Here is a 112,544-nt window from a genome sequence, read left to right on the forward strand (position 1 = left end):
CGCCTCCACGGCGTTCTTGCGGAAACTGGCGATCTGTTGGGCCTGGGAACTGCCCGGGCCGATCATGTTGGTCTTCATCTTGCTGGCATCGTCCAGCTTCTGCAGCTGAACCGCACACAGATCCTTGGCGAACACAGGTGCAGCGGCGAACATCATCAGGGCGATCAGGGCGGTACGCTTCATGGGGACATCCTCATTGGGAGGGCCAGGTAGGCCGGATAAACCTCGCTCACCCCATGAAAGCAGCCTGGGGTAACCCATTGACCGCCGGGCACCGCTGGTCGTTCAGCGCCCTGTCATCAGGCTCTGCTAGGGAGGTTCGCGGATCGGGCGCTAGTGCTTGAGCGTCGATACCATTTCCGCCTCGCCGCGCAACCAGGCGGGCAACGCCTGCTGCCAGCGTTGCTGTTCGAGCAGTTGCAGGTCGGCCAGCAACCGGCTGTATTCGGCGAATTCGAGCTGTACGCGACGGCGCTGGGTTTCCACGGCCGCCTCGGTTATCCACAGATGCCACTGCTGGTACATCGCCACTTCGTCGGTCATCGGCTCCTCTCCCGGGAGGCCAGGATGGCAACGCCGGCGGCCCTTGCCAATCGCATTGGCGTGGGCTCGGCACCACGGGCCGAGCCCGGCATGGCTAGGACGGGTATTTCAGTTGCTGAGCGATCTTGTCCTTGAGCAGGACCCGTTCGCGACGCAGGCGACCCAGTTCCTCGTCGCCGCTGGACTCTTCCACCTCCTCCAGATCGAGGATCTGCTGGTCGAGCTTCGCATAGTCCTCCAGCAGCTTGGCGAAGGCCGCATCGGTCTGGGGACGGCTGTCCAGCTGCTCGGCATATTCGGGAAAGTCTTTGTGCAGGTCGTGTTTGGCAACCATCGGGGGCTCCTTGGGGCGAGAGTTGGAGGTCGCGAGGGTTGCAGCCCTCGGCGTACAGGGTGGACCCGGCCCTTTCGACAAAGTGCGACAGCCACGACCAGCTGCCGATTTCGCGGCGATTTGCCGCCGCCAGGGAACCTCCGGACCGTCCGCGGGGTTCCAAACCCGAGCGAAGCGAGCACAATCGTCTATCGTCTCTTCGAAATCATCCAAAGGAGTGCAGCATGAGCATCATTGCCGAGTTCAAGAAATTCGCCATGAGAGGCAACGTGGTCGACCTGGCGGTCGGCATCATCCTGGGCGCGGCTTTCGGCAAGATCGTGTCGTCCTTCGTGGCCGACATCATCACGCCGCCGCTGGGCCTGTTGCTGGGGGGCGTGGACTTCTCGCAACTGGCGATCACCCTGAGGGCCGCCGTGGGTGACCAGCCGGCCGTGGTCATGTCCTACGGCAAGTTCCTGCAGACCATCTTCGACTTCGTGATCATCGCCTTCGCCATCTTCATGGCGATCAAGGTGCTCAACCGCCTGCGCCTGCATCAGGAGTCCGCACCGTCCGGCCCGACCAAGGATCAGGTGCTGCTGACCGAGATCCGTGATCTGCTGAAAGAACAGAACAGCCAGGCGCCCGCGGCCCCCGTAGTGAAGCAGGAGCCGCCGATCAACCCGCTGTAATGTCCGCGTCGAACCCGCTTCGCTAGGAGGCGGGTCGCTCCAGGCGGATCCAGCCGATCCGCCGACCCTTGACCGACTCCACCGTCAATTGCCAGCCCTGGTATTCCAGGCGATCGCCGACCACCGGCAGGCGTCCCAGCAGGTCCACCACCAGGCCGCCAAGGGTCTGATAATCCTCGTTTTCCGCGATCTGGAAGCCGGTGCGCTGGGCCAGGGGATGCAGCGTCAGGCCACCGCTGGCGCGATAGCCGTTCTCCACCTTCTCCAGCTCCGGCAGGCTGTCTTCGCTGGCGTCCGGTAGCTCACCGGCGATGGCCTCGAGGATGTCGGTCAAGGTCAGCAGGCCTTCGAAACCACCGAATTCGTTGACCACGAAGGCCACGTGGGTCGAGGCGGCGCGCAGTTGCTCCAGGGCGCCGAGCACCGTGGCCTGGGCCGGCAGGTGGATGGGCGTACGCACGCGATTGCGCAGGTCGGGGGTCTGGCCCTGCAGGATGTCGGTGAACAGCTCCTTCTTGTGCACGTAGCCGAGGGGTTCGTCGATGTTGCCGTTCACCACCAGCGGCAAGCGCGAGTGGGCCGAGGCCAGCAACTGTTCACGCAAGCGCTCCGGGTCGGCGTCGGCATCGAGGATGTCGACGTCGGCGCGGGCGGTCATCACCGTGCGCACCGGGCGCTCGCCCAGCTGCAGCACGCCACTGATCATCAGGCGCTCGCGGCGATCGAAGACCGGGCCTTCGCCCTTCTCGCCTTCCATCAGCTCGGCGATGTCCTCGTCCATCTCGTCTTCGCGCAGGCGACCGCCCAGCAGGCGCAACACGGCCTGGGAGGTCCGCTCGCGCATGCCGAGACGCTCGTTCAACTGACGCTTGCGCTTCCAGCGCACCACCTGGTTGGCCAGCTCGATGAGGATCGAGAAGCCGATGGCGGCATAGAGATAGCCCTTGGGAATGTGGAAGCCCAGGCCTTCGGCGGTCAGGCTCAGACCGATCATCATCAGGAAACCCAGGCACAGCATGATCACCGTGGGGTGGGCGTTGACGAAGGCGGTCAGCGGCTTGCTCGCCACCAGCATCAGACCGATGGAGATGATCACGGCGATCATCATCACGCTCAGGTGCTCGACCATGCCCACGGCGGTGATGACGGCGTCCAGCGAGAACACGGCGTCGAGCACCACGATCTGCGCGACCACCGGCCAGAAGGCCGCGTAGGCACGATTGCCACCGGTCTTGTGGGTGTGGCCCTCGATGCGTTCGTGCAACTCGGTGGTGGCCTTGAACAGCAGGAAGATACCGCCGAACAGCATGATGAGGTCCCGGCCGGAGAAGGCCTTGCCGAACACCTCGAACAGCGGTTCGGTGAGGGTCACCATCCAGGAGATGCTGGCCAGCAGGCCCAGGCGCATGATCAGCGCCAGCGACAGGCCGATCACCCGCGCCTTGTCCCGCTGCGCGGGCGGCAGCTTGTCGGCGAGGATGGCGATGAAGACCAGGTTGTCGATGCCCAGGACGATTTCCAGGACGATCAGGGTGAGCAGTCCCAACCAGGCGGTGGGATCGGCGATCCATTCCATCAGCAGCGGACCTCCGTCTGAAGGGGCCGAACGGCCACGGAGGGGATAAGGCGGGAGGGGGTGTCAGCCGCACCCGGCACAAGGGCCGGGGGCGGCTCGGATCTGTCACTGCTCATCGGGACTCGAAAGGTTGCCTTGGAAACTCCGATCCTAGAGCAACGCGGGCCCAAAGCTAAAGGCCCAACCTTTTCCAATTGTGAAGAAAACGTAAAGACGCCGGTGCGACGAGGTCTTTACCAGTAGTTCTCCACCGCCACCTGGCCGGGTCGGCGACTCAACGCCAGCTGCAAATCACGGGTCTTGAGCAACTGGCGGGTGTCGTCGACCATCTCCGGATTGCCGCAGATGAGGATGCGCGAGTGCTCGGGCGAGAGGTCGACGCCGGCGGCGCGTTCCAGCTCGCCGTTCTCGATCAGGGTGGTGATGCGGCCACGTAGCGCGCCAGGGTGATCCTCGCGGGTGACCACGGGGACATAGACCAGGCGATCGGTGAGGCCTTCGAGGTGCTCCACCTGGCCGTAACCGCGGATGACCTCTTGGTAGGCCAGGTCACGGGCTTCGCGCACGCTGTAGACCAGCACGATGCGCTCGAAGCGCTCCCAGGTGTCGGGTTCCTGCAGCATCGACAGGAAGGGCGCGAGGCCGGTACCGGTGGCCAGCAGCCAGAGATCACGACCACCGCCGAAGCGCTCCAGGGTGAGATAGCCATAGGGCTGCTTTTCCACCAGCAGCTCGTCGCCCTCGCGCAGACGGCTCAGCTCGCTGGTGAAGGCGCCACCGGGCACCACGATGGAGAAGAATTCGAGGAACTCATCGTGGGGCGCCGAGACCATGGAGTAGGCCCGCCAGACGATGTCGCCATCGGCCTTGCGCACGCCCAGCCGGGCGAATTGGCCGGCGCGAAAGCGATAGCGCGGGTCGCGGGTGGTCCTCAGGCTGAAGAGGTTGTCGCTCCAGGGCCAGACGGCGGTGATCGTCTCGCGGGTGAACTTGTCTTCGGTGGCGGTCATACTGGCCTCTTTTTCCCGATTGCTTAGAGCCTGTTTACGATCTCGCGAGCTAGAGCCAAACAAGGCCTAGGCGGCCCCGCGAAAATGGCTGAGGAAGCGGACCGGTCTCGTGCTCGCGTTTACGAGTGGTAAATGAGCATTCCGACCGGGCTGGCGACCCAGGCCATTTTCAACGCCGTTTGGCCGACGCGCAGCAGATCGTAAACAGGTTCTTTGCACCATTGTCCCGCACTGGGCCGCCGATAAACACCGACAGAAACCATGCCTTCTCTCGTCTCGCCCTTCGCCACCCTCGAACTCGACCGTCAGCCACCGCGCCGCGATGATCCCCTGCAGGCCTTCGACGCCGCCGACGAATACCTGCTGCAGCAGGTCGCCGAGGACGGCCTGGCCCCGTCCGCCCGGGTGCTGGTGCTCAACGACGGCTTCGGCGCCCTGGCCGCCAGTCTCGCCGCTCATGCCCGGGTCACCTCCAGTGGCGATTCGCACCTGGCGGCCCAGGCGCTGGCGGCCAACCTGGCGCGCAACGGCCTCGCCGCCGAGGCGGTGACCTTCGTCCCCGCCAGCGAGGCGACCAGCGGTCCCTTCGACCTGGTGCTGGTGCGGGTGCCCAAGACCCTGGCGTTGCTGGAAGAGCAGCTGATCCGCCTGCACGGCCAGTTGGCGCCGGGCGCCCGGGTGATCGCCGCCGGCATGCTCAAGCACCTGCCCCGCGCCGCCGGCGACCTGCTGGAGCGGCATATCGGCCCGGTACAGGCGTCGCTGGCGGTGAAGAAGGCGCGGCTGCTGTCCGCCACCCCCGAGGCACGGCCGGCGGTGGCCTCGCCCTATCCGAGTCGCTATCGCCTGGATGCTCCGCCGCTGACCCTGGTCAACCATGCCAATGTCTTCTGCCGCGAGGGCCTGGACATCGGCACCCGCGCCTTCCTGCCGCACTTGCCCCAGCAGCTGGGCCAGGCCCGGGTGGCCGATCTCGGCTGCGGCAACGGTGTGCTGGCGCTGGCCTGTGCCCTGGCCAACCCCGAGGCGCTCTTCACCCTGGTGGACGAGTCCTACATGGCGGTGCAGTCGGCGCGGGAGAACTGGACCGCGGCCTTCGGCGAGCGCCCGGTGGCGATCCACGCGGCCGACGGCCTGGCCGACCAGCCGCCGCGGTCGCTGGAGCTGATCCTCTGCAATCCGCCGTTCCACCAGCAGCAGGTGGTGGGCGATTTCCTCGCCTGGCGCATGTTCCAGCAGGCGCGAGCCGCGCTGACCGAGCAGGGCGAACTCTGGTTGGTGGGCAATCGCCACCTGGGTTACCACGTCAAGCTCAAGCGGCTGTTCAAGCGCGTCGAACAGATCGCGGCCACGCCGAAATTCGTGGTGCTCAGGGCGGTCCAACCCATCTGACATCCATCCCGGAGCGAGAGCTGCCCGCGTGCCTTCCCTGCCCCTCGATCTCCACTACATCGCCCTGGTCCTCGAACTGATCGGCATCAGCGCGGCGATCCACGCCATCATCACGGTGCGTACCGCCCAGGGCGCCATGGCCTGGGCCATGGCCCTGGTGTTCATGCCCTTCCTCAGCCTGATTCCCTATCTGGTCTTTGGCCGGCGTCGCTTCGACAGCTATGTGAAGGCGCGGCGTCAGGCCGACGAGGAGATGGCGCACCAGGCCGCCGAGCTGGACTGGCGGCCCTGGATCGCCGAGGCCATGGCCGCCCAGCAGTGCAGCGCGGCGAATCGCAAGCTCAAGGCCATGACCGCCCTCACCGGCACGCCCTGCGTCGCCAACAACCAGGTGCGCCTGCTGATCAACGGCGAGGAAACCTTCGCCGCCATCCTCGCGGCCATCCGTGGGGCACAGAAGGTGGTGCTGGTGCAGTTCTTCATCATCCACGACGACGCCCTCGGCCTGGCCCTGCAGAACACCCTGCTCGACCGGGCCCGGGCCGGGGTCAAGGTCTTTCTGCTGTACGACGCCATCGGCAGTCATGCCCTGCCACGTGCCTATGTGGAGAAGCTGCGCGAGGCCGGTTGCGAGGTGAAGGGCTTCAGCAACCGCCGCGGGCTGATCAACCGTTTCCAGGTCAATTTCCGCAACCACCGCAAGATCGTGATCGTGGATGGCGAGGTGGGCTTTACCGGCGGGCTCAACGTCGGCGACGAATACATGGGCCTCAAGCCGCCCCTGGCGCCCTGGCGCGACACCCACCTGGAACTGCGCGGCCCCGCCCTGGCCACCCTGCAGGAGACCTTCGCCCAGGACTGGTACTGGGTGACCCGGCGGTTGCCCACCCTGCTGCTGCCGGAACGCTACGAAGAAGGCGGCGTGCTCTGCCAGGTGGTGCCCAGCGGGCCGGCGGACGATCAGGAGACCTGCTCGCTGTTCTTCGTCGAGGCCATCCACTCGGCGCGCCACCGCGTCTGGATCACCACGCCCTACTTCATTCCCGACGAAGCCGTTTCGGCAGCCTTGCGCCTGGCCGCCCTGCGCGGGGTCGACGTGCGCATCCTGTTGCCCTCGCGACCGGACCACAAGGTGGTCTATGCCGCCTCCTATCTCTATGCCTTCGAAGCGGTGCACGCCGGGGTGCGGGTGTTCCGCTACGGACCGGGCTTCCTGCACCAGAAGGTGGTGCTGATCGACGAGGACGTGGCCGCGGTGGGCAGCGCCAATCTGGACAACCGCTCCTTCCGCCTCAACTTCGAGGTCATGGTCATGGTCATGGACGTCGCCTTCGCCTGGGAGGTACGCAAGATGCTGGAGCAGGACTTCAGTCGCTCCCGCGAACTGACCCCCGAGGACAACGCCGCCCTGCGCCGCTGGCGGCGGGTGGCCATGCGGGTGGCGCGGGTGTTTTCGCCGGTGCTCTAGGGCCTCGGAACCCGCGTTGCGACGGCCCGGTCCGATGCCCCATGGCGCCTAGCCCGGAGCGCCCCGCGCCCCCGGAGTCGCCATGTCATTTCCCTCCCCCCTGCGTTGCGCCTGTGTGCTGGCGGGCTGCCTGACCGTGGCGGCCAACGCCGCGCCGCGCAGCGTGCCGTCCATCGAGAGCGAGGACGCCGCCCTGGGCAGCGTAGAGGTCGGCGAAACTTCCGGGCGCTTCCATCCGCAACTGGGCGTGGACGTACGCAACGGCGACTTTTCCCGTGGCAACTACGATGACGACGCGGCCAGCCTCGACCGTGTTCCGTTACACCTTCAGGCGGGCTTCGCCCTGGATCTGCATCAGGGGGCCGACGGCAGCACAGATGCCTGGCTGGTGTTCAGCAGCAGCAATGGCTTTCACAGCCCCTCCAGCGATGAGCAGGTCAGTCCCAGGCGCTGGTACGAGAGCAACAACCTGCTCGGCCTGGTGGTGTCGCCCGCGCAAGGCCTGAGGGTCGGCTTCGTCTACACGGTGAAGAGCAGTCCCAACGACGTCGCCGCCACCACCCAGGAGGCCAGCCTGACCCTGGCCTATCAGGCGGACACGGGCCTGGGTGCCTGGCGCCCGGGACTGGCGGTGACCACCCGCACCCAGGGCGACAGCGGTCTCTACACCCAGGGCAGCCTGGAACCCGGACTGGACCTCTCGGCCAGCGGCCTGCGCCTGAGCTTCCCCAGTGCCCTGGGGGTGGGCTGGAATGGCTTCTACGGACCGGATTCCGGCGACCGCCTCTATGCCCGCACCGGCCTGGCGCTGGAGCAGCCGTTCCGCTGGGGCGAGACGCGCTGGAGCGCTCGGGCGGAAGCCCTGGCGCTCTATCGCGACGGCGCCCAGCGCGAGTTGAGCGGTCCGGAGGGTGAGACCGACGGCGTGGTGCCCCAGGTGACCCTCAGCCTGTCCATGGCCTACTAGCCCAGCGGCGCGACCCCAAGGCCCTCCACCAGACTTTCCAGCGCGCGCAGGCCGGCCACCGAGTTGCCATAGCTGTCCAGGCGCGGGGACCAGACGCAGAGGCTCATCTGCCCCGGCACGATGGCGACGATGCCGCCCCCTACCCCGCTCTTGCCCGGCAGGCCGACGCGCCAGGCGAAGTCGCCCGCCGCATCGTAGAGGCCGCAGGTCAGCAACAGCGCATTGAGCTGGCGGGTCTGCTGCGGCGTCACCACCGCCTGGCCATCCTGGGGATTGACCCCACCGTTGGCCAGGAAGGCGAAGGCACGCGCCACATCGACGCAGCTCATGGCCAGGGCGCAGCCGTGGAAATAGACGTCGAGGACGTCGTTCACCTCGCTGTTGAGGTTGCCGTAGGCCTTCATCAGATAGGCCAGGGCGGCGTTGCGCGCCTTGTGGTCCATCTCCGAGCGGGCCACGCGGTCGTCGAAATTGATCGCCGGATTGCCCGCCAGGCGCCGCGCCTGTTCGCGCATCATCCAGTGGATGGACATGATGCGTGACACCAGCAGTTCGCAGACCAGCAAGGCGCCGGCGTTGATGAAGGGATTGCGCGGCACGCCCTTCTCTTCTTCCAGCTGAGCCATGGAATTGAAGGCATGACCGGACGGCTCGCGGCCGACGCGGGTCCAGATGTCCGGCTCGTCCAGGCGCTGCATGGCGATCACCAGGTTGAGCACCTTGGAGATGGACTGGATGGAAAAGGCCGTGTCGGCCGCCCCGGCGCGCCAGACCTGACCCTTGACGTCGCAGACGGCGATGCCGAACTGATCCGGCGCCACCTCGGCCAGGGCCGGGATGTAGTCGGCCACCTCACCTTCGCCGAAGTGGCGCGGCGCGGCGGCGGCGATACGGTCGAGCAGCGGCTGCAGCTGATCGCGATCGAAAAGCTCTGGCATAACGAATCCAAGGCGGGCGGGGGGCGCCAAGTGTAGGGGCCCTGGCGGCCTCAGGCGAGCCCCGCGGGCGACTGCAGGGGCAGGCGGATCTCGAACCGCGCACCGCCTCGCGCACCAGTACTCAGGTCCAGGCGGCCACCCTGGTTTTCCACCGCGCGACGGCTGATGGCCAGGCCCAGGCCGAAGCCGCCAGTGGCGCGGTCGCGACTGCGATCCAGGCGGTAGAAGGGCTCGAAGACCCGTTCGCGCTCAACCTCGGCAATGCCTTCGCCGTCGTCTTCGATGGCGATCAGCAACTCCTCGCCATCGTGGCGGACCGTTACCCAGACCTCGCGCTGGCAATAGCGCAGCGCATTGCCGACGAGATTCTGCAGGGCACGGGCGGTGAGGCGTGGCGCCAGCTCCACTCGCCTGGGTGCCTGCGTCACGTCCAGATGCACCGCGACGCCGCGGCGTTCCTGCCCCTCGGCGAAGTCGGCCAGCACGCTGTCGAGAAAGGCTTCGAGTTCCAGGCTCAGGCGTTCGGGCGGCTGCTGGCTGCTCTGCAGGCGGGCGAAGGACAGCAGTTCGTCGACCAGGGCATCCAGTTCGCGGACGTGACGCACCAGTTGCTCAAGCTGCCGCTGGGTCTCGGCCGGCAGCGGATCGGCCTGCAGCAGCGCCAGGCCGAACTCCAGGCGTGACAGCGGCGTGCGCAATTCATGGGAAACGGCATTGAGCAGGTCGCGCTGCTGGACGATCAGCGCCTCCAGCTCCTGGGCCATGTCATCGAAGGCCCGCGCCACCTCGCCGATGTCCGAGCGCGGCGAGATGGCGGTGCGTTCGCCCAGATGGCCCTTGCCCAGGCGCGCCGCGGTACGTCGCAGCCGTTCCAGGTCACGCCAGTGCGGTCTCAGCCAGACATAGAGACAGACCAGCAGGGCCGCGCCGATCAGGGCGTTCATGGCCCAGTAGGTCAGGGCGATGTCGGTGGGCGCCTCGGGGATGCCGACCCAGAGCACCTGCTCCGCCGGCAGCGGCACCAGGGCCGCGCTGGGCTCGCCATAGTCGCCCAGGCGCACCTGCCGCTCGCCGGCTTCGAGCGCCGCGCGCTCTGCCGCGGTGAAGACCGGGTCGTCGAGCGCGACCAGTCGCAGGGTGATGGGCGCCAGATCCGTGGCTAGTTCCTGCTGCACCGCCGGCCAGCGCTCCGGCGGCGTGGTGACGAAGGCGCGCTGCGCCAGGCTGAGCGGGCCGTGCAACTGCTCCAGGGCGTAGCGGCTGTAACGCTCGTCGAACACCCTGATCAGCGCCTCGGGCACCAGGTAGCTGGCGGCGCCGTAGGTCACCAGCAGGATGAGGTAGAGGCGGACGAGGATCTTGAACATCTATTCCCACTCGGCCCGGGAGAGGAGATAACCCTTGCCCCAGACGGTCTTGATCCGCCGGGCTTCGCCGGGGTGCTCCTCGAAGCGCCGGCGCAGCTTGGAGATGGCCACGTCCACCGAGCGGTCGACGCCGTTGAATTCGATGCCGCGCAGCTGCTGGATGAGCTGGTCGCGGCTGAGCACCTCGCCGGCATGGCGCATGAGGATCGCCAGCAGGTTGAATTCGGTGGACGACAGCTCCACCAGCTGGTCGCGCCACCAGACCTGGCGTTCGCCCGGCAGCAGCTGCAGCTGGCCGATCGTCAGGCGATCATCGGCAGGCGCCTCGACCAGCTGGCAGCGGCGCAGCAGGGTGCGGATGCGTGCCAGCAGCACCCGCGGTTCGCAGGGCTTGCTGACGTAGTCGTCGGCGCCGATCTCCAGCCCCAGCACCTGGTCGTGGCTGTCGTCCAGGGCGGTGAGCATCAGGATCGGCAGGCTCGGTTGGGCGGCGCGCAGCTGGCGGCAGACCTGCAGGCCGTCCAGCCCGGGCAGCATGACGTCGAGCACCACCAGCTGCGGCCGCAGGCGCTGCACCGCGGCCAGGGCTTCGTCGCCACGGCCGATCACCGTCACGGCATAGCCCTGGCGGCCCAGGTAGGTGGCGATGAGCTCGGCCAGGGCGATGTCGTCTTCGACGATGAGCAAGGGGATCACGGCAGGTCTTCGTGGCGGGAAAGTGCCGAGCATAGCCGAGCCCCACGTGGGCGGGCGCGGGGCTTAACACTCTTTCACAAGAGGCCTACAGACGTTTACAGGGTGGCTGGAGCGGGACGCCTACCATGGCGCTCTCCTGGAGGAAGCCCCGATGTCCCTGCCCCGCCCTGCCCCTGGCAGCCTCGTGCTGCTCTGCCTGCTGCTCGCCGCCTGCGACCGCCCGGCCCCGGAGGCCGCCGCCCCGCCCGCATCCAGGGTGCAGGTGGAGACGCTGCATCCCATGCCGCTGGCCATCGCCAGTGAACTCAGTGGCCGCCTGGTGGCGCCGCGGACCGCCGAGGTACGGGCGCGGATCGCCGGTATCGTGCTCCAGCGGGTGTTCCGCGAAGGCAGCGAGGTCAAGGCCGGCGAGGTGCTGTTCCGCATCGATCCGGCGCCCTTGCAGGCCGAAGTGGACAGTGCCGCCGCTGCCCTGCGCAAGGCCGAGGCCAGTGCCTTCCAGGCGCGGCGCCTGGCCGAGCGCTATGCGGCGCTGGTGGAGAGCGAGGCGATCAGTCGCCAGGCGCAGGACGATGCCCGCGGTGCCAGCCTGCAGGCGGAGGCCGAGGTGGCTGCGGCCCGGGCGGCGCTCAAGCGGGCACGGCTGAACCTGGGCTATGCCACGGTCACCGCGCCCATCGCCGGGCGCATCGGCAAGGCCCTGGTCACCGAGGGCGCGCTGGTCGGCCAGGGCGATGCCACGCCCCTGGCGATCATCCAGCAACTGGACCCCATCCATGCCGATGTCACCCAGTCGACCCGCCAGCTCAAGGCGCTGCGCGATGCCCTGAGAGACGGCCGGCTGCAGCAGGTGGCGCCGGATCAGGCACGGGTGACACTGCTGCAGGAAGACGGCAGCCCCTACCCCGAGGAAGGCCGCCTGCTGTTCGCCGATCTCGCGGTGGACGCCAGCACCGGGCAGATCACCCTGCGCAGCCAGTTTCCCAATCCACGGCGCGATCTCCTGCCGGGCAGCTTCGTGCGGGTGCGCCTGGAGCAGGCGCGTCTCGACCAGGGCCTGAGCGTGGCGCAGCGGGCGGTGCAGCGCAGCGCCGGCGGCCAGGCCCAGGTCTGGGTGGTGGACGCCGAAAACAAGGTTGCCCTGCGCGAGGTGCGCCTGGGCCCGGTGGTTGAAGGGCGCTGGGTGGTGGAGTCCGGCCTCGCTGCCGGTGAACGGGTACTGCTCTCCGGTCTGCAACAGGCGCAGCCGGGCCTGATGGTGGAGCCCCAGGAAGCCCAGGCCACCGCGGCGGAGGTGCGCTGATGGCCAGCTTCTTCATCGACCGCCCGGTATTCGCCTGGGTGGTGGCGCTGTTCATCCTGCTCGCCGGCCTGCTGGCCCTTCCGCAGTTGCCGGTGGCCCAGTATCCCAACGTGGCGCCGCCACAGATCGAGTTGACCCTGAGCTACCCGGGCGCCTCGCCACAGACCCTGGACGAGAGCGTGGTCAGCCTGGTCGAGCAGGAACTCAATGGCGTCAATCACCTGCTCTATTTCTCGTCCAGCAGCAGCCAGGGCAGCGCCACCCTGACCGTGACCTTCCAGCCCGGCACCGATCCCGAGCTGGCCAAGGTGGACATCCAGAATCGCCTCAAGGTGGTGGAGCCGCGCCTGCCGCGCGCGGTCACCCAGCAGGGCATCCAGATCGAGGAGACCTCGGCGGGCTACCTGCTGTTCGTCACCCTCACCGCCACCGACGAGCGCCTCGACACCACCGCCCTGAGCGACTACCTGGCGCGCAACGTGGTCAACGAACTGCGCCGGCTGGACGGGGTGGGCAAGGCCCAGCTGTTCGGCGCCGAGCACGCCCTACGCGTCTGGCTCGATCCCAGTCGCCTGGTGGCGGTCGGCCTGACTCCGGCCGACGTGACCCGGGCCATCGCCGAGCAGAACGTCCAGGTGGCGGCCGGCAGTCTCGGCGAATTGCCCGCCCCCGCTGGCCAGGAGCTGACCGCGCCGGTGCTGATCAAGGGCCAGCTGAGCGACCCGGCGGAATTCGCCGGCATCCTGCTGCGCGCCGGGGCCGATGGCTCCAGCGTGACCCTGGGCGACGTCGCCCGGGTCGAGGTGGGCAGACAGAGCTACACCTTCGGCACCCGCCTGGACGGCAAGCCCTCGGTGGCGGTGGGGGTGCAGCTGGCGCCCACCGCCAATGCCCTGGCCACCGCCAAGGCGGTACGCGCCAGGCTGGCCGAGCTGTCCCGGTACTTTCCGCCGGGGATGAAGTACGACATTCCCTACGACACGGCGCCCTTCGTCGAGATCTCCATCACCCAGGTCATCCATACCCTGCTGGAGGCCATGGCGCTGGTCTTCGCGGTGATGTACCTGTTCCTGCAGAATCTGCGCTACACCCTGATCCCGACCCTGGTGGTGCCGGTGGCCCTGCTGGGCACCTGCGCCGTGCTCCTGGCACTGGGCTATTCGCTCAATGTGCTGACCCTGTTCGGCATGGTGCTGGCCATCGGCATCCTGGTGGACGACGCCATCGTGGTGGTGGAGAACGTCGAGCGACTGATGGCCAGCGAGGGCCTCGACCCACGCGCCGCCACCCGCAAGGCCATGGGCGAGATCTCCGGCGCCATCGTCGGCATCACTCTGGTGCTCACCGCGGTCTTCGTGCCCATGGCCTTCATGAGCGGTTCGGTGGGCGTCATCTATCGCCAGTTCTCGGCGTCCATGGCGGTGGCCATCCTCTTTTCCGCCTTTCTCGCCCTGAGTCTGACCCCGGCGCTGTGCGCCACCCTGCTCAAGCCGATTCCCCAGGGCGCCCATGCCCGCGGCGGCTTCTTTGGCGCCTTCAACCGCGGCTTCGAGCGCCTGACCGCCGGCTTCGAAGGCTGGGTGGCCCGCGCCATCCGCCGGCTGCTGCCCAACCTCCTGCTGTTCGCCGTCCTGCTGGTGGCCCTGGTGGGGCTCTATGGCCGCCTGCCCGGCGCCTTCCTGCCCACCGAGGACCAGGGCTATCTGATCACCGACATCCAGCTGCCGCCGGGAGCCACCCAGGAGCGTACCCTCAAGGTGCTCGAGCGCCTGGAGCGTCACTACGCCGCCGAACCCGAGGTGGCCAACGACCTCGTCCTGCTCGGTTTCAGCTTTTCCGGCAGCGGCCAGAACGCCGCCCTGGCCTTCACCACCCTCAAGGACTGGTCCGCCCGCGGCCCGGCCGACTCCGCCGCGGCCATCGCCGAGCGCGCCAATGCCGCCCTGGCCGGCGAGAGCGAGGCCCAGGGCTTCGCCGTGTTGCCGCCACCGGTGGAAGGCCTGGGCACCTCCAGCGGCTTCGAGGTGCGCCTGCAGGACAGATCCAACCGCGGCCAGGCGGCGCTCAAGGCCGCGCGGGACGAATTGCAGGCCCGGCTGGCGGGCAATCCGATCATCGCCTACGTGCGGGAGACCGCCCTGGCCGACAGCGCCCAGGTGCAGTTGGTGGTGGATCGCCGCCAGGCCGCCGCCCTGGGGGTAGGCTTCGCCGCCCTCGGCGAGACCCTCGGCACGGCCCTGGGCTCCAGCTACGTCAACGACTTTCCCAACCGAGGCCGGATGCAACAGGTGATCGTCCAGGCCGAATTGGGCAGCCGCAGCCAGGTGGACGACCTGTTGCGCCTGGAAGTACGCAACGAGCGCGGGCGCATGGTGCCCCTGTCCGCCTTCGTCAGCGCCGACTGGACCCAGGGCCCGGCGCAGCTGTCGCGCTACAACGGCTACCCGGCCATCAGCCTGTCCGGCGAGCCGCTGCCCGGTCACACCACCGGCGAGGCCATGGCCGAACTGGAACGCCTGGCCGCCGAGTTGCCGCGTGGCTTCGCCCTGGAGTGGACGGCGCTGTCGCTGCAGGAACGCCTCTCCGCCGGCCAGGCGCCGCTGCTGCTGGGGCTGTCGCTGCTGGTGGTGTTCCTCTGTCTCGCCGCCCTCTACGAGAGCTGGTCGATTCCCACCGCGGTGCTGCTGGTGGTGCCCCTGGGCGTGCTCGGCGCGGTGCTGGCGGCGACCCTGAGGGGGATGCCCAACGACGTCTTCTTCAAGGTCGGCCTGATCACGGTGATCGGCCTCACGGCGAAGAACGCCATCCTGCTCATCGAATTCGCCAAGCGCGTGCATGACGGCGGCATGGACCTGTACGACGCCACCTGCCGCGCCGCACGGCTACGGCTGCGGCCCATCGTCATGACCTCGCTGGCCTTCATCCTCGGCGTGGTACCCCTGGCCCTGGCCACCGGCGCCAGCTCGGCCAGCCAGCAGGCGGTGGGCACCGGGGTGATCGGCGGCATGCTCGGCGCCACCCTGGCGCTGGTCTTCGTGCCGGTGTTCTTCGTGCTGGTGCTGAGGGTGGTCCGGCGCTGGCGCGCGCCGGAGCGCTAGCCTCAGGCCTTGAGGGGACGCTTGTCGCCCGGCAGCGCGGCGTCCTCGACCGGAGCGGGTTCTGGCGTGCGGGCGCCCACCCGGTCCGAAGTCCGCAGACTCTGCGGCAGTGCCCAGCACAGCAGGCCGGCGGCCAGCAGGCTGCTGCAGCCGATGAGATAGAGCGCCGGGGTGGTGCTGCCGGTCACGTCCTTGATGTAGCCCACCATCACCGGGCTGACGATGCCGCCGAACTGCCCCAGGGTATTGATCAGGGCGATACCGCCCGCGGCACCGGCCCCCGCCCCGGCGAGCAGTTTCGGCGGCAGCGCCCAGAAGGCCGGAATGGAGGCGATGATGCCGGCGCCCATCAGCGCCAGGGAGAGGATCAGCAGGGTGGTGTGGTCGGCGAAGAGACCCGCGCTGAAGAACCCCAGCGCTCCGGCGATCACCAGGCCGCAGACGAACTTGCGCCGCTCGCCGCTGGCGTCCGACAACCGCCCTACCACCACCATGCTGATGGCACCGAAGACATAGGGCACGGCGGTCAGCAGGCCGATGAGGGTGGGACTCTCGGTGCCCGCGCTGCGGATCAGCTGCGGCGCCCAGAAGTTGAGGCCATAGGAGGCGACCTGGATCAGGAAGTAGATCAGTCCGAGCAGCAGGAAACCCGGCAGCCGGATCGCCGCCAGCAGCGAGCCGTGGGCGTTGCTTTCATGGCGAGCGATGCGGCTGGCCAGAAAGGTCTTTTCCTCGCCGCTGAGCCAGGGCGCATCACCGATGCGGTCGTGCAGCATGCGCAGCACCAGCACGCCCAGCAGCACGCAGGGCAGGCCGCCGAGCAGGAACAGCCAGTGCCAGCCACGCATGCCGAGCAGGCCGTCCAGCTGGCCGAGGATCAGTCCCGAGACCGGGGCGCCGATCAGCCCGGCGAAGGCCGAGGCCAGGAACAGCGTCGAGGTGATGCGACCGCGGTAGCTCTGCGGAAACCAGAGCGTCAGGTAGTAGAGGATGCCCGGGGCGAAGCCGGCTTCCATGGCGCCGATCAGGAAACGCAACACGTAGAACTGCCATTCGGCGGTGACGAACATCATCAGCGCCGTGGCGATGCCCCAGGAAATCATGATGCGGGCGATCCAGCGCCGTGCGCCGACCTTGTACAGCATCATGTTGCTGGGCACCTCGAACAGCACATAGCCCACCACGAAGAGCCCCGCACCCAGGCCGTAGGCGGTGTTGCTCAGCGACAGGTCGGCCTGCAGCTGGAACTTGGCGAAGCTGATGTTGATGCGATCGAAGAAGGCGAACAGGTAGCAGACCATGATCAGCGGCATGAGCCGCCAGGCGACCTTGCGGACGATGGCCTGTTCGGCGGCCGCCACGGCGGCGGAGGTTACGGATGAAGGCATAGCGGTCTCCCGGGAGCGGCCAGGCTGGCGCTCCTTTGTTGTTGTAGTCAGGGCGAACGAAGGGTGGGCGGGCGTTAGCCACTCGCCGCGGGCGGCGCATGCAGGTCGCAGTTGCGCCCGGCCTTGGCCACCTGCCCGGGGGTGTCGTGGCCGAGCAGCGCCGGCAGGGTGCGCGACAGCGCGATCAGTTGCTCCAGATCGATGCCGGTCTCCACCCCGATTTCCATGCAGAGATTCACCAGGTCCTCGGTGCAGATGTTGCCGGACGCGCCGGGCGCGAAGGGACAGCCGCCAAGCCCGCCGAGGGCGGCGTCGAAACGACGGGCGCCGGCTTCGTAGGCGGCCAGCACGTTGCTCAGGCCCACGCCGCGGGTATTGTGGAAATGCAGGGTCAGGGCGGACGCCGGAACCCGTTCCAGCACCTGGCGCACGATCCGCGCGACCTGCCGTGGATTGGCCATGCCGGTGGTGTCGGCGAGGGTGATACCGGTCATGCCCAGCGCCAGGTAGCGCTGCACCAGTTCGAACACCCAGCCTTCGTCGATGCGCCCCTCGAACGGGCAACCGAAGGTGGTCGCCACGGTGCCGTTGAGCGAGACCGATTGCCCGGCGGCCAGCTGCACGACCTCGGTGAAGCTGGCCAGCGACTGTTCGCAACTCATGCGCATGTTGGCCTGGTTGTGGGTCTGGCTGGCGGAGAGCACCAGATTCAATTCATCGGCACCCGCTGCCAGGGCGCGCTGGGCACCCTTGAGATTGGGTACCAGGGCGACATAGGTCACCCCGGGCCGGCGAGCGATGCCCTGGAACACCGCCTCGCCGTCGCGCAGCATGGGTACGGCCTTGGGCGAGACGAAGGAGCCGGCTTCGATCCGCGAGAAGCCCAGGCCCGACAGCTGGTCGATCAAAGCGATCTTGTCGGCGGTCTCCACCCAGTTCGGCTCGATCTGCAGGCCGTCGCGCGGCGCCACCTCCTGGACGATCAGACGCTCGGTACTCATTGCACCACGCCCTCCTGCCTGAGCCGCCGGATGTCCGCCTCGCTCAGCCCCAGTTCGGTCAGCAAGGTATCGGTGTGCTGGCCGAGGGTCGGCCCCTGCCAATTGACCTGGCCCGGCGTCGCCGACAGCTTGGGCACGATGCCGGGCATCTTCAGGGTGGCCCCATCGGGCAAGGTGGTGTCCAGCAGCATGTCCCGCGCCTGGTAATGGGGATCGGCGACGATGTCGGCGGCGGAATAGATGCGCCCGGCCGGCACCTCGGCGCCTTCCAGCACCGCCAGCACCTCGTCGATCCCCAGGCTGCCGGTCCAGGCGGCGATGGCGTCGTCGATCAGCTCGCTGTGGCGGGCACGCCCGTCGTTCTGCGCCAGGTCCGCACGCTCGGCGAGATCCGGCCGGCCGATGGCCTGCATCAGCCGCACGAAGATCGGATCGCTGTTGCCGGCGACCACCACATAGGCGCCATCGCGGGTGGGATAGGTATTGGACGGCGCGATGCCCGGCAGCGCCCCGCCGGTGCGCTCGCGCACATGGCCGAGCAGGGAGTACTCCGGCACCAGGCTTTCCATCACGTTGAACACGCTCTCGACCAGGGACACATCGACCACCTGGCCGTCGCCCTGGCCGGTCTTGACCCGCAGCACCGACATCAGCGCGCCGATCACCGCATGCATGGAGGCCAGGGAATCGCCCAGGCTGACTCCGACCCGTGCCGGCGGCGTACCTGGAGTACCGGTGGTGTAGCGGATGCCGCCCATGGCCTCGCCGATGGCGCCGAAGCCGGGTCTATCGCGATAGGGCCCGGTCTGGCCGTAGCCGGAGATGCGCACCAGGGTGAGCTTGGGGTTGAGGGCGTGCAGCACGTCCCAGCCGAGACCCAGCTTTTCCAGGGCACCCGGGCGCAGGTTCTCGATGAGCACGTCGGCGCCCTCGACCAGCTGCTTGACCAGGGCCACGCCCTCGGCGGAGCGGAGATTCAGTGCCAGGGACTTCTTGTTGCGCGACTGCAGGTACCACCACAGCGAGGTGCCCTCGTGCAGCTTGCGCCACTTGCGCAGGGGATCGCCCTTGTCCAGGGCTTCGATCTTGATCACCTCGGCGCCGAATTCGGCCAGCAGGCGCGCGGCGAAGGGGGCGGCGATCAGCGTGCCGATCTCGATGACCCGCAGTCCGGTAAGAGCCGTCATGGCGACTAGCCTCATTGTTATTGGAATGAGGCCGATGCTAGGACAATCGGGCCGTCGGCGGTTAACGTCTTTCGGCAAGAGGTCTTCGCGAAACGCGAAGGCGCGCCTTCAGACGTCCAGCAGGTGGTCGTAGAGCAGCCGACTGACTGGCGAAAGCGACGCGACGTCCCGCACCACCAGCGCCAGGCTGCGCTGGGACCAGTCGTCCTCCAGCGCGGCGGCCACCAGTCCGAGCGGCCGACCGATGAGTTCGAAGGCCTGCAGCGGCAGCACGCCCAGGCCAAACCCGGCCTGCACCATGCGGCACACGGCATCGAAGCCGGGCACATGGATGCGCAGCCGCAAGGCCTTGCCGTGGCTGCGCGCGGCCGCCTTGGTGCGCAGGTTGATGAAGCTGTCAGCGTGCAGGCCGACGTGGTCGTCGTCCAGGGTCTCGGCGAAGGCCAGCCGCGATTGCGCGGCCAGGCGATGATCCGGACGCATCACCACCACCAGGGTGTCCTGCCGGTAGGGCACGGCCAGCAGGCCACGGGTATCGGTATCCGAGGAGCAGATGCCCAGGTCGGCGGCGCCTTCCAGCACCCCCTTCACCACCCCAGCGCTGGGTCGTTCGTCCAGGCTGACCTTGACCTGGGGATGACCGGCCGCGAAGGCCTGCAGGTCCTCGGGCAGGAATTCGATGATGGCGGAGATGTTGGCCATCATCCGCACGTAGCCGCGCACACCCTGCAGGTGCTCGCCGACGTCGATGCTGATCCGCTCGACGTCGGCGAGGATGCGCTTGGCGTAATGCAGCAGCGTCTCGCCGACCGGGGTGAGGGTCATGCCCTTGGCGTTGCGCTCGAAGAGCTCGATGTCGAGCGAGCGCTCCAGGTCGTGCAGGCGCTTGCTGGCGGCGGACAGGGCGATCATCTCGCGCTCGGCGGCGCGGGTCAGGGTGCCCTCCTCGTGCACCGCCAGCAGCAGCTGCAGCGAGACCAGGTCGAGGCGGCGGAGCAGGTTGCGGTAGTGCATCGTCAGCGGGTCCTGGCGGCCAGAGGTCCTTGTACAGGACCCAGCCCCGTCCGGGATAGCCACCCGCCGCCGGTCAGAGCCCCAGGTCGCTCAAGCCGGGATGGTCATCTGGCCGCCGGCCCTGGGGCCAGTGGAACAGCCGCTCGGCCGCGGTGATCGGCAGGTCGTTGATGCTGGCGTGACGCTCGGCCATCAGGCCCTGGTCGTCGAAGTGCCAGTTCTCGTTGCCGTAGGCGCGGTACCACTGGCCGTCTTCGTCCCGCCATTCGTAGGCGAAGCGTACGGCGATGCGCGCGCCGTCATGCGCCCAGAGTTCCTTGATCAGCCGGTACTCGTGCTCGCGCTGCCACTTGCGGGTGAGAAAGGCCTCGATGGCGACGCGACCCTGAAGGAAGTCGGCGCGATTGCGCCAGTGGCTGTCGGCGGTGTAGGCCAGGGCCACCTTGGCCGGATCGCGGCTGTTCCAGCCGTCTTCGGCGGCGCGGACCTTCTGCTGGGCGGACTCGAGGGTGAACGGCGGTACGGGCGGACGGGCAGTGCTCATGGGACACTCCTGGGCAGATGAGGCCCCAGTGTCAGGGCGCAGCGGGGGTGTCGCAAGGTCGATCAGCCCACGGATCTGGCCAAGTCGCTCAGACTTCGACCAAGCGATAGTGCAATCCCCGCACCACCGCCTCGACCCGATTGCGCGCCCCCAGTTTGCGCGCCGCCGAGTTGAGGTGCAGGTTGACCGTGGCGGTGGAGCGGTTGAGGGTCGCGGCGATGCGCTTGGCGGTCAGCCCCTTGGCCGAGTACTGCAGGCATTCGCGCTCGCGCGGCGTCAACCGGACCTGGCCGCAGCGGCGTTCGGCCGGGGCGAGCAATTCGTCGGCCCGGGCCTGGAAGGCATGGGCCAGCACCAGGAAGGCGCCCAGGCAGGCTTCGCCGGCGGCCTCGGCGTCCGCGGCCTCGGCATCGAGGATGCCGGTCAGGGTGGCGAAGGCCCCTCCCGGCAGGTGCAGCGGCACGGTCACCCCGGTGGCCAGGCCGCTGTCCCGCACATAGCAGGTGACCGGGCGATGACTGTCACCCAGGTACTCGCGCAGGGCGCTGCGGGTTTCGCTGCGAAACGACCAGACGAAGGGTGCCGCACGCCGACTGGCGCATTGCTGCACCGGGTCGATCTGGTAGTAGCCGCGCTCGCACCAGAAGGCCTGCATGTCCGCCGGGGCGTTGCGCACCTTGAACACCGAGGGGGTGATGAGCACGCCGTCGTGACTGAGGGGCACCGGGGCGTAGTCGTAGATCAGCGCCTTGCACCCCAGGTGGTCGGCACTGGCCTGGACGGCATCCAGACAGGCGTCGAGCGTGGGCAGCCCGGCGAGGCGGCTGCTGACGGTGAGCAGATCGGCATGCATCTTGGAGCTCCTCCCCTGATGGCGATGAGGAAAGCGAAGCAAAGGCTCTGCCAGTCGTCACCGGCCTGCTGCAAACCTAGCACTTTTGTGGATGGGGCCAGGACCTACCCTGGCCTAGAGTCGAGCCCACCCCGCCCCTTCGAGGAAGCCCCCATGACTCAGCACGCTCCGTCCGGCGACGCCGCCGACCTCGCCCGCTTCGGCTACACCCAGGAACTCAAGCGCCAGCTCGGGCTGAAGGACCTGCTCATCTACGGCCTGGTCTTCATGGTGCCCATCGCCCCCTTCTCCATCTTTGGCGGGGTGTTCGACGCCAGCCACGGCATGGTGCCCCTCACCTACCTGATCGGCTTCGTCGCCATGCTCTTCACCGCGGTCAGCTACCAGCAGATGTCGCGCGCCTTCCCGGTGGCCGGCTCGGTCTACGCCTACGTCGGTCGCGGCCTGCACCCCGCGCTGGGCTTTCTCGCCGGCTGGGCCATCCTGCTCGACTACCTGCTGGTGCCCACCCTGCTCTATGTGATCGGCGCCAACGCCATGGCCAACGTCATCCCGGCCATTCCCCAGCCGCTGTGGATCGTTTTCTTCGTCGGCCTCAACACCCTGGTCAACCTGCGTGGCATCGAGACCACCGCCCGCGCCAACCGGCTGTTCCTCTACGGCCAGCTGGCGGTGCTGCTGGTGTTCGTGGTGCTGGCATCCCTGGCCATCAGCCGCGGCGTGAATGGTGCCGAGTGGACGTTGAAGCCGCTGTACAACCCCCAGGAATTCTCCCTGCCGCTGATCTTCAGCGCCCTGTCGGTGGCGGTGCTGTCCTTTCTCGGCTTCGACGCCATCTCCACCCTCTCCGAAGAGACCCGTGGCGGCAGCCGGGTGGTGGGTCGCGCCACCCTGCTGGCCCTGACCTTGGTCGCCGCGCTGTTCATGGTGCAGACCTGGCTGGCCGCCCTGCTGCAACCCAACCTCATCCAGTACCCCGACGCCGATGCCTCGAACAACGCCTTCTACGAGATCGGTCGACTGATCGCCGGACCCTGGCTGCAGGTGGTGATCGCCCTGGCGGTGGCCATCGGCGCCGCCATCGCCAACGCCCTGGTGGCCCAGGCCGCCACCTCGCGCCTGCTGTTCGCCATGGCCCGTGATCGCCAGCTGCCGCAGTTCCTGCGTCAGATCCATCCCACGACCCGGGTGCCGCAGCGCGCCATCCTGCTGGTGGCGGCCCTGAGCCTGGTGCTGGGGCTGTTCTTCGTCGGCCAGATCAATCTGCTCGCCTCCATGTGCAACTTCGGTGCGCTGACGGCCTTCCTGCTCCTGCATGTGGCAGTGGCCTGGCATCACCGAGGCGCCGGGCGCCCGTTGCTGTATGCGCTGGTCCCGCTGGTCGGCTTCATCATCCTCGCCTATGTGCTGTTCAACGCCGACGTCTACGCCAAGGTCGGTGGCAGCTGCTGGATGGTGCTGGGCCTGGCCGTGCTGGCCTTCCTCAGGCTCAGCGGCCGGACCACGGAATTCAAGGCGAACGACGCCGTCCACTAGGCACGGACAATCCGCGGAGGCTTCAGATGATCAAGACCCTGCACAGCCAGCACTGCCATTGCGGCTGGGATCACAGCCTCCCCCCGGCGCTGGAGGTCGCGCCGGGCGAGACGGTCAGCTTTGCCTGCCGCGACGCGGCGGACGGCCACTTTCACGGCCAGTCCAGCGCCGCCGACATCGCCACCCTGCCCTTCGAGCGGGTCAATCCGGTCTGCGGTCCGCTGTGGATCGAGGGTGCCGAACCGGGCGACGTGCTCAAGGTGACGCTGGACAGCTTCACCCCCAGCGGCTTTGGCTGGACCGCCAACATTCCCGGCTTCGGCCTGCTCGCCGACCAGTTTCCGGACCCGGTGCTGCAGCTCTGGCATTACGACCGCACCGGTCAGACGCCGGCCGCCTTCGGCGAGCTGGCACGGGTCCCGCTCAAGCCCTTCGCCGGCACCCTGGGGGTGGCTCCCGCGGCGCCAGGTCTGCACTCGGTAGTGCCGCCGCGGCGGGTGGGTGGCAACCTGGATATCCGCGACCTGGCCGCCGGCACCAGCCTCTACCTGCCGGTGGAGGTAGCCGGGGCGCTGTTTTCCATCGGCGACACCCATGCCGCCCAAGGCGATGGTGAGGTCTGCGGCACCGCCATCGAGACCGCCATGATGGTCACCGCCACCTTCGAGCTGATCAAGCAGCAGCCGCTGAGCATGCCGCGTTTCAGCACCCCAAGGCCGGTCACCCGGCACCTGGACGGCGCCGGCTACGAGGTCTTCACCGGTGTCGGGCCGGACCTGCTGGCCGCGGCGCGCATGGCCGTCAGCGGTGCCATCAATTGGCTCGGGCAGACCCGTAACCTGCCGGCGGAACGGGCCTATCTGCTCTGCTCGGTCTGCGGCGACCTGCGCATCAGCGAGATCGTCGACATGCCCAACTGGGTGGTCAGCTTCTATTTTCCGCGGATCGTGTTCGAATGACCGGGTCCGAATGGTCTGGCGCCCGCCGCGGCAACGTCCCCCACAGCGAGGCGATGACGATCAGCAGGCCGCCCAGCCAGCCCCAGAGGCCCAGGCGTTCGTCCAGCCAGAAGCTGGCGAACAGTGCGCCGAACAGCGGCTCGGCGCCCATCAGCAGGGCGACGCGGGTGGCGCTGGTGCGGCCCAGGGCATAGTTCTGGGCGAGAAAGGCGCCCAGGGTGCAGAACAGCACCAGGTAGCCGGTGGCGAGCCAGAAGCCCGCTTGCACGGGCAGCGGCGCCAGGCCCGGGCCCAGGGCGAACAGCAGCAGGCAGGCCAGGCCCACCACCCCGGTCTGCACCGCGGTCAGCGCCAGGGCCGGTACCGGGGCACTGGCCTGTTGCAGACGCCGGCGCACCACGCAGACATTGACCGCGCGCAATACGGCCGCCAGCAGGATCAGGCCATCACCCAGGTTGAAGCTCAGGGTCACCCCGCGGGTCAGCAGCCCGGCGCCCGCCACCGCCAGCCCCGCGGCACCCAGGGCACGGGCCTCGGGGCGCTGGCCGAGCAGCCACCATTCGGCGAAGGGCGTCAGGGCCACGCAGAGGCTGATGAGAAAGGCGGCGTTGCTGGCGCTGGTCAGGGCGACGCCATAGGTCTCGGCGAGAAAGATCGCCAATAGCAGCAGCCCGGTGGGTATTCCCGGCCGCCAGGCCCGCCGGCCCTCGCCCCTCAGGGTGGGCAGCAGCAGCGCCGCGGTGAGACAGAAGCGCAGCGCCAGGTAGCCGACTACCGGATAGAGCATCACGGCGTCCTTGACCACGGCGTAGCTGGTCCCCCAGACCAGGGCGGTGGCGAGCAGCAGGCCTTCGGCGAGGCCGAAGGTGGGGCGTTGCGACATGACAGCTTCTCCCTGGATCAGGCCGCCAGTGTGCCCGCCCCAGGAAAGCGCGATAAGCCCGCCAGCGCGCATAGCTCTTGTTCCCCCGGGGAAGCAATGGCAGCCTTTCCAGCCCTATTGCTTCTGGCGGACTTCGGCATGGATCTTCTGCGCGCCCTTCCCCTGCTGCCCTGCATGGTCGCCTTCGCCAAGGTGGTGGAGACCGGCAGCTTCACCGCCGCCGCCCGCCTGCTGGACGCCACACCCTCGGCGGTCAGTCGTCAGGTCGCGCGGCTGGAACGGGAGCTGGGGGTGCGCCTGCTGCAGCGCACCACCCGCCAGCTGCGCCTGAGCGAAGCCGGCCGCGAGGTGCTCGGCCACTGCCGCCAGTTGCTGGCTGCCGCCGGTGCGGCGCTGGACAGTGGCCTGCAACACAGTGAAGAACCGCGCGGGCAGGTGCGGCTGGCGATGCCCAAGGCGGTCGGCTACCGGCTGATCGCCCCGCTGCTGCCGGAGTTCTTCCAGCGCTATCCAGAAGTGGATCTGCAATTGCGCCTGGACGATCGCCCGCTGGACCCCATCGCCGACGACCAGGATCTGCTGGTGCGCATCACCGAGCAGCCGCCTGCCGGCTTCGTCGCCCGACCGCTGCGCGAGATGGACTTCGTGCTCTGCGCCAGCCCGGCCTATCTAAGGGGGCGCGGCACACCGCAGCAGCCCCAGGCGCTGGCCGAACACGATTGCCTCTACCTCGGCGAAACCCCGGGCGACCAGCGCTGGCAACTGCGCCGCGGCGACCGGGTGGAAAGCGTGGCGGTGCGCGGCCGCCTGGCCTGCAACCACAGCGGCGTGCGCCTGGAAGCCACCCTCGCCGACCTGGGCATCGCCTGCCTGCCGGCCTTCGCCGCCGATGCCGGTCTGGCCGACGGCAGCCTGCTGCGGGTGCTGCCCGACTGGCAATACCTCGGCCCCTACCAGGGCACCGCCTGGCTGCTCTATCCGCCGGATCGCCAGTTGCCGGCGGCGGTCAGGGCGCTGGTGGACTTTCTGCTGGAGCGGCTCGGACCGGCCCCAGGGTCAGGCTAGCACCGCCACCGACTTGAGCTGCGCCCAGACCTGGCTCCCCGGCTGCAACGCCAGCCGCTCCAGCGAATAGCGGGTGATCCGCGCCAGCAGCGCCGCGCCGCCCAGGTCCAGGCGCAAGAGCACCTGCGCCGGCGAGCGGGTCGGGGCGATTTCGGCGACGGTGGCCGGCAGCACATTGAGGATGCTGCTGTGCTGGCGTTCCAGGCTGAGGCTGACATCCCGCGCCAGCACCTTGATGCGCAGCGCCTGGCCGGGCGGCAGCGGGGCATGGGCCAGCAGCACGCGCTGCTCGCCGGCCAGGCCCAGGCTGAGCAGGCCATAGTCCGGATCATGGCCGAGCACCCGCCCTTCCAGCACCACCCCGGCGTCATCGGCCAGGGCGATGGGCAGGTCGAGGCGCGCCAGTACCTCGGTGGTCGGCCCACTGGCCAGTACCTCGCCCCGCTCCAGCAGCACCAGGTGATCGGCCAGGCGCGCCACCTCGTCGGGAGCATGGCTGACATAGAGGATCGGCAGCGCCAGCTCGAGGGTCAGGCGTTCCAGGTAGGGAAGGATCTCGGCCTTGCGCTCGGCGTCCAGCGCCGCCAGGGGTTCGTCCATCAGCAGCAGCCGCGGACTGGTCAGCAGCGCCCGGGCGATGCCGACCCGCTGGCGCTCGCCACCGGAAAGGCGCGCCGGCATCCGGGTGAGCAGCCCTTCGATGCCCAGCAACTCGACGATCTGCTCCAGCTCCAGTCGACGCTCGACGGGCGCCACCCGCCGCCAACCGAACAGCAGGTTGCGGCGCACGTCCAGGTGCTCGAACAGATTGGCGTCCTGGAAGACATAGCCCAGGGCGCGTTTATGTGGCGGCAGGAACAGGCCGCGGTCGCTGTCCTGCCAGGTCTCCCCCGCCACCACCAGTCGACCACGGGCAGTGGGCTCGAGACCGGCCACGCACCTCAGGCAGCTGGTCTTGCCCGAGCCCGAGGGACCGAACAAGGCGGTGACGCCCCTGCCGGGCAGGGCGAGGTCCACATCCAGCACGAAGTCGGCATGCCGCAGTTCGAAGCGCGCGGCCAGACTCATGTCCAGACCGACCGCCCACGGCGCCCATAGAGCAGCAGGAGGATCACGAAGGAGAATGCCAGCATGCCCCCGGCCAGCAGGTGCGCCTGGGGATACTCCATGGCTTCCACGTGATTGAAGATCTGGGTGGAGACCACCTGGGTCCGCCCGGGGATGTTGCCGCCGATCATCAGCACCACGCCGAACTCGCCCACGGTATGGGCGAAGCCGAGGATGGCGGCGGTGACGAAGCCCGGCCGCGCCAGGGGCAGCACCACATGGAAGAAGGTATCCAGGGGACTGGCCCTCAGGGTGGCTGCGGCCTCCAGGGGACGCGGACCGATGGCCTCGAAGGCGTTCTGCAGCGGCTGCACCACGAAGGGCAGCGAATAGCACAGCGAGCCCACCACCAGCCCGGCGAAGGTGAAGGGCAACCGCCCCAGCCCCAGGGCCGAGGTCGCCTGTCCCACCCAGCCCTCCGGCCCCATGGCCAGCAGCAGATAGAAGCCGATCACCGTGGGCGGTAGCACCAGCGGCAGGGCCACCAGGGCGCCGACGGGGCCCTTGAGCCGGGAGCGGGTGCGCGCCAGCCACCAGGCGAGGGGCGTACCCAGCACCAGCAGCAGCAGCGTGGTCACGCTGGCCAGTTCCAGGGTCAGGCGAATCGCCGCCCAGTCCGCCGCGCTCAGGCTCATGGCGTCACTGCCGGTAGCCGTAGGCCTTGAGCACCGCGGCCGCCTGGGGGCCCTTGAGATAGGCCAGCAGCGCCTTGGCCGCCGGCTGGTCCTGGCCCTTTTCCAGCAGCACCGCGTCCTGGCGGATCGGCTCGTAGAGTTCGGCCGGCACGATCCAGGCCGAGCCTTCCTTGACCTTGCCATCCTGGTAGATCTGCGACAGGGCGACGAAGCCCAGCTCGGCATTGCCGGTGGCGACGAACTGGTAAGTCTGGGTGATGTTCTGGCCTTCCACCCGCTTGGTCGCGACGGCTTCGGTCAGGCCCAGCTTGGCCAGCACCTGGGTGGCGGCCAGGCCATAGGGCGCGGTCTTGGGATTGGCCAAGGCCAAGTGGGTGAAGTCGTTACGTTTGAGTACCGCGCCCTCCCCGTCCACATAGCCGGTCCTGGATGACCACAGCGCCAGGGTCCCGATGGCATAGGTGAAGGGCGACCCCTTGACCGCCGCGCCTTCGCGTTCCAGCTTGGCCGGGGTGCTGTCGTCGGCAGAAAGGAAGACCGCGAAGGGTGCGCCGTTCTTGATCTGGGTATAGAGCTGGCCGGTGGCGCCGCTGGAAATCACTAGCTGATGGCCGGTGTCTCGGGTGAATTGCTCGCCAATGGCCTTGAGCGGCGCGCTGAAGTTGGCGGCCACGGCCACCTGGACCTCGTCGGCCAGGGCCGGGGTGGCCAGCGTCGCGGTGAGCAGGGAAAGCAACAGGCGGGAATGGCTGGAGATCATCGGATCTGGCTCCATCGAGGGCTAGCAGCCCCTTTGCAGCCGCAGGTCGCTAGCGGCTACAGAGGGCACCAAAGAAAACGCCGGCAGGTTGCCCCGCCGGCGTTGGTTCTGGTGCTTACGCCAGCTTCTTGTACTTGACCCGCTTGGGCTGGGCCGCGGCCTCGCCCAGGCGCTTCTTGCGATCGGCTTCGTACTCGGTGTAGTTGCCTTCGAAGAACACCACGTTGGAATCGTCCTCGTAGGAGAGGATGTGGGTGGCGATGCGGTCGAGGAACCAGCGATCGTGGGAGATCACGATGGCCGCGCCGGGGAAGTCCAGCAGGGCGTCTTCCAGGGCGCGCAGGGTTTCCACGTCCAGGTCGTTGGAGGGTTCGTCCAGCAGCAGCACGTTGCCGCCCTGCTTGAGGGTCAGCGCCAGGTGCAGACGACCGCGCTCACCACCGGAGAGGTCCTTGACGAACTTCTGCTGGTCGGCGCCCTTGAAGTTGAAGCGGCCCACGTAGCTGCGCGAAGGCACCTCGTAGTTGCCGATCTTGATCACGTCGGAGCCATCGGACACCTGCTCCCAGACGGTCTTGGTGTCGGACAGGTTCTCGCGGCTCTGGTCGACGCTGGCCAGTTGCACGGTGTCGCCGATCTCGATGCTGCCCGCGTCCGGCTGCTCCTTGCCCATGATCATGCGGAACAGGGTCGACTTGCCGGCGCCGTTGCCGCCGATGACGCCGACGATGGCGCCCTTGGGCACCACGAAGCTCAGGTCGTCGATCAGCAGGCGATCGCCATAGCCCTTGCTGACGTTCTTGAACTCGATGACCTTGTCGCCCAGGCGCTGGCCGGCGGGGATGTAGATCTCGTTGGTCTCGCTGCGCTTCTGGAATTCCTGGGACTGCATTTCCTCGAAGCGCTGCAGACGGGCCTTGGACTTGGACTGGCGGGCCTTGGCACCGGAGCGCACCCATTCCAGCTCGGCCTTCATGGCCTTGGCGTGGGCCGCCTCCTGCTTGGCTTCCTGGGTCAGGCGCGCGGCCTTGGATTCCAGCCAGCCGGAGTAGTTGCCCTCGAAGGGGATGCCCTGGCCGCGGTCCAGCTCCAGGATCCAGCCGGCGACGTTGTCGAGGAAGTAGCGGTCGTGGGTGATGGCCACCACGGTGCCGGGGAAGTCGTGCAGGAAGTGCTCCAGCCAGGCCACCGAGTCGGCGTCCAGGTGGTTGGTGGGTTCGTCCAGCAGCAGCATGTCGGGGGCCGACAGCAGCAGGCGGCACAGCGCCACGCGGCGCTTCTCGCCACCGGAGAGTACCCCGACCTTGGCGTCCCAGGCCGGCAGGCGCAGGGCGTCGGCGGCGACTTCCAGCTGGCGGTCCAGATTGTGGCCGTCGGCGGCCTGGAGGATGGCTTCCAGCTTGGCCTGCTCGGCGGCCAGGGCGTCGAAGTCGGCATCCGGCTCGGCATAGGCGGCATAGACCTCGTCCAGCCGGGCCTGGGCCTGCTTGATCTGACCGACCGCTTCCTCGACCACGTCACGAACCGTCTGCTCGGGGTCAAGTTTCGGTTCCTGCGGCAGATAACCCACATTGATACCGGGCATCGGCCGCGCTTCACCTTCGATCTCGGTATCGACACCGGCCATGATGCGCAGCAGCGTCGATTTACCCGCACCGTTCAGACCGAGCACGCCGATCTTGGCGCCGGGAAAGAACGACAGGGAGATGTTCTTGAGGATTTCACGCTTGGGCGGCACGACCTTGCCGACCCGGTGCATGGTGTAGACGTATTGAGCCATGGTGGGACCTTGGGACCGGAATGAAAAACAGGGGACACAGTATGGCGTCAGCAGCGAACGCTGTCGAAACCTCGCGCGACGAAAGCGCTGGCGCTGATCACGCGGAAAAAACCGGCGGAGACACCGTCCGGTCCCTTATCATAGGCCATCCCTGCCCCGCGGAATCGGGCGCAGCCGAACGGCCATCGCCTCTGCAGGAACGCAGTCCGTCGTGAACAGCCCGCCCTCCTCGCTGCCGGAAGAGCCGCTCGCCCCCGCCTCGCGACGCCTGACCCGCGGCCTGCTGATCCTCTCCCTGGTGGCCATGCTGGCCCTGATGTTCTGGCAGGCCTTCGCCAGCGTGGCCGAGCGCGAGGCGCTGCGGCGCGAACAGCTGGATGGCCTGACCCGACAACTGGCCAACACCGTCGAATTCGGGCTGGCACTCAAGGCCCAGGCGGCGCGCAGCACCCTGCGCTGGTCGCCGGACCCCACCCTGCCGCTGGCACCCAATCTGCTGCTCAGCCTCAAGGACTTCTTTCCCGGACTGCAACAGGTACGCTGGCTGCCGGCCAACGCCAGTCTGCGTGCCGCACGCCTGGACGATGCACCGGACGCCGCCTTCATCCAGCAACTGATCGCGCGCGCCGGCCAGGCCGACTTTCGCTACGGGTACAACGCTCAGGCCACCGCTGCGCCCCTCTATGTACTGCTGGCCGGCGATCTCGAGGCGCAGCAGGGCTGGTGGGTGCTGACCAGCGCGCCCCTGCTCGAACCCCTGTGGCGGCCGACCCGGGTACCGTCCGGCCTCGACTGGCGCCTGGAGGATCGCTCCCAGGGCACCTTGCTGTTCCGCGGCGGAGCGACCCCGGCGACGAACAGCCTCCACGAGGTACACCAGGAGCTGGCCTACAGCAACTGGCAGGTAGTGGGCAGCCATCCCGCGGAGGACGTCAGCACCACGCTGCTGGGGGCCTCATTCGGCCGCCTGGCGCTGTTCAGCCTGTCCGGCCTGGTGGCCGCCATCCTGCTCTACCTGCTGCTGCGCGAAGAACAGGGCTTGCGTGCCCTCACCCTCGCCTCGCGGCGAGGCCTGCGCCTCGCCGGTACCGCGCTCAACGGCATCGAGGAGGCCGTCTGCATGACCCAGGCCGACGGTCGCCTGGTCCATGTCAACGCCACCGCCGCCCGGCTGCTGGGCATCGCCGCCGATGACGCCCAGCAATTCTTCCTCGCCAGCCTGCTGCCCGAGTTGGTCGCCCTGACGCCCGCCGAGCGTGACAGCGGTGCCCTGATCAGCCTCGCGGTAGAGGGCCAGCCGCGTCGCTTCGCGGTCAGCTGCCACGCCCTGGCGGCCAGCCAGCCCAGTGCCCGCGTCCTGCGCGACCGTACCCAGACCCAGGACGGCTTCGTCTGGGTCCTGCGCGACGTCACCGAGCAGCAGCGCAACCTGGAGACCATCCAGACCACCCGGCAGCGCTACGAGAGCATCTTCAACGGCGTGCATACCGGCATCTGCGTGGTGGATCTGAGCGCTGTCCCTCCCCACATGCAGGCCCTGGGCCTGGAGCGCCCCGAGCAGTTGGCGGAGCTGTTCGCCCGCCAGCCCGATGTGCTGGACACCCTGGGTCGCCAGGTGCGCATCACCGAGATCAATCAGCGCGCCCTGGAAATGCTCGGCATCGATCACCTCGACCAGGCCTGGGCGCGGCTGGTGGGTGACTCCCGCGTCCAGCTCGGCGGCAAGCGATACCGGCTGTTGGCCGGCCTGCTCTCCGGCCAGCAGGTGCTGGAACTCGAAACCTGCATCAGCACCGCCGAGGGCGAGCGGCACCTCTGGCTGACCATGCACCTGCCGGCCGACCCCCAACACCTCGACGCCACCCTGCTCAGCCTCAACGACATCACCCAGCGCAAACTCGGCGAGTTGCGCCTGCTAGAGCGCGACAGCTTCTGGTCGAATCTGATCAGCGCCATCCCCGATACCCTCTACACCTATGACGTGGCCAGCGGCGAGCTGACCTACGAGAGTCATCCGCTGGCCCTCAAGCTCGGCTATCCGCCGGAAACCTTCGCCAGCCTCGGTCGCGCGCGCCTGCACCCGGATGACATCGAACTGCACGAGCGGGTGGTGAGCATGCGGCCGACGCTCTCCGACCAGCCCAGCAGCAGCCTCCTGCGCTGGCAGCACCGCAACGGCGGCTGGCGCTGGTTCGACGTGCGCGAGCAGCGCCTCGCCAGCGCGGCGGACGGCACCGCGGCGAGCGTGGTGGGCCTGGCCCTGGATGTCACCGACATGGTGCGGGCCAGCGAACGGCTGCGCGACAGCGAGAATCGCTATCGGCAACTGGCGGAAAGCATCAGCGACGTCATCTTCACCACCGATGCCCAGCTGGTGCTCAACTACCTCAGCCCCTCGGTCGAGGAATTGCTCGGCTATCCCGTGGCCGAGTTGCAGCAGCGCACCCTGGCCGAGCTGGTGGTGCATTCGCGCCAGCTGCAGGAGGTCCGGCGCACCCTGCAGCGGTTGCTGCGCAGCCTGGACAATCCGCGCGCCCTGGCCGAGTTGCGCCGCGAGCACTTCGCGCCCCTGGTGCTCGATTGCCTGCACGCCCAGGGGCATGCCCTGCAGATCGAGCTGCGCCTCAAGCCGTTGTGGGACGACCACGAGCGCTTCGCCGGCGTGCTCGGCATCTGCCGCGACATCTCCGCCCAGCGCCGCACGGACAAGGACATGCGCATGGCGGCCACGGTGTTCGACCACTCGGCCGGGGCCATCCTGGTCACCGACCCGGCCGGCTACATCGTGCGGGTCAACCGCACCTTCACCCGCATCACCGGCTTCAGTCCCGCAGAGGTGTTCGACCAGCAGCCGATGATGCTCTGCGCCGACAAGCAGGAAGCCAACCAGCTGCAGCACGTGATGCAACAGCTGCGCACCGAGGAGAGCTGGGAAGGCGAACTCTGGCAGCGCCGTCAGGACAACGAGCCCTATCCCTCCTGGGTCGGCATCACCGCCATCCGCGACGACGACGGCGACCTGATGAGCTATGTCTGCTTCTTCGTCGACATCAGCGAACGCAAGGCCAGCGAAAGACGCATCCATCGCCTGGCCTACTACGACGCCCTGACCCTGCTGCCCAATCGCACCCTGTTCCAGGACCGCCTGCACAATGCCCTGCAGCAGAGTCGCCACAACGGCAGCTGGGTGGTGCTGATGTTCCTCGACCTCGACCGCTTCAAGCCGATCAACGACAGCCTCGGCCACGCCGCCGGCGACCGCCTGCTCAAGGAGGTGGCCATGCGCCTGACCGCCTGCGTCGGCACCGAAGACAGCGTGGCGCGCATGGGGGGCGACGAATTCACCCTGCTGCTGTCCGGTCTGGAAACCCGCGAGGCCGCCCTCGCCCAGGCGATCCGCGTCGGCGAGCAGATCCTGACCCAACTGGCCGAGGCCTTCATCCTCGAGGGCCGCGAATTCTTCGTCTCCGCCAGCATCGGCATCGCCCTGTCGCCCCAGGACGGTAGCGAACTCAGCCAGCTGATGAAGAACGCCGACACGGCCATGTACCACGCCAAGGAGATGGGCAAGAACAACTTCCAGTTCTACCAGGCCGAGATGAACGCCCGCGCCCTGGAACGCCTGGAACTGGAAGCCGATCTGCGGCACGCCCTCCTGCAGGGCGAATTCCGCCTGCACTACCAGCCGCAGTACCGTTGCGACAACCGGCGCCTGACCGGGGTCGAGGCCCTGCTGCGCTGGGAGCATCCGGTGCGCGGCCACGTCTCGCCAGCGGAATTCATCCCGGTGCTGGAAGAGATCGGCCTGGTGGTCCAGGTGGGCGACTGGGTGATTCGCGAGGCCTGCCGGCAGATGCGCGAATGGCACGCGGCCAGGGTGCGCATTCCCAAGGTCTCGGTGAATCTCTCCGCCCGCCAGTTCAGCGATGGCCAGCTCGGCCAGCGCATCGCCGAGATCCTCGCCGAGACCGGCCTGGCGCCTGCCTGCCTGGAGCTGGAACTGACCGAGAGCATCCTGATGCGCGACGTCGGCGAGGCCCTGCAGCTGCTCGGCGAACTCAAGAACCTGGGCCTGTGCATCGCGGTGGACGACTTCGGCACCGGCTATTCCTCGCTCAACTACCTCAAGCAATTCCCCATCGACATCCTCAAGATCGACCGCAGCTTCGTCGACGGCCTGCCCCACGGCGAGCAGGATGCGCAGATCGCCCGGGCCATCATCGCCATGGCCCACAGCCTCAATCTCTCGGTGATCGCCGAGGGCGTCGAGGAGCCGGCGCAACTGGAATTCCTGCGCCTCCATGGCTGCGACGAGGTGCAGGGCTTCCTCTTCGATCGCCCGCTGCCGCCGGATCTGCTGCGCCAGCGACTGGAGCACCAGGGGCTGTTTCCGGTCCTGACATGAGACCAATGGCGGCGGCGCATGACCGGCGCTCATACCTCAGGGTTCCCGCGATGGGGTAGAATGTTGCCCCTCACGAGCCCGATCGGGCTCGCTCTTCGCCATGCCTCAGGGGACCCTGCCGCCATGTTCAGCCGTGAAACCACCCTCGCCCGCTTCGACGCCGACCTGTATGCCGCCATGCAGCAGGAAGCCCAGCGTCAGGAAGATCACATCGAGCTGATCGCTTCGGAAAACTACACCAGCCCGGCGGTCATGGAAGCCCAAGGCAGCGTACTGACCAACAAGTACGCCGAAGGCTATCCCCACAAGCGCTACTACGGTGGTTGCGAATACGTCGACGTGGTCGAGCAACTGGCCATCGACCGCGCCAAGCAGCTGTTCGGCGCCGACTACGCCAACGTCCAGCCGCACTCCGGTTCCCAGGCCAACTCGGCCGTGTACCTGGCGCTGATCGAAGCCGGTGACACCATCCTCGGCATGAGCCTGGCTCACGGCGGTCACCTGACCCACGGCGCCACCGTGTCCTCCTCCGGCAAGCTGTACAACGCGGTCCAGTACGGCATCGACGAGCAGGGCCTGATCGACTACGCCGAAGTCGAGCGCCTGGCCCGCGAGCACCAGCCCAAGGTCATCGTCGCCGGCTACTCCGCCTACTCCCAGGTGCTGGACTTCGCCCGCTTCCGCGCCATCGCCGACGCCGTGGGTGCCTACCTGTTCGTCGACATGGCCCACTTCGCCGGTCTGGTCGCCGCCGGTGTCTATCCAAACCCGGTACCCTTCGCCGACGTGGTCACCAGCACCACCCACAAGACCCTGCGCGGCCCGCGCGGCGGCCTGATCCTGGCCAAGGCCAACGAAGCCATCGAGAAGAAGCTCAACTCGGCGGTCTTCCCCGGCGCCCAGGGCGGTCCGCTGATGCACGTCATCGCCGGCAAGGCGGTGTGCTTCAAGGAAGCCCTGCAGCCCGAGTTCAAGACCTACCAGCAGCAGGTCATCAAGAACGCCCAGGCCATGGCCGGCGTGTTCATCGAGCGTGGCTTCGACGTCGTCTCCGGCGGCACCGACAACCACCTGTTCCTGCTCAGCCTGATCAAGCAGGAAATCACCGGCAAGGACGCGGACGCCGCCCTGGGTCGCGCCTTCATCACCGTGAACAAGAACTCGGTGCCGAACGATCCGCGCTCGCCCTTCGTCACCTCCGGCCTGCGCATCGGCACCCCGGCCGTCACCACCCGTGGCTTCCAGGAAGCCGAGTGCCGCGAGCTGGCCGGCTGGATCTGCGACATCCTCGGCAACATGGGCGACGAGTCGGTGATCGACGCCGTCCGCGAGAAGGTCAAGGCCGTCTGCGCCCGCCTGCCGGTGTACGGCAAGTAAGAGCCCTCCTCCAGGTCTTTTCTCTTGAGGGAAGACCCCGGAAACGAAAAACCCCGGCCAGTGCCGGGGTTTTTCTTGGTCAGGCGACAACCAGGCCTTAAAGCACCTGCAGATCGCCCAGCCCGTCCAGGTAGCGCTCGGCGTCCAGCGCCGCCATGCAGCCCGCACCGGCCGAGGTGATGGCCTGGCGATAGGTGTGGTCGGCCACGTCGCCGGCGGCGAACACGCCCGGTACGTTGGTGGCGGTGGCATTGGCCTCGCGACCGCCCTTCACCACCAGGTAGCCGTCATGGGTCTCCAGCTGGCCTTCGAACAATCCCGTGTTGGGGGTATGGCCGATGGCGACGAACAGACCGGCCACCTGCAGCTCTTCGGTGCTGCCATCGTTGTTCTTGATCCGCACCCCGGTGACACCCATGTTGTCACCCAGCACCTCGTCGACGCTGGCGTTGAGCTTTAGCGCCATCTTGCCTTCGGCGACCCGGGCGCGCAGCTTGTCCTGCAGGATCTTCTCGGCGCGGAAGGTCTCGCGGCGGTGGATCAGGGTCACCTTGCTGGCGATGTTGGCCAGGTACAGGGCCTCCTCGACCGCGGTGTTGCCGCCGCCGACCACCGCCACCTCGCGGTTGCGATAGAAGAAGCCGTCGCAGGTGGCGCAGGCGGACACGCCCTTGCCCATGAAGGCCTCTTCGCTGGCCAGGCCCAGGTAGCGGGCGCTGGCACCGGTGGCGATGATCAGGGCGTCGCAGGTGTAGGTGGCGCTGTCACCCTTGAGGGTGTAGGGCTTGCCACCGAAGTCCACGGCGTTGATGTGGTCGAAGACGATCTCGGTCTCGAAGCGCTCGGCGTGCTCGCGCATCCGCTCCATCAGCGCCGGACCGGTCAGGTCGTGGGGATCGCCCGGCCAGTTGTCGACCTCGGTGGTGGTGGTCAGCTGGCCACCCATCTGCATGCCGGTGATCAGCAGCGGCTTGAGGTTGGCCCGGGCGGCATAGACCGCGGCCGTGTAACCGGCCGGACCGGAACCGAGGATGATGAGGCGCGAATGGCGCGAGTTGCTGGCTTCAGACATGACATTCTCCCTGCCGGGATCTCCGGCAGACCTAAGAGTAGAGTGGCCGGCGCGCCCGGTGGGCATGCCGGCCGGTGTGCGTGCGGAGCCGTTCCGCAGCGCCTGTCGCTCCTGGCGACGGCGCGACCGGCGCCGATAGGCGGACACCGGGTCCAGGGATGGGGCTCAGCCTAACGGGTGCCGCCCCTCCACAGAAGCGACCATTCTAAATCCAGACCATAGGGCGCGCCTATGTCGACCGCTTCGCCAATGGAGCCCTGAGGTAAGCTGTGCCTTCCCGCCAACCGTCAGGAATCTTCATGGCTGTCGCTCCGCTGTCCGGCTCCGCCTATTTCGCCGAAGGGCTGCGCCTGGTGACTCGCCCCGGCATGCGCCGCTTCGTGGTCATCCCCCTCACCATCAACCTGCTGCTCTACGCGGCCATCCTCACCTTCGCCGTGCGCGGCTTCGAGGGTTGGCTGGAGCGACTGATGCCGAGCCTGCCGGCCTGGGCGAGCTTCGTCGAATGGCTGCTCTGGCCGCTGTTCGTGCTCCTGCTGCTGGCCATCATCTTCTTCACCTTCACGATGCTGGCCAACCTGGTGGCGGCGCCCTTCAACGGCTTTCTCGCGGAAAAGGTCGAGGTCATGGTGCGTGGCCAGGACGATTTCCCGCCGTTCAATCTCGCCGAACTGGTCACCATGGTGCCACGCACCCTGCAGCGCGAACTGCGCAAGCTGGGCTACTACCTGCCCCGCGCCCTGGGCCTGCTGGTGCTGACCTTCATCCCCGGTCTCAACCTGATCGCCGCGCCGCTGTGGATCCTGTTCGGCGTCTGGATGATGGCGGTGCAGTACATCGACTTCCCCGCCGACAACCACAGGCTGGATTTCCGCAGCATGCTCACCTGGCTGCGTACCCGCCGCCTGCGCTGCCTGGGCTTTGGCGGGGTGACCTACCTGGCGCTGCTGGTACCCGGCCTGAACGCCCTGTTCATGCCCGCCGCCGTGGCCGGGGCCACACTGTTCTGGGTGCGTGAAGGGGGCGACAGGGCGCTGGTGGTGCGCTCCTGAGTCCTGCCCGCTGAGATTCCCGCCGTAGGTTGGGTTGAGCGCAACGAAGCCCAACGACTCCAGGCCATTACACCGGGCACCCGGTTTCCGGCTGCTGGGCTCGGCAATAGAGCCGACTCAACCCAACCTACGACGCGTTCCGTCCACACTGCCAACCCTCTCCCCCGAAGGAGAGGATTGCGGTGAGGGCCGCCGGCACTGTCCCCAGAAACGACAACGCCCGCGCCGGCAAGGCCGGACGCGGGCGTCGTGGAAACCTGTTGCCAGGCTTAGTGCTGGTGACCGCCTTCGCCATGGATGTGGCCGTGGGCGATTTCTTCGTCGCTGGCCGCACGCACGTTGACCACCTTGACGTCGAAATTCAGACGCTGGCCGGCCAGGGGATGGTTGCCGTCGACGGTGACCTGGTCGCCGTCGATGTCACGCACGGTGACGATCTGCATGGCGCCGTCCGGGCCGGAGGCGTGGAACTGCATGCCCACTTCCAGCTCGTCCACGCCTTCGAACATTTCCTTGCCCAGGGTGGCAACCAGTTCGGGGGTGTATTCGCCGTAGGCGTCTTCCGGCTCGATGGCCACCTTCAGCTCGTCACCAGCCTGCTTGCCGGACAGGGCGCGCTCGAGGCCGGGGATGATGTTGCCCGCGCCTTGCAGGTATACCAGCGGAGCACCACCAGCGGAGCTGTCGATGACTTCGCCGGCGTCGTTGGTCAGGGTGTAGTCGATGGATACTGCCGTGTTCGCCGCGATCTGCATGGCCAGAACCTTCATGCTGGGAAAAATTTAGGATGACGCATCAGTCTACGCGTCCAACCTAGCAATTGCGAATGCGTTCGGTCAGTCCCCTGGCGCCCGGAGGCATCTGGAGGGCGCCCCGGCAACGGTGCCCGACCGCTCGTCACGCAATCGCCATGGCCGCTTCACGGCGCTGTCATCCCGGCTACCTAGGGTTTGCTGCATACCCACTGCCGGAGCCCTGCCATGCCGATTCCAGTGTCCGCCCCTCCTGCGCTGCGCGCCGAACGCCTGTCGACCGCCGCGGACATCCGCGCTGCCCAGCGCCTGCGGGCCTCGGTCTTCGGCAGTACCTACGGCGTGCATTTCACCGACGACCTCGACCAGGACGCCTACGACGCCCACTGCCTGCACCTGGGGGTACGCGACCTGCGCAGCGGCGAGCTGATCGCCACCACCCGGTTGCTCGACGGCCGTCGGCGCGAGCGGCTGGGCCGTCTCTACAGCGAAAGCGAATTCCAGCTGGAAGGCCTGGACGGCCTGCAGGGTCCGCTGCTGGAAATCGGCCGCACCTGCGTGGCACCCGGGCATCGCACCGGCGCGGCCATCGCCCTGCTGTGGGCGGAACTGGCCGAGATCATGGCCTGTGGCGACTATCGCTACCTCATGGGCTGCGCCAGCGTGCCCATGGCCGACGGCGGTCTGCAGGCCGCCGCCCTGCTGCGCCAGGCCGCGCGGGACGAACGTATCCCGGCGATCCGCGCCACGCCGCGGCGCCCGCTGCCCTTCGTCGCCGTACCGGACAACCTGGTGGTACAGCTGCCGCCCCTGCTCAAGGCCTATCTGCGCCTGGGCGCCCAGGTCTGCGGCGCGCCCTGCTGGGATCCGGAATTCGGCGTGGCCGACGTCTTCATCCTGCTCAAGCGCGAAGACCTCTGCCCGCGCTATGCCCGCCACTTCAAGGCCGCGGTATGAGGCGACTGCGCCTCGCCGTGCGGCTGCTGCCGGTCCTGGCCGCGCTGCTGCTCGGGGCGCTGTTCGCCCTGACGGTGGCGCTGGCGGTAGCGCTCAGTCGTCGGCCCTGCCTGGGGCTGCGGCAACGGCTGACGCGACGTTTCTTCCAGGCGCTGGCCCGGGCGCTGCGGCTGCGGCTGGAAGTCAGGGGCGAGGTGCCGCGCGGCACCCATCTCTGGCTGGCCAATCATGTGTCCTGGCTGGATATCGTCGCCCTCGGCAGCCTGCGGCCGCTAGGCTTCCTGTCCAAGGCGGAGGTGGCCCACTGGCCCTTCGCCGGCTGGCTGACGCGCCAGGCCGGCACCCTGTTCATCCGCCGTGGCGCCGAGCGCGGCGACGCCCTGGGCGAGGCGCTGACCACCCGCCTGACCCAGGGCCTGTCGCTGGCGCTCTTTCCCGAGGGCACCACCACCGACGGCAGCGTGCTGCGCACCTTTCATGGCCGGCTGCTGAGTCCGGCCATCGCCACCGGCACCCTGCTGCAACCCGTGGCGCTCAGCTACTGGCGACTTGGTGAGCAGGACCGGGACGCGGCCTTCATCGGTGACGACGACCTGGTGAGCCATCTGCTGCGCCTGCTGGACAACGGCGGCACCACCCTGAGGATCGCGCTGCTGCCGCCCATCCTGCCCCAGGGACGACCGCGCCAGGTGTTGGCAGGTGAATGCCAGGCGGTCATCGCCGCCTGCCTCGGGATTCAGCTCCAAACACGCGCCGCGCGCTCGGCGACGGCGAAGGCCTGCAGCTGCGGATAGAAGTCGCGAAAGTCTTCCAGCAGGCCGTCGTAGGCGGTGTCCAGCTCGGCGAAGGCGCCGTCCAGCAGTTCCGGGCGCGACAGCCGCCGCGCCAGGCCCTCCACCACCCGTTCCAGCACGGCGAAGTCCGTATAGCTGCCCAGCCAGTCCTGGCGCGCCATCAGCGGTGCGATCCGGGCCAGCCGCGGCGGCAGTTCCGGTTCGTCCAGCAGGGTCTGGTAGCAATCCGCGACGAAGCCCGGCAGTGGTTGCACGGCGTAGTCGTGCCAGAGGCGCGCCAGGCAGTGATCGAAGAAGACATCCACCAGCAGTCCGGCCACCCGCCGCCGCGCCGCGGGCAGCCGCGTCTTGGCCCTGATCACCAGGGGGTGGTCGTCGGTATAGACATCGATACGCCGGTGCAGACGGATACCGGCGGCAATGCCGGCCGGCCAGGCGTCCGCCGAACCCTTGACGAAATCGCCATAGAGGCTGCCGAGGCGGTCTTCGCGGCTGGGGCCGCCCAGGTGCAGGTGCGCGAGATAATTCATCCCCTCAGCATACTCCAGCCGCAACCGGGCGGTTTTCCTGGACGACCCGCGGCTGCTAGGCTCGGACCTCCCGTCCCTTTCCGCTGGAGTCGTCATGCCCGTTCGCGCCGTGTTCCTCGACTATGCCTCTCTCGACCTCGGCGATCTGGACCCGGCGCCCTTGCGCGCGGTGTTCGACGAGCTGGAACTCCATCCGGCGAGCACCCCGGACGAAGTCACGGCGCGGCTGGCCGGCGCCCAGGTCGCCATCGTCAACAAGGTGGTGCTGGACGCCGCCATCCTGGCCGCCTGCCCGGAGTTGAGGCTGGTCCTGGTCAGCGCCACCGGCACCAATAACATCGACCTGGAAGCCGCGCGCGCCCAGGGCGTGCGCGTCTGCAACTGCCAGGGCTACGGCACCGCCTCGGTCGCCCAGCACACCCTGGCGCTGCTGCTGGCCCTGGCGACCCGGTTGCCGGACTACCAGACCGATGTCCGTGCCGGGCGCTGGCAGACCGCCAGCCAGTTCTGCCTGCTCGATCACCCCATCGTCGAGCTGGAAGGCAAGACCCTCGGCCTGCTCGGCCTCGGTGAGCTGGGCAGCGCGGTCAAGCGGCTGGCCGAAGCCTTCGGCATGCAGACCCTGGTGGGCCAGCTGCCCGGTCGCCCGGCCCGCCCGGGCAGCCTGCCACTGGCCGAGCTCTTGCCCCAGGTGGATGCCCTGACGATGCACTGCCCGCTGACCGAGCAGACCCGCGGCCTGATCGGTGCGGCGGAACTGGCGGCGATGAAACCCACGGCCTTCCTGGTCAACACCGCACGCGGCGGCATCGTCGACGAGCAGGCCCTGGCCGATTGCCTGAAGCACGGCCATCTGGCCGGCGCCGCCACCGACGTGCTCAGCGTGGAGCCCCCGCGCGACGGCAATCCGTTGCTGGCCGGCGACATTCCGCGACTGATCGTCACCCCGCACAACGCCTGGGGCAGTCGCGAGGCGCGCCAGCGGATCATTGGCCAGCTCGCCGCCAATGCCGAGGGCCATTTCGCCGGCACGCCGCAACGGGTGGTCTGCTAAAGTTCGCGCTTTTTTCGCCAGGTAACCCCATGGATCCGCGCAGCGAAGTCCTCCTCCGTCACCCCGAGCGCTTTGGCGGCTCGTTGCTGCTCGCCGGCTTGCCGGCCGATGACCTGCTCGGCACCCTACCCCGGGCCAGCGGCTGGAGCTGGCATGCGGGCGAGGCCGAACAACTGATGCGGCGCTATCCAGGTCGCGTCAGCCTGGGTATCGAACCCCCGGCGGGCGACTTCGCCAAGGCCGTGCTGTTCCTGCCCAAGTCCCGCGAGGCCACCGACTTCCTGCTCACCGCCCTGAGCCAGCGCCTCCCGGCCGAGGGCAGCCTCTATCTGGTCGGTGAAAAGAAGGCCGGTATCGAACGCGCCGCGCGCCAGTTGGGTGCCTTCGGTAAGGCCAGCAAGCTCGACAGCGCCCGCCATTGCCAACTGTGGGTGGTGCACGGCACTCGTACCTCGGCCGATCCGCAGCCGGACGCCTGGCTGCAACGTCACCCGTTGGACCGGACGGGGGTGAACCTGGACATTCTCAGCTTGCCGGGCGTGTTCAGCCATGGCCGGCTGGACGTGGGCACGGCGCTGCTGCTGGAACACCTCGACGGTCTGCCCGAGGGGGCGGTACTGGACTTCGGTTGTGGCGCCGGCGTGGTCGGCGCCGCCCTGGCCCGCCGCTATCCCGCCAGCACCCTGCATCTACTCGACGTGGACGCCTTCGCCGTGGCCAGCAGTCGCCGGACCCTGGAGGCCAATGGCCTGGCCGGAACGGTGATCGCGGGTGATGGCATCGCCGCGGCGCCCACCGGGCTCGCCGCCATCGTCAGCAATCCGCCCTTCCACAGTGGCGTGAAGACCGACTACCGCACCACCGAGACCCTGCTGGCCGAAGCGGTGCGTCATCTAAGGCCCGGCGGCGAACTGCGCCTGGTGGCCAACGGCTTCCTGCGCTATCCGCCACTGATCGAGGCGGCCTTCGGCAACTGCCGCACCCTGGCCGAGCGGGACGGCTTCAAGGTCTACAGCGCCCGACGGCGATAGCGTTGTCGGGCTTCGCTGCGCTCAGCACCAACCTACGCGACATCCGTAGGTTGGGTTGAGACGGCACCATCGTTGCAGCCCAACCAGTCGCAGTCGAACCGGGCAACGTTGCGCCCCGTTGCATCGAACCAGCCCCCTCCCCGGGGAGCGGGTTGGGGTGAGGGAAGCCCAGTGCCCTACCTCAGGATCTCAGCCTTTCTTCGCCGCCTCGTAGAGCGGCATCACCTTGGGGATCGCCGCCTGCAGGGCCTTGGTGCGGTTGGCGTCGGACGGGTGGGTGCTGAGGAATTCCGCCGGCTGCTTGCCCTGGCTGGCCTGGGCCATCTTCTGCCAGAGGGTGATGGCGGCATTGGGGTTGTAGCCGGCGCGCGCCGAGAGCTCCAGGCCGATCAGGTCGGCTTCGTTCTCGTTGCCGCGGCTGAATGGCAGGGTCAAGGCCACCTGGGACACCTGGTCGGCCAGCTGCATGCCGCCCTGGCCAACGCCCAGCAGGGCACCACCGAGGTTCTCGCCCATCTGGATGGCATAGGCCCGCGACATCTGTTCGCGGCTGTGCTCGCGTAGGGCGTGGGCGATCTCGTGGCCCATCACCGCGGCCAGTTCGTCATCGGTCAGCTTGAGCTGATCGATCAGCCCGCTGTAGACGAAGATCTTGCCGCCCGGGCCGCAGTTGGCGTTGAGTTCGTCGCTCTGCACCAGGTTGACCTGCCAGTCCCAGTTCACCGCATCCGGGCGGAAGGCCGCGGTCTGCGGGATCAGCCGCTTGGCGATGGCCGCGACGCGCTTGCCGTCGGCGCTGTCGTTGGCCAGCTTGCCGGCGGACTTGGCTTCGCCGACCGTCTTGGCATAGGACTGGGCGTACATCTGGTTGACCTGCTGCTCGGACAGCATGCTGAACATGTACTGCTTGCGCTGCACCCCGACCGCACCACCCGAAGTGGTGTTGACGGTCTGGCAGGCGACCAGCAGCAGGCTCAGGGACAGGCCTGCGAGGGGAAGGATACGGCGCATGGGAATCTCCAGGTATCGAGGCGGACACAGTCTAGAGAGGGGCGTCAGACCCGGCAACGTCCGGTAACGCCCGGCAACGCTCTCCTGCCAGGCGACTGGAGGTCTCAATGGAACCGCGGAGCGGCCGATAGCCCCGGCATCGAACGCTCCCGGAGTCCCCCATGAATTCCCGCTCCATCCGTACCTCCATCACCCTGCTGGCCGGTGCCTGCATCCTGGCGGTCGTCGCTGCCCTGATCACCTATACCCTGTTCGCCGGTCAGCGCACCCGCGTCCTGGTCGACAGCCACACCGAGGCCCTGGCCGCCACCGCCGCCGAAGCCCGGCTGACGGCCGAAGCCGAGGCGGTGGGCAATCAGCTGCAGCGGCAGCTGGACATCCCCCTGCAGCTGGCCAATCAGCTGGCGCAACTCAACGTGGCCATGGGCAGCCCGGGCGAGCAACAGGTCGGCCTGGATCGCCAGGGCCTGGTGCGCCTGCTGGGCCAGACCCTCAAGCGCCAGCCCGGTCTGCTCAGCCTCTATACCGTCTGGGAGCCCAAGGCTATCGACGGCCAGGACGACCGCCATCGGGGCGACGCCGCGGCCGGCTACGATGAGCAGGGGCGCTTCACCCCCTGGTGGCACAAGACCCTCGACGGCGACGTGACGGTGGAACCGATCGGCCCGACCGTGGAAAGCCAGACCCGCCTGCCCTCGGGCGTGCGCGAAGGCGAGTACTACCTCTGTCCGCGGGAAAATCGCACCACCTGCGTGCTCGATCCCATGCCCGACACGGTCAACGAGCAGCAGGTGCTGATCGCCTCCTTCAACGTGCCCATCCTGATCGGCGGCGCCTTCAAGGGGGTGGTCGGTGCCGACGTGCCGCTGGACTTCATCCAGCGCCAGCTGGTCAGGGCCAATGGCCGCCTCTATGGCGGCGTGGGTCGCATGGCCCTGGTGGCCGGGCGCGGCACCCTGGTCGCCTACACCGCCGACGCCAGCCAGCTGGGCAGGCCGGCCGAACCGGTGCTGGGCGCGACCCTGGCCGGCCTCAAGGACCTGGGCGAAGGCGTCACCCGCCGCTTCGACGCCCAGAGCGAGCGCTATCAGGTCTATCTGCCGCTGCGGTTCGCCGGCGACGACCGCCAGGTCTGGACGCTGGTCATCGAACTGCCCCGCGAAGCCGTGCTGGCCGACCTCTACAGCCTCAAGGACACCCTCGGCAGTCAACGCCACCAGGACGTGGTCGGCATGCTGCTGGTGGGACTGGCGGTCGCCGGTGCCGGTCTGCTGGTGCTCTGGCTGATCAGCCTGCGCATCGCCCGGCCGCTGCGGCAGATGGTGAGCATGCTCGATGCCATCGGCCAGGGCGACGGTGACCTCACCCAGCGCCTCGCCACCGAGCGCCGCGACGAGGTCGGCGCCATGGCCGGCGGCTTCAACCGCTTCCTGGCCTCGCTGCAGGGCCTGATCGGTAAACTGATCCATTCGGTGGGCGAGGTGGCCTCGGCCGCCGAGCACACCTCCCATATCGCCCAGCGCACCCGTGACGGCGTGGAGCGCCAGCTGCAGGAGATCGAGCAGCTGGCCACCGCCATGCAGGAGATGACCGCCACCGCCCACGACGTGGCCGGCAACGCCGGTCGCGCGGCACGGGCCGCCACCGAGGCGGACGGCGCGGTCAACCAAGGCCAGCGCCTGGTGCAGCAGAACGTCGCCAGCAGCGCCGCCCTCGCCCAGGAGATCGAGCGCGCGGTGGAGCAGGTCCGCCGGGTCGCCGCGGACAGCGAGGACATCGGTTCCATCCTCACCACCATCAACGGCATCGCCGAGCAGACCAACCTGCTGGCGCTCAACGCCGCCATCGAGGCGGCGCGCGCCGGCGAGCAGGGTCGCGGCTTCGCCGTGGTGGCCGACGAGGTGCGCAACCTGGCGCAAAAGACCCAGGTGGCCACCGGCGAGATTCAGGCGATGATCCAGCGCCTGCAGCAGGGCACCCGCGAAGCGGTGACGGTGATGCAGGCCAGCGGTGCCCAGACCAGCACCCAGGTCGCCCAGACCGAAGCCACCCGGCGTGCCCTGGACACCATCCTGGCGGCGGTAGGCGAGATCACCAGCATGAATCTGCAGATCGCCAGCGCGGCGGAAGAACAGAGCGCGGTGGCCGAGGACATCAACCGCAACGTGGTCAATATCGGCCAGAGCGCCCAGGCGGTCCACGGCGAAGCCGACAGCGCCTCCCGCGCCGGCCAGCAGCTGCGCGAACTGGCCGAACAGCAACGCCAGCTGGCAGGGCGGTTCAGGGTCTAGCTCCTCCCCTCGTCTGCCCAACCACCCCCTCTCCCCCTGGAAGAGGGCCGATGCCAGGACTGGCAGCTCGCTTCACGTATAGGCGCTACAGCGGCGTCAAACACTCCGGCCCGTCCACCTCGGGTCGGTTGACGATATCGGCCAGCACCCGCTCGCGCAGCGGCATGCCGCCGGCGGCCATCAACGCCTGCAGGGCTTCGGGCGTGCTGTCCGGATCCTGCCAGAGCGCACGCCCCGCTTCATCGAGCAGGAGCGGTCGCCGCAACGGGCCGGCGGCCTGGGTGACCATGGCCACCGACAGCCAGAGCTGATCCCCGGCCGGATAGGCCTCCCAGAGCGCGGCGAACCAGGCCAGGGGTTCGCCATTGAGCATCCAGTAGGGCCGCTTGCGGTGATTGCCGCGCCATTCGTAGAAGCCGTTGGCGGGCAGCAGGCAACGCCGTAGGCGAAAGGGCTCGCGAAACATCGGCTGGGTGGCCAGGCTTTCGGCGCGGGCATGGGTGGGGGTGCGGGAGAGATCGGTGAGCCAGGGCGGGGTCAGCCCCCAGCGGCCGCTGTCGACCCGCTCGCCCTCCGCGGTCCGCCGCTGCAGCAGCACCTGCTGATGGGGGGAGATATTCCAGCGCGGCGGATGCTTTTCGGGGAATCCCGGCAGGGTGGCGAATTCGGCGGGCCAGCGGAACAGGGCGTAGCGTCCGGACATGAAAACCTTGCTAGCAGACGAGAATGCCCTGCTCCGGAGAAGGATCCTCTCCCGGCAGGGGCGTGGCGGCATTGTACGCGGCGATCAGCGCCTGCGCGCGAAGGGCCTCCTCATCCTCGACCAGCAGGCCGAGCAGTCCTGCCGCCGGCAGGTCACCGATGCCACCGAGCAGGTGGCGTCCGGCGAGAAAGCCGCTGATGCCTTCACTGGCCAGCACCGCGAGGAGCAATTCGCCCTCGTGCAGCGAACCCGGCTCGTAGATGCGGCGCATCAGTCGTCCTCCCGCCGAACCTCGAGATGCCAGGCTTCGCCATCGGTATGCAGGCCGAAGCGGATCGGCCGGCAGCAGACGGCGCAGTCTTCGTAGTAGTCCTGATCACCGCCGCTGAGGTCGAGCACCACCTCGCTCGGTTCGCCGCAATAAGGGCAATCGTATTCCTGGCTTTCCAGCATCTGCCTGCACTCCTCGACCGCCAACCTGCCGCCCATCCGGCCCCTGGCGCTTGCATCTGGCGCCACGCCCACTACTATGGCCGCCGGAATTTCTACAAGAGAACACCATGGGCGAGTTCGAAGCCATTCGACCCTATAACGACGCGGAAGTCCCCGGGGTCCTGGCCCGCCTGATCGACGACGACCACTTCATCGCCATCCTCGCCGGCTATCGTTTCCCGCGCCTGTCCAAGGGACTCGGCTGGGTGGTGCGGCCCCTGCTGCGCACCCGCCTGCGCCAGGAATTGGGTGATATCCAGAGCGTCGCGGCGCTGCAGGACAAGCTCGAACCCTATGTGGATCGCGCCATCGAAAAGGCCTCGGACGGCGTCACCTACTCCGGAATCGACCAGCTGCGCAGCGGTCGGGCCTACCTGTTCCTGGCCAACCACCGCGACATCGTGATGGACCCGGCCTTCGTCAACTATGCCGTCTACCACGCCGGTCTGCCAACGCCGCGCATCGCCATCGGCGACAACCTCCTGCAGAAGCCCTTCGTCAGCGACCTGATGCGGCTGAACAAGAGTTTCATCGTGCACCGCTCCATCAGCGGCCGTCGTGAAAAGCTGGCGGCGTACCAGAATCTGTCCGCCTACATCAATCACTCGATCCGCCGGGACGGCCAGTCCATCTGGATCGCCCAGGCCGAGGGCCGGGCCAAGGACGGCGACGACCGCACCGATTCGGCCATCCTCAAGATGTTCCACATGAGCTGCAAGGACGAGCCCTTCGCCGAGCTGGTCAAGGCGTTGAACATCGTACCGGTGTCCATCAGCTACGAATTCGATCCCTGCGACCAGGCCAAGGCCCGCGAGCTGCACATCCGCGCCACCACCGGCAGCTACGCCAAGGCGCCGGGCGAGGACGACGTCAGCATCGCCCGGGGCATCACCGGCTACAAGGGTCGGGTGCACGTGGCCTTTGGCGAGCCGGTCACGGGTGAGTTCGAGGATGCCAAGGCGCTGGCCCAGGAAATGGACCGGCAGATCCTCGGCAACTACCGGCTGTTCCCGGCCAGCTACCTGGCCTATGCCGCCTGGGAGGGCCGCGACCCGGACCTGGCCGTGCCCGCGGTGGGCACCCTGTTTCCCGCCGAGGAAATCGCGGTCGCCCGCGACGAATGGGCAAAGCGCCTGGCCGAATGCTCGGTGGAATACCGGCCGCAACTGGTGCGCCAGTACGCCCAGCCGGTGCTGAACAAGTATCGCGTGCTGGCCGGCCTGGAATAGCGGTCAGCTACCCACGAAAAAGCCCGGCAGGTGCCGGGCTTTTTCGTGGGCGTCAGGTTTTCAGCGGCCGCTGAGCACCTGGACCACGGTCGGATCCTTGAACACCCGGGTCAGGGCGTCGCTCAGCACATCGCTGACCAGTTTGGTGTTGGCCTCGGCGTTGGGCGCCATGCCGAAACGCTGATTGAGGCTGGCGCCATAGCGACCCTTGTAGCCGCGCTGGCTGTTGCGCACCTCGACCTGGAAGGCCGCGGCGACGTCGGAGGCGGTGACGTACAGCTCCTTGGGCGACTGGTAGTTCAGTTCGGCCAGGGTCAGGGTCAGCTGGGGCGCACCGGGACCGGCGTTGGGCGACGGGGTGAAGCCCATCTGGCGGACCGCCTTCTCGGCTTCGGCCTGCAGCTTGGGAATCACGTCCTGGGTCTGCACCACCACCACGCTGGTGTCAGGATAGAGACCGCCGCGGGTGCCGAGGGTGAAGGAGGAACGGCCGTCGACCACCCGGACCGAGACCGGCTGGCCCTGGCCGACCGGCGCGATGGGCGCGGTGATCTGGGGTTGCGGACTCAATTGCTGAGGGCTGCTGGCGCAGCCGGCCAGGGTCAGACCAGTGGCGGCGAGCAGGCCGAGCAACAGGCGATAGCGCATGCAGAGACTCCGAAGAAAGGGACAGGGGGCAGTATACCCAGCCCCCCAGCGGCGTCGATAGACAGGCATCCCGGACAAGCAGACGCCGGCACGAGGCCGGCGTCTGCTGGAGCAGGGTCAGGGCTTGGCCGCCAATGGCGGTCGCGTCTGGCTGCGTTCCAGCCAGCCACCGCCGAGGGCCTTGTACAGGGTGACCTCGCTGTTGAGCTGGTTGAGCCGATCGGTGATCAGCTGCTGCTGGGCGCTGTACAGCGAGCGCTGGGCGTCGAGCACCGTGAGGTAGTTGTCGATGCCCTGGCGATAGCGCAGGTTGGCCAGGTCGTAGTACTCCTGGCTGGCCTGCACCAGGTCCTGCTGGGCCTGCAGCTGGTCGTCGTAGGTACCCTTCGCCGCCAGGGCATCGGCCACCTCGCGGAAGGCGGTCTGGATCGACTTCTCGTAGGTAGCGACGTTGATGTCCTTCTGGATCCTGGCGGCATCCAGGCTGGCCTTGAGACTGCCGGCCGTGAAGATCGGGATGTTGATGCTCGGCGAGAAGGTCCAGTAGCCGGAGCCGGCGTCGAACAGGCCGTTCAGATCCCGGCTGGCCGTGCCGCCCTGGGCGGTCAGACTGATGCGCGGGAAGAAGGCCGCCCGCGCCGCGCCGATGTTGGCGTTGGCGGCGCGCAGCTGCAACTCGGACTGGAGGATGTCCGGACGCTTCTGCAGGAGATCCGACGGCAGGTTGGCCGGCAGGTCGGCGAGCAGATCGGTGCCGTCCAACCCCTTGCTCCGCGGCAGCTCCGCCGGGATCGAGGTACCCAGCAGCAGGGCCAGGGCATTGCGATCCTGGGCCACCTGGCGAGTGTACTGCGCCAGATTCGCCCGCGCCCCTTCCAGGGCGGTGCGCGACTGGCGCAGGTCCAGGCCGCTGGCCACGCCGTTCTCCACGGTCTGGCGGGTCAGGTCGTAGGAGCGCTGATAGGCCGCCAGGGTCTCGCGGGTCAGTTGCAGCATGCGCTGGTCGGTGAGCCAGGCGTAGTAGGCGTTGGCCACTTCCGAGACCAGTGAGATCTGGGTGCTGCGGCGCCCTTCGCTGGTGGCGAAGTAGTTGAGCAGCGCCTGCTCGCTGAGGCTGCGCAGGCGACCGAAGAGGTCCAGCTCATAGGAGGTGAAACCCAGGGTCACACTGTACTGGCTGCTGATGCTGCCGCCACCGCCGCCACCCGCGCCATTGGCGCTGTTGCCGGCGAGCAGTTCGCGGATGGCGGAGACCTGGCTCAGGTCCTCCGGCTGGCGGGTACGGGTCCCGGTGCCGCTGACCGCGATGTCGGGAAACAGCTCGGCGCGCTGCACGCGGTACTGCGCCTGGTAGAGGCGCACGTTCAGCGCGGCCTGGCGCAGGTCGCGGTTGTTGTCCAGCGCCAGCTGGATCAGCCGCTGCAGGGCCGGGTCGCGATAGAAATCGCGCCAGCCGATGTCGGCCGCCTGCTGGTCGCGATTGACCGTCAGGACATCGTAGGCCTGGCCATGGGGCCAGGCATTCTCCACCGGCGCATTGGGTCGCTGGTAATCGGGGATCAGGCTGCAGCCGGACACCGCCAGCATGCCCACGACCACCGCCAAGACAGACTTCTTCATATCAGTGTCCTTCCTTGCCATGGGCTTCCTGGTCCTTGGTGGCCTTGTCCTTGAACAGGCTGCTGACCACCACGTAGAACATGGGAATCCAGAAGATCGCCAGGATCGTGGCGGTGAGCATGCCGCCGATCACGCCGGTACCCACGGCGTGCTGACTGCCAGAGCTCGCGCCCGAAGAGATCGCCAAGGGCACCACGCCCAGGATGAAGGCCATGGAGGTCATGATGATGGGCCGCAGGCGCATGCGCGATGCTTCCACCGCCGCGTCGACGATGTTCTTGCCGCCCTCGTGCAGCTCCTTGGCGAACTCCACGATCAGGATGGCGTTCTTCGCCGCCAGGCCAATGGTGGTGAGTAGACCGACCTGGAAGAACACGTCGTTGGCGAGGCCGCGGAAGTAGGTGGCCAACAGCGCACCGATGACGCCCAGTGGCACCACCAGGAGCACCGCGATCGGAATCGACCAACTCTCGTATAGCGCCGCCAGGCAAAGGAACACCACCAGCATCGACAAGGCATAGAGCGCCGGTGCCTGGGAGCCCGACAGCCGCTCCTCGTAGGACAGACCGGTCCAGGCGATACCCACGCCCTGCGGCAGGTCCTTGGCCATGCGCTCGACCTCGGCCATGGCGTCACCGGTACTGTAGCTAGGCGCGGCGGATCCCAGGATCTCCAGCGAGGAGATGCCGTTGTAGCGCTCCAGCTTGGGCGAGCCGTAGATCCACTCGCCACGGGCGAAGGCCGACACCGGCACCATCTCGCCCGAGCCGTTGCGCACGTACCACTTGTTGAAATCCTCGGGATTCATCCGTGCGCTGGCTTCGCCCTGCATGTACACCTTCTTCACCCGACCACGATCGATGAAGTCGTTGATGTAACTGGAGGCCCAGCCGCTGGACAGCGTCTGATTGACATCGCTCTGCGACAAACCGAGCGCCCGCACCTTTTCGTCGTCGACGATGAGCTTGAACTGCGGCTCGTCGTTGAGACCGTTGGGCCGGGTCTGCATCAGCTTGGGATTCTGCGCAGCCATGCCGAGCAGCTGATTGCGCGCGGCCATGAGCGCCTCGTGGCCAATGCCGCCGTTGTCCTGCAGATAGAAGTCGAAACCAGTGGCGTTACCCAGCTCCAGTACCGCGGGCGGTACCACCACGAAGACGATGGCATCCCGGATCTGCGAGAGATAGCCCATGGCGCGTCCGGCAACCGCACCGGCGGCGTCGTTGGCATCAGGGCGCTGGTCCCAGGGTTTCAACTGGATGAACGCCAAGCCCGAACTCTGACCGCGACCTGCGAAGTTGAAGCCGTTGACGGTGAACATCGAACCCACGGCTGGCTCGTTCTTCATCATCTGCTCGCGCATGGTATCGAGCACCTGCTGGGTGCGCTCGGCGGACGAACCGGGCGGTGTCGTGACCTGGCCGAACAGAATGCCCTGGTCTTCTTCGGGCAGGAAGGACGAGGGAATGCGCGTGAACAGGAAAGCCATGCCGGCGACGATGACCACATAGACCAGCAGGAACGGGATCTTGTGGCGGATCACCGCGGCGACGCTGCGCTCGTAACGGTGCTGGCCGCTCTCGAACTTGCGATTGAACCAGCCGAAGAAACCACGCTTCTCGTGGTGCCCCTGCTTGACCGGCTTGAGCATGCTGGCGCACAGCGCGGGCGTGAAGACCAGAGCCACCAGTACCGACAACGCCATGGAAGTGACGATGGTGATGGAAAACTGGCGATAGATCACCCCGGTGGAGCCACCAAAGAAGGCCATGGGCACGAACACCGCCGACAGCACCAGAGCGATACCCACCAGGGCGCCCTGGATCTGCTCCATCGACTTACGGGTCGCTTCCTTGGGCGAGAGCCCCTCCTCGGCCATCACCCGCTCGACGTTTTCCACCACCACGATGGCATCGTCCACCAGCAGGCCGATGGCCAACACCATGCCGAACATGGTCAGGATGTTGATGGTGAAACCGGCGGCCAGCAGCACCGCGAAGGTACCCAGCAGGACTACCGGTACGGCCATGGTCGGAATCAGGGTGGCCCGGAAGTTCTGCAGGAACAGGAACATCACCAGGAACACCAGCAGGATCGCCTCACCCAGGGTCTTGACCACCTCGTGAATGGACGCGGTCACTACCGGCGTGGTGTCATAGGGATAGACCACGTCCATGCCTTCGGGCATGAACGGTTTGAGGCGGTCGATGGTGGCGTGGACCGCCTTGGCGGTGTCCAGGGCGTTGGCCCCGGTGGCCAGACGCAGGGCCATACCCGAAGCCGGCTTACCGTTGAACTGGGCATCGATGGACGAGTTCTCGCCACCCAGTTCGATCCGCGCGACGTCACGCAGCCGAACCTGGGCACCGCTCTGATCCACCTTGAGGAAGATCTTGCCGAATTCCTCGGCCGAGGTCAGGCGGGTCTTGCCGATGATGGTGGCGTTGAGCTGCTGGCCCTTGACCGCCGGCAGGCCACCGAGCTGACCCGAGGCGATCTGCACGTTCTGGCTGCTGACCGCATTGCTGACATCGACCGGGGTCAGCTGATACTTGAACAGCTTGTCCGGATCCAGCCAGATACGCATGGCGTACTGCGAGCCGAATACCTGGAAGTCGCCGACACCGCTGGTCCGCGCGATGGGATCCTGCATGTTGGAGACGATGTAGTTGGACAGGTCGTCCTTGGTCAGGGAGCCGTCCTTGGAGACCAGGCCCACCACCATCATGAAGTTGCGCTGGTACTTGGCGACGCGGATACCCTGTTGCTGCACTTCCTGTGGCAGCAAGGGCGTCGCCAGCTGCAGCTTGTTCTGCACCTGGACCTGGGCGATGTCCGAGTTGGTACCCTGATTGAAGGTCACGATGATGGTCATGCTGCCGTCGGAGTTGGACTCCGAGGAGATGTACCTGAGGTTGTCGATCCCGTTCATCTGTTGCTCGATGACCTGGACCACGGTGTCCTGCACCGTCTGCGCCGAGGCGCCAGGATAGGTCACCTGGATCGAGACCGCCGGAGCGGCGATGTTCGGGTACTGGTTGATCGGCAGATTGACGATCGCCAGGATGCCGGCGAGCATCATCACCAGGGCGATTACCCAGGCGAAGATGGGCCGGTCGATGAAGAACTTTGACATCGGGCGCTCCCTTTATTGGCCCTGACCGGCCGGCTGCTGCTCGGCGGAGGCGACGTTGCCGGCAGGCTTGGCAGTGACACTGGCGCCGGGTTTAACCTTCTGCAGACCTTCGGTGATGACCTTGTCACCCGCTTTGATGCCTTTGGATACCAACCAGTCCGCACCCAAGGCCCGCTCGGTCACCAACTCGCGCAGCTCGACCTTGCCTTCCCCATTCACCACCATGGCGGTGGGCTTGCCCTTCTGATCACGTGTGACCCCTTGCTGGGGTACCAGGATGGCATTCTGGCGCACCCCCGATTGCAACTGGGCACGCACGAACATGCCGGGCAGCAGCAGCTTGTCGGGGTTGGGGAATTCGGCACGGATGGTCACCGAGCCGGTGCCCTGATCCACCGAGACCTCGGCGAACTTGAGCTTGCCGGAACGGCTGTAGGCACTGCCGTCTTCCAGCATCAGCTTGACCTCGGCGGCGTTCTCGCCCTGCACCTTCTGCAGTTGACCACTGTCCAGCTCGCGGCGCAGACGCAAGAGGTCGGTGGCGGACTGGGTGACGTCGACATAGATGGGATCGAGCTGGGTGATGCTGGTCAGGGCGGTGGTCTGATCGGCGGTGACCAGGGCGCCTTCGGTCATCATCGAGCGGCCAATGCGGCCGGCGATGGGCGCGGCGACCTTAGTGTAGGCCAGATTGATCTCGGCATTGCGCAGGGCGGCCCTGGCCGATTCCACCTGGGCTTCATTCTGCCGCTGCATGGACAGCGCATCGTCGGCTTCCTGCTTGCTGATCGCCTGTTCCTTGACCAGGGCGCCATAGCGCTGGGCCTTGAGCCGGTTCGACGCCAGGGTCGCCTGGGCCTGGGCCAGGGAGGCCTTGGCGGAATTGACGTTGGCTTCGTAGGTGCGCGGATCGATCTGATACAACTGCTGGCCAGCCTTCACGTCGGCACCTTCGGTGAAGGAGCGCTTGAGCAGGATGCCGCTCACCTGGGGCCGCACCTCGGCGATACGGAAGGCGGAGGTACGCCCGGGGAGTTCGTCGGTCAGGGTGACGGTGCGGGGTTGCACCGTCACCACCCCGACTTCCGCAGGCTTCTGCTGTTGCTGCTGCTGGTCCTTGTTGTCCTGCTTGCCGCAGGCGCCCAGGGCCAGGGCCACGGCCAGCAGGGCGGGAGCGAAAAAGGCATGCGCCGGCTTGATCTGCATATCAAAAGTCCTTGAAAGCGGGGAAATGAGCATGCGCAGCGCGCCTTGTGGATCCGCACCGGCTCGAGCATAGGATATTGTTATCAGACAAATATACTTACGTTCACGACTGTTTGTAAATAACCCAAGTGCCATGCTCGGGTATTTCGCCGGATACGACGACCCCTCGCGAAAACGACTATTCCGAGAAAAGTCAGGCCGGTGCGGCCGACCTCGGTAGCAGACCATGCGGCGGGAGCCGAGTTCTGCCGGGGAATCCCGGTGGCGCCCGGCTCGTCGGCAAAGACGACCAGGCACAAAAATGCCGGACGAATCCGGCATCTTTGGTTACAACCTGCAGGCGTCCCGTTACTGGCGCACGCCTTCGAAGGACAGCATGAATTCCACTTCCTGGGATTTCGGGCCGAGGTCCTTCTGGATGTTGAAGTCCTTGAGCTTGAGGGTGGTGGTGCCCTCGAAGCCGGCACGGTAGCCGCCCCACGGGTCCTTGCCCTCGCCCATGAAGTGGGCCTTGATGGTGACCGGCTTGGTCACGCCGTTCAGGGTCAGGTTGCCGGTGACGTCGGCGGTGCCGTCGCCAGTGGGGGTGACCTTGGTCGATTCGAAGCTGGCCTGGGGATGGGCGGCGACGTTGAGGAAGTCGGCGCTGCGCAGGTGCTTGTCACGCTCGGCGTGGTTGGTGTCGACGCTGTCGGTGTTGATGGTCACCTTGACCTTGTCGGCGGCCGGATCCTTGGCATCGAAGCTGAAGTTGCCGTCGAAGTCCTTGAAGGTGCCGTACAGCCAGCTGTAGCCCAGGTGCTGGATACGGAACTGAATGAAGGCGTGCTGGCCCTGCTTGTCGATCTTGTAGTCGGCGGCCATGGCCTGGCCAGCGCCCAGCAGAGCGGTACCCAGGGCCAGGGCGGCAACGGTTTTCTTCAGCATTGGATGGAGCTCCATGTGGTGGTGGGAAGCGAACATCAGGAAGGGGTGTGGACCCGGCCGAGCATGCGGACCAGGGTGCCGTCGCGGTCGACGAAGTGGTGCTTGAGCGCGGCCAGCATGTGCAGGCCGGCCAGGATGATCAGCGTCCAGGCGAACCAGAGGTGGATCTTGCCGGCGGTATCGGCCTGCTCCGGCAGGCCGCTCAGGGTCGCCGGAACCTTGAACCAGCCGAAGACATCGATGGCCACGCCATCGGCGGTGGAGATGAGGTAGCCGGCCACCATGACGCTGAGCATCAGCCCGTAGAGCAGGAAGTGCCCGGCACCCGCGGCGCGGCGCACCAGGGGGCTGCCCTCCACCGGCGGCGGCGGACTGACCAGGCGCCAGAGCAGGCGCAGCACCAGGGCGATCAGCAAGAGGATGCCGGCGCTCTTATGCAGTTCGGGGGCGGTGTGGTACCAGGTGTCGTAGTAGTCCAGGGTGCGCATCCACAGGCCGGAGGCGAACATGGCGACGATCGCCAGGGCCATGACCCAATGCAGAACCAGACTTACCAGACCGTAGCGAAGGCCATCGTTGCGCCAGTGCATCGCTTTTCTCTCCTGAAAAAGCTTTGCCTAAGCCTAGCCGCAAACGTATCGATGGAAAGCGGAAAAAGTCTCGACTCAATATCGAAGGAATCGATGGATCGGACGGCGCGCGCGCGCCCGTCCGCTCCGGCCCAGACGCTGCACGATGGCAGCGCCCGGGCTCGGGCCTCGATCAGAACGACCAGTGGAACAGCTTCCAGAAGAAGCCGTGCTCGCCACTGTCCTTGGCCGGCGCGGCTTCGGCGGCCTTGGGCGCGGTAGCGGGCTGGGCCTGGGCCTTGGCGCTCGTGGCGACCGGCACCACGGCCTTGCCGGCCTTGAGATCGCGCACCTGCCCGGCGGCGCGCTGACCGCTGGCCAGGGCGCCTTCCAGGGTGCCCGGATGCAGCGGATCGGTGTGCTCGCCGGCGAAGATCACCCGGCCGGTGGGCTTTTCCCACAGCCGCCAGTAGCGGGTGATCTGGCCCGGGCCATAGGCCAGGTAGGCACCGCCCACGCCCGGATCGCGACTGTAGCGGCGGACTTCGTAGCCGGAGAAGGCACCCCGGGCCTTGGGATAGAAGGCATGGAAGCGGATCAACACCTGGTCGACCATCTGCTTGTCGCCGAAGGCCTGCACCAGGCGCGCGCTGTCGCCGGCCAGGTTGACCAGCACATTGGCGCCGCCCTTGACGTCCGGCTCCACCCACAGCATGCCCAGGCCCTGGTCGCTGTAGATCTCGCCGCTCATGCGCGACTTGCTGTCCCACACCGGAGTCTTGAACTTGAGCAGGATCTGGTCGCGCCAGCCGTAGGTGGTGCCCTTGATGGCGGCCTGCTGGGTGGCGTCCAGCGCCGGGGTCATCTGCACCTGGCCGAGGGCGCGCAGCGGCACCGCCATCACCACGTAGTCGGCCTTGTAGCCAGCGTTGCCGGCCTTGACCGTCACGCCGCTCGGATCCTGGACGATGCTCGACACCTTGCTGTCGGTCTTGATCGTCTTGATCTGCTTGACGAAGGCCTGGGCCAGGACGTCGCTGCCACCGGGCAGCCGCGAGGCGCGCAGGTCCTTGTCCTCTACGCCGCGATAGACGCGGGTCTGCTGGGCCAGATAGAGCAGCGACAGCCGCGAGGGCTCGTCGTAGCGGACGCGGATGCGCTGGTTGATCAGCTGGCGGGCCACCGGCGGTAGATTCTGCTTGTCCAGCCAGGTGGCGGCGTTGATCTGGTCGAGGGCGTGCAGGGTCGGGGTGGCGGTCGGCTGCAGCGGATCGCTGATGGCGGCCGCCAGGTCGTCCAGGGACTTGTCGACGCGCTTCAGGGCATCGGCCACGGCCGGCATCTTCTGCGTCAGGTCTTCCTGGGAATAGTACTGGCCTTCGATCAGATAGCCCGGGGTGCGCACGAAGGACGGCGCGTCCACGGTCTTGAGCTTGAAGGTGTCCAGGTAGTGGTTGAGCACCGGCTGGGCCTTGGTGTCGCCGATCCATTCGCTGGAGGCGAGGCCGGAACGACCGCCGACGCGCGCGCCGGCTTCCAGCAGGGTCACGTTCCAGCCGGCCTGCTGCAGTTCATAGGCCGAGGCCAGACCGGCCAGGCCGGCACCGACCACGATCACCGAGGGACCACTGGGCGCGGCGGGTGCCGCGGCAGCCTTTTCCGGCGCCTTGTGCGTCTCTTTGTGGGCCTTCTCGGCAGCGCCTGCGCTCAGGCTGGTAGCGAATACGCCGGCTGCCAAGCAGACGGTAAAACCTGTCCAACGCGACGACATCTTTTCTAGACTCCTGGGACCGGGAAACGGCGGTGGCGCAGCATACGCCAGCGGCCCCAGGGCAACCAGACGGCGCCATGACCGGCAATCGGCCCGCGCCTTGCTCCCGTCGCGCGCCCTGGCTTAGGCTTGCGCCCCCTTTTTATCGCCGGGCCCGCCGCCAGGAGACCGCCAATGACCAATCACGACTGGATGCGCCGTGACCTGGAGGTGCTCTGGCACCCCTGCACCCAGATGAAGGATCACGAGCAGCTGCCGGTGATCCCGATCCGCCGTGGCGAAGGCGTCTGGCTGGAGGACTTCGACGGCAAGCGCTACCTGGACGCCGTCAGTTCCTGGTGGGTCAATGTCTTCGGCCACGCCAATCCGCGCATCAACGAGCGCATCAAGGCCCAGGTCGACCAGCTGGAGCACGTCATTCTCGCCGGCTTCAGCCACCAGCCGGTGATCGAGCTGTCCGAGCGCCTGGTCGCCCTGACCCCGGCCGGCCTCGACCGGGTGTTCTATGCCGACAATGGTTCCTCGTGCATCGAGGTGGCGCTGAAGATGAGCTATCACTACTGGCGCAACGTGGGCCAGCCGGACAAGCGCCGCTTCGTCACCCTGACCAACAGTTACCACGGCGAGACGGTGGCGGCCATGTCGGTGGGCGACGTGGCGCTGTTCACCGAGACCTACCAGGGCCTCTTGCTGGACACCCTCAAGGTGCCCAGTCCCGATTGCTACCTGCGCCCTGAGGGCGTGGACTGGGAAGCGCATTCGCGGCAGATGTTCGCGCACATGGAGCGCACCCTGGCCGAGCACCACGCCAGCGTCGCCGCGGTCATCGTCGAGCCGCTGATCCAGGGCGCCACCGGCATGCGCATGTACCACCCGGTCTATCTGCGCCTCCTGCGCGAGGCCTGCGACCGCTATGGCGTGCACCTGATCCATGACGAGATCGCCGTGGGCTTCGGCCGCACCGGTACGATGTTCGCCTGCGAACAGGCCGGCATCCGCCCGGATTTCCTCTGCCTGTCCAAGGCCCTCACCGGCGGCTACCTGCCGCTGGCCGCCTGCCTGACCACCGAGGCGGTCTACCAGGCCTTCTACGACGACTACCACACCCTGCGCGCCTTCCTGCATTCCCACAGCTATACCGGCAACCCGCTGGCCTGCGCCGCCGCCCTGGCGACCCTGGACATCTTCGCCGAGGACGACGTCATCGAAGCCAACAAGCCCCTGGCCCGGCGCATGGCCGAGGCCACCGCGCACCTGGCCGAGCATCCCCAGGTAGGCGAAGTGCGCCAGACCGGCATGGCCCTGGCCATCGAGATGACCGCCGACAAGGCCCGCCGCACCCCCTACCCCTGGCAGGAGCGCCGCGGCCTGGCCGTCTATCAGCACGCCCTCTCCCGCGGCGCCCTGTTGCGCCCGCTGGGCAACGTGGTCTACTTCCTGCCGCCCTATGTCATCACCCCCGAGCAGATCGACTTTCTCGCCGAGGTGGCGAGCGAAGGCATCGACCTCGCCACCCGCACCTCGGTCAGCGTCGCCCTGAGCGACCTGCACCCCAACCACCGCGATCCCGGCTGATCTGGAGTCCGCCATGCGTCTCACCCGCTGCCATCTCGACCTGCCCCTGGCCCTCGGCCGCCTGGACCTGCCCGAGGCCCAGGCCCACTACCTGGGCCGCGTGCTGCGCCTGGCACCGGGGGATGCCGTGCAGCTGTTCGACGGCAGCGGCCGGGAATACCTCGGCCAGGTCACTGCGGTGGGCAAGAAGACCCTCAGCGTCGACCTGACCGAGGAACTGCCCGGCCAACCCGATTCGCCGCTGCGGATCCACCTCGGCCAGGGCCTGTCCCGTGGCGAGCGCATGGACTGGGCGATCCAGAAGGCCACCGAACTGGGGGTGGCCGAGATCACTCCGCTGGTCAGCGAACGCTGCGAGGTACGCCTCAAGGACGAACGCGCCGACAAGCGCCTGCAGCACTGGCGCCAGGTCGCGGTCAGCGCCTGTGAACAGTGCGGTCGCTCCACGGTGCCGCTGATCCATCCGCCGCAGCTGCTGGCCGACTGGCAGGCCAGCGTGACCGCCGACCTCAAGCTGGTGCTGCACCCGGTGGCCGAGCCTCTGGAGAGCCATGCCCACCCCACTCGTCTGGCGCTGTTGATCGGCCCCGAAGGCGGCCTGAGCGAGGCCGAAGTCACGGCTGCCCGCGCCGCCGGTTTCCAGCCGGCCCGCCTAGGGCCGCGAGTGCTGCGCACCGAGACCGCCCCGGTGGTGGCCCTGAGCGTGGCCCAGCAACTCTGGGGTGATTTCCAGACCCCCTGATCTGCCCCTCGGGCCGCTGCCCTCGGCGGTCCGTCCCTTTCCCCACGGATAGTTTTGGAGCCCTGGATGACCCTACCCTCTCGCCCCTACGCCGCCTTCCTGTTCGACATGGACGGCACCCTGCTCACCAGCGTGGCGTCCGCCGAACGCGCCTGGAGCACCTGGGCACTCGGCCACGGCCTCGACCCGGCGGACGTCCTCGCGGTGATGCATGGCGTGCGAGCGGTGGAGACGGTGAAGCGCTTCGCGCCCGCCGGCGCCGACATCGAAGCCGAGACCCGTGCCATCACCGAACTGGAGATCGCCGATGTCGCCGACATCCAGGAGATCCCCGGCGCGGCGGCCTTCCTCGCCAGTCTGCCAGCCGGCAGCTGGGCGCTGGTCACCTCGGCCTCGCACCGGCTGGCCGAAGTGCGGCTCGCCGCCGCCGGCATGGCCCTGCCGCCGGTGATGATCTGCGCCGAAGACGTCACCCAGGGCAAGCCCGCGCCGGACTGCTTTCTGGCAGGTGCGCGCAAGCTGGGGGTGGAGATCGGCGACTGCCTGGTGTTCGAGGATGCCCACGCCGGCTTTGCCGCGGCCAAGGCCGCCGGCGCCGATGCGGTGGCCATCACCGCGACCCATCGCCAGCCGCTGGACCTGGGGCTGCCGACCCTGGCCGACTACCGCGGCGTCGGCATCAGCCGTGATGAAAGCGGCGCCATGCGCCTGACTCAGGTCTAGAAGACGCCCGCGGCGGCGAGGCGCTCTTCCACCCCGATCAGATCGGGAATGCGCGCCGTGCCGCCTTCGTAGGCCACGGCGCCCAGCTCCAGGGCGGCCAGGGGCACCTCGGCGGCGACCAGCTCGGGGGTGATGCGCAATGAGCGCGGAATGCTGCGGATCAGCAGTGCCAGGAATCGCACCCGCTCACGCCCCCCCAGGGCGTTGAGGATGGCCACCCGCGCATGGCGATCGCCATCGAATTGCGCGGCACTGCCGCTGGAAAGCGCTTCGAAACTGATCAGCGGCAGACGCAGATCGCGCCAGGCGACCTGGCCCAGGCACCAGTCCGGCTGCACCGGCAGCGGCCGGATCTCGCGACAGGGCACCAGCTCGGCGACCGCCGCGTTGGGCAGCAGCAGGGTACGGTCGGCCAGGGTCAGCAGCAGACCGGTCAGGTGTTCGGCGGGTGCGGCGGTCGACATGGGGAATTCCTTTAGCTTCGCTGCTCGGCCAGGCGCGCCACCAGGGCTTCGGCCAGGCCGCGGGGATCGGCGGTAAGGGTCGTGAGACCCGATTCGCGCAGGCTTTCCGGCATGCTCGGGGCGATGCAGGTGCTCGCCGACTGGGTCCAGAGCGTGCCACCGCGACGTCGCACATAGGGCGCCGAGGCGGTGCCGTCGTTGCCCATGCCACTGAAGACGATGACCCCGCAGCGCGCGCCGAACTGCTGCGCCAGGTTGAGCATCATCTGGCTGATCGACGGCGTATAGGGCTCGGGCCAGGCGCGCTCGACGATGTCCAGGGCACCAGTGGCGCGAAAGGTCAGTTCCTGCTGGGTCGGCACCACCACCACCTCGCCGCAGCGCACCGGCTCACCCGGGCGCGCGCCCTGGATATGCCACTGACTGTGCCGGCCGACCGCGCGCAGCAGGTTGGCGGCAAAGCCGTCGCCGATGTGCTGGGCATAGAGGAAGCCGACCGGCAGCCCCCCCGGCAGGGCATCGAGAAAGGCCTTCACCGCCGCCGGCCCGCCCAGGGAGGCGGCCAGCAGCCAGACCTCGGGCGCCGGATCGCCGGCTGGCAGCGGCAGATTGGCCAGAGGTTCGGGCAGGGTCAGGCGCGGCGGTCGCGGCTGGTCCTGCAGCAGGGTCTCCAGGGCCGGGCCGACCGCCGCCACCGGATCGCCGATCAGGCGCTTGAGCTTGCCGATCAGGCGCTTCTCCCACTGGGTGAAGGGATCGGTGAAGCGCTCCGGCGCCTGGCCTTCGCCAAACAGGATGGGCACCTCGGCCCCCTCCAGCAGCGCGTCCACCAGCGATGATTCCTCGGTCTGGCTCAGGTCGATCAGCCACAGATCGGTCGCCACGGTGGGCCAGGCCGCTTCGTCGAAGCGCTCCGGATCGCTGTTGAGGACGACGTGATAGCCATTGTCGGCCAGCACCTGCTGCAGCACGTGGCGCTGCAGCGGACTGTCGGCCAGGATGGCGACGCGGGCGGTGTGCATCTCAGTCATGTTCCCTGACCAACCGATGGATGTGGGCCAGGAGTTCGCTCTCCTGGTAGGGCTTGCCCAGGTATTCGTTCACGCCCAGGCTCAGCGCCCGCTCGCGGTGCTTTTCCCCGGTACGGGAGGTGATCATCACGATCGGCAGGCCCTTGAGGCGCGCGTCGTGGCGCACCAGGCTCGCCACCTCGAAGCCGTCCATGCGCGGCATCTCGATGTCCAGCAGCAGGATGTCCGGCTGCCGCTCCTGCAACTGGGCAATGGCGTCCACCCCGTCCTTGGCGGTGAAGACCTCCATGCCGTGGCGTTCCAGCAGGCGACTGGTGACCTTGCGCACCGTGACCGAATCGTCCACCACCATGACCAGCGCCGGCCGGGTGACCTCGGCCACCGTGGCCGGACCCTGCGCCAGCCGGACGAGTTCTTCGCCGCTGGCGCGCTGGCTGCGGATCATCGCCAGCAGGTCGAGAATCACCACCACGCGCCCGTCCCCCAGCAGGGTGGCACCGGACAGCCCCGGTACCCCGGCGAATTGCGGACCGAGGCTCTTCACCACGATCTCCCGCGAGCCGGCCACCGCATCCACCTGCACGGCCACCGCGTATTCGGCGGAACGCACCAGCACCACCGGCAGCGGCAGACTCTGGCCGCTCAGTTTGGGCTGCTGGCCGTTGTTGAGCAGATGCCCCAGGTAGCGCAGGTCATAGTGCTGGCCGCCGTATTCGAAGGTCGTCGCGCCCGGGCGGTAATAGCGCTCGAGATCGGCTGCGGTCACCCGCACGATGCCCTCGATGGTGTTGAGCGGCACGGCATAGAGGTCGTCGCCGGCATGCACCATGAGCGCGCGGTTCACCGACACGGTGAACGGCAGGCGGATGGTGAAGCGCGTCCCCTCGCCCGCCACGCTGTGGATGTCCATGTCGCCGCCGAGTTGCTTCACCTCCTGGTGCACCACGTCCATGCCCACGCCCCGCCCGGAAATCTGGGTGACGGTCGGCGCCGTGGAGAAGCCGGACTCGAGGATGAATTGCAGCAGCTCCTCGTCGGCGAGCTGCGCGTCTTCCGCCATCAGGCCGCGCTCGATGGCCTTGCGGCGCACCGCGGCCAGGTCGATGCCACGGCCGTCGTCGGCCAGGGTCAGGATGATGTCGCCGCCTTCACGGCGCAGATCCAGGCTGATCACGCCTTCGGCCGGCTTGCCGGCGCGCTGGCGTCCGACGGCGTCCTCGACCCCATGGTCGATGGCGTTACGCAGCATGTGTTCCAGCGGCGGAATGATCCGCTCGAGCACGGTGCGGTCCAGCTCGCCTTCGGCGTTGCCGACCCTGAGCTCGATCGGCTTGTCCAGTTCGGCGCTGACCTGGCGTACCACCCGCTGCAGCCGTGGCACCATGCGCTCGAAAGGCACCATGCGCGTCTGCATGAGGCTTTCCTGCAACTCGGTATTGACCCGCGCCTGTTGCAGCAGCAGGGTCTCGGCATCGCGATTGCGCTGGCCCAGGGTGTTCTTCAGATCCAGGAGGTCGGAAGCCGATTCGAACAGCGCTCGGGACAGCTGCTGCAGCTGGGAATAGCGATCCAGCTCCAGGGGATCGAAATCCTCATAGCCGGCGCGATCCACGTCTTCGTGGTGACGACTGATGATCTGCGCCTGGGTTTCGGTATCCAGCCGGCGCAGTTGATCGCGCACCCGCTCGATGGTGGCTTCCATCTCGCCGAGGGTGGTGCCGATGTCGCTGACCTGCTGTTCGACGCGACCGCGGAAGATCGAGGTCTCGCCGGCCAGGTTGACCAGTTGCTCCAGCAGCGCGGCCGGTACCCGCACCAGCTCCTGGGACGAACGCCGCTGCGCCGCCTGCTGGCGGACCTGCTGCAGGCGCTGCACGAAGGGCAGCGGGGCAACCGGGACCGCGGGCGTCTCGGCCGCGACCATGACGGGGCCCGCCGCGCTGTCTCGCTCAGGCAAGGCAGCAGGCGGGTGCTCGACGGCGGATTCGACGTCCGGGGCTGCAGGCGCTTCCTCCCCGGCAACGTCCGCGGCCGGTGGCCGCTCAGCCTCGAGCACGGCTTCCGGTTCGGCCTCGGCCGTCTCGACCGGCTCGGGAGCCGCACTCGCCTGGGCGGCGGCCGGCAGCGACAGCTGGGCTACCGCCAGCTGCAGCCCGTCGATCCCCTGGGTCGCCAGGGCGCGTACCCGTTCGCGGTCGCCCTCGCTCAGCCCCACGGCGAGCGAGCGCAATTCCGCCAGTTGCTGTTCCAGTTCGTGGGCCTGCTCACCCAGGCCGTGCAGACCGGCTAGGCGCGCACCGCCCTTGAGGGTATGCAGGCAGCGCAGCAACTCGTCCACCGCCACGTCGGGCGCGGCCGGCCAGTCCGCCAGGGCCTCGTCCATGCTGACCAGCAGGTCCTGGGCTTCCTCCATGAAGATTTCGAGGATTTCCGCATCGGTTTCGGCGTCGAAGACCGGTGCAGCGCCTGCGGGGGCGGCTGTCACGCCAGCCGTCAGCGGCTCGCCGCGGTAGTCGCGCAAGGCCTCGACCAGGTCGCCAGCCGGGACCGGGGTCTGGCCCTGGGCCAGGGCTTCGAGTTGCTCGTGCAGCCGGTCATGGCAGCGCTGCAGCAGGTCGCCCAGCTCCGCGCCGGGCTTGATCCGTCCGCGCGCCAGCCCTTCGTAGAAGGCCTCCAGGGCATGGGCCAGGTCACCGATGGCATCCACCTCGGCCAGGCGCGCACCGCCCTTGAGGGTATGCAGGTCGCGCAGCAGGGATTCCAGTTCGAGACTGTTGCGCGGCTCGGCTTCCCAGGCGTGCAGCGAGCTCGCCATGCTGTCGAGCAGATCGCGACTCTCTTCGATGTAGATGGCCAGCAGCTCGGCGTCGGGCCCTTCATCCGCCTCCGGCACGGCGGCCATGGGCGCCGGCTCCCGCAGCGTGGACTCGGTATCCGTCGGCTGGTCCGCGATCGCTTCGCCGAGCTCGGGCTCGCTCGGGGCAGACCCGGCGGCGTCCAACACCGGCGGTTCATCGAGATGACCAGTGCGGATGCGCTGCAGGCGCTCGACCTGCTCGGCATGCTCACTGACCGGGTCACCCACCGCCAGCTCTTCGAGCTGCGCGGCCAGGCAGCCATGGGCATCGTGCAGGGGGTTGGCCAGTTCGGCGCCGCCGGCGAGACGGCCATCGAGCAGGCCTTCGTAGATGGCGTCCAGCTCCGTCGCCAGACGCGCGACCGGCATCACACCGGCCAGATGGGCGCCGCCCTTGAGGGTATGCAGATCGCGCTGCAAGGTGCCGAGGTGGAAGCGCTGCGGCGGCTCCACCAGCCAACGCTTCAGCGCCCGGTCGGCGCTGTCCAGCAGGTCCTGGGCTTCCTCGAGGAAGATCAGCTGCATCTCCGGATCGACGGACTCGGCAGCCTCGGGCTCGACGGTATCCGCCGACTCGCTGTCCGCCAACAGCGGCAGCGGCTCTTCCGGCTGCTCCAGCGACGCCAGGTCAGGCTCGGCTTCGGCTTCGGCTTCGGCTTCGGCTTCGGCTTCGGCTTCGGCGGGCAATTCGACGTCCAGCGCCCGCTCGGGTGCGACCGGCGTGGCCGTTGCCGGATCGAAGAGGTCTTCGGGTTCGGGCTCGGCCAGCAGGGTGGTGGCCGCCATGGGCAACCCGGCGAGAATGCCTGCCAGCAGGCCGCGCAGGCCCTGGATCCGCTCTTCGCTCAACGTGGCCCGCATGCCACCGGCCAGCTGATTGAGCATGCTGATCAGGGCTTCCTGGGCCTCTGCCGCTTCGCGGAAGAAGGCGTCGTCGGCGGGCAGCGAACCACTCGCCGCGGCGGCATAGACCACCTGCAGCGCTTCAGCGAGTTGCTCGACATCGGCCAGTCCGACCCGGGCGGCCCCATCGGCAAAGGTATTCAATCGCTCGGCCAGCAGATCCGGGCAGGCCGCCCGGTCACCGCCGGTCCGCCAGGCATTCAGGCGGTCATCGGCTTCCAGCAGCAGGTCCATTCCCGGCATCAGGAAATCGGTCAGCCGCAGGACGTCACGCTGCTCCGGCAGCGGTGCTTCGGGCAGCGGCAACTGGGGATTCAGCTCCTCCAGCAGCGCCTCGCAGGACGAGATGATTGCTGGCGCGCCTGCCAGCGGCGTTGCCAGCGACCCTTCGTCGAGCTCGCCCAGCCGCCGCTCCAGCAACTCGGCACCCTGGGCGAGCAAGGCGCACTCGGGTTCGGCGAAGGCGACATGGGCGAGCTTGTATTCCTTGGCCAGCCGTTCCAGCGCGGACGCCAGCTCGGCCATCGGCGAACTGCCCGCCATATGGGCACTGCCCTTGAGGGTATGCAGGGCGCGCAGCAGATTGTCGGAGACCGGCTGGGAACTGCCGGCTTCGGACTGCTCGAGAAAGCGGCGCACGGTTTCCAGGTGCGCCTGGGCCTCGGTACGGAAGATATCCAGCAGTTGGGTATCGGCTTCGGCGGCGGCGGGTGCCGCGACCCAAGGCTCGCCCCCCTCCGCCTTGGGGAGCGTCGTCAGCGCGGCGGCGGCTGCGCTGCCCGGGGAAGTACGCTCGGGCAAGGCTTCGTTACGGGCTAACGCATGAGCGGCGTGGGCCAGCCAGTCGACGTCGTCGCGCTGCCGCTGACGATTCTCGGCGTATTCCTCGACCAGCTCCGGCAGCAGGGCGCAGGTCTGCTCGACCACCGTCTGCAGGGCGGCGCTGTGCGCGACGCTGTGGTCCAGGCGGCGATTGAACAGATTTTCCAGGGCCCAGGCCAATTCACCGATGACCAGTGCCTGGACCATGCGGCCACTACCCTTGAGGGTGTGAAAATTGCGCCGCAATTCACCCAGCGCGGTGCGCTGCTCGGGTTCGGCCTCCCAGATCGGCAGCCAGCGTTCCAGCTCCGCCTGGACCTCGCCGGCCTCTTCGATAAAGACCTCGCGCAGTTCTTCCTCGACCGGCTCGGCGTCAGCCGCGGGCGGCAGCAGCGCTTGCGGCACTTGGGCCGCCGGGGGATTGATGGGATCGACCGGCGCGGCCAATACCTCGGCGATCGCATCGGCATCGGCGGTCGCCGGCAGCAGCCGATCCGGCTCGATGCCGGCCAGTCGCTCCTCGGATTCGTCGTGCGCGGGCTCGGTCTTGCCAAGCGCCTCGTCACTCGCCACCTCGACCGCTGCGCCTGCGTCCGCCTGGAGCTCGGCGGTCAGCGGCGCTTCCGCTGCGGTGGGCTCGGACTCGGCAGGGGAAGCTTCTCCGGTCTCTACAGGCTCCTCGACCGGCAGGGCGGTGAGCTCCAGTGCCTCTTCGGCCACCGGGTCCGCAAGCAGGGGCTGGTCTTCCGGCAGATCCTGAACCGGCGTCGCGACCTCGCTGGAGACCAAGGGCGCTGCCGCCACCTCGCCATCGCCAGCCGCGCTCGGCGGATAGCCGAGCGCGATGAGACTCTCGTCGGCGATGTCGAGAATCATGTCGTGGGGCGTGGACGGGTCTTCCGCCAGGCGCTCCAGGTAGTACTCGACGCTGGTGATGGCGTCGGCCAGGGTGTCCAGACTCTGCCAGTCGGGCACGGCCTGCTTGCCCAGCAGTTGCTGGCAGATGTAGTCGTTGGCCGCCTGCACCTGGGCCGCGGCCCGCTCCAGCGGAATCATCGCCAGGCCGCCACGGACCTGGGTCAGCAGCAGGGGCACCGACTCCAGGTGGACATGGTTCCACTGGGAGGCGATGAACTCGATGATGGCGTCCTTGGATTGCTCCAGGCCATTGCGCGCCTCGCGCACCACCACCCGATGCAGCTGATCGATGTCGGTGGTGGGCAGCCGGCTCTCTTCGGCATCGCCCACCTCGTTGCCACTGACCATGCCGGCCAGGGTGGCTTCGACATAGAGCAGCGCCCCGGCGATATCCATCAGGGCGGCGTCGCTGGCCTCGCGTACGCCCTCGGCCAGTTCGGCCACGGCCCCGTGCTGTTCCAGCACCACCTTGCGCGGCTGACCGAAGCCCAGCACCGCCAGGGTATCGGCGATCTGCTTGAGCGGGGCCAAGAGGCCGCGCAGGCTGGCGGGCTGCTGGCGATCGCTGCGCACGAACAGGTCCAGGCTGTCCTTGATCTGCACCAGCTCTTCGCAGAGCGCGGTCACCACCGAGCGCATGGCTTCGCGATCCGGGCCGACGATGCGCGAGCGCTCGAAGCCCACCAGTTCGGCATCCGGCAGGGCCTCGTCGAGACGATAGTGCGCCTTGAGCGCAGCGATGCGCGGACTCTGCACCGGCGCCTTGGCCAGGTAGAACAGCAGATTCTTCAGCAGATCGGCCGGCGCCGGCTGGTTGAGGGTGGTCACCCCATCGCTGATGAGTCGCTTGAGTTCACGATCCAGTTGCCGGAGCAGGCCGCGGATCGAACTGCTGTTGTCCAGCTCGCCGGCCTGCAGCAATTCGGTGAGGCCCGCCGCCACCGGCCAGAGCGCGCCAAAGGGCGAACCGGCGCAGAGCTGGTCCAGTCGCTCGAAGACCCGCAGCAGGTAATCCAGGTGCAGCTGGACATCGCGGTCGCGGAACAGTCCGACCTGGGCGCCCTGCAGCGCCTGGCGCAGCTTGCGCAGGCGCGGCAGCCAGTCCGGCGCGGCGCGGTCGGCCAGTTCGGCGTCGCTCAGCGACAGCGGCGTGGCGGAGAGATCCGGCGAGAACAGGCTGGTCTCGGACAGCAGCTTCTCGCCGCGCGCCGAACGCAGGTCGTTGAGCAGCGGCAGGATAGCCAGCGGCAGATCGCGGCGGGCCTCGAGGACCCGATCCAGATAGGGCGGCACCTGCAGGATGGCCTGCATCAGCACTTCCAGCGCCTCGTCCGAGCTGTTCACCCGCTCTTCGTGAAGGGCCTGCAGCAGCAGCTCCATCTCCTCGGCGAGCAGCGCGGCGCCATAGAACTCCACCATCTGCAGGGTGCCGTAGACCTGGTGCACATAGGTCCGGCAGAAACCCAGGCGGCTACGGTCGTGCGGGTTGTCGACGAACGCCTCGAGCGCCTTGCGGGCCTGCTGCAAGGTTTCGGCGATCTCTCCCTTGACCCACTCGAGGGCTACGTAGTCGTGTCGATCGATCATCTCGGCTCCTGTCATGCCGGGTGGGCTGGCTGGCGGGTGAACGCCAGGACTTCGGGATGATCGACGGGTACCAGTTGCGGGTGGCTCCAATTGCTCACCTCACCGACACCCAGGACCAAGAGCCCACCCGGTGCAAGCCGCTGGACCAACTGGTTGAGCAGGTCTCGACGCAGCCAGCGGCGGAAATAAATCAGCAAGTTCTGACAAAAAATGACATTGAGCCCCTGCAAGGGGGCCTGGCCCAGTTCCAGCACATTGAGCCGGGCAAAGCACAGTCGCTCCGCCAACCCGGCGGCAACGTCGAAGTTGCCGTCGCCGCGGGGACGAAAATACCGCTCGCGCAGGGCGGCCGGCACCCCGGCCAACCGCTGCAGGCTGTAGGTACCCTGCCGCGCGTGGCGCAGGGCTTCGCTGCTGATGTCGGTACCGGTCAGGGCGAACGTCAGGGGGCGTGGCTGCCGTGCCAGAGCTTCGGCGGTACTGATGGCCATCGAAAAGGCTTCCTCTCCACTGGCGCACCCCAGACTCCACAGGGTCAGACTGTCGCCCTCGGTGGTCGTGGCGAATTCGTTCACATAGTTTTCCAGCAGCGCGAAGGACGGCGGATGGCGAAAGAAGCGGGTGGCCTGGATGGTCAGTCGATCGAGCAGCCGGACCCATTCGATGCGCCCACCGATACCCGCGCAGACGACCTGGTAGTAGCTGTCGTAGTCCGTGATCGCCAGTTCGCGCATGCGCGCCGCCAGCTGGATCTGCAGAAAGCTGCGCTGGCGGTCGTCCAGCACCATGCCGGCTCGGGTTTCCAGCAACTGTCGCCAACGCTCGAAGTCCGCATCCGGCAGCTCGGGAGCACGGCGCAACGCCCAACTCGACTCCCCCACCCCGTCTCCCCCTCGCCACACCGCGATGTGGCCGCTGTGTTCAGCCCAGCGGCTGCTCGTTCGGCAGATTGAAGCCCGAGACCGAACGCCGCATCTCGCTGGCCAGCTTGGCCAGCTCGCCGATGCTGCGCGCGGTGGCGGTGGTACCGGCCGAGGTCTGCGAGGTGATCTCCTGAATCACGTTCATGGTGCTGGAGATGTGGCTGGCGGACGAAGACTGCTGGCGCGCGGCGTTGGAGATGTTCTGGATCAACCCGGCCAGGCTCTGGGACACCTTCTCGATCTCTTCCAGGGCCACACCGGCGTCCTGGGCCAGGGCGGCCCCGCGCACCACTTCCGAGGTGGTCTGCTCCATGGAGATGACCGCTTCGTTGGTGTCGGTCTGGATCGCCTTGACCAGGGCCTCGATCTGCTTGGTGGCGCCCGAGGAACGCTCGGCGAGGCGCTGGACCTCGTCGGCTACCACGGCGAAGCCGCGGCCGGCGTCACCGGCCATGGAAGCCTGGATGGCGGCGTTCAAGGCCAGGATGTTGGTCTGGTCGGCGATGTCGTTGATCAGGCCGACGATGTCGCCGATCTCCTGGGACGATTCGCCCAGGCGCTTGATCCGCTTGGCGGTGTCCTGGATCTGCTCGCGAATGCTGTCCATGCCGATGATGGTGTTGTGCACCACCTGGTTGCCCTTGTTGGCGATGGCCACGGAGCGCTCCGCCACCGCGGTGGATTCGGAGGCGTTGGTGGATACCTGGTCGATGGACACGGCCATCTCGTTGATCGCCGCGGAGGCCCCGGCGATTTCCTGGGCCTGGTGTTCCGAAGCCTCGGCCAGCACCGTGGCGGTGTCCTGGGACTCCTGGGCGGCGGCGGCCACCTGGACAGCGGTCTGGTTGATGGTTTCCACCAGTTCGCGCAACTGGTCGATGGAGTAGTTGATGGAGTCGGCGATGGCGCCGGTGAAGTCTTCGGTCACCGTGGCCTGCACGGTCAGGTCACCGTCGGCCAGGTCGGCGATCTCGTCCAGCAGGCGCAGAATGGCGGTCTGGTTGCGCTGGTTCTTCTCGTCGGTCTCGGCCAGGCGGCGGCGGGTGTCGCGGACCAGGATGTAGCCGATGCAGAGGATGGCGCCGAGGGCGATGAACACCAGCAGGTAGCTGCCCACGGTGTTGATCTTGCGGCTCTGGGCCAGCGACGCGTAGCCGGCGCTCAGGTCCGAGGCGGAACCGAGCAGCGCCTGGGAACCGCGGTAGATCAGGCCCACGGCGGAGCGGATCTGCAGCAGTTCGGGCGAGGTGGCGAGGATCTCGTCGACGTTGCCGGAGACGAATTCGAACAGCTTGTTGGCTTCGTTCAGGCGGCCGACCGCCTCGGGGTCGGTGATCCTGGCGATGCCCATGGAGGCGTTGCCTTCGCGCATGGCCTTGAGCACCCGGCCGAACAGGCTGGCGTCGCGACCAAAGCTGTCGGCCGCCTGCACCGCGGCTTCGTCGCCGGTGAGGATCTTGTTGATGGCGCCGAGGATCCGCTCGGCGAGCAGCGCCTGACGCTGGGCCACCACCACCTGACTGGCGGGCGCGCCGCGCTCGATCAGGATGTCGACGATCTCTTCGTTCTCGACCTGCAACTGGGGAATGGTGTCCGCCAGGGCGCCGGACAGCTGGTGCAGGGACAGTACCGTCTGCTCGCTGCCGAGCATGCTGTCGACCTGCTTGCGCTGGGCCTCCCACTGGGATTCCAGGGTATCCAGCCGCGGACGGAGGATCGCCGGCGACGGCGGCAGACCGGTCTGCGGATCGCCGTTGCGCAGGATGTTCAGGCGGCGCTCGAACTCGGTACGGGCCTGGCGCAAGTCCTTGAAGGCGTCGGCCTTGCCGGTGGCGGCCTCACTGGCGCTCTTGGCCAGCTGCTGCGAGAGGATGCGCAGCTCGGTGGCCTGGCCCTGGTACTGGTTGTCGTAGTTGGTCTGGGTGCCCAGGTACGCGAAGTTGGCGAACAGCAGCACGATCGCGACGATCAGCACCACGAACATGCCCGCGACCCACGCGTTGAGTTTCCCGGTATTGAGTTTGTTCATCAGCGGCCCCCGCCTGGACCTTGGTTCCTTTAGTTCTATCCTTGTCGGACGCCGGACCGATTCGCTTGAAACCGGTGTTCGGCGCCCTACCCCCACCCGTCGGCGACGGCTCCTGCCATCCCGACCCCGATCCGCCTCGCAGCGTCCGGACGTCTGGCGGCCTAGGCCGCGACGTCCATGAATTCGGGATGCTCGACCAAGGCGCGCGGGCTGCAGACCAGCCAGGGCACGTCGCGTTGGAAGACACCTTCCAGAAAGAAGTGCAGGCCCGACGGCACGCTGTCGGCGTGCTCGCGATAGGCCTCGATGTCGAAATGCTGCATACCCAGGACTTCGTCAACCGCCAACCCGACGAAGAGGTCGCCATGGTCGACGATCAGGATGCGCCGCTGTTTGCGCAGGGCCTGGATCTTCACGCCGAGGAACTGCCCGAGGTCGGCGATCGGCAGCAGGCGACCGCGCACGTTGGCCACACCCTTGAGCCACGGCTTGACGCCGGGCAACGCGGTGAAACGCGGCTCCGGCAGGATCTCGCTGACCTCGCCCATGGGAATCACGAAACGCAATTCACCGAGGCGGAAGCCGATACCGCTCCAGCTGCGCTGGTTTTCCTGTTGCGCCGGCAGACCGGCTGCCCGCTCGCGGCAGCGCAGATCGATCAGGCGCAAGAGTTCGTAGGGCGTGGTGGCGTCGCTCATAGGATTCCCTGCCCAGTGGGGCGCTGCCGTGAGAAACGGACGTCAGGCCTCAGCCTTGCAGGACACCCGCCAGGGTGCGCAGCAGGGTGTCTTCGTCGATGGGCTTGGTGAGGTAGTCCTTGGCGCCCTGGCGCTTGCCCCAGACCTTGTCGGTTTCCTGGTCCTTGGTGGTGACGATGACCACCGGAATATGGCTGGTCTCGGCATCCTTGGTCAGCTGCCGGGTAGCCTGGAAGCCGTTGAGGCCGGGCATGACGATATCCATCAGGACCGCGTCCGGCTTCTCCTGGCGGGCCAGGGCGACGCCGTCGGCGCCGTTCTCGGCCTTGAGCACCTGATGACCATGCTTTTCCAGCATGGCGGTGAGCTTGTACATCTCGGTGGGAGAGTCGTCGACGATCAGAATTCGAGCCATGAAAATTTCCTACTAGATAGAATCGCCCGCCTCAGGACACTCAGGACGCTTGTTCGAGCGGAGTGAAACTGGGGACGTGGGTCTTGATCGCACCGATCAGCTCTTCTTTGCTGAAGGGTTTGGTGAGGTACTGGTCAGAGCCGACGATGCGCCCCTTGGCCTTGTCGAAGAGTCCGTCACGGGAGGAGAGCATGATGACGGGCGTCGCGCGGAAGGCGCTGTTGTTCTTGATCAGCGCGCAGGTCTGATAGCCATCCAGTCGCGGCATCATGATGTCCACGAAGATGATATGGGGGTGGCTATCGGCGATCTTGGCGAGCGCATCGAATCCATCGATGGCGGTGATGACCTCGCAGCCAACTTTCTTGAGCAGGGTCTCGGCGGTCCGACGAATCGTCTTCGAATCGTCGATCACCATGACCTTCAGCCCTTCCGAATACTGTTCCATGTTCAAGCTACCAGCTCATCGTCGAGGAAACGTGAATGATGTCGATCCGGGCACTTTGGCGGCGCCTCTTTGTAGCACACAATACCGTGACGTACCACGCAGATCCTCTGATGACGGACCACCGGCCCGCCCGCCACGACGATCGCGCAAGCATTGGCACTGGAGGGGATCGAAGGGCTATTCTGACGCCTTGCCCACGTAGAACCGAGGTCTAGCGTCAATGAGTATCCGCCTGGGGATCGTCATGGATCCCATCGAACGCATCTCGTATAAGAAGGACAGCTCCATGGCCATGCTGTGGGCGGCCAAGGCGCGCGGCTGGACCCTGCACTATTTCGAGATGCAGGACCTGTACCAGGTCGATGGCGAGGCCCGCGGCCGCGGTCGGCAGCTGGACGTGTTCCAGGATCCGGAGCGCTGGTTCGCCTTTGGCGGCGACGTCGACCTGCCCCTGCGCGAGCTGGACGTGATCCTGATGCGCAAGGATCCGCCCTTCGACAACGAATTCGTCTATGCCACCTACCTGCTGGAGCAGGCCGAGCGTGGCGGCACCCTGGTGGTCAACCGTCCCGCCAGCCTGCGCGACTGCAACGAGAAGTTCTTCGCCACCCTGTTTCCCGAGTTGGCGCCGCCGACCCTGGTCAGCCGTCGCGCCGACATCATCCGCGAATTCGCCCGCACCCACGGCGACGTCATCCTCAAGCCGCTGGACGGCATGGGCGGCAGCTCGGTGTTCCGCCACCGCGAAGGCGACCCCAATCTCTCGGTGATCCTCGAGACCCTGACCGCCCACGGTACCCAGCAGATCATCGCCCAGCGCTACCTGCCGGGCATCAAGGACGGCGACAAGCGCATCCTGATGATCGACGGCGAACCCGTGGACTATTGCCTGGCGCGTATCCCGGCCCAGGGCGAGACCCGCGGCAACCTGGCCGCCGGTGGCCGGGGCGTCGCCCAGCCGCTGTCGGCGCGGGATCGCGAGATCGCCGCCACGGTGGGCCCGGAACTGCGCAAGCGCGGCCTGCTCTTCGTCGGCCTTGACGTGATCGGCGAGCACCTCACCGAGATCAACGTCACCAGTCCGACCTGCATCCGCGAGATCGATGCGGCCTATGACACCCGCATCGCCGAGCGCCTCATGGACGTGATCGCGCAGAAACGCGCGGGCTGAGGCGAGGGTCCGTGCCGCCCGTGGCGGCATGGACAACCGCGGACACAATCCGCAGACTGGCGCCAGCCCTGCCGCGCGCCCTCTGCCCTTGCCGACCCAGTCAATGCCCAGCACCGCCTCCTCCCCCGCCAGCCAGGTTCGTCCCGCCGACCGCCTGGGCTTCACGCTGCTCATCGCGACCCTGCTGCACGTCGTGCTGATTCTCGGTGTCGGCTTTGCGCTGCCCGAGCCTACCCAGATCAGTCGCACCCTGGAGGTGACGCTGGCCAGCTTCAAGAGCGACGAGGCGCCCAAGCAGCCGGACTTCCTGGCCCAGGAAAACCAGCAGGGCAGCGGCACTCTGGACAAGGCGGTGGCGCCGAGCACGCCGGTGCAGGCGCCTTTCCACGACAGCGAAATCCGCCAGGCCGCCCCGCCGGCCCGCAAGCCTGCGGCGGATCGAGCCCAGGCGCCCAAGGCGGCGGTGACCACCCGCGTCGCACGCCCCACCAAGGCCGAACCCAGTCGCGAGACGCCGGAGCGGGAGCAGCGCGATGCGCCCAGCCCCGAGTCCGACAGCCAGGCCGCCGAACTCGCCAGCCTGGAAGCCCAGCTGGCCGAGGAGCGCCAGCAATACGCCAAGCGGCCGAAGATCTGGCGGATCAACGCCGCCTCGACGCAAAAGGACAAGGGCGCCCGCTACAAGGAAGAATGGCGGCGCAAGATCGAGCGCATCGGCAATCTCAACTACCCCGAGCAGGCCAAGCGCGACCGGCTCTACGGCAGCCTGCGTCTGCTGGTGGCCATCAACAAGGACGGCTCGCTCTACGAGGTCCAGGTGCTGGAATCCTCGGGACGCCCGGTACTGGACCAGGCGGCGCTGCGCATCGTCCGGCTGGCGGCGCCCTTCGCCCCCTTCAGCGGCGATCTGGCCGACATCGACCGGCTGGAGATCATCCGCACCTGGCGCTTCGAGCGTGGCGACCGCCTGTCCAGTCAATAGCCCGGGACGCCGTTGGACTTGAAGCCGGACCGCGCAACCGGGAAACTTGCCGGTCATGAAGCCGACCTCCAGCACTACCCTACAGCACCAGCTCCTGATCGCCATGCCGCAGATGGACGATCCCAATTTCGCCGAGACGGTGATCTACCTCGTCGACCACGGCCCGGATGGCGCCATGGGCCTGGTGATCAATCGCCCCAATGGCCTGCACCTGGACGACCTGCTCGAACAGCTGCGTCCTGAGATACCGGCCACCCTGGAAGATGCCCAGGTCGTACTCTATGCCGGCGGCCCGGTACAGACCGATCGCGGCTTCGTGCTGCACGAAGCCGGCCCGGTGTTCCAGAACACCCTCGAGCTCGAGGCACTCAGCCTGACCACCTCGCCGGACGTGCTCTTCGCCCTCTCCGACGGCACCGGCCCGAGCCGCCACCTGATCACCCTGGGCTACAGCGGCTGGGGTCCTGGCCAGCTGGAAGAAGAACTGGCGGCCAATCTCTGGCTCACCACCCCGGCCACCAGCGCCCTGCTGTTCGAGACGCCGAGCGAGCAGCGCCTCGGCGCGGCCGCCGCCCTGCTGGGCGTCGACCTGCGCCTGCTCTCGCGCCAGGCGGGCCACGCATGAGCGCGCCCAGCGGCCTCTACCTGGGCTTCGACTACGGCACCCGGCAGATCGGCGTCGCCGTCGGCCAGGCCGTGACCGGCCAGGCCCGTGAACTGCTCACCCTCAAGGCGCAGAACGGCGTGCCCGACTGGCAACACATCCTGCGCCTGCTGGACGAGTGGCGGCCCACCGCCCTGGTGGTCGGTCTGCCACTGAACATGGACGGCACGCCCAGCGAGATGAGCGAGCGCGCCGAACGTTTCGCCCGCCGCCTGCAGGGGCGCTACGGCCTGCCCGTGCATACCCATGACGAACGCCTCACCACCTATGCCGCCAAGGGCGAGCGCCTGCAGGGCGGTCAGCGCGACGGTTATCGCGAACGCCCGGTGGACGCCCTTGCCGCCGCCCTTCTCCTGGAAGGCTGGCTGACCCAACAACTGGAACGGGCCGCGCGCCCGCAATCGGAGTAGCCATGCACCTGCCCTCTCCCGCCGAGCTCCTGCCGCGGCTGGCCGCCGACCTGCGCCTGTCGCTGGATCGCCGTGGCATCACCGATCCCGGCTTCGTCGGCATCCACACCGGCGGCCTCTGGGTCGCCGAGGCCCTGCTGGCCGAACTCGGCCTGGACACCCCGCTGGGCAGCCTGGACGTCTCCTTCTACCGCGACGACTTCACCCAGAAGGGCCTGCACCCGCAGGTGCGCCCCTCGGCCCTGCCGTTCGAGATCGACGGTCGCCACTTGGTGCTGGTGGACGATGTGCTGATGAGCGGGCGCACCGTGCGCGCGGCGCTCAACGAACTCTTCGACTATGGCCGTCCCGCCAGTGTGACCCTGGTCTGCCTGCTGGACGTCAATGCCCGCGAATTGCCGATCCAGCCCGACGTGGTGGGCGCCACCCTGAGCCTGGCCCCCACCCAGCGCGTCAAGCTGACCGGACCCTCGCCGCTCGCCCTCGAATACCGCGACGTCCCCGCCGCCTGACCTGGATTCGCTGCCATGACCGACGCTACGCGCTCGCTGCAACTCAACGCCCAGGGCCAATTGCGCCATTTCCTGTCACTCGACGACCTGCCCGCCGAACTCCTCACCGAATTGCTCGATACCGCCGACTCCTTTCTGGAGGTCGGTGCCCGGGCGGTGAAGAAGGTGCCACTGCTGCGCGGCAAGACCGTGTGCAACGTCTTCTTCGAGAATTCGACGCGCACCCGCACCACCTTCGAACTGGCGGCCAAGCGGCTGTCGGCGGACGTCATCACCCTCAACGTCTCCACCTCCTCCACCAGCAAGGGCGAGACGCTGTTCGACACCCTGCGCAACCTGGAGGCCATGGCTGCCGACATGTTCGTGGTGCGCCACGCCGATTCCGGCGCCGCCCACTTCATCGCCGAGCACGTCTGCCCGGATGTGGCCATCATCAATGGCGGTGACGGCCGCCACGCGCACCCCACCCAGGGCATGCTCGACATGCTGACCATCCGCCGCCACAAGGGCGACTTCGCCAACCTCTCGGTGGCCATCGTCGGCGACATCCTGCACTCCCGGGTCGCCCGCTCCGACATGCTGGCGCTGCGCACCCTGGGCTGCCGCGACATCCGCGTGATCGCGCCGCGCACCCTGCTGCCGGTCGGCCTCGAAGAGCTCTATGGCGTGCGCACCTGTACCGACCTGGCCGAGGGCTTGGACGGCGTGGACGTGGTGATCATGCTGCGCCTGCAGCGCGAGCGCATGCAGGGCGGCCTGCTGCCCAGCGAAGGCGAGTACTACCGGCTGTTCGGCCTGACCCGCCAGCGCCTGGCCCGCGCCAAGCCCGACGCCATCGTCATGCACCCCGGCCCGATCAACCGCGGCGTCGAGATCGAATCGGCGGTCGCCGATGGCGAGCAGTCGGTCATCCTGAACCAGGTCACCTACGGCATCGCGGTCCGCATGGCGGTGCTGTCGATGACCATGAGCGGGCAGACGGCCCAGCGTCAGCTACAGGAGAATGCGCAGTGAGCCTGAGCATCCGCAATGCCCGGGTGATCGACCCGGCCACCGGCCTCGACCAGGTCAACGACGTCCATGTCGACCAGGGTCGCATCCTCGCCCTGGGCGAAGCGCCCCAGGACTTCCAGGCCGACGAGCAGCTGGACGCCAGCGGCCTGATCCTGGCGCCCGGCCTGGTCGACCTGGATGTGGCCCTGTGCGAACCGGGCCTGACCCGCAAGGGCAATGTCGACAGCGAGACCCGCGCCGCCGCGGCCGGAGGCGTCACCAGCCTGTGCTGCCCACCCACCACCCGCCCGGTGCTGGACACCACCGCCGTGGCCGAGCTCATCCTCGACCGGGCGCGCACTGCCGATCATGCCCGCGTCCACCCCATCGGCGCCCTGACCAAGGGCCTGGCCGGCGAGCAGCTGGCGGAGCTGATGGCCTTGCGCGACGCCGGTTGCGTGGCCTTCACCAACGGCCTGCAGCCCTTCGAGAATCTGCGGGTGCAGCGGCGCGCGCTGGAATATGCCGCCACCTTCGACCTCACCGTGGTCTTTACCGCCCTGGACGCCGATCTGGCCCACGGCGGCCTGGCCCATGAAGGGCCCACCGCCAGTTTCCTGGGACTCACCGGGATCCCGGAGACCGCGGAAACCATCGCCCTGTCGCGTGACCTGCTGCTGGTGGAACAGAGCGGCGTACGCGCCCACTTCGGGCAGCTGACCAGTGCCCGCGCGGTGGAGATGATCGCCGCCGCCCAGGCCCGTGGCCTGCCGGTGACCGCCGATGTGGCGCTCTACCAGCTGCTGCTCACCGACGAGGCGCTGCAGGGCTTTTCCAGTCTCTACCACGTCAAGCCGCCGCTGCGTACCGCGCGTGACCGCGACGCCCTGAGAGCCGGGGTGCGTGACGGTGTGATCGGTGCCATCTCCAGCCACCACCAGCCCCATGAAGCGGACGCCAAGCTGGCGCCCTTCGCCGCCACCGAGCCGGGCATCAGCAGTGTCGAATTGCTGCTGCCGCTGGCCCTGACCCTGGTGACCGACGGCCTGCTGGATCTGCCGACCCTGCTGGCACGCCTGACCAGTGGCCCGGCCCAGGCGCTGCGCCTCGCGGCGGGCCGCCTGGCCAAGGACCTGCCGGCGGACCTGGTGCTGTTCGCCCAGCAGCCGACCCCCCAGGCTGCGACCCCCTGGCTGTCCCGCGGCCGCAACTGCCCCTTCCAGGGCCTCACCCTGGCGGGACGCATCGAACGTACCCTGGTGGGTGGCCGCACCACCTACCGACGCGACGCCTGAATAGAAGAAGGGGCTCCATGGAGCCCCTTCCTTTTGTCATTCAGCCGGAGCTAGCGCACCAGTCGCCGGCGATTCTCTTCGGAAATCTGCGAATTGAGCGTCCAGAAGTCGTAGAGCACGCCCAGCAGGAAGAAACCCGCCGTAAAGAAATAGAGGATGGCGGTGACCCACTTGCCCAGGTAAAGGCGGTGGACGCCGAAGATGCCGAGAAAGGTCAGCAGGATCCAGCCCAGGCTGTAGTTGAGGGAGCCGGACTGAAAACGCAGATCCGCCTCGCGATCCATGGCCGGGATCAGGAACAGGTCGATCAGCCAGCCGATGCCCAGCAGGCCTAGGGTGCAGAACCAGATCGTGCCGGTGACCGGCTTGCCATAGTAGAAGCGATGGGCGCCGAGAAAACCGAAGATCCACAGCAGATAGCCCATGACCTTGCTGTGGGTGTCCTGATACCGCATGCCTACGACCTCGCGACTGAAGGAAAAGACCCGCCTTACCTACACCCTTACCTTCACCGTGACTTTATGTCGAAAACTGGATGAATGCCCAGGGAGTCTCACTGGTTGGCGCTCAAGGGACCTCACTTTCCGCTAAAAATTACACAATTTCTTGATGAGAGGTGCACAAAATATCCACAGGGTTGGTATAGAATCCCTCGCTTCGATCTTCAGACACCCCTACGACAATGCGTTTATTTCTTCTGACATGGCTCTCCGCCTGTCTTGTACTGCCAGCGGCGGTGCAAGCGAAAGAGAACTCTGCAGCGCGCACTGCCGCTCCGGTCCACAAGGTCGCAGCCCGGCATGTCACCGCCGCCTCAGCTCCCAAGACCGCCGCCCGGCACGCCTCCGCCGCTCCCGCGCCCAAGGCCACCACTCGCCGCGTCGCGAAGGTGGACCCTACCCAGGCAGCCTCCGCGGCCCGCGCCAAGCACGCCGCCCGCGCCACCAGCGCCCTGCACCGTAAGCAGGCCACCGCCCAGGCTGCCACCCGCAACGTCGGTGCCCAGGTCGCGACCCGGGCCATGGACCTGGTCGGTACGCCCTATCGCTTCGGCGGTACCAATCCGCAGAACGGCCTGGATTGCAGCGGCCTGGTGAACTACGTCTATCGCGACGTGCACAACGTCAAGCTGCCGCGTACGTCCCGGGAGCTGGCCCAGCTCAAGGGACCCAAGGTCGCCCGTGGCGATCTCAAGGCCGGCGACCTGGTGTTCTTCAAGACCGGTCAGCGCAGCGGCATCGATCACGTCGCCATCTACCTGGGCAACGATCGCTTCGTCCATGCCCCGCGCAGTGGCGAGAGCGTACGCGTCGACCACCTGAGCAAGCCCTACTGGACCAAGCGGTTCGCGTCGGCCAAGCGCGTGCTGCAGCAGCCCACCACCCTGGCGGCGGAAACCGATCCCGTCGCGGACAAGCCGCGTACCAAGCGTACCCGCAAGTCCTGATCCCTCCCCCCTCGCTCCGCCGGGCACTACCGCCCGGCGGAGTGTCGCTCCACTCGGCGCCGCCCGGCGCAAAGCCATTGAACGACGCTCCGCTTCCTGGATACTGTATGCAATCACAGTCCAGGAGATCTCGATGGAGCTCGCCGACAAGCTGATCATTCTCGCCGATGCCGCCAAGTACGACGTGTCCTGCGCCAGCAGCGGCGCGCCCAAACGCAGCTCGAAGGGCAAGGACGGCCTGGGCTCGACCGATGGCATGGGCATCTGCCACAGCTTCACCCCCGATGGGCGCTGCGTGGCGCTGCTCAAGGTGCTGCTGACCAACTTCTGCCAGTACGACTGCCAATACTGCGTCAATCGTCGCAGCAGCAACGTGCCGCGGGCGCGCTTCACGCCCGAGGAAGTGGTGCAGCTGACCCTCGACTTCTACCGACGCAATGTCATCAGCGGGCTGTTCCTCAGCTCCGGCATCATTCGCTCCTCCAACTACACCATGGAGCAGATGACCCGAGTGGCCCAGCTGTTGCGCGAACAGCATCAGTTCCGCGGCTACATCCACCTCAAGACCATTCCCGACGCCGATCCGGAGATCATCGCCCAGGCGGGCCTCTATGCCGATCGCCTGTCGGTGAACATCGAGCTGCCCACCGAGAGCAGCCTGATCAAGCTGGCGCCGGAAAAGAACGGCAGCAGCATCCGCAAGACCATGGGCAACATCCGCCTGGGCCTGGAGGAAGCCGAGGCCGAAGCCAAGGCGCCGCGCTTCGCCCCGGCGGGCCAGAGCACCCAGATGATCGTGGGTGCCGATGCCACCGACGACCGCACCATCCTCGATACCGCCCAGACGCTGTATGGCGCCTATCGCCTCAAGCGCGTCTACTACTCGGCCTTCAGCCCCATCCCGGAAAGCCCGGGTACGGTGCCGCTGCAACCGCCGCCGCTGCTGCGCGAGCACCGCCTGTACCAGGCCGACTTCCTCATGCGCGGCTATGGCTTCCAGGCGGAGGAGCTGCCCACCGAAGACGGGCAGCTGCCACTGGACGTCGATCCCAAGCTGGCCTGGGCGCTGCACAATCGCGCCATCTTCCCGCTGGATCTCAATCGCGCCGACCAGGCGCTGATCGCCCGGGTACCCGGCATCGGCGTCCTTTCGGCCAAGCGGCTGGTGGAGCTTAGGCGCGAGCGGCGCATCCGCTACGCCGATCTGATCCGCCTGAAATGCAGCGTGGAGAAGGCGCGCCCCTTCATCGTCACCCAGGACTATCGCCCGCAACCGCGCCTGGCCGAGTCCCTGGACCTGCGCCGGCAACTCGCCGAACCGCCCGCCCAGCTCGCCCTGCTCTAGATGCAGAGAGTCGATTTCGACGGCACCTTCGCCGGCTGGCGCAAGGAAGCGCGGCGGCTACTGCAAGCGGGTATCCCGCCGGCGCAGGTGAGCTGGCAGGAGAGCCGCGGCCTGGGCGATCTGTTCGACGAACCGGTCGAGGTCACGGCGCCTCCGCCCAGCGGCGCCATACGCATCCCGCCACAACTGGCCGAGGCCCTGAACTACGCCGCCTGCTTTCGCAGCGATGATCGCTGGGCATTGCTCTATCAGGTGCTCTGGCGGGTCGCCCGGGGCGAACGCGCGGCGATGCTGGCCGGTGACGAGGACGGCAGCGAATTGCAGCGCCGGGTCAAGGCGATCCGTCGCGAGATTCACCATGTGCATGCCTTCCTGCGCTTTCGTCCGCGTGCGGAAAGCGCCGGTCCGCCGGCCTGGGTGGCCTGGCACCAACCGGCCCACGACGTCCTGGCCCTGGCGGCGCCACATTTCTGCGACCGCATGGGCAACAGCAGCTGGCTGATCGCTACCCCCGAGGCGGCCGCACTCTGGGACGGCCAGGCGCTGCAACTGGTGGAGCCCTGCCCCGCCGAGTTGCAGCGCCTGGCCCGGCAGACGCCGGAAGATGACGACCGCAATGCCGGTGACGAACTCTGGCGCGCCTATTACCGCAGTACCTTCAATCCGGCGCGGGCCAATCCGCGTACCCTGAGGAGCAACATGCCGGCGCGCTTCTGGAAGGATCTGCCGGAAGGGCCGCTCATCCCGGCGCTGCTCAGCGAGGCCCGAGCCGGCGCCCAGCGCCTGGCCCAGGCCGAGGCCGTGGGTCGCCAGAGCGGTCGCGAGGTATTGATCGCCGCGGAACGTGCACAGCCGGAGCGACCGTTGCCCACCACCCTCGACGAGTGTCGTCGCTGCGAGCTGTGGGAAAAGGCCACCCAGCCGGTGGCCGGCGAAGGCCCGCGCACCGCGCGCATTCTGCTGCTGGGCGAACAGCCCGGTGATCAGGAGGATCTGGCGGGTCGGCCCTTCGTCGGTCCGGCCGGCCAGGTGCTGATGACGGCCCTGGCCGAGGCCGGCCTCGAGCGCAGCGAGGTCTTTCTGACCAACGCGGTCAAGCACTTCAAGTGGATCCCCCAGGGCCGGAGACGCAAGCACGTCACCCCGGGACCGGAGATCGCCCCGTGCCGCTACTGGCTGGAGCAGGAATTGCGCGACATCCAGCCGACCGTGGTGGTAGCCCTGGGCTCGACCGCCCTGGAGGCCCTGCTCAAACGCAAGCCACGGGGCCTGGCGCAATTCATGGGAAGACCGTTGCGGCTGGACGAACGCTGGATCATCGCCACCTATCACCCCTCGTACATCCTGCGCACCCCGGATGCCGAGCAGCAGGAGCAGGCGCGCCAGGCGCTGGTCACTGCCCTGCGCGAGGCCAGGACGCTGGCAGCCGAAGGCGAAGGCTAGCGGAAGCGCTTGGGCGGGTCCTCGCCCATGTCCACCGAGAGGTTGCGGGTGATCTGATTGAGGTGATCGGCATCCGTTTCCGAACCCAGCTTGATCAGCAGGCGCAGGTCGTTGGCGGAATCGGCGTGGGCCAGGGCCGCCTCGTAGCTGATCTCGCCGTCGCGATAGAGGCCGTAGAGCGACTGGTCGAAGGTCTGCATGCCCAATTCCCCGGACTTCTTCATCAGCGCCTTGAGTTCGTGCACCTCGCCCTTGCGGATCAGGTCGGCGACCAGCGGGGTATTGAGCAGCACCTCGATCACCGCGCGGCGTCCCTGGCCATCGGTGGTGGGCACCAGTTGCTGGGCGACGATGCCCTTGAGGTTGAGCGACAGGTCCATCCAGGTCTGGCCGTGCCGATCGGCCGGGAAGAAGTGGATGATGCGATCCAGCGCCTGGTTGGCGTTGTTGGCGTGCAGGGTGGCCAGGCAGAGGTGGCCGGTCTCGGCGAAGGCCAGGGCGTGCTCCATGGTGTCGCGGCTACGGATCTCGCCGATCATGATGACGTCCGGCGCCTGGCGCAGGGTGTTCTTCAGCGCCACCTCGAAGGACTCGGTGTCGATGCCCACCTCGCGCTGGGTGACGATGCAGCCCTGGTGCTGGTGGATGTATTCGATGGGGTCCTCGATGGAGATGATGTGCCCCGCCGAGTTCTTGTTGCGGTGACCGATCATGGCCGCCAGCGAGGTGGACTTGCCGGTGCCGGTGGCGCCGACGAAGATCACCAGGCCACGCTTGGTCATGGCCAGCTTCTTGATGATCTCCGGCAGGCGCAGCTGCTCCACCGTGGGGATGTTGACCTCGATGCGGCGCAGCACCATGCCCACCAGGTTGCGCTGATAGAAGGCGCTGACCCGGAAGCGGCCGATGCCGCGGGCGCTGATGGCGAAGTTGCACTCGCGCTTCTGCTGGAATTCCTGGCGCTGCTCGTCGTTCATCACCCCCAGCACGATGGCTCGGCACTGCTCGGGCGTGAGCGAATCCTTGGTGACCGGCGTCATGCGCCCGTTGATCTTCATCGAAGGAGGCACGCCGGTGGTGATGAAGAGGTCGGATGCCCCCTTGTCCACCATCAGTTGCAGGAACCTGTCGAAATCCATCAGAAGTTCTCCGGCGTCTTGGCCTTCTCGCGGGCCGCGTCGCGGCTGATCAGCCCCTTGGCCAAGAGCGCCTTGAGGCACATGTCCAGGGTCTGCATGCCCAGGCCGCCACCGGTCTGGATCGAGGAATACATCTGCGCCACCTTGTCCTCGCGGATCAGGTTACGGATGGCCGGGGTGCCGATCATGATCTCGTGGGCCGCCACCCGGCCGCCGCCGACCTTCTTGAGCAGGGTCTGGGAGACCACCGCCTGCAGGGATTCGGACAGCATGGAGCGCACCATGGATTTTTCTTCCGCCGGAAAGACGTCCACCACCCGGTCGATGGTCTTGGCCGCCGAGGTGGTGTGCAGGGTGCCGAACACCAGGTGCCCGGTCTCGGCCGCGGTCAGCGCCAGGCGGATGGTCTCCAGGTCGCGCAGCTCGCCTACCAGGATGATGTCCGGGTCCTCGCGCAGCGCCGAGCGCAGGGCCTCGGAGAAGCCCAGGGTGTCGCGGTGCACCTCGCGCTGGTTGACCAGGCACTTCTTGGATTCATGGACGAATTCGATGGGATCCTCGATGGTGAGGATGTGGTGGTACTTGGTGTTGTTGAGATAGTCGAGCATGGCCGCCAGGGTGGTGGACTTGCCCGAACCGGTCGGCCCGGTCACCAGCACCAGGCCGCGTGGCACGTCGGTGATCTTCTTGAACACCTCGCCCATGCCCAGCTCTTCCATGCTCAGCACCTTGGAAGGGATGGTCCGGAACACCGCACCGGCGCCGCGATTCTGGTTGAAGGCGTTGACCCGGAAGCGCGCCACGCCCGGCACCTCGAAGGAGAAGTCGGTCTCCAGGAATTCCTCGAAGTCCTTGCGCTGCTTGTCGTTCATGATGTCGTAGATCAGCGCGTGCACCTGCTTGTGCTCGAAGGCCGGCAGGTTGATGCGGCGCACGTCGCCGTCGACGCGGATCATCGGCGGCAGGCCGGCGGACAGGTGCAGGTCGGAGGCGCCTTGCCGCGCGGAAAAGGCCAGCAATTCGGTGATATCCATGGGACTCCCAGATGTCGAGCAAGCAGGTAGAATGCCGCGCAGCACTGGCGGTCTGACCTGGTCACCGCCACTCACTCATCCGGTACGCCGAGGCCTGCCGGATGCGCCGACGCAAGCAGGGGCTGAATGTCCACGATAGCCGAGAATAGCGCAACCGTACTCGAACGCATCGCCGCCGCCAGCCGGACGGCAGGCCGCGATCCCGCGACTGTCGGCCTGCTGGCGGTGAGCAAGACCAAGCCCGCCGCCGCCTTGCGCGAGGCCGCCGCCGCCGGCCTGCGCGACTTTGGCGAGAACTACCTGCAGGAGGCGCTGGACAAGCAGCCGGCGCTGGCCGACCTGCCACTGGTGTGGCATTTCATCGGCCCCATCCAGTCCAACAAGACCCGCGCCATCGCCAGCCACTTCGACTGGGTGCATTCGGTGGATCGCCTGAAGATCGCCCAGCGCCTGGCCGAACAGCGTCCGCCCGAGCGCGGGCCGCTGAACATCTGCCTGCAGGTCAACGTCAGTGGTGAAGCCAGCAAGTCCGGCTGCCACCCCGACGACCTGCCGGCCTTGGCCGCCGCGGTCAACCAGTTGCCCAACCTGCGCCTGCGTGGCCTGATGGCCATCCCCGAACCCACCGAGGACCCGGCCAGCCAGCGCACCGCCTTCGCCCGGCTGCGAACCCTGGGCGAAGCCCTGAACCTGGGCCTGGACACCCTGTCCATGGGCATGAGCCAGGATCTGGAAGCCGCCATCGCCGAGGGCGCCACCTGGGTCCGCGTCGGTACCGCCCTCTTTGGCGCCCGCGACTACGGCGCCGCCTCTTCAACCTAGGAAGTCTCGATGAAAGACACCCGCATCGCCTTCATCGGCGCCGGCAACATGGCCGGCGCCATCATCGGCGGGCTGCTCGCCCAGGGCGTGCCGGCCCGGCAGCTCAGCGCCAGCAATCGCAACCCAGCCAAGCGCGAAGCGCTGGCCCGGGAGCACGGCATCCGCGTCGAGGCCAGCAACAGCGCCGTGCTCGCCGACGCCGACGTGGTGGTGCTAGGGGTGAAGCCCCAGGTGATGGGCGAGGTCTGCGCCGAACTGGCGCCGCACCTGCGTCCGGAGCAGCTGATCGTCTCGGTCGCGGCCGGCATCACCTGCGCCAGCCTGACACGCTGGCTGGGCCAGCGCCCGCTGGTGCGCTGCATGCCCAACGTCCCCTCCCAGCTGCGCCTGGGTGCCAGCGGCCTGTTCGCCAATGACCAGGTCACCACCGAGCAGCGCGCCCGCGCCCAGGAAATCCTCGCCGCGGTCGGCCTGGCCCTGTGGGTCGAGGAAGAACGGCAACTGGACGCGGTCACCGCCGTCTCCGGCAGTGGCCCGGCCTATTTCTTCCTGCTGATGGAAGCCATGACCCAGGCCGGCACCAAGCTCGGCCTGCCGGCTGAGGTCGCCCAGCAGTTGACCCTGCACACCGCCCGCGGCGCCGCCGCCATGGCCTGTCAGGGCGACCGCAGTCCCGAACAATTGCGTCGTTCGGTGATGTCCCCCAAGGGCACCACCGAGCGCGCCATCGAAACCTTCCAAGCCGGGGCCTTCGCGGATCTGGTGGAAGAAGCCCTCACCGCCGCGGCCGACCGGGCTGCGGAACTGGCCCAGTTGCCGGATCGATAAGGAGTATCCATGTCCGCTTTCGCCCAAGCCCTCGTCTACGTCATCCAGACCCTCGGCAGCCTCTATCTGCTGATCATCCTGCTGCGCTTCATCCTGCAACTGGTCCGGGCCGACTTCTACAACCCGCTGTCGCAATTCACCGTGCGCGCCACCCAGCCGCTGCTCAAGCCGGTACGGCGCATCATCCCCGGCTTCGGCGGCGTCGATCTGGCGGCCCTGGTACTGGCGATCCTGGTCCAGCTGGCGCTGATGATGGTCGTGGTGGTACTGCTCGGCGCCAGCATCGGCGGTCTGTTCCCCGCCCTGCTGATCTGGGCCCTGCTCGGCGTGGCGTCGCTGTTCCTCAAGGTGTTCTTCTTCGCCCTGATCGTCAGCGTCATCCTCTCCTGGGTCGCGCCCCAGACCCACAATCCGGCGGCCGAACTGGTCAACCAGATCTGTGAGCCGTTGCTGGCCCCCTTCCGCCGCATCCTGCCCAGCCTGGGTGGCCTGGATCTGTCGCCGATCTTCGCCTTCATCGTGATCAATCTGCTGGACCGCTTCGTCATCGGCCAGTTGGCCGCGGCCACCGGCATGCCGCAGATTCTCGCCCCCTTCCTCTGACGCTCGACCGGCAGCACCATTCGCGCACCCGCCACGACCGCCCGCCGCGTCGTGGCGGAGGCGGCATTGACGTCCCGCTGGACGCTGGGGCACCGTCCAGCCTTTGCTGTCCAGGTCAAGGAAGTCCCCTATGGAACGCCTGTTCCGCCACGTCGATGCCTATGCCACGTGGAAAGCCGAACTCGATACCCAATTGGGCCGCTACCGCGACTGGTTGCAGCGTAATCGTCTCGCCTCCCCGGCCCTGGACGCCGCCCTGGCGACCTGCCAGAGCGAATTGCAGGCCGACGGCATCACCCTGGCCTTCGCCGGCGAGTTCTCGCGCGGCAAGACCGAGCTGATCAACGCCCTCTTCTTCGCCGACTACGGCCAGCGCATGCTGCCGTCCCAGGCCGGGCGCACCACCATGTGCCCCACCGAGATCTTCTTCGACGCCGCGACCGACGGCCCCTATCTGCAGCTGCTGCCCATCGACAGCCGCCTGGACGAACGCAGCCTGGTCGCCTGGCGCAAGGCGCCCGAGGCCTGGCAGCGCTTCCCCCTGGACGACCGCCACCCGGACGCCATGGCGGCCCTGCTGGCCAAGGTCACCGAGACCCGCGAGGTGGAAACCGCCGCTGCCGTGCAGCTGGGCTTCGATCCCGAGCAGCTGGAACAACTCGACAGCGGCGGCCTGGTCAGCATCCCGGCCTGGCGCCACGCGCTGATCAGCATCGACCATCCGCTGCTGCGCCAGGGCCTGCGCATCCTCGACACCCCCGGCCTCAACGCCCTGGGCGCCGAACCGGAACTGACCCTGTCGCTGCTGCCCCATGCCCAGGCCGTGCTCTTTCTCATCGGTGCCGACACCGGCGTGACCGCCTCGGACCTCGCGCTCTGGGAGCAGTGCGTCAAGCCGTCCCTGGGCGATGCCCCGGAGCGGCTGTTCGCGGTGATGAACAAGATCGACAGCCTCTGGGACGACCTCGGTGGCATCGCCCATGTCGCCCAGTCCCTGGAAAACGTCCGCCAGGCCAGCGCCCGGCAACTGGCGCTGCCGGCCGAGCACATCCTGCCGCTGTCGGCCAAGCAGGCGCTGCTGGGCAAGGTCCGCGGCGATCTGGAACTGCTCGCGCGCAGCCAGCTGGACAGCCTCGAACAGCTGCTCGCCGAACGCATCGTCGGCGCCCGCGAGCGCCTGTTGCAGCAGCGCATCGTGCAGCAGGCCAGTGGCCTGCTGGGCGCCAGCCGCACGCTCATCGAACAGCGCCTGGAAGCCATCCGCGCCCAGTACGCGCAGCTGGCCGACGAGGAACTGCCCGGTGCCGGCCTGGAGTTGCAGACCGCTCGCACACGCCAGGAATACGATCTGTACCACCGTCGCCTGCTGGATCTGCGTACCACCCAGAACATGCTGGCCGGGCAGCGCAAGCTGCTGACCGACCTGGTCGCACCGGAGCGCCTGGACGCCCACCTGGACACCGCCCGCCGGGAATTCCGCACCAGCCTGACCACCGTCGGCATCAACCAGTCCATCGCCCGCTTCTTCCGTGTGGTCGAGCATGACCTGCTGGCCCTGGACAACGAGGCGGACCGGGCCAACAAGGTGCTCGGCGCGGTCTACCAGCGGCACAATGTCGAGAATCCGCTGCACCCCCTGGAAGCGCCGCGGCTGCGCATCCGCCCCTATGTCCGCGAGCTGCGCCAGCTGCAACTCAAGACCGAGGAGGTCCAGCGCCAGGTCAAGACCCTGCTCACCGAGCAGAGCGCCCTGGGACGCCGCTTCTTCGCTACCGTGGCCCAGGAGGTCCAGGCGCTGCAGGAAGGCGCCTACGCCCAGGTGCTGCGCTGGAACGACGGTGCCCTGACCCCGCTGGTGCAGCACACCCGCGAGCAGAAGCAGTTGCTGGAAACCAGCATGCTGGCGCTCAAGCAGCTCACCCAGCAGAATCTCAACAGCCAGGAGCAGGTAAGCCGGCTGCAGGTGCACGAGGACGTCCTGCACGGGCAGCTCAGCGAGGTCAGCGACATGCTCAAGCAGATCAATCGGCCGGCGCCGTCCCAGCGCCACGACAACGTGGTCGCGCTGCCGCTGGCGCGGGTCGGCTAGCCCTGCCCGCCACCCGTGGCGTGGTCCCTGACCGCCGCGCCGCGCCTGCCCTTGCCGCTCCCGGCGGTGCTCTTTAGACTGGCGAGCCCCGCCCCGGACGAGCCGTCAATGCCCAGCGTCATTCCCGAAGATTCCGTCGGCCTGGTCACCCCCGAGCTGCTGCACTTCAACGAGCCCCTGGCCCTGGCCTGTGGCCGCACCCTGCCGGCCTACGACCTGATGGTCGAGACCTATGGCGAGCTCAACGCCAGCCGCAGCAACGCCGTGCTGATCTGCCACGCGCTCTCCGGCCATCACCACGCGGCCGGCTACCACAGCCTGGACGACCGCAAGCCGGGCTGGTGGGACAGCTGCATCGGTCCCGGCAAGCCCATCGACACCCGCAAGTTCTTCGTGGTCGCCCTCAACAACCTGGGCGGCTGCAACGGCTCCACCGGTCCGAGCAGTCCGAACCCCGAGACCGGTCGGGCCTATGGCGCGGACTTCCCGGTGCTGACCGTGGAAGACTGGGTCAACAGCCAGGCCCGCCTGGCCGATCGCCTGGGCATCGGCCAATGGGCGGCGGTGATCGGTGGCAGCCTGGGCGGCATGCAGGCGCTGCAGTGGACCATCAGCTATCCCGAGCGCATCCGCCACTGCCTGGCCATCGCTTCGGCGCCCAAGCTGTCGGCGGAAAACATCGCCTTCAACGAGGTGGCGCGCCAGGCCATCCTTTCGGACCCGGATTTCCACGCCGGCCACTTCCAGGAAAAGGGCGTGATCCCCAAGCGCGGCCTGATGCTGGCACGCATGGTCGGCCACATCACCTACCTGTCCGACGAGGCCATGGGCGCGAAATTCGGCCGCGAACTCAAGACCGACCAGCTCAACTACGACTTCCACAGCGTCGAATTCCAGGTGGAGAGCTACCTGCGCTACCAGGGCGAGGAATTCTCCGGCCGTTTCGACGCCAACACCTACCTGCTGATGACCAAGGCGCTGGATTACTTCGATCCGGCCCACGCCCAGGGCGGCGACCTGGCCAAGACCCTGGCCGGGGTGCAGGCGCGCTTCCTGATCGTCTCCTTCACCACCGACTGGCGTTTCTCGCCGGCGCGCTCCAAGGAGATCGTCAACGCCCTGATGGCCGCGCGCAAGGACGTCAGCTACCTAGAGGTCGACGCCCCCCAGGGCCACGACGCCTTCCTCATCCCCATCCCGCGCTATCTGCAGGCCTTCTCCCACTACATGACCCGCATCGAGGTATAGCTGCCGTGCGCGCCGATCTGGACATCATTCAGGAATGGATCCCCGCCGGCAGCCGGGTCCTCGACCTCGGTTGCGGCACCGGCGAGTTGCTCGCCTGGCTGCGCGATCACAAGCAGGTCACCGGCTACGGCCTGGAGATCGACCCGGACAAGATCGCCGAATGCCTGCTCAAGGACGTCAACGTCATCGAGCAGGATCTCGATGGCGGTCTGGCCAACTTCGCCAGCGACAGCTTCGACGTGGTGGTCATGACCCAGTCGCTGCAGGCCATGCAGTATCCGGATCGCATCCTCCAGGAGATGCTCAGGGTCGGTCGCCAGTGCATCATCACCTTTCCCAACTTCGGTCACTGGCGTTGCCGCCTGTACCTGGGCGGCCGGGGACGGATGCCGGTCTCCGACTTCCTGCCCTACACCTGGTACAACACGCCGAACATCCACTTCTGCACCTTCGAGGACTTCGAGCGCCTCTGCCGCGAGCAGCGCGCCCAGGTGCTGGATCGTCTCGCCGTGGACCGCCTGCATCGTCATGGCTGGGCCAGCAAGCTGTGGCCGAACCTGCTCGGCGAGATCGGTATCTACCGGGTCAGCGCACCGCGCCTGCAGGAACATCGCGTCGCGATATGACGTAAGGCACGGGCAGCGCAGCCAGCCTGGGCACGGCTTCGCGTACAATACGTCGCCCTTCTCAACGCGACGCGGTGTCCCCCATGTCCGACCTTACCGAACTGGTTCTCGCCAGCCACAACGCCGGCAAGCTCAAGGAACTCCAGGCCATGCTCGGCGACCGGGTGCGGGTGCGCTCGGTGGGCGAATTCAGCCAGGTGGAGCCGGAGGAGACCGGCCTGTCCTTCGTCGAGAACGCCATCCTCAAGGCGCGCAACGCGGCGCGGCTGTCCGGCCTGCCGGCCCTGGCCGACGATTCGGGCCTGGCGGTGGACGCCCTCGGCGGCGCCCCCGGCATCTATTCCGCCCGCTACGCCGACGGCAAGGGCGATGCCGCCAACAACGCCAAGCTGCTCGACGTTCTGCGCGACGTCCCCGACGCCGAGCGTACCGGCCAGTTCGTCTGCGTGCTGGCCCTGGTGCGCCACGCCGACGACCCCTTGCCGATCCTTTGCGAGGGCCTCTGGCCCGGGCGTATCCTCCATGCCGCCCAGGGCGAGCATGGCTTCGGCTACGATCCGCTGTTCCAGCCCGATGGCGAAGCGGTCTCCGCCGCCGAACTGGCACCGGCGGAAAAGAACCAGCGCAGCCATCGCGCCCGCGCCATGGCCCAGCTCAAGCAACGGCTCGGCCTGTGACCCAGGTGTTCGCCCTGCCGCCACTGGCGCTCTACGTCCATATCCCCTGGTGCGTGCGCAAGTGCCCCTATTGCGACTTCAATTCCCATGCGGCCGGCCCGACCCTGCCGGAAGCGGAGTATGTCGACGCCTTGCTGGCGGATCTGGACAACGACCTGGTGCACGTCCATGGCCGCTCGCTGACCTCGATCTTCTTTGGCGGCGGCACGCCCAGTCTGTTTTCCGCCGAGGCCCTGGGCCGCCTGCTGGACGGCGTGGCCCGGCGGCTGACCTTCGCGCCGGACATCGAGATCACCCTGGAAGCCAATCCCGGCACCTTCGAGCAGGCCAAGTTCGTCGCCTATCGCGGTCTGGGCATCAATCGGCTGTCGATCGGCATCCAGAGCTTCCAGGACGCCAAGCTCAAGGCCCTGGGGCGCATCCACGGCCGCGACGAGGCCATCCGCGCCGCCGACCGGGCGCGCGCCGCCGGCTTCGACAATTTCAACCTGGACCTCATGCACGGCCTGCCCGACCAGAGCGTGGCCGATGCCCTCGGCGATCTGGAGCAGGCCATCGCGCTCGCGCCCACGCACCTGTCCTGGTACCAGCTGACCATGGAGCCCAACACCGTGTTCTGGAGCCAGCCGCCGGAGCTGCCCGAAGACGACACCCTCTGGGACATCCAGGAAGCCGGCCAGGCGCGCCTGGCGGCCGCCGGCTACCACCAGTACGAGACCTCCGCCTATGCCCAGCCCGGGCGCCAGGCGCGGCACAATCTCAACTACTGGGGCTTCGGCGACTTCCTCGGCATCGGCGCGGGCGCCCACGCCAAGCTCAGCGCCCCGGACGGTACCCTGCTGCGCACCTGGAAGACCCGCCTGCCCAAGGACTATCTGGACCCGGCCAAGGCCTTCCAGGCCGGCGCGAAACCACTGGCGCCGGCCGATCTGCCCTTCGATTTCATGATGAACGCCCTGCGCCTGGTGGACGGGGTGCCCGCCGCCTGGTATCCGCAGCGGACCGGCCAGTCCCTGGACAGCCTGGCGCCCGCGCTGGCCGCGGCACGCCGCGCCGGCCTGCTGGCCGAGGATGCGCAGCGCCTGCGCCCCACCGCCCGCGGCCAGCTGTTCCTGAACGACCTCTTGCAATCCTTTCTGCCTGACTGACGAGGAGCTCTGCCTTGGACTTCGTGCTCGACCATATCGCCGACCTCTCCCGCTGGAGCCGCAGCCACCTGGACGAGGTGGCCCTGGCCGTCACCGCCACCCTGCTGGTGCTGTTCGGCAGCCAGGTCAACGCCTTCATCCAGGCGCGCCTGGGCAGCCTGCCGACCGCCGTTCGGGTACCGGCCTTCGCCCTGGCCTGCCTGGCCATCTATGGCGCCGCCATGACCTTCCTGACCCCCTGGGTGGTCAAGGGCCTGGCACAGTTCAACAACTATGCCCTGGCCCCGGTGCTGCTGATCGGCGTCTGCCTGCTGGGCGTGCTGGCCGAACGACGCAGCTAGCGACAGCGGGCGCGGATGCCTTCCAGCAGGCATTCCAGGGGTTGCGGTCGACCCAGCAGGAAGCCCTGGAAGGTGTCCACGCCCAGGTCCTTGAGCAATTCGAACTGGGCCGGGGTTTCCACCCCTTCGGCGACGATCTGCATCTCCAGCGCCCGACACAGGCTGACGATGCCGGCCAGCAGCTGCCGGGATCGGTCATCGGCGTCCACCGCCAGCAGAAAGCTGCCGTCGATCTTGATGGTGTCGAAGGGCAAGCGGTGCAGATAGCCCAGCGATGAATAGCCGGTACCGAAATCGTCCATCGCCACGCGAAAACCCTGCTCGCGCAAGGCGGCCAGGCGCCGCTCCGGCGTGCCCTGCTGCAGGAATACCGACTCGGTCACCTCCAACTCCAGTGCCTTGGGCTCGATGCCGAATTCGGCGCAGGCGGCCGCCAGAACCTCGGCCAATTCATCATCGGCCACCTGCAGCGGCGAGATGTTGACCGCCACCGGGATCTGCAGACCGGCGTCCTGCAGGGCCCGGGCGCAACCGGCGGCCCGGCGGATCGCCAGTCGCCCGAGGGCCGAGGCCATGCCGTTCTGCTCGGCCAGGGCCACGAAGACGTTGGGCGGCACCGCCCCGACGCCCGGACAGTTCCAGCGCGCCAGCAACTCGGCGCTGACCATGCGCTGGCGGGCATCGAACTTGGGCTGCAGGACGAAGGTGATGAGCTCCGCCTCGATGGCGCCGTGCAGATGGGCCAGCAGGGTCACCTTGCTGCGCGCCTCGCTGGTCAACTGGGGATCGTAGCAGCGCACCCGGCTCTTGCCGGCGGCCTTGGCCGCGTACATGGCGGCATCGGCATTGCGCAACAGGGTCTCCACATCCAGTCCCTCTTCGGGCGCCAGACTCAGGCCGATGCTGGCCGATACCCGGATATCGTGGCCGGCGATGCACTGCTGCCGGCCCACCGCCTGCACCAGTTGCTCGGCGACCTGACGGGCCTGGTCGTGATCGGTCACGTCCAGCAGGGCGACGAATTCATCGCCGCCCCAGCGCGCCAGCACCTCGCCGGCCCCCAGCACCTGGCGCAACTCGCGTACCAGGGCGCAGAGCAATTCGTCACCGGCGGCGTGGCCCAGGGAGTCGTTGACCTCCTTGAAGCCGTCCACATCGATGAACAGCACCGCCAGGTTGCCGGTCTCTTCGAGCTCCTGCAGGCGCGTCTCGAAGTCCTTATAGAAGGAGGTACGATTGGGCAACTGGGTCAGGGCGTCGCTGAGCGCCATGCGCTCCAGCGCCTGCTCGGCGCGCTTGCGCTCGGTGATGTCCCTCAGGCTGGCGACCACATAGCCTTCGCGATCCGCCTCGCCGGCGAAGCGACTCAGACTGATCTCCACCGGCGTGACACGCTTGGCGGAGACGTGGAACTGGGCTTCGCACAGGGCATAGCCGTCGCGCTCGAAGGTGCGGATGGCCGCCTCGGGCAACTTGATGTAGTGCGACAGGTACTGGCCACTGACACTGCGCTCCGCGCTGAGCATCAGGGCGCGCAGGGCATCGTTGGCTTCGATGATCTGACCGCTTTCGGTCAGCACCGCCATGGCGTCGCGGCAGAGGGCGAAGGCCGAGGCGATCAGGTGCGACGAACGCTCGGTGCGCTGCCGCGCGCTGCGCTCGACTTCCAGCCAGCGCCTTACGGCGTGCAACTCGGCCGCTGGCGAGTCGGGGCGTACCCGGTCCGTCATCGGACCCGCCCTTCACGAAGGGCGGCGCGAGGCCGGTTGGCGTTCTTGGGGTAGGCTGACATCCAGGTGTCTCTGCGAATTCGACTGCAACCGCCATCACAGCAGGGCAATTGGCCATCATGCCAATTGCCCGTCGGCAGCTCAAGGTCGATTCGTCAGCGATACACGGTCAGCTCTGGCGTTCGAACTTGAGATCCCAGACGCCATGCCCCAGGCGTTCGCCACGGCGTTCGAACTTGGTGATGGGTCTTTCCTCGGGGCGCGGCACAAAGCCCGAGGCGTCGCCGAGGTTACGATAACCCGGGGCGGCGTTCATGATCTCGAGCATGTGTTCGGCATAGGCCTGCCAATCGGTGGCCATGTGCAGCACCCCGCCGACCTTGAGCTTCTGCCGGACCAGTTCGGCGAAGGCCGGCTGGACGATCCGGCGCTTGTGGTGGCGGCTCTTGTGCCAGGGATCGGGAAAGAACAGCAGCACCCGGTCCAGGCTGGCATCGGCCACGCACTGGCGCAGCACCTCCAGGGCATCGCAGCTGTAGACCCGCAGATTGGTCAGCCCCTGGGTCATGGCGCCGTTGAGCAGCGCACCCACGCCCGGACGATGCACCTCGACGCCGATGAAATCCTGCTCCGGCGCGGCGGCGGCCATTTCCAGGGTGGAATGACCCATGCCGAAGCCGATCTCGAAGGTGCGCGGCGCCTGGCGTCCGAACACCTGGTCGAAATCCCGCAGGCCGTCGGTCAGCTCCAGACCGAAACGCGGCCAACCCTGGTCGAGACCGCGTTGCTGGCCTTCGGTCATTCGGCCGGCGCGCATCACGAAGCTCTTGATGGTGCGCCGGGGGCGGTCGGGGGTCTGGTCGTCTTGATGATCGGTCATGGCGTTATCGATAGTGGGAAAAAGAGACGCCCGGCAGAGGCCGGGCGCGTGAGCGAGGGCATCAGGTCCTAGTTGACCAGGCCGTCCAGCGGCGAAGAGGCCGTGGCATAGAGCTTGCGCGGCATGCGCCCGGCCAGATAGGCCAGGCGGCCGGCGACGATGGCGTGCTTCATGGCTTCGGCCATCAGCACCGGCTCGCGAGCATGGGCGATGGCGCTGTTCATCAGCACCGCTTCGCAACCCAGCTCCATGGCGATGGTGGCGTCGGAGGCGGTCCCCACCCCGGCATCCACCAGCACCGGCACCTTGGCCTCTTCGAGGATGATGCGCAGGTTGTAGGGATTGCAGATGCCCAGGCCCGAGCCGATCAGACCGGCCAGCGGCATGACGGCGATGCAGCCGATGGCTTCCAGCTGGCGCGCCACGATGGGATCGTCACTGGTGTAGACCATGACGTCGAAGCCGTCGGCAACCAGCGTCTCGGCGGCCTTGAGCGTCTCGATGACGTTGGGGAAGAGGGTCTTCTGGTCGGCCAGGACTTCCAGCTTGACCAGATTGTGGCCGTCGAGCAGCTCGCGCGCCAGGCGGCAGGTGCGCACCGCTTCCACCGCGTCATAGCAGCCGGCGGTGTTGGGCAGGATGGTGTAGCGCTCGGGCGAGATCACGTCGAGCAGATTGGGCTCGCCGGGAGTCTGGCCGAGGTTGGTCCGGCGCACCGCCACGGTGACGATTTCGGCACCTGAGGCCTCGATGGCCACGCGGGTCTCTTCGAGATCGCGGTACTTGCCGGTGCCGACCAGCAGGCGCGACTCATAGGTGCGTCCGGCCAGGGTGAAGGGAGTGTCTTTCATCTGGATTCCTCTTGCGCGGCTAGCCGCCGCCGATGGCGTGGACCACTTCCAGCCGGTCGCCATCCACCAGGGCGGTGGTGGCGTGCTGGCTGCGCGGCACGATGTCGAGGTTGCGTTCCACCGCCACTCGCCGTCCGCTCAGGTCGAGACGCACGAGCAGGTCGGCGACGGTGGCACCGTCCGGCAAGTCAAGGGATTCGCCGTTCAACAGGATCTGCATGGCAAAGGCATCGTCACGGGGTGAGCCGGCATTCTACGCCGGTCGGGCGTTCATTGCAGCGGCGCCGGGCCGGGAAAGACGGCCAGCGCTCCGTCAGAGGCTGCTCAGGCGCCAAGCCAGGATGGCCAGGCAGGCCCAGCCGGCGAGAAAGCACAGGCCACCGAAGGGGGTGATGATGCCCAGCCGGGTGATGCCGGTCAGCGTCAGCAGATAGAGGCTGCCGGAAAACAGCAGGATGCCGGCGATGAAGAAGCCACCGGCCCAGGCCACCAGGCGCCCCTGGAAGTGCAGCGACAGCAGGGCGACGCCGAACAGCGCCAGGGCGTGGATGAGCTGATAGAGCACGCCGGTCTGGAACACGGTCAGGTAGTCGACGGTCAGCCGCCCCTTGAGTCCATGGGCGGCGAAGGCGCCGAGGCCGACACCGGTGAAGCCGGCCAGGGCCGCGAACAGCAGGAAGAGACGCAACATGGGTTTTACCGGGCGATGGGAGAGAAGCGCTGGTTATAATGGCCCGCTAGCCGCCAAAGACCAAGCCGATGCTGCTCACCCTCCTCCGCCGTCTCCTGCGTATCGCCCTCTGGTTCGCTGTCCTCAGCGCCGCCCTGGTGTTGATCCTGCGCTGGGTGCCGCCGCCGGGCAGCATGCTGATGGTGGAGCGCAAGGTCGAGTCCTGGATCGACGGCAAGCCGATCGACCTGCAACGCGACTGGCGACCCTGGAAGGAGCTGCCGGACGATCTCAAGATGGCGGTGATCGCCGGCGAAGACCAGCACTTCGCCGCGCATTGGGGCTTCGACATGGCGGCGATCCGCCAGGCCTTCAGCCACAACGAAGCCGGCGGCTCCCTGCGCGGCGCCAGCACCATCAGCCAGCAGACCGCCAAGAACCTCTTTCTCTGGAGCGGTCGCAGCTATCTGCGCAAGGGCTTCGAAGCCTGGTTCACCGTGCTGCTGGAAACCTTCTGGTCCAAGCAGCGCATCCTCGAGGTCTATCTCAACAGCGTGGAATGGGACGACGGCGTGTTCGGCGCCGAGGCCGCGGCCCGTCACCATTTCGGCATAGGCGCGCCCTACCTCTCCGACCGCCAGGCCAGCCTGCTGGCCGCCGTGCTGCCCAACCCACGCGAATGGAGCCCGAGCCACCCCGGCGCCTACGTCGCCGAACGCGCCGCCTGGATCCGCCAGCAGGAACGGCAACTGGGCGGTAGCGACTACCTGCGGCGGATGACCGGGCAGTAGCGCCAGGCACGTCGCGTGGAAAACGGCGCAGCCTTTTCCACAGCAGGCGTATAGCTCAGGCAGGCCGTCTGGCGCTACGGATCGCACATTGAAAACACCGTGCGGTTCTCCCCGCTACCCAGGCACCCGACCGCGATAGTCATTCTCGCGGACATAAAAAACCGCGCCCTGGGGCGCGGCTTTTCGATCACGAACCAGATCAGGCGGCGATGTTGCCCTTGAGCTTGTTCATCGCGTTCTTTTCCAGCTGACGGATACGCTCCGCCGAGACGTTGTACTTGTCCGCCAGTTCATGCAGCGTCGCCTTTTCCTCGGCCAGCCAGCGCTGGTAGAGGATGTCACGGCTGCGGTCGTCCAGGCGTTCCAGAGCCTCGTGCAGATTGGCCGTGGAGCTGTCGGTCCAGTCGGCTTCCTCCAGCTGGCGCGCCGGATCGTAACGGCTGTCTTCCAGGTACTGGGCCGGCGACTGATAGGCCGCATCGTCATCGGCATCGCTGGCCGGGTCGAAGGCCATGTCATGACCGGTCAGACGGCTTTCCATCTCGCGCACTTCCCGGGGTTCGACACCCAGGGTTTCGGCCACGCGATGGACCTCGTCGTTGTTCAGCCAGGCCAGCCGCTTCTTCTGGCTGCGCAGGTTGAAGAACAGCTTGCGCTGCGCCTTGGTGGTGGCCACCTTGACGATGCGCCAGTTGCGCAGGATGAATTCGTGGATTTCGGCCTTGATCCAGTGCACGGCAAAGGACACCAGACGTACGCCCATTTCGGGATTGAAGCGCTTCACGGCCTTCATCAGACCGACATTGCCTTCCTGGACCAGGTCGGCCTGGGCCAGACCATAGCCGGAATAGCTCTTGGCGATATGCACCACGAAACGCAGATGCGCGAGCACCAACTGCCGGGCGGCCTCGACGTCTTCCTTGTAGAAGAGGCGCTCGGCCAGTTCACGCTCCCGCTCCGGCGTGAGCAGCGGAATGCTGTTCACCGAATGCACATAGGCTTCCAGGCTGGCGCCGGGAACCAATGTAGGAACAGGTTGCAACGAAGTGGTCATGCGAATCCTCCGATTCACTAAGCACTGGGCAGTCTAACACTGATTTTTTGGACAGCGCCAGACTACCTGAGGTTCCCTTAACCCTAGCTGAAAAACACCGTGAAATGCCTGTGTCATCAGGGGGTTAGACCGTTTCCAGAGCTGTCGGAAACGGTCGTTCGTCAGCGCGGGGCGAGTTCGCGCAGGTGGCGGGCAACCGCCAGCCAGGCGCCGATGTAGCCGAGCAGCACGGCGCCGATCAGCAGCTGCAGCCCGTCCTCGACGGCGACGCTGCCCAGGGCGAAATCACTCCCGTAGAGGCCGGCCAGGTCCAGCACCGCGGCGTTGAGCCAGCTCAGGCCGAACACCAGCAGGGCCCAGGCGGCGATGCCGGCGCCGAGGCCGAACAGCGCGCCCATGTAGAGGAAGGGTCGGCGCACATAGCCGTCGGTACCGCCCACCAGCTTGACCACCTCGATCTCGGTGCGGCGATTCTCGATGGCCAGGCGGATGGTGTTGCCGATCACCAGCAGCAGGGCGATCACCAGCACCACGGTCAGGCCGAAGACGAACCGCTCGCCCAGCTTGAGGATGGCGGTGAGCCGTTCGACCCACTGCATGTCCAGCTGCACCTGCTGCACGCCGTTCATCTCGGCCAGCTGGCTGCGCAGCATGTCGAGGCGACTCTTGTCGATTTCCCTGGGCGTCACGGCGATGACGCCAGGCAGCGGGTTCTGCGGCAATTCGCGCAGCGCCTCACCCAGGCCGGCGTCCTGTTGCAATTCCTTCAGGGCATCGTCCGGACTGATCCAGCGCGCTTCGGCCACATCGGGCAGGACCTTGATCTGGCTCATCAGCACCTCGGCCTGGTCCTGACCGGTGCGCAGGTCGAGGAACACCGAGATCTGCGCCGCGCGCTGCCAGGAGCCGCCGAGTCGCTCGACGTTCTTCAGCAGCAGCGACACGCCCATGGGCAGCGCCAGGGCGATGCCCATCACCAGGCAGGTGAGGAAGGTGCCTATGGGCTGCTGCACCATGCGCCTGAGGCTGTCCCTCAGACCGGTGCGGTGGGCCTCGAGGTAGGCATGCAGCGGACTGCGCCAGTCGCTCTTGGGTTTCCGCGGGGCCTGGCGCTGCGGACGCTGGGGCTTGCCGCCCTGTTCCTGGCCACGGGGCAGTTCGTTGCCGCTCATGACTGGCTCTCCTCTTCGTCACCGATCAGGCGACCACGCTGCAGGGTCAGCATGCGATGGTGCAGGCGGGCGATGAGGGCATGGTCGTGACTGGCGATCAGCACCGTGGTGCCGAGGCTGTTGATGTCCTCGAAGACGCCCATGATCTCCGAGGCCAGGCGCGGATCGAGGTTGCCGGTGGGTTCGTCGGCGAGCAGCAGGGCCGGACGATGCACCACCGCACGGGCGATGCCGACCCGCTGTTGCTGGCCGGTGGAGAGCTCGGCCGGATAGTCGTCGAGCTTGTCCTTGAGGCTGACCCGCTCCAGCGCCGCGGCCACGCGCTTGGCGATCTCTGGCTTGGACAGGCCGAGGATCTGCAGCGGCAGGGCGACGTTGTCGAACACGGTACGGTCATGGAGCAGCTGATGGTTCTGGAAGACCACGCCGATCTGCCGGCGCAGAAAGGGAATCTGCGCATTGGTGATGCGCGAGATGTCCTGGCCGGCCAGGGTCAGCTTGCCGCCGGTGGGCCTTTCCATGGCCAGGATCAGCCGCATCAAGGTGCTCTTGCCGGCACCGGAATGACCGGTGACGAAGAGAATCTCGCCGCGTTCGGCACGGAAGCTCAGTTCCTGCAGGCCGACGTGACCATTGGGATAGCGCTTGGAGACGCGGTCGAACTGGATCATGAGACGCCCCGCTCCGCGAACAGGGCCTGGACGAAGGGCCGCGCCTCGAAGGGCCGCAGGTCGTCGATGCCTTCGCCGACGCCGACATAGCGGATCGGCAGGGCACTCTGCTTGGCCAGGGCGAAGATCACCCCACCCTTGGCGGTGCCGTCGAGCTTGGTCAGGGCCAGGCCGGTCAGGGGGACCGCATTGTGGAACTGCTTGGCCTGGTTGAGGGCGTTCTGGCCGGTACCGGCGTCGAGCACCAGCAGGGTCTCGTGGGGCGCCGCCGCGTCCAGCTTGCCGATCACCCGGCGCACCTTGCGCAGCTCCTCCATGAGATTGTCCTTGGTATGCAGCCGGCCGGCGGTATCGGCGATCAGCACATCGATGCCGCGGGCCTTGGCCGCCTGCACGGCGTCGAAGATCACCGAGGCGGAGTCGGCGCCGGTGTGCTGGGCGATGACCGGGATGCGGTTGCGCTCGCCCCAGACCTGCAGCTGCTCCACGGCGGCGGCGCGGAAGGTGTCACCAGCGGCCAGCATGACCTTCTTGCCGTCGCTCTGCAGCCGCTTGGCCAGCTTGCCGATGGTGGTGGTCTTGCCGGCGCCGTTCACGCCGACCACCAGGATGACGTAGGGCTTGTGCGAGGTATCGATCACCAGCGGCTGTTCCACCGGCAGCAGCATCTCGGTGAGCTCCTGCTGCAGCGCCTGATAGAGCGCCTCGCTGTCGGCCAGCTGCTTGCGCGCCACCTTCTGGGTCAGGTTGCGCATGATGACGCCGGTGGCCTCGACGCCGACGTCGGCGGTCAGCAGGCGGGTCTCCAGCTCTTCGAGCAGGTCGTCGTCGATGGCCTTCTTGCCGAGGAACAGGCTGGCCATGCCTTCGCCGAGACTGGCGCTGGTCTTGGACAGCCCCTGGCGCAGGCGGGCGAAGAAACCCAGCTTGGCCGGTTCGGCCGGTGTGGCGGCGACTGGCGGAGCGGGCTCGGGCTCGGGCTCGGGCTCGGGCGCAACCAATACGGGTTCAGGACGGACCGGGGCGACGGGCGCAACGGGTACGACCGGGGCTGGGGCAGGCTCAGGCTCGGGCGCCACGACAGGCGCGGGAACTACCGGGGGCGGCGGCGCGACCGGCGCAGCTACTGGCTCGGACTCCACCTCCGGCGCCCTCACCGACTCGACCTCGACCGGCGGCACGATGGGATCGGCCACCAGCGGCTCGACCAGCGCAGTGAGCGCCACCGGCGACGGCGCCTCCTCTTCGGCGACCGGCACCGGGGTCAGCGAGGGAATCGCCTCCGGCGGTTCGGGCACCGGCTCCGGTTGCTGCACCGGCGCGCTGGCCAGCGGCTCGGGCAGGCGCTCTTCCGGCGCAGGGGCGGGGGCTTCGGCAGGCGTCTCTACGGGTTCGGCAGTCTTCTTGCGGAACCAGCCGAACAGGCCTTTCTTCTCCGTGGGGGGAGACTTCTTGTCGTCGGATCCAAACATGCGGGGCTCTGTATCGAACGGACGAACCAGCTGCGGGAGCTCCGCCAGGCGGGGCTCGACCGTCAGGCATGGCCGTCGGGAAAAGGGATGCGTATCCTAGCAGCCTGCCGGGCGGAAGACCTCCCCGTCGGCGAAAAACGCGCGACCGTCCCCAGGACGCAGCCGCTTCGTCCCCTACCGCGCTACAAGGCCTGCTCTCGCGATGCCCGCCTCCCGCTCCCGTCGGACCGTCCTGGTCGTCCTGCTCGGCCTGCTCCCCACCCTCGCCCTGGCCACGGCCAGCCGGCAGAACACCGAGGAATTCACCCTCGACAATGGCCTCAGGCTGGTGGTCCGCGAAGATCACCGGGCGCCGGTCGCCGTGGTGCAACTCTGGTACCGCGTGGGTTCGAGCCTGGAAGCGCCCGGTGCGACCGGCTTGTCCCATGCCCTGGAACACCTGATGTTCAAGGGCAGCCGCAAGCTTGGCGCCGGCGAGGCCTCGCACCTCCTGCGTGACCTGGGCGCCGAGGAAAATGCCTTCACCACCGACGACTACACCGTCTATTACCAGTTGCTCGCCCGCGATCGCTTGCCAATGGCCCTGGAGCTGGAAGCCGATCGCATGCAGCACCTGCGCCTGGAACCGGACGAAATCAGCCGCGAGCTGGAAGTCATCAAGGAAGAACGCCGGCTGCGCACCGACGATCGGCCCGAGGCGCTGTCCTTCGAGCGCTTCAAGGCCGCCGCCTACCCGGCCAGCGGCTACCGCAACCCCACCATCGGCTGGCCCCAGGACCTGCAGCGCCTCGGCGTGGACGACCTGCGCCGCTGGTACCAGACCTGGTACGCCCCGAACAACGCCACCCTGGTGGTGGTGGGCGACGTCGAGCCCCAGGCGATCCGTGCCGAGGTGCAGCGCTGGTTCGGCGCCATCCCCCGCAGCGACCTGCCCGCGCCGCGCCGCCCGCTCGAACTGCCGGCGCCGGGCGAGCGCCGCCTGGACCTGCAGGCCCGCGAACTGCCCAGCCTGCTGATGGGCTTCAACGTGCCCAGCCTGGCCACCGCCGCCCAGCCGCGCGATGCCTATGCGCTGCAACTGCTGGCCGCCCTGCTCGGCGGCGGCTCGGGCGCACGGCTGCCCAGCCGTCTCGAGCGTGGCGCGGAAGTGGCCAGCAGCGTGCGCGTCGCCTATGGCGCCTACACCCGCGGCGACAGCCTCTTCCTGCTCAGCGGCGCCCCCAACACCCCGCGCGGCAAGACCCTCGAGCAACTGGAAGCGGCCTTCTGGGCGCAACTGGACCTGCTCAAGCGCGAGCCGCCCAGCACCGAGGAACTGGGCCGGGTCCGCGCCCTGCTGGTGGCTGGCCTGGTCTATGGCCGCGACTCCATCACTGCCCAGGCCAGCAGCATCGGTCAGCTGGAAAGCGTCGGCCTCGGCTGGCGCCAGGGCGATCGGTTGCTCGACGAACTGAGCCGCGTCACCCCCGACGACCTGCGCCGGGTGGCGCGCACCTACTTCACCCGCGAGCGCCTGACCCTGGCCCAGCTCAAGCCCGCAGCCACCGCGGAGAATCGTCCATGAAACCGCTGCTCTGGCTGTCGCTGTGCCTGCTCGCGGGCTGCCAGTCCCCTACCCCGGTCGGCGACCTGGCGCGCGCCTATCCCGCCGTGGACAGCCTCAAGACCCTCAAGGACGCACCGCCGCTGGGGCGCCAGCTGGACATCCAGCGCTGGCGGACCGCCGAGGGCGCCCAGGTACTGTTCGTGCCGGCGCCGGAATTGCCGATGTTCGACGTACGCCTGATCTTCGCCGCCGGTAGCAGCCAGGATGGCGCCACCCCGGGCCTCGCCATGCTGACCAACGGTCTGCTCAACGAAGGCACCCCGGGACGCGATGCCGGTGCCATCGCCGATGGCTTCGAGCGCCTGGGCGCCGACTTCAGCAACGGCGCCTATCGTGACCAGGCAGTGGTCGGGCTACGCACCCTCGCCGATCCGGCCCACAGCGAACCGGCCCTGGCGCTGCTGGCCGAGGTGGTGGGTCACCCGACCTTTCCCGCCGAGGCCATCCAGCGCATCCGTGACCAGCTGCTGACGCTGATCGCCGCCAGCCGCCGCGAACCGGCCAGCCTGGCGGGTGAAGCCCTGCAGGAGCGTCTCTATGGCAACCACCCCTATGCCCATTCGCCGCGAGGCACGGCAGCTGGCCTGGCACGCCTGGATGCGGCCAGCCTCAGGGCCTTCCATGCTCGCGCCTATGCCGCCGGCAATGCCGTGATCGCCCTTACCGGCGATCTGGATCGGACCCGCGCCGAGCTGATCGCCGCCCAGCTGTCGCGCGCCCTGCCCCGCGGTCCAGCCCTGCCGCCGCTGCCGGCGCCGGTCCCCGCCGCGCCGGCCCGGGTGCAGCTGGAGGTCCCGGCCCAGCAGACCCGCCTGCTGCTCGGTCAACTCGGCATCACCCGCCGCGATCCCGACTATGCCGCCCTCTTCGTCGGCAACCAGATCCTCGGCGGTGGCGGTTTCGGCAGTCGCCTGATGACCGAATTGCGCGAACGCCGCGGTCTCACCTACGGCGTCAGCTCGGGCTTCACCCCCATGCGTCAGCCGGGTCCCTTCACCCTCGGCCTGCAGACCCGTGCCGAACTGGGCGATGCCAGCCTGGCGCTGGTCCGCGACCTGCTGCGCGACTACCTGGCCCAGGGCCCCACCCAGGCCGAACTGGACCGCGCCAAGCGGCAGATCGAAGGCAGCTTCCCGCTGGCCAACGCCAGCAACGGCGCCATCGTCGCCCAACTGGGCAACATCGGCTTCTACGACCTGCCCAGTAGTTACCTGGACGACTTCCTCCAACAGGTCCGCCGCCTGACGGTGGAACAGGTGCATGCCGCCCTGCGGCGCCATCTGGACCCGGAAAAGTTCGTTGTGGTCAGCGCCGGCCCACGGGTCGCCCAGCAGCCGCTGCCGCCACCCCGCCCTCTTCCCAACCTGCCGCCCAGCGGCATTCCGGAGCACTAGCATGGCCCAGAAGACCGCCAACCAATTGCGCATCATCGGTGGCGACTGGCGCAGCCGGCGCTTCGTCTTTCCCGAGGCCCTGGGCCTGAGGCCCACGCCCGATCGAGTCCGCGAGACCCTGTTCAACTGGCTGGCCGCCGTCACCCCGGGCGCCCGGGTGCTCGACCCCTTCGCCGGCAGCGGCGCCCTGCTGCTGGAAGCCCTCTCCCGCGGCGCCGCCCAGGCGCTGGCCTTCGACCTCAATGCCCAGGCCGCCAGTGCCCTGCGCGGCCATCTGCAGACCCTCGGCTGCGCCCACGCCGAGGTGCGCCAGACCGACGCCCTGCAGGCCCTGGCCAAGCCGGCCGAGGCGCCCTTCGACCTGGTGTTTCTCGATCCGCCCTTCGGCAAGGACCTGTTGGAGCCGGCCTGCGCGGCCCTGGAAGCCCAGGGCTGGCTGGCCGCGGACGCCTGGATCTACACCGAGAGCGAGACCCAGCCCTCGCGCCTGACCCTGCCCGCGACCTGGCAGCTGCACCGCGAGAAGAAGACCGGCAACGTCCACTACGCGCTCTGGCACCGCCAGGCGTGAACAGCGCACCCTTTCGCCCGGCGCGCTGGCTCCCCGGCCCGCACCTGCAGACCCTCTGGGGCTCGCTGTGGCGCCGCCTGCCGCCCATCACCCGGCCGCGGGAACGGCTGTGGCTGGAGGATGGCGACTTCCTCGATCTGGACTGGTACCACGCCGAGGATCCACGCGCGCCGCTGGTGCTGATCGCCCACGGCCTGACCGGCAGCTCCGGTTCCCACTATGTGCTCGGCCTGCAATTCGCCCTCGCCGCCCGCGGCTGGGCCAGCGTCGGCCTCAACTGGCGCGGCTGCTCCGGCGAACCCAACCGCCTGCCGCGCGGCTATCACTCCGGCGTCAGCGAAGACCTGGCGGCGGTGGTGCGCCATCTGCAGGCCAGTCGTCCGGACGCCCCCCTGTATGCGGTGGGCTTTTCCCTTGGTGGCAACGTGCTGCTCAAGTATCTGGGCGAGCGCGGCCAGGACAGCGGCCTGCGCGCCGCGGCTGCGGTCTCGGTGCCCTTTCGCCTGGACCTCTGCGCCGATCGCATCGGCATCGGCTTCTCGCGCCTCTATCAGCGGCACTTCATCCGCGAACTGGCGCGCTACGTGCGCGACAAGCAGGCGCTGTTCGACCGTGAGCACCATCCCGAGCAACACGAGATCCTCGCGCGCCTGGGGCCGCCCGAGGGGCTCAAGACCTTCTGGGACTTCGACGACCGCTACACCGCGCCCCTGCACGGCTTTCGCGATGCCCAGGACTATTACCGCCAGGCCTCCAGCCGCTACTACCTGGGGGGCATCCGCATCCCCACCTTGCTGATCCAGGCCGAGGATGACCCCTTCATCGGCACCGACGCCCTGCCCGCCCGCGCCGAACTGGCGCCCGACACCCTGTTCGAGCGCCTGCCCCATGGCGGCCACGTGGGTTTCGTCGGCGGCGCCTTCCGCGATCCGGACTACTATCTGGAAAGACGCATCCCCGACTGGCTGGTCAGCCAGCGGGCAGCGCCACCCGGCTGATAAACGCCCACGGGTCGGCGATCCCGGCGGCTGTCGCCTTGGCCTCACTCCGCCCCTGAGCTACCATCCAAGCCCCAACAGCTTCGCCCCCAGGACAGCGTCATGAACCGAGTGCTATACCCCGGCACCTTCGACCCCATCACCAAGGGCCATGGCGATCTGGTGGAGCGCGCCTCGCGGCTGTTCGACGAAGTCGTGGTGGCGGTGGCGGCCAGCCCCAAGAAGAATCCACTGTTTCCGCTGGAGCGCCGGGTCGAGCTGGCCAAGGCGGTGACCGCGCACCTGCCCAACGTCGAAGTGATCGGCTTCAGCTGCCTGCTGGCCACCCTGGTGGAGCAGCAGAAGGCGACCATTATCCTGCGCGGCCTGCGCGCGGTGTCGGATTTCGAATTCGAATTCCAGCTGGCCAACATGAATCGGGTACTGGCGCCCCAGGCGGAAAGCATGTTCCTGACCCCGTCGGAACACTATTCCTACCTCTCCTCCACCCTGGTGCGGGAGATCGCGGCGCTCGGCGGCGACGTGACCAAGTTCGTCCATCCCACCGTGCATCAGGCGCTGCTGGAGCGTTTTGCTCCGGCCAGCTGATTAACCCCAAGGACTGTCGGGTGCAGCCGGCGCGCGGATGGGGCAAAATGCGCGCCTGACTTTTGGATCGCTGCGCGTTCGCGCGGCGTGGAGCCGACGATGTCCCTCATCATTACCGACGATTGCATCAACTGCGACGTGTGCGAGCCCGAGTGCCCGAACGGCGCCATCTCCCAGGGTGCGGAGATCTACGTGATCGATCCGAACCTGTGCACCGAGTGCGTGGGCCACTACGACGAACCCCAGTGCCAGCAGGTCTGCCCGGTCGACTGCATCCCCCTCGACGAAAACCATGTCGAGACGAAGGAGCAGCTGCACGACAAGTATCTGAAGATCAGCGGCCAGGCCTAAACAACCTGGCCTGGCACCAGGGCCTATTCGGTACGCCCGTACCCGCTCTGGGTGCAGCCCAGGCAGCGCACGAAGGCCGCCTTGCCCGGCTCGACCACCAGGGCCTTGCCGGCCTTGCCGATGTTACCGCCGGCGGCGGTGAACGGCAGACTGACCACGAAAGCCCCCGCACCGATCACGGTGGCGGCGATCAGCAGCGGCCGCGCGATCAGCAGATCGCCGATCATGGAAAAGGCGGCGGGAGCCTGGGCTTCACCGAACGCCTGGTCGGCGGTCTGATATTCGGTGACGTCACCCTGGGCCTGCTGCGCCTGCGCCGGCAAGACCTGCATCGTCAGGGCCAGCGCCAGCACGGCAGCCAGGCTACGGAACGGATTCATACGGCTGATCCCTTGCGCGATTGTGATGGTGGTCCCTGGACTATAACAGGCCGCCCGCACTTGTCATGCGGGCGGTCCCCAGACGTCATTCGGTGCGGACGACCGGCTGCGGCGCGCGACGATGGGCATAGACCATCAGCGCGATACCGCCCAGTACCATGGGCACGCAGAGCACCTGCCCCATGGTCAGCCAGCCCCAGGCCAAATAGCCGAGCTGGGCGTCGGGCACCCGGACGAATTCGACGATGAAGCGGAAGATGCCGTAGCAGAGCACGAACAGGCCGGACACGGCCATGGTCGGCCGCGGCTTGCGCGAGTAGAGCCAGAGAATGACGAACAGCGCCACGCCTTCCAGGGCGAACTGATAGAGCTGCGACGGATGCCGCGGCAGCTGGGCCGGATCGCTGTAGGGCGGGAAGATCATCGCCCAGGGCACGTCGGTGGGCTTGCCCCAGAGTTCGGCGTTGATGAAGTTGCCGATGCGGCCGGCACCTAGGCCGATGGGTACCAGCGGGGCGATGAAGTCCATTAGCTCGAAGAAGCCCTTGTTGTGGCGCTTGCCGAACCACCAGACCGCCAGGATCACCCCGAGCAGGCCGCCGTGAAAGGACATGCCGCCCTTCCAGACCTCGAAGATCAGCGTCGGATTGGCGATGTATTCCGCCAAATTGTAGAACAGCACGTAGCCGAGTCGCCCACCGGCGATGACCCCCAGCGCCACCCAGAACACCAGGTCGGACAGGGTCTCGCTGGTCCAGCGCGGATCGAAGCGATTCAGTCGCCGCTTGGCCAGCCACCAGGCGCCGCCGATCCCCACCAGGTACATGAGCCCGTACCAGTGGATCTTCAGCGGCCCCAGCGACAGGGCCACCGGGTCTATTTGCGGATACGGCAGCATGGTGCCTCCTTGAAAGGGATCAGAGTAAGAAGTTGAGACCGACGCCGAACAGCAGCAGGGCGAACAGGCGCTTGAGCAGCCGGGGCGACAGGCGATGGGCCAGGCGCGCACCGAAACGGGCCGAGGACATGCTGGTCAGGGCGATGCCCAGCAAGGCCGGCAGATAGACATAGCCCAGACTCCAGGCGGGCAGACCTGGCTGTTGCCAGCCGACCAGGATGAAGGACAGCGCCCCGGACAGGGCGATGGGCAGGCCACAGGCCGCCGAGGTGGCCACCGCCTGCTGCATCGACAGGCTGCGCCAGACCAGGAAAGGCACGGTGAGCGAACCGCCGCCGATGCCGAAGATCGCCGAGGCCCAGCCGATCACCGCTCCCGCCACCGTCAGCGCCGGCTTGCCGGGCTCGCCGGCCTGGCATCTGGGGCGCAGGTCCAGCGCCAGCTGGAGGGCGATGAGAATGGCGAAGGTGCCGATGATCTTCTGCAGCAGCGGGCCATGGATGGCGGCGGCGGTCAGGGCGCCCAGGGCGCTGCCGAAGACGATGCCCAGGGCCATCCAGGCGAACAGCCGCCAGCGTACGGCGCCGAGCCGATGATGGGCCCAGACGGAATTCAGCGAGGTGAAGACGATGGTGGCCAGCGAGGTGCCTACCGCCAGGTGGGTGAGGATGTCCGGATCGAGGCCCTTGGCGGTAAAGCTGTAGACCAGCACCGGCACGATGATCAGGCCACCGCCGACCCCGAACAGACCGGCCAGCAGCCCGGCGCAGGCGCCGAGCACCAGGAAGAGCAAGAGATCCATCATCACCT

103 protein-coding genes and 1 pseudogene (1 of these 104 cut by a window edge) are annotated in these 112,544 nt (G+C 67.7%); 48 read left to right on the forward strand and 56 right to left on the reverse strand.

What is annotated here, in order from left to right:
- The 3 genes from RCF34_RS19385 to RCF34_RS19395 form a co-directional block, all read right to left on the reverse strand.
- Positions 1-183 carry the 5' portion of a hypothetical protein gene (locus RCF34_RS19385; protein WP_308709644.1) on the reverse strand. 87 nt of this gene lie to the left of the window's left edge, so 183 of the gene's 270 nt are visible here — the first part of the coding sequence; it begins with the start codon at positions 181-183; the stop codon falls past the left edge of the window.
- Between the two features lie 150 nt (positions 184-333).
- Positions 334-543, reverse strand: a complete 210-nt coding sequence (locus RCF34_RS19390) for a hypothetical protein (RefSeq protein WP_308709645.1) — start codon at positions 541-543, stop codon at positions 334-336.
- Positions 544-637: 94 nt separating this feature from the next.
- On the reverse strand, positions 638-877 hold the full coding sequence (locus tag RCF34_RS19395) for a YdcH family protein (protein ID WP_007162691.1): 240 nt from the start codon (positions 875-877) through the stop codon (positions 638-640).
- A gap of 224 nt (positions 878-1,101) precedes the next feature.
- Here RCF34_RS19395 and mscL point away from each other — a divergent pair, with 224 nt between their 5' ends.
- Positions 1,102-1,551: a large-conductance mechanosensitive channel protein MscL gene (mscL, locus tag RCF34_RS19400; RefSeq protein WP_308709646.1), complete on the forward strand. Its 450-nt coding sequence runs from the start codon at positions 1,102-1,104 to the stop codon at positions 1,549-1,551.
- 22 nt (positions 1,552-1,573) lie between these two features.
- Here the strand turns inward: mscL and RCF34_RS19405 are convergent, their stop codons facing one another.
- Positions 1,574-3,127, reverse strand: a complete 1,554-nt coding sequence (locus RCF34_RS19405) for a TerC family protein (RefSeq protein ID WP_308709647.1) — start codon at positions 3,125-3,127, stop codon at positions 1,574-1,576.
- 233 nt (positions 3,128-3,360) lie between these two features.
- Positions 3,361-4,137, reverse strand: coding sequence for a ferredoxin--NADP reductase (locus RCF34_RS19410; RefSeq protein ID WP_308709648.1), 777 nt, complete (start codon positions 4,135-4,137; stop codon positions 3,361-3,363).
- Between the two features lie 261 nt (positions 4,138-4,398).
- Here RCF34_RS19410 and RCF34_RS19415 point away from each other — a divergent pair, with 261 nt between their 5' ends.
- The 3 genes from RCF34_RS19415 (at position 4,399) to RCF34_RS19425 (ending at position 7,964) form a co-directional block, all read left to right on the forward strand.
- Positions 4,399-5,529, forward strand: a complete 1,131-nt coding sequence (locus tag RCF34_RS19415) for a class I SAM-dependent methyltransferase (protein WP_308709649.1) — start codon at positions 4,399-4,401, stop codon at positions 5,527-5,529.
- Positions 5,530-5,557: 28 nt separating this feature from the next.
- The gene (gene cls, locus RCF34_RS19420; RefSeq protein ID WP_308709650.1) at positions 5,558-6,997 is read left to right on the forward strand and encodes a cardiolipin synthase; all 1,440 of its coding nucleotides are present in this window, start codon (positions 5,558-5,560) and stop codon (positions 6,995-6,997) included.
- Positions 6,998-7,079: 82 nt separating this feature from the next.
- Positions 7,080-7,964: a hypothetical protein gene (locus tag RCF34_RS19425; protein ID WP_308709651.1), complete on the forward strand. Its 885-nt coding sequence runs from the start codon at positions 7,080-7,082 to the stop codon at positions 7,962-7,964.
- On the opposite strand, the gene glsB is transcribed toward RCF34_RS19425, so the two are convergent.
- The 3 genes from glsB to RCF34_RS19440 form a co-directional block, all read right to left on the reverse strand.
- Positions 7,961-8,875: a glutaminase B gene (gene glsB / locus RCF34_RS19430; RefSeq protein ID WP_374941216.1), complete on the reverse strand. Its 915-nt coding sequence runs from the start codon at positions 8,873-8,875 to the stop codon at positions 7,961-7,963. The genes RCF34_RS19425 and glsB overlap by 4 nt on opposite strands.
- Before the next feature lie 77 nt (positions 8,876-8,952).
- Positions 8,953-10,269, reverse strand: coding sequence for an ATP-binding protein (locus tag RCF34_RS19435; protein WP_308709653.1), 1,317 nt, complete (start codon positions 10,267-10,269; stop codon positions 8,953-8,955).
- Complete coding sequence (locus tag RCF34_RS19440) at positions 10,270-10,998, reverse strand: response regulator (protein WP_374941214.1); 729 nt, start codon at positions 10,996-10,998, stop codon at positions 10,270-10,272.
- Positions 10,999-11,116: 118 nt separating this feature from the next.
- Here RCF34_RS19440 and RCF34_RS19445 point away from each other — a divergent pair, with 118 nt between their 5' ends.
- Entirely contained in the window at positions 11,117-12,268 is a 1,152-nt protein-coding gene (locus RCF34_RS19445) for an efflux RND transporter periplasmic adaptor subunit (protein ID WP_308709654.1), read from the forward strand.
- Positions 12,268-15,366, forward strand: coding sequence for a multidrug efflux RND transporter permease subunit (locus RCF34_RS19450; protein ID WP_308709655.1), 3,099 nt, complete (start codon positions 12,268-12,270; stop codon positions 15,364-15,366). The genes RCF34_RS19445 and RCF34_RS19450 overlap by 1 nt, the downstream gene beginning before the upstream one ends.
- A 2-nt stretch (positions 15,367-15,368) precedes the next feature.
- Here the strand turns inward: RCF34_RS19450 and RCF34_RS19455 are convergent, their stop codons facing one another.
- The 6 genes from RCF34_RS19455 to RCF34_RS19480 all read right to left on the reverse strand — a co-directional run bounded on the left by RCF34_RS19455 (position 15,369) and on the right by RCF34_RS19480 (position 21,353).
- Positions 15,369-16,754 carry an MFS transporter gene (locus RCF34_RS19455; protein WP_308709656.1) on the reverse strand — a complete coding sequence of 462 codons (1,386 nt, stop codon included), beginning with the start codon at positions 16,752-16,754 and terminating at the stop codon, positions 15,369-15,371.
- A 74-nt stretch (positions 16,755-16,828) separates the two neighbouring features.
- On the reverse strand, positions 16,829-17,755 hold the full coding sequence (locus RCF34_RS19460) for a hydroxymethylglutaryl-CoA lyase (RefSeq protein WP_308709657.1): 927 nt from the start codon (positions 17,753-17,755) through the stop codon (positions 16,829-16,831).
- Positions 17,752-18,942, reverse strand: a complete 1,191-nt coding sequence (locus RCF34_RS19465; protein WP_308709658.1) for a CaiB/BaiF CoA-transferase family protein — start codon at positions 18,940-18,942, stop codon at positions 17,752-17,754. The genes RCF34_RS19460 and RCF34_RS19465 overlap by 4 nt, the downstream gene beginning before the upstream one ends.
- Positions 18,943-19,050: 108 nt before the next feature.
- Complete coding sequence (locus RCF34_RS19470; RefSeq protein ID WP_308709659.1) at positions 19,051-19,956, reverse strand: LysR family transcriptional regulator; 906 nt, start codon at positions 19,954-19,956, stop codon at positions 19,051-19,053.
- 73 nt (positions 19,957-20,029) lie between these two features.
- Entirely contained in the window at positions 20,030-20,500 is a 471-nt protein-coding gene (locus RCF34_RS19475; protein ID WP_308709660.1) for a nuclear transport factor 2 family protein, read from the reverse strand.
- 88 nt (positions 20,501-20,588) lie between these two features.
- Positions 20,589-21,353 carry a LuxR family transcriptional regulator gene (locus tag RCF34_RS19480; RefSeq protein WP_308709661.1) on the reverse strand — a complete coding sequence of 255 codons (765 nt, stop codon included), beginning with the start codon at positions 21,351-21,353 and terminating at the stop codon, positions 20,589-20,591.
- Positions 21,354-21,506: 153 nt separating this feature from the next.
- Between RCF34_RS19480 and RCF34_RS19485 the strand changes: the two genes are divergently transcribed.
- Together RCF34_RS19485 and RCF34_RS19490 are read left to right on the forward strand one after the other, a co-directional pair.
- Positions 21,507-22,889: an APC family permease gene (locus RCF34_RS19485; protein ID WP_308709662.1), complete on the forward strand. Its 1,383-nt coding sequence runs from the start codon at positions 21,507-21,509 to the stop codon at positions 22,887-22,889.
- Between the two features lie 26 nt (positions 22,890-22,915).
- The gene (locus tag RCF34_RS19490; protein ID WP_308709663.1) at positions 22,916-23,848 is read left to right on the forward strand and encodes an acetamidase/formamidase family protein; all 933 of its coding nucleotides are present in this window, start codon (positions 22,916-22,918) and stop codon (positions 23,846-23,848) included.
- Here the strand turns inward: RCF34_RS19490 and RCF34_RS19495 are convergent.
- Entirely contained in the window at positions 23,814-24,731 is a 918-nt protein-coding gene (locus RCF34_RS19495) for a DMT family transporter (RefSeq protein ID WP_308709664.1), read from the reverse strand. The genes RCF34_RS19490 and RCF34_RS19495 overlap by 35 nt on opposite strands.
- A gap of 138 nt (positions 24,732-24,869) precedes the next feature.
- Here RCF34_RS19495 and RCF34_RS19500 point away from each other — a divergent pair, with 138 nt between their 5' ends.
- Positions 24,870-25,796 carry a LysR family transcriptional regulator gene (locus tag RCF34_RS19500; protein WP_308709665.1) on the forward strand — a complete coding sequence of 309 codons (927 nt, stop codon included), beginning with the start codon at positions 24,870-24,872 and terminating at the stop codon, positions 25,794-25,796.
- On the opposite strand, the gene modC is transcribed toward RCF34_RS19500, so the two are convergent.
- The 4 genes from modC to ettA all read right to left on the reverse strand — a co-directional run bounded on the left by modC (position 25,788) and on the right by ettA (position 30,078).
- A complete protein-coding gene (modC, locus tag RCF34_RS19505; protein WP_308709666.1) occupies positions 25,788-26,864 on the reverse strand; it encodes a molybdenum ABC transporter ATP-binding protein in 1,077 nt (358 codons plus the stop codon). The two genes, RCF34_RS19500 and modC, sit on opposite strands and share 9 nt — an antisense overlap.
- Positions 26,861-27,538, reverse strand: a complete 678-nt coding sequence (modB, locus tag RCF34_RS19510) for a molybdate ABC transporter permease subunit (protein ID WP_308709667.1) — start codon at positions 27,536-27,538, stop codon at positions 26,861-26,863. The genes modC and modB overlap by 4 nt, the downstream gene beginning before the upstream one ends.
- Before the next feature lie 4 nt (positions 27,539-27,542).
- The gene (gene modA, locus RCF34_RS19515) at positions 27,543-28,298 is read right to left on the reverse strand and encodes a molybdate ABC transporter substrate-binding protein (protein ID WP_308709668.1); all 756 of its coding nucleotides are present in this window, start codon (positions 28,296-28,298) and stop codon (positions 27,543-27,545) included.
- Between the two features lie 115 nt (positions 28,299-28,413).
- A complete protein-coding gene (gene ettA, locus RCF34_RS19520; RefSeq protein ID WP_308709670.1) occupies positions 28,414-30,078 on the reverse strand; it encodes an energy-dependent translational throttle protein EttA in 1,665 nt (554 codons plus the stop codon).
- Positions 30,079-30,289: 211 nt separating this feature from the next.
- On the opposite strand from ettA, the gene RCF34_RS19525 reads away from it, so the two are divergent.
- Positions 30,290-34,483: an EAL domain-containing protein gene (locus tag RCF34_RS19525; protein WP_308709671.1), complete on the forward strand. Its 4,194-nt coding sequence runs from the start codon at positions 30,290-30,292 to the stop codon at positions 34,481-34,483.
- Positions 34,484-34,606: 123 nt separating this feature from the next.
- Positions 34,607-35,860, forward strand: a complete 1,254-nt coding sequence (glyA, locus tag RCF34_RS19530) for a serine hydroxymethyltransferase (RefSeq protein ID WP_158893645.1) — start codon at positions 34,607-34,609, stop codon at positions 35,858-35,860.
- Between the two features lie 97 nt (positions 35,861-35,957).
- Here glyA and trxB read toward each other — a convergent pair whose 3' ends face one another.
- Positions 35,958-36,932: a thioredoxin-disulfide reductase gene (gene trxB, locus RCF34_RS19535; protein ID WP_308709672.1), complete on the reverse strand. Its 975-nt coding sequence runs from the start codon at positions 36,930-36,932 to the stop codon at positions 35,958-35,960.
- Between the two features lie 299 nt (positions 36,933-37,231).
- Between trxB and cysZ the strand changes: the two genes are divergently transcribed.
- Positions 37,232-37,984: a sulfate transporter CysZ gene (gene cysZ / locus RCF34_RS19540; RefSeq protein ID WP_308709673.1), complete on the forward strand. Its 753-nt coding sequence runs from the start codon at positions 37,232-37,234 to the stop codon at positions 37,982-37,984.
- A gap of 269 nt (positions 37,985-38,253) precedes the next feature.
- On the opposite strand, the gene RCF34_RS19545 is transcribed toward cysZ, so the two are convergent.
- Entirely contained in the window at positions 38,254-38,739 is a 486-nt protein-coding gene (locus RCF34_RS19545; protein WP_017639847.1) for a peptidylprolyl isomerase, read from the reverse strand.
- Positions 38,740-38,964: 225 nt separating this feature from the next.
- Here RCF34_RS19545 and RCF34_RS19550 point away from each other — a divergent pair, with 225 nt between their 5' ends.
- Both RCF34_RS19550 and RCF34_RS19555 read left to right on the forward strand, forming a co-directional pair.
- The gene (locus tag RCF34_RS19550) at positions 38,965-39,693 is read left to right on the forward strand and encodes a GNAT family N-acyltransferase (RefSeq protein WP_308709674.1); all 729 of its coding nucleotides are present in this window, start codon (positions 38,965-38,967) and stop codon (positions 39,691-39,693) included.
- Positions 39,690-40,487, forward strand: a complete 798-nt coding sequence (locus RCF34_RS19555; RefSeq protein ID WP_308709675.1) for a lysophospholipid acyltransferase family protein — start codon at positions 39,690-39,692, stop codon at positions 40,485-40,487. Before RCF34_RS19550 ends, RCF34_RS19555 begins: the two co-directional genes overlap by 4 nt.
- Here the strand turns inward: RCF34_RS19555 and RCF34_RS19560 are convergent.
- Positions 40,430-41,017, reverse strand: coding sequence for an ACP phosphodiesterase (locus RCF34_RS19560; RefSeq protein ID WP_308709676.1), 588 nt, complete (start codon positions 41,015-41,017; stop codon positions 40,430-40,432). The genes RCF34_RS19555 and RCF34_RS19560 overlap by 58 nt on opposite strands.
- Before the next feature lie 94 nt (positions 41,018-41,111).
- Between RCF34_RS19560 and RCF34_RS19565 the strand changes: the two genes are divergently transcribed.
- Both RCF34_RS19565 and RCF34_RS19570 read left to right on the forward strand, forming a co-directional pair.
- Complete coding sequence (locus tag RCF34_RS19565; protein WP_308709677.1) at positions 41,112-42,071, forward strand: 2-hydroxyacid dehydrogenase; 960 nt, start codon at positions 41,112-41,114, stop codon at positions 42,069-42,071.
- A 29-nt stretch (positions 42,072-42,100) separates the two neighbouring features.
- Positions 42,101-43,102, forward strand: coding sequence for a class I SAM-dependent methyltransferase (locus RCF34_RS19570; protein WP_308709678.1), 1,002 nt, complete (start codon positions 42,101-42,103; stop codon positions 43,100-43,102).
- A 189-nt stretch (positions 43,103-43,291) separates the two neighbouring features.
- Here the strand turns inward: RCF34_RS19570 and RCF34_RS19575 are convergent, their stop codons facing one another.
- Complete coding sequence (locus RCF34_RS19575) at positions 43,292-44,113, reverse strand: M48 family metallopeptidase (protein WP_308709679.1); 822 nt, start codon at positions 44,111-44,113, stop codon at positions 43,292-43,294.
- Positions 44,114-45,345: 1,232 nt separating this feature from the next.
- Between RCF34_RS19575 and RCF34_RS23180 the strand changes: the two are divergent.
- Positions 45,346-45,546: pseudogene (locus RCF34_RS23180) on the forward strand (HAMP domain-containing protein); the annotation flags it as partial.
- Complete coding sequence (locus tag RCF34_RS23185) at positions 45,520-46,404, forward strand: methyl-accepting chemotaxis protein (RefSeq protein WP_374941217.1); 885 nt, start codon at positions 45,520-45,522, stop codon at positions 46,402-46,404. The pseudogene RCF34_RS23180 and the gene RCF34_RS23185, both read left to right, overlap by 27 nt.
- Before the next feature lie 85 nt (positions 46,405-46,489).
- Here the strand turns inward: RCF34_RS23185 and RCF34_RS19585 are convergent, their stop codons facing one another.
- Genes RCF34_RS19585 through RCF34_RS19595 form a run of 3 tightly spaced genes read right to left on the reverse strand, consistent with a single transcriptional unit; the run spans position 46,490 to position 47,560 of the window.
- Positions 46,490-47,107 carry an SOS response-associated peptidase gene (locus RCF34_RS19585; protein ID WP_308709681.1) on the reverse strand — a complete coding sequence of 206 codons (618 nt, stop codon included), beginning with the start codon at positions 47,105-47,107 and terminating at the stop codon, positions 46,490-46,492.
- Between the two features lie 10 nt (positions 47,108-47,117).
- Positions 47,118-47,378, reverse strand: a complete 261-nt coding sequence (locus tag RCF34_RS19590; RefSeq protein ID WP_007162730.1) for a putative signal transducing protein — start codon at positions 47,376-47,378, stop codon at positions 47,118-47,120.
- A complete protein-coding gene (locus tag RCF34_RS19595) occupies positions 47,378-47,560 on the reverse strand; it encodes a CPXCG motif-containing cysteine-rich protein (RefSeq protein ID WP_308709682.1) in 183 nt (60 codons plus the stop codon). The genes RCF34_RS19590 and RCF34_RS19595 overlap by 1 nt, the downstream gene beginning before the upstream one ends.
- Positions 47,561-47,667: 107 nt before the next feature.
- On the opposite strand from RCF34_RS19595, the gene RCF34_RS19600 reads away from it, so the two are divergent.
- Positions 47,668-48,828 (forward strand): 1-acyl-sn-glycerol-3-phosphate acyltransferase, encoded by a 1,161-nt coding sequence (locus RCF34_RS19600; RefSeq protein ID WP_308709683.1) that lies wholly within the window; start codon positions 47,668-47,670, stop codon positions 48,826-48,828.
- Between the two features lie 60 nt (positions 48,829-48,888).
- Here RCF34_RS19600 and RCF34_RS19605 read toward each other — a convergent pair whose 3' ends face one another.
- The 7 genes from RCF34_RS19605 to RCF34_RS19635 all read right to left on the reverse strand — a co-directional run bounded on the left by RCF34_RS19605 (position 48,889) and on the right by RCF34_RS19635 (position 58,705).
- Complete coding sequence (locus RCF34_RS19605; RefSeq protein ID WP_308709684.1) at positions 48,889-49,476, reverse strand: YajG family lipoprotein; 588 nt, start codon at positions 49,474-49,476, stop codon at positions 48,889-48,891.
- A gap of 117 nt (positions 49,477-49,593) precedes the next feature.
- Positions 49,594-51,096, reverse strand: coding sequence for an efflux transporter outer membrane subunit (locus tag RCF34_RS19610; RefSeq protein WP_308709685.1), 1,503 nt, complete (start codon positions 51,094-51,096; stop codon positions 49,594-49,596).
- A 1-nt stretch (position 51,097) separates the two neighbouring features.
- Positions 51,098-54,232 (reverse strand): efflux RND transporter permease subunit, encoded by a 3,135-nt coding sequence (locus tag RCF34_RS19615; RefSeq protein ID WP_308709686.1) that lies wholly within the window; start codon positions 54,230-54,232, stop codon positions 51,098-51,100.
- 12 nt (positions 54,233-54,244) lie between these two features.
- Positions 54,245-55,438: an efflux RND transporter periplasmic adaptor subunit gene (locus RCF34_RS19620; protein ID WP_308709687.1), complete on the reverse strand. Its 1,194-nt coding sequence runs from the start codon at positions 55,436-55,438 to the stop codon at positions 54,245-54,247.
- A gap of 348 nt (positions 55,439-55,786) precedes the next feature.
- Positions 55,787-56,365, reverse strand: a complete 579-nt coding sequence (locus tag RCF34_RS19625; protein WP_068382892.1) for a YceI family protein — start codon at positions 56,363-56,365, stop codon at positions 55,787-55,789.
- 35 nt (positions 56,366-56,400) lie between these two features.
- A complete protein-coding gene (locus RCF34_RS19630) occupies positions 56,401-56,955 on the reverse strand; it encodes a cytochrome b (protein WP_208693887.1) in 555 nt (184 codons plus the stop codon).
- 172 nt (positions 56,956-57,127) lie between these two features.
- A complete protein-coding gene (locus RCF34_RS19635; protein ID WP_308709688.1) occupies positions 57,128-58,705 on the reverse strand; it encodes an FAD-dependent oxidoreductase in 1,578 nt (525 codons plus the stop codon).
- A gap of 174 nt (positions 58,706-58,879) precedes the next feature.
- Between RCF34_RS19635 and RCF34_RS19640 the strand changes: the two genes are divergently transcribed.
- The 3 genes from RCF34_RS19640 (at position 58,880) to RCF34_RS19650 (ending at position 61,745) form a co-directional block, all read left to right on the forward strand.
- Positions 58,880-60,280, forward strand: coding sequence for an adenosylmethionine--8-amino-7-oxononanoate transaminase (locus RCF34_RS19640; protein WP_308709689.1), 1,401 nt, complete (start codon positions 58,880-58,882; stop codon positions 60,278-60,280).
- Between the two features lie 13 nt (positions 60,281-60,293).
- Positions 60,294-61,022: a 16S rRNA (uracil(1498)-N(3))-methyltransferase gene (locus RCF34_RS19645; protein WP_308709690.1), complete on the forward strand. Its 729-nt coding sequence runs from the start codon at positions 60,294-60,296 to the stop codon at positions 61,020-61,022.
- Positions 61,023-61,088: 66 nt separating this feature from the next.
- Positions 61,089-61,745: an HAD-IA family hydrolase gene (locus RCF34_RS19650; RefSeq protein WP_308709691.1), complete on the forward strand. Its 657-nt coding sequence runs from the start codon at positions 61,089-61,091 to the stop codon at positions 61,743-61,745.
- Here the strand turns inward: RCF34_RS19650 and RCF34_RS19655 are convergent.
- From RCF34_RS19655 to pilG, 8 genes are all read right to left on the reverse strand, one after another.
- Positions 61,742-62,209, reverse strand: coding sequence for a chemotaxis protein CheW (locus tag RCF34_RS19655; protein ID WP_007161686.1), 468 nt, complete (start codon positions 62,207-62,209; stop codon positions 61,742-61,744). The genes RCF34_RS19650 and RCF34_RS19655 overlap by 4 nt on opposite strands.
- Positions 62,210-62,220: 11 nt before the next feature.
- Positions 62,221-63,240 (reverse strand): chemotaxis protein CheB, encoded by a 1,020-nt coding sequence (locus RCF34_RS19660; RefSeq protein WP_308709692.1) that lies wholly within the window; start codon positions 63,238-63,240, stop codon positions 62,221-62,223.
- On the reverse strand, positions 63,233-70,327 hold the full coding sequence (locus RCF34_RS19665) for an Hpt domain-containing protein (protein WP_308709693.1): 7,095 nt from the start codon (positions 70,325-70,327) through the stop codon (positions 63,233-63,235). The genes RCF34_RS19660 and RCF34_RS19665 overlap by 8 nt, the downstream gene beginning before the upstream one ends.
- Positions 70,328-70,338: 11 nt before the next feature.
- A complete protein-coding gene (locus tag RCF34_RS19670; protein WP_308709694.1) occupies positions 70,339-71,187 on the reverse strand; it encodes a CheR family methyltransferase in 849 nt (282 codons plus the stop codon).
- A gap of 61 nt (positions 71,188-71,248) precedes the next feature.
- On the reverse strand, positions 71,249-73,279 hold the full coding sequence (locus tag RCF34_RS19675; RefSeq protein WP_308709695.1) for a methyl-accepting chemotaxis protein: 2,031 nt from the start codon (positions 73,277-73,279) through the stop codon (positions 71,249-71,251).
- Positions 73,280-73,440: 161 nt separating this feature from the next.
- Positions 73,441-73,977: a chemotaxis protein CheW gene (locus RCF34_RS19680; RefSeq protein WP_133861446.1), complete on the reverse strand. Its 537-nt coding sequence runs from the start codon at positions 73,975-73,977 to the stop codon at positions 73,441-73,443.
- 49 nt (positions 73,978-74,026) lie between these two features.
- Positions 74,027-74,392: a twitching motility response regulator PilH gene (gene pilH / locus RCF34_RS19685; RefSeq protein ID WP_007161680.1), complete on the reverse strand. Its 366-nt coding sequence runs from the start codon at positions 74,390-74,392 to the stop codon at positions 74,027-74,029.
- A gap of 40 nt (positions 74,393-74,432) precedes the next feature.
- Entirely contained in the window at positions 74,433-74,840 is a 408-nt protein-coding gene (pilG, locus tag RCF34_RS19690) for a twitching motility response regulator PilG (RefSeq protein WP_007161679.1), read from the reverse strand.
- 220 nt (positions 74,841-75,060) lie between these two features.
- Between pilG and gshB the strand changes: the two genes are divergently transcribed.
- From gshB to RCF34_RS19725, 7 genes are all read left to right on the forward strand, one after another.
- Positions 75,061-76,011 carry a glutathione synthase gene (gshB, locus tag RCF34_RS19695; RefSeq protein WP_308709696.1) on the forward strand — a complete coding sequence of 317 codons (951 nt, stop codon included), beginning with the start codon at positions 75,061-75,063 and terminating at the stop codon, positions 76,009-76,011.
- Between the two features lie 103 nt (positions 76,012-76,114).
- Positions 76,115-76,993: a TonB family protein gene (locus RCF34_RS19700; protein WP_308709697.1), complete on the forward strand. Its 879-nt coding sequence runs from the start codon at positions 76,115-76,117 to the stop codon at positions 76,991-76,993.
- A 55-nt stretch (positions 76,994-77,048) separates the two neighbouring features.
- Complete coding sequence (locus RCF34_RS19705) at positions 77,049-77,618, forward strand: YqgE/AlgH family protein (protein WP_308709698.1); 570 nt, start codon at positions 77,049-77,051, stop codon at positions 77,616-77,618.
- Positions 77,615-78,067 (forward strand): Holliday junction resolvase RuvX, encoded by a 453-nt coding sequence (ruvX, locus tag RCF34_RS19710; RefSeq protein WP_308709699.1) that lies wholly within the window; start codon positions 77,615-77,617, stop codon positions 78,065-78,067. The genes RCF34_RS19705 and ruvX overlap by 4 nt, the downstream gene beginning before the upstream one ends.
- Positions 78,068-78,069: 2 nt before the next feature.
- Positions 78,070-78,579 carry a bifunctional pyr operon transcriptional regulator/uracil phosphoribosyltransferase PyrR gene (gene pyrR, locus RCF34_RS19715; RefSeq protein ID WP_158893599.1) on the forward strand — a complete coding sequence of 170 codons (510 nt, stop codon included), beginning with the start codon at positions 78,070-78,072 and terminating at the stop codon, positions 78,577-78,579.
- Positions 78,580-78,594: 15 nt separating this feature from the next.
- The gene (locus RCF34_RS19720; RefSeq protein ID WP_308709700.1) at positions 78,595-79,593 is read left to right on the forward strand and encodes an aspartate carbamoyltransferase catalytic subunit; all 999 of its coding nucleotides are present in this window, start codon (positions 78,595-78,597) and stop codon (positions 79,591-79,593) included.
- Positions 79,590-80,867 (forward strand): dihydroorotase, encoded by a 1,278-nt coding sequence (locus tag RCF34_RS19725; protein ID WP_308709701.1) that lies wholly within the window; start codon positions 79,590-79,592, stop codon positions 80,865-80,867. The genes RCF34_RS19720 and RCF34_RS19725 overlap by 4 nt, the downstream gene beginning before the upstream one ends.
- Before the next feature lie 50 nt (positions 80,868-80,917).
- On the opposite strand, the gene RCF34_RS19730 is transcribed toward RCF34_RS19725, so the two are convergent.
- Positions 80,918-81,322 carry a TM2 domain-containing protein gene (locus tag RCF34_RS19730; protein ID WP_308709702.1) on the reverse strand — a complete coding sequence of 135 codons (405 nt, stop codon included), beginning with the start codon at positions 81,320-81,322 and terminating at the stop codon, positions 80,918-80,920.
- Positions 81,323-81,603: 281 nt separating this feature from the next.
- Between RCF34_RS19730 and RCF34_RS19735 the strand changes: the two genes are divergently transcribed.
- The 3 genes from RCF34_RS19735 to RCF34_RS19745 all read left to right on the forward strand — a co-directional run bounded on the left by RCF34_RS19735 (position 81,604) and on the right by RCF34_RS19745 (position 85,102).
- Complete coding sequence (locus RCF34_RS19735) at positions 81,604-82,314, forward strand: C40 family peptidase (protein ID WP_308709703.1); 711 nt, start codon at positions 81,604-81,606, stop codon at positions 82,312-82,314.
- 133 nt (positions 82,315-82,447) lie between these two features.
- Positions 82,448-83,659 (forward strand): putative DNA modification/repair radical SAM protein, encoded by a 1,212-nt coding sequence (locus tag RCF34_RS19740; RefSeq protein WP_007161669.1) that lies wholly within the window; start codon positions 82,448-82,450, stop codon positions 83,657-83,659.
- On the forward strand, positions 83,660-85,102 hold the full coding sequence (locus RCF34_RS19745) for a UdgX family uracil-DNA binding protein (RefSeq protein ID WP_308709704.1): 1,443 nt from the start codon (positions 83,660-83,662) through the stop codon (positions 85,100-85,102).
- Here the strand turns inward: RCF34_RS19745 and RCF34_RS19750 are convergent.
- Entirely contained in the window at positions 85,099-86,241 is a 1,143-nt protein-coding gene (locus RCF34_RS19750) for a PilT/PilU family type 4a pilus ATPase (RefSeq protein ID WP_308709705.1), read from the reverse strand. The two genes, RCF34_RS19745 and RCF34_RS19750, sit on opposite strands and share 4 nt — an antisense overlap.
- Entirely contained in the window at positions 86,241-87,275 is a 1,035-nt protein-coding gene (gene pilT / locus RCF34_RS19755; protein WP_007161666.1) for a type IV pilus twitching motility protein PilT, read from the reverse strand. Before pilT ends, RCF34_RS19750 begins: the two co-directional genes overlap by 1 nt.
- Positions 87,276-87,401: 126 nt before the next feature.
- On the opposite strand from pilT, the gene RCF34_RS19760 reads away from it, so the two are divergent.
- The 9 genes from RCF34_RS19760 (at position 87,402) to RCF34_RS19800 (ending at position 95,657) form a co-directional block, all read left to right on the forward strand.
- The gene (locus RCF34_RS19760) at positions 87,402-88,097 is read left to right on the forward strand and encodes a YggS family pyridoxal phosphate-dependent enzyme (RefSeq protein WP_308709706.1); all 696 of its coding nucleotides are present in this window, start codon (positions 87,402-87,404) and stop codon (positions 88,095-88,097) included.
- Between the two features lie 9 nt (positions 88,098-88,106).
- Positions 88,107-88,925: a pyrroline-5-carboxylate reductase gene (gene proC / locus RCF34_RS19765; protein WP_308709707.1), complete on the forward strand. Its 819-nt coding sequence runs from the start codon at positions 88,107-88,109 to the stop codon at positions 88,923-88,925.
- Positions 88,926-88,934: 9 nt separating this feature from the next.
- On the forward strand, positions 88,935-89,528 hold the full coding sequence (locus tag RCF34_RS19770) for a YggT family protein (protein WP_017640989.1): 594 nt from the start codon (positions 88,935-88,937) through the stop codon (positions 89,526-89,528).
- Between the two features lie 130 nt (positions 89,529-89,658).
- Positions 89,659-91,617, forward strand: a complete 1,959-nt coding sequence (locus RCF34_RS19775; RefSeq protein ID WP_308709708.1) for a dynamin family protein — start codon at positions 89,659-89,661, stop codon at positions 91,615-91,617.
- Positions 91,618-91,725: 108 nt separating this feature from the next.
- Entirely contained in the window at positions 91,726-92,865 is a 1,140-nt protein-coding gene (locus RCF34_RS19780; protein WP_308709709.1) for a homoserine O-acetyltransferase, read from the forward strand.
- A gap of 5 nt (positions 92,866-92,870) precedes the next feature.
- Positions 92,871-93,491, forward strand: a complete 621-nt coding sequence (gene metW / locus RCF34_RS19785) for a methionine biosynthesis protein MetW (RefSeq protein ID WP_007161660.1) — start codon at positions 92,871-92,873, stop codon at positions 93,489-93,491.
- Positions 93,492-93,574: 83 nt separating this feature from the next.
- Positions 93,575-94,168 carry an RdgB/HAM1 family non-canonical purine NTP pyrophosphatase gene (gene rdgB, locus RCF34_RS19790; protein WP_133861463.1) on the forward strand — a complete coding sequence of 198 codons (594 nt, stop codon included), beginning with the start codon at positions 93,575-93,577 and terminating at the stop codon, positions 94,166-94,168.
- Entirely contained in the window at positions 94,165-95,316 is a 1,152-nt protein-coding gene (gene hemW, locus RCF34_RS19795) for a radical SAM family heme chaperone HemW (protein WP_308709710.1), read from the forward strand. The genes rdgB and hemW overlap by 4 nt, the downstream gene beginning before the upstream one ends.
- 14 nt (positions 95,317-95,330) lie before the next feature.
- Entirely contained in the window at positions 95,331-95,657 is a 327-nt protein-coding gene (locus tag RCF34_RS19800; protein WP_158893577.1) for a DUF3392 family protein, read from the forward strand.
- Here the strand turns inward: RCF34_RS19800 and RCF34_RS19805 are convergent.
- From RCF34_RS19805 to RCF34_RS19825, 5 genes are all read right to left on the reverse strand, one after another.
- On the reverse strand, positions 95,654-97,387 hold the full coding sequence (locus RCF34_RS19805; protein WP_308709711.1) for an EAL domain-containing protein: 1,734 nt from the start codon (positions 97,385-97,387) through the stop codon (positions 95,654-95,656). The two genes, RCF34_RS19800 and RCF34_RS19805, sit on opposite strands and share 4 nt — an antisense overlap.
- A gap of 169 nt (positions 97,388-97,556) precedes the next feature.
- Positions 97,557-98,267, reverse strand: a complete 711-nt coding sequence (gene trmB / locus RCF34_RS19810; RefSeq protein ID WP_308709712.1) for a tRNA (guanosine(46)-N7)-methyltransferase TrmB — start codon at positions 98,265-98,267, stop codon at positions 97,557-97,559.
- Between the two features lie 68 nt (positions 98,268-98,335).
- Positions 98,336-99,118 (reverse strand): thiazole synthase, encoded by a 783-nt coding sequence (locus RCF34_RS19815; RefSeq protein ID WP_308709713.1) that lies wholly within the window; start codon positions 99,116-99,118, stop codon positions 98,336-98,338.
- 19 nt (positions 99,119-99,137) lie between these two features.
- Positions 99,138-99,338, reverse strand: a complete 201-nt coding sequence (gene thiS / locus RCF34_RS19820; RefSeq protein ID WP_308709714.1) for a sulfur carrier protein ThiS — start codon at positions 99,336-99,338, stop codon at positions 99,138-99,140.
- A 93-nt stretch (positions 99,339-99,431) separates the two neighbouring features.
- Positions 99,432-99,809, reverse strand: a complete 378-nt coding sequence (locus tag RCF34_RS19825; RefSeq protein WP_308709715.1) for a DUF423 domain-containing protein — start codon at positions 99,807-99,809, stop codon at positions 99,432-99,434.
- 68 nt (positions 99,810-99,877) lie between these two features.
- Between RCF34_RS19825 and mtgA the strand changes: the two genes are divergently transcribed.
- Complete coding sequence (mtgA, locus tag RCF34_RS19830) at positions 99,878-100,579, forward strand: monofunctional biosynthetic peptidoglycan transglycosylase (protein WP_308709716.1); 702 nt, start codon at positions 99,878-99,880, stop codon at positions 100,577-100,579.
- 199 nt (positions 100,580-100,778) lie between these two features.
- On the opposite strand, the gene rpoH is transcribed toward mtgA, so the two are convergent.
- The 4 genes from rpoH to ftsY all read right to left on the reverse strand — a co-directional run bounded on the left by rpoH (position 100,779) and on the right by ftsY (position 104,948).
- Positions 100,779-101,633, reverse strand: a complete 855-nt coding sequence (gene rpoH, locus RCF34_RS19835) for an RNA polymerase sigma factor RpoH (protein ID WP_308709717.1) — start codon at positions 101,631-101,633, stop codon at positions 100,779-100,781.
- Between the two features lie 161 nt (positions 101,634-101,794).
- On the reverse strand, positions 101,795-102,805 hold the full coding sequence (gene ftsX / locus RCF34_RS19840) for a permease-like cell division protein FtsX (RefSeq protein WP_308709718.1): 1,011 nt from the start codon (positions 102,803-102,805) through the stop codon (positions 101,795-101,797).
- On the reverse strand, positions 102,802-103,476 hold the full coding sequence (gene ftsE, locus RCF34_RS19845; protein WP_183633667.1) for a cell division ATP-binding protein FtsE: 675 nt from the start codon (positions 103,474-103,476) through the stop codon (positions 102,802-102,804). The genes ftsX and ftsE overlap by 4 nt, the downstream gene beginning before the upstream one ends.
- A complete protein-coding gene (gene ftsY / locus RCF34_RS19850) occupies positions 103,473-104,948 on the reverse strand; it encodes a signal recognition particle-docking protein FtsY (protein WP_308709719.1) in 1,476 nt (491 codons plus the stop codon). Before ftsY ends, ftsE begins: the two co-directional genes overlap by 4 nt.
- A gap of 202 nt (positions 104,949-105,150) precedes the next feature.
- On the opposite strand from ftsY, the gene RCF34_RS19855 reads away from it, so the two are divergent.
- The 6 genes from RCF34_RS19855 to RCF34_RS19880 all read left to right on the forward strand — a co-directional run bounded on the left by RCF34_RS19855 (position 105,151) and on the right by RCF34_RS19880 (position 110,456).
- Positions 105,151-106,512, forward strand: a complete 1,362-nt coding sequence (locus RCF34_RS19855) for a pitrilysin family protein (protein ID WP_308709720.1) — start codon at positions 105,151-105,153, stop codon at positions 106,510-106,512.
- The gene (locus tag RCF34_RS19860) at positions 106,509-107,948 is read left to right on the forward strand and encodes a pitrilysin family protein (RefSeq protein ID WP_308709721.1); all 1,440 of its coding nucleotides are present in this window, start codon (positions 106,509-106,511) and stop codon (positions 107,946-107,948) included. Before RCF34_RS19855 ends, RCF34_RS19860 begins: the two co-directional genes overlap by 4 nt.
- Position 107,949: 1 nt before the next feature.
- The gene (rsmD, locus tag RCF34_RS19865; protein ID WP_308709722.1) at positions 107,950-108,519 is read left to right on the forward strand and encodes a 16S rRNA (guanine(966)-N(2))-methyltransferase RsmD; all 570 of its coding nucleotides are present in this window, start codon (positions 107,950-107,952) and stop codon (positions 108,517-108,519) included.
- The gene (locus tag RCF34_RS19870) at positions 108,516-109,517 is read left to right on the forward strand and encodes a hydrolase (protein ID WP_308709723.1); all 1,002 of its coding nucleotides are present in this window, start codon (positions 108,516-108,518) and stop codon (positions 109,515-109,517) included. The genes rsmD and RCF34_RS19870 overlap by 4 nt, the downstream gene beginning before the upstream one ends.
- A 102-nt stretch (positions 109,518-109,619) precedes the next feature.
- Positions 109,620-110,105, forward strand: coding sequence for a pantetheine-phosphate adenylyltransferase (gene coaD, locus RCF34_RS19875; protein ID WP_007161641.1), 486 nt, complete (start codon positions 109,620-109,622; stop codon positions 110,103-110,105).
- A gap of 99 nt (positions 110,106-110,204) precedes the next feature.
- Complete coding sequence (locus RCF34_RS19880; protein ID WP_007161640.1) at positions 110,205-110,456, forward strand: YfhL family 4Fe-4S dicluster ferredoxin; 252 nt, start codon at positions 110,205-110,207, stop codon at positions 110,454-110,456.
- 23 nt (positions 110,457-110,479) lie between these two features.
- Here RCF34_RS19880 and RCF34_RS19885 read toward each other — a convergent pair whose 3' ends face one another.
- The 3 genes from RCF34_RS19885 to RCF34_RS19895 all read right to left on the reverse strand — a co-directional run bounded on the left by RCF34_RS19885 (position 110,480) and on the right by RCF34_RS19895 (position 112,536).
- Positions 110,480-110,836, reverse strand: a complete 357-nt coding sequence (locus RCF34_RS19885; RefSeq protein WP_133861480.1) for a multidrug transporter — start codon at positions 110,834-110,836, stop codon at positions 110,480-110,482.
- Between the two features lie 85 nt (positions 110,837-110,921).
- Positions 110,922-111,734 carry a prolipoprotein diacylglyceryl transferase gene (gene lgt, locus RCF34_RS19890; RefSeq protein WP_308709724.1) on the reverse strand — a complete coding sequence of 271 codons (813 nt, stop codon included), beginning with the start codon at positions 111,732-111,734 and terminating at the stop codon, positions 110,922-110,924.
- Positions 111,735-111,753: 19 nt separating this feature from the next.
- On the reverse strand, positions 111,754-112,536 hold the full coding sequence (locus RCF34_RS19895; protein ID WP_308709838.1) for a sulfite exporter TauE/SafE family protein: 783 nt from the start codon (positions 112,534-112,536) through the stop codon (positions 111,754-111,756).
- Positions 112,537-112,544: the final 8 nt, after the last annotated feature.

Source organism: Pseudomonas sp. 102515 (assembly GCF_031085165.1).
Classification (GTDB): Bacteria; Pseudomonadota; Gammaproteobacteria; order Pseudomonadales; family Pseudomonadaceae; genus Chryseomonas.

Bases quoted from the DNA above. Each gene is read 5' to 3' on its own strand.
- RCF34_RS19610 (WP_308709685.1), bottom strand. From the start codon at position 51,096: ATGAAGAAGTCTGTCTTGGCGGTGGTCGTGGGCATGCTGGCGGTGTCC.
- RCF34_RS19590 (WP_007162730.1), bottom strand. From the start codon at position 47,378: ATGCGCCGCATCTACGAGCCGGGTTCGCTGCACGAGGGCGAATTGCTC.
- RCF34_RS19470 (WP_308709659.1), bottom strand. From the start codon at position 19,956: ATGCACTACCGCAACCTGCTCCGCCGCCTCGACCTGGTCTCGCTGCAG.
- RCF34_RS19645 (WP_308709690.1), top strand. From the start codon at position 60,294: ATGCGTCTCACCCGCTGCCATCTCGACCTGCCCCTGGCCCTCGGCCGC.
- RCF34_RS19885 (WP_133861480.1), bottom strand. From the start codon at position 110,836: ATGAATCCGTTCCGTAGCCTGGCTGCCGTGCTGGCGCTGGCCCTGACG.
- RCF34_RS19880 (WP_007161640.1), top strand. From the start codon at position 110,205: ATGTCCCTCATCATTACCGACGATTGCATCAACTGCGACGTGTGCGAG.
- RCF34_RS19730 (WP_308709702.1), bottom strand. From the start codon at position 81,322: ATGCGGTATCAGGACACCCACAGCAAGGTCATGGGCTATCTGCTGTGG.
- RCF34_RS19675 (WP_308709695.1), bottom strand. From the start codon at position 73,279: ATGAACAAACTCAATACCGGGAAACTCAACGCGTGGGTCGCGGGCATG.
- RCF34_RS19605 (WP_308709684.1), bottom strand. From the start codon at position 49,476: ATGCGCTATCGCCTGTTGCTCGGCCTGCTCGCCGCCACTGGTCTGACC.
- RCF34_RS19680 (WP_133861446.1), bottom strand. From the start codon at position 73,977: ATGAGCGACGCCACCACGCCCTACGAACTCTTGCGCCTGATCGATCTG.
- RCF34_RS19650 (WP_308709691.1), top strand. From the start codon at position 61,089: ATGACCCTACCCTCTCGCCCCTACGCCGCCTTCCTGTTCGACATGGAC.
- RCF34_RS19600 (WP_308709683.1), top strand. From the start codon at position 47,668: ATGGGCGAGTTCGAAGCCATTCGACCCTATAACGACGCGGAAGTCCCC.
- RCF34_RS19740 (WP_007161669.1), top strand. From the start codon at position 82,448: ATGGAGCTCGCCGACAAGCTGATCATTCTCGCCGATGCCGCCAAGTAC.
- RCF34_RS19615 (WP_308709686.1), bottom strand. From the start codon at position 54,232: ATGTCAAAGTTCTTCATCGACCGGCCCATCTTCGCCTGGGTAATCGCC.
- RCF34_RS19665 (WP_308709693.1), bottom strand. From the start codon at position 70,327: ATGATCGATCGACACGACTACGTAGCCCTCGAGTGGGTCAAGGGAGAG.
- RCF34_RS19405 (WP_308709647.1), bottom strand. From the start codon at position 3,127: ATGGAATGGATCGCCGATCCCACCGCCTGGTTGGGACTGCTCACCCTG.
- ftsE (WP_183633667.1), bottom strand. From the start codon at position 103,476: ATGATCCAGTTCGACCGCGTCTCCAAGCGCTATCCCAATGGTCACGTC.
- RCF34_RS19775 (WP_308709708.1), top strand. From the start codon at position 89,659: ATGGAACGCCTGTTCCGCCACGTCGATGCCTATGCCACGTGGAAAGCC.
- RCF34_RS19570 (WP_308709678.1), top strand. From the start codon at position 42,101: ATGGATCCGCGCAGCGAAGTCCTCCTCCGTCACCCCGAGCGCTTTGGC.
- RCF34_RS19815 (WP_308709713.1), bottom strand. From the start codon at position 99,118: ATGAAAGACACTCCCTTCACCCTGGCCGGACGCACCTATGAGTCGCGC.
- rsmD (WP_308709722.1), top strand. From the start codon at position 107,950: ATGGCCCAGAAGACCGCCAACCAATTGCGCATCATCGGTGGCGACTGG.
- trmB (WP_308709712.1), bottom strand. From the start codon at position 98,267: ATGACCGATCATCAAGACGACCAGACCCCCGACCGCCCCCGGCGCACC.
- RCF34_RS19560 (WP_308709676.1), bottom strand. From the start codon at position 41,017: ATGAATTATCTCGCGCACCTGCACCTGGGCGGCCCCAGCCGCGAAGAC.
- ftsX (WP_308709718.1), bottom strand. From the start codon at position 102,805: ATGAGCGGCAACGAACTGCCCCGTGGCCAGGAACAGGGCGGCAAGCCC.
- RCF34_RS19825 (WP_308709715.1), bottom strand. From the start codon at position 99,809: ATGTTGCGTCTCTTCCTGCTGTTCGCGGCCCTGGCCGGCTTCACCGGT.
- lgt (WP_308709724.1), bottom strand. From the start codon at position 111,734: ATGCTGCCGTATCCGCAAATAGACCCGGTGGCCCTGTCGCTGGGGCCG.
- proC (WP_308709707.1), top strand. From the start codon at position 88,107: ATGAAAGACACCCGCATCGCCTTCATCGGCGCCGGCAACATGGCCGGC.
- RCF34_RS19410 (WP_308709648.1), bottom strand. From the start codon at position 4,137: ATGACCGCCACCGAAGACAAGTTCACCCGCGAGACGATCACCGCCGTC.
- thiS (WP_308709714.1), bottom strand. From the start codon at position 99,338: ATGCAGATCCTGTTGAACGGCGAATCCCTTGACTTGCCGGACGGTGCC.
- RCF34_RS19595 (WP_308709682.1), bottom strand. From the start codon at position 47,560: ATGCTGGAAAGCCAGGAATACGATTGCCCTTATTGCGGCGAACCGAGC.
- RCF34_RS19495 (WP_308709664.1), bottom strand. From the start codon at position 24,731: ATGTCGCAACGCCCCACCTTCGGCCTCGCCGAAGGCCTGCTGCTCGCC.
- RCF34_RS19485 (WP_308709662.1), top strand. From the start codon at position 21,507: ATGACTCAGCACGCTCCGTCCGGCGACGCCGCCGACCTCGCCCGCTTC.
- RCF34_RS19465 (WP_308709658.1), bottom strand. From the start codon at position 18,942: ATGACGGCTCTTACCGGACTGCGGGTCATCGAGATCGGCACGCTGATC.
- RCF34_RS19450 (WP_308709655.1), top strand. From the start codon at position 12,268: ATGGCCAGCTTCTTCATCGACCGCCCGGTATTCGCCTGGGTGGTGGCG.
- ftsY (WP_308709719.1), bottom strand. From the start codon at position 104,948: ATGTTTGGATCCGACGACAAGAAGTCTCCCCCCACGGAGAAGAAAGGC.
- coaD (WP_007161641.1), top strand. From the start codon at position 109,620: ATGAACCGAGTGCTATACCCCGGCACCTTCGACCCCATCACCAAGGGC.
- pilH (WP_007161680.1), bottom strand. From the start codon at position 74,392: ATGGCTCGAATTCTGATCGTCGACGACTCTCCCACCGAGATGTACAAG.
- modB (WP_308709667.1), bottom strand. From the start codon at position 27,538: ATGAGCCTGAGCGCGGCGGACTGGGCGGCGATTCGCCTGACCCTGGAA.
- rpoH (WP_308709717.1), bottom strand. From the start codon at position 101,633: ATGACCACTTCGTTGCAACCTGTTCCTACATTGGTTCCCGGCGCCAGC.
- RCF34_RS19390 (WP_308709645.1), bottom strand. From the start codon at position 543: ATGACCGACGAAGTGGCGATGTACCAGCAGTGGCATCTGTGGATAACC.
- RCF34_RS19565 (WP_308709677.1), top strand. From the start codon at position 41,112: ATGCCCGTTCGCGCCGTGTTCCTCGACTATGCCTCTCTCGACCTCGGC.
- pilT (WP_007161666.1), bottom strand. From the start codon at position 87,275: ATGGATATCACCGAATTGCTGGCCTTTTCCGCGCGGCAAGGCGCCTCC.
- RCF34_RS19780 (WP_308709709.1), top strand. From the start codon at position 91,726: ATGCCCAGCGTCATTCCCGAAGATTCCGTCGGCCTGGTCACCCCCGAG.
- RCF34_RS19760 (WP_308709706.1), top strand. From the start codon at position 87,402: ATGTCCACGATAGCCGAGAATAGCGCAACCGTACTCGAACGCATCGCC.
- RCF34_RS19435 (WP_308709653.1), bottom strand. From the start codon at position 10,269: ATGTTCAAGATCCTCGTCCGCCTCTACCTCATCCTGCTGGTGACCTAC.
- RCF34_RS19440 (WP_374941214.1), bottom strand. From the start codon at position 10,998: ATGCTCGGCACTTTCCCGCCACGAAGACCTGCCGTGATCCCCTTGCTC.
- RCF34_RS19575 (WP_308709679.1), bottom strand. From the start codon at position 44,113: ATGCGCCGTATCCTTCCCCTCGCAGGCCTGTCCCTGAGCCTGCTGCTG.
- RCF34_RS19445 (WP_308709654.1), top strand. From the start codon at position 11,117: ATGTCCCTGCCCCGCCCTGCCCCTGGCAGCCTCGTGCTGCTCTGCCTG.
- RCF34_RS19425 (WP_308709651.1), top strand. From the start codon at position 7,080: ATGTCATTTCCCTCCCCCCTGCGTTGCGCCTGTGTGCTGGCGGGCTGC.
- ettA (WP_308709670.1), bottom strand. From the start codon at position 30,078: ATGGCTCAATACGTCTACACCATGCACCGGGTCGGCAAGGTCGTGCCG.
- RCF34_RS19655 (WP_007161686.1), bottom strand. From the start codon at position 62,209: ATGTCGACCGCCGCACCCGCCGAACACCTGACCGGTCTGCTGCTGACC.
- ruvX (WP_308709699.1), top strand. From the start codon at position 77,615: ATGAGCGCGCCCAGCGGCCTCTACCTGGGCTTCGACTACGGCACCCGG.
- RCF34_RS19500 (WP_308709665.1), top strand. From the start codon at position 24,870: ATGGATCTTCTGCGCGCCCTTCCCCTGCTGCCCTGCATGGTCGCCTTC.
- RCF34_RS19750 (WP_308709705.1), bottom strand. From the start codon at position 86,241: ATGGATTTCGACAGGTTCCTGCAACTGATGGTGGACAAGGGGGCATCC.
- RCF34_RS19480 (WP_308709661.1), bottom strand. From the start codon at position 21,353: ATGCATGCCGATCTGCTCACCGTCAGCAGCCGCCTCGCCGGGCTGCCC.
- RCF34_RS19475 (WP_308709660.1), bottom strand. From the start codon at position 20,500: ATGAGCACTGCCCGTCCGCCCGTACCGCCGTTCACCCTCGAGTCCGCC.
- rdgB (WP_133861463.1), top strand. From the start codon at position 93,575: ATGTCCGACCTTACCGAACTGGTTCTCGCCAGCCACAACGCCGGCAAG.
- RCF34_RS19805 (WP_308709711.1), bottom strand. From the start codon at position 97,387: ATGACGGACCGGGTACGCCCCGACTCGCCAGCGGCCGAGTTGCACGCC.
- glyA (WP_158893645.1), top strand. From the start codon at position 34,607: ATGTTCAGCCGTGAAACCACCCTCGCCCGCTTCGACGCCGACCTGTAT.
- RCF34_RS19770 (WP_017640989.1), top strand. From the start codon at position 88,935: ATGTCCGCTTTCGCCCAAGCCCTCGTCTACGTCATCCAGACCCTCGGC.
- RCF34_RS19395 (WP_007162691.1), bottom strand. From the start codon at position 877: ATGGTTGCCAAACACGACCTGCACAAAGACTTTCCCGAATATGCCGAG.
- RCF34_RS19455 (WP_308709656.1), bottom strand. From the start codon at position 16,754: ATGCCTTCATCCGTAACCTCCGCCGCCGTGGCGGCCGCCGAACAGGCC.
- RCF34_RS19415 (WP_308709649.1), top strand. From the start codon at position 4,399: ATGCCTTCTCTCGTCTCGCCCTTCGCCACCCTCGAACTCGACCGTCAG.
- gshB (WP_308709696.1), top strand. From the start codon at position 75,061: ATGAGTATCCGCCTGGGGATCGTCATGGATCCCATCGAACGCATCTCG.
- RCF34_RS19550 (WP_308709674.1), top strand. From the start codon at position 38,965: ATGCCGATTCCAGTGTCCGCCCCTCCTGCGCTGCGCGCCGAACGCCTG.
- RCF34_RS19660 (WP_308709692.1), bottom strand. From the start codon at position 63,240: ATGACTGAGATGCACACCGCCCGCGTCGCCATCCTGGCCGACAGTCCG.
- RCF34_RS19585 (WP_308709681.1), bottom strand. From the start codon at position 47,107: ATGTCCGGACGCTACGCCCTGTTCCGCTGGCCCGCCGAATTCGCCACC.
- RCF34_RS19635 (WP_308709688.1), bottom strand. From the start codon at position 58,705: ATGTCGTCGCGTTGGACAGGTTTTACCGTCTGCTTGGCAGCCGGCGTA.
- RCF34_RS19460 (WP_308709657.1), bottom strand. From the start codon at position 17,755: ATGAGTACCGAGCGTCTGATCGTCCAGGAGGTGGCGCCGCGCGACGGC.
- mscL (WP_308709646.1), top strand. From the start codon at position 1,102: ATGAGCATCATTGCCGAGTTCAAGAAATTCGCCATGAGAGGCAACGTG.
- RCF34_RS19700 (WP_308709697.1), top strand. From the start codon at position 76,115: ATGCCCAGCACCGCCTCCTCCCCCGCCAGCCAGGTTCGTCCCGCCGAC.
- RCF34_RS19895 (WP_308709838.1), bottom strand. From the start codon at position 112,536: ATGGATCTCTTGCTCTTCCTGGTGCTCGGCGCCTGCGCCGGGCTGCTG.
- RCF34_RS19625 (WP_068382892.1), bottom strand. From the start codon at position 56,365: ATGCTGAAGAAAACCGTTGCCGCCCTGGCCCTGGGTACCGCTCTGCTG.
- RCF34_RS19630 (WP_208693887.1), bottom strand. From the start codon at position 56,955: ATGCACTGGCGCAACGATGGCCTTCGCTACGGTCTGGTAAGTCTGGTT.
- RCF34_RS19555 (WP_308709675.1), top strand. From the start codon at position 39,690: ATGAGGCGACTGCGCCTCGCCGTGCGGCTGCTGCCGGTCCTGGCCGCG.
- cysZ (WP_308709673.1), top strand. From the start codon at position 37,232: ATGGCTGTCGCTCCGCTGTCCGGCTCCGCCTATTTCGCCGAAGGGCTG.
- RCF34_RS19855 (WP_308709720.1), top strand. From the start codon at position 105,151: ATGCCCGCCTCCCGCTCCCGTCGGACCGTCCTGGTCGTCCTGCTCGGC.
- RCF34_RS19640 (WP_308709689.1), top strand. From the start codon at position 58,880: ATGACCAATCACGACTGGATGCGCCGTGACCTGGAGGTGCTCTGGCAC.
- modA (WP_308709668.1), bottom strand. From the start codon at position 28,298: ATGATCTCCAGCCATTCCCGCCTGTTGCTTTCCCTGCTCACCGCGACG.
- trxB (WP_308709672.1), bottom strand. From the start codon at position 36,932: ATGTCTGAAGCCAGCAACTCGCGCCATTCGCGCCTCATCATCCTCGGT.
- RCF34_RS19745 (WP_308709704.1), top strand. From the start codon at position 83,660: ATGCAGAGAGTCGATTTCGACGGCACCTTCGCCGGCTGGCGCAAGGAA.
- mtgA (WP_308709716.1), top strand. From the start codon at position 99,878: ATGCTGCTCACCCTCCTCCGCCGTCTCCTGCGTATCGCCCTCTGGTTC.
- RCF34_RS23185 (WP_374941217.1), top strand. From the start codon at position 45,520: ATGGCCGGCGGCTTCAACCGCTTCCTGGCCTCGCTGCAGGGCCTGATC.
- RCF34_RS19860 (WP_308709721.1), top strand. From the start codon at position 106,509: ATGAAACCGCTGCTCTGGCTGTCGCTGTGCCTGCTCGCGGGCTGCCAG.
- modC (WP_308709666.1), bottom strand. From the start codon at position 26,864: ATGAGTCTGGCCGCGCGCTTCGAACTGCGGCATGCCGACTTCGTGCTG.
- pyrR (WP_158893599.1), top strand. From the start codon at position 78,070: ATGCACCTGCCCTCTCCCGCCGAGCTCCTGCCGCGGCTGGCCGCCGAC.
- RCF34_RS19705 (WP_308709698.1), top strand. From the start codon at position 77,049: ATGAAGCCGACCTCCAGCACTACCCTACAGCACCAGCTCCTGATCGCC.
- RCF34_RS19720 (WP_308709700.1), top strand. From the start codon at position 78,595: ATGACCGACGCTACGCGCTCGCTGCAACTCAACGCCCAGGGCCAATTG.
- RCF34_RS19490 (WP_308709663.1), top strand. From the start codon at position 22,916: ATGATCAAGACCCTGCACAGCCAGCACTGCCATTGCGGCTGGGATCAC.
- RCF34_RS19620 (WP_308709687.1), bottom strand. From the start codon at position 55,438: ATGCAGATCAAGCCGGCGCATGCCTTTTTCGCTCCCGCCCTGCTGGCC.
- pilG (WP_007161679.1), bottom strand. From the start codon at position 74,840: ATGGAACAGTATTCGGAAGGGCTGAAGGTCATGGTGATCGACGATTCG.
- RCF34_RS19545 (WP_017639847.1), bottom strand. From the start codon at position 38,739: ATGCAGATCGCGGCGAACACGGCAGTATCCATCGACTACACCCTGACC.